The 115343-nt window shown below is 60.0% G+C and carries 99 protein-coding genes (1 of these 99 running past the window's edge); 48 read left to right on the plus strand and 51 right to left on the minus strand.

Translation table 11 applies throughout. From position 1 onward, the window contains the following. Nucleotides 1-342 precede the first annotated feature (342 nt). From WA928_RS10445 to dnaA, 8 genes are all read right to left on the minus strand, one after another. Nucleotides 343-960, minus strand: a complete 618-nt coding sequence (locus WA928_RS10445) for a hypothetical protein (RefSeq protein WP_424303105.1) — start codon at nucleotides 958-960, stop codon at nucleotides 343-345. 69 nt (nucleotides 961-1029) lie between these two features. After that, the gene (locus WA928_RS10450) at nucleotides 1030-2319 is read right to left on the minus strand and encodes a hypothetical protein (RefSeq protein WP_424303108.1); all 1290 of its coding nucleotides are present in this window, start codon (nucleotides 2317-2319) and stop codon (nucleotides 1030-1032) included. Nucleotides 2320-2811: 492 nt separating this feature from the next. Further along, nucleotides 2812-3726 carry a hypothetical protein gene (locus WA928_RS10455; RefSeq protein ID WP_424303111.1) on the minus strand — a complete coding sequence of 305 codons (915 nt, stop codon included), beginning with the start codon at nucleotides 3724-3726 and terminating at the stop codon, nucleotides 2812-2814. Nucleotides 3727-3748: 22 nt separating this feature from the next. Then, complete coding sequence (locus WA928_RS10460; RefSeq protein WP_424303114.1) at nucleotides 3749-4711, minus strand: hypothetical protein; 963 nt, start codon at nucleotides 4709-4711, stop codon at nucleotides 3749-3751. Nucleotides 4712-4959: 248 nt separating this feature from the next. Further along, on the minus strand, nucleotides 4960-6774 hold the full coding sequence (locus WA928_RS10465; protein ID WP_350381252.1) for an ATP-dependent nuclease: 1815 nt from the start codon (nucleotides 6772-6774) through the stop codon (nucleotides 4960-4962). A gap of 185 nt (nucleotides 6775-6959) precedes the next feature. Then, complete coding sequence (gyrB, locus tag WA928_RS10470; RefSeq protein WP_424303117.1) at nucleotides 6960-9413, minus strand: DNA topoisomerase (ATP-hydrolyzing) subunit B; 2454 nt, start codon at nucleotides 9411-9413, stop codon at nucleotides 6960-6962. 38 nt (nucleotides 9414-9451) lie between these two features. Then, complete coding sequence (gene dnaN, locus WA928_RS10475) at nucleotides 9452-10561, minus strand: DNA polymerase III subunit beta (protein ID WP_350381248.1); 1110 nt, start codon at nucleotides 10559-10561, stop codon at nucleotides 9452-9454. Between the two features lie 5 nt (nucleotides 10562-10566). Continuing rightward, a complete protein-coding gene (gene dnaA / locus WA928_RS10480) occupies nucleotides 10567-11985 on the minus strand; it encodes a chromosomal replication initiator protein DnaA (RefSeq protein ID WP_350381246.1) in 1419 nt (472 codons plus the stop codon). Nucleotides 11986-12165: 180 nt separating this feature from the next. Here dnaA and rpmH point away from each other — a divergent pair, with 180 nt between their 5' ends. The 5 genes from rpmH (at nucleotide 12166) to mnmE (ending at nucleotide 16239) form a co-directional block, all read left to right on the plus strand. Continuing rightward, entirely contained in the window at nucleotides 12166-12300 is a 135-nt protein-coding gene (gene rpmH / locus WA928_RS10485; protein WP_043679136.1) for a 50S ribosomal protein L34, read from the plus strand. A gap of 48 nt (nucleotides 12301-12348) precedes the next feature. Then, complete coding sequence (gene rnpA, locus WA928_RS10490) at nucleotides 12349-12708, plus strand: ribonuclease P protein component (RefSeq protein ID WP_424303122.1); 360 nt, start codon at nucleotides 12349-12351, stop codon at nucleotides 12706-12708. After that, the gene (yidD, locus tag WA928_RS10495; RefSeq protein WP_350381333.1) at nucleotides 12705-12923 is read left to right on the plus strand and encodes a membrane protein insertion efficiency factor YidD; all 219 of its coding nucleotides are present in this window, start codon (nucleotides 12705-12707) and stop codon (nucleotides 12921-12923) included. Before rnpA ends, yidD begins: the two co-directional genes overlap by 4 nt. Nucleotides 12924-13025: 102 nt before the next feature. Beyond that, entirely contained in the window at nucleotides 13026-14774 is a 1749-nt protein-coding gene (yidC, locus tag WA928_RS10500) for a membrane protein insertase YidC (protein WP_424303125.1), read from the plus strand. Nucleotides 14775-14778: 4 nt separating this feature from the next. After that, nucleotides 14779-16239, plus strand: a complete 1461-nt coding sequence (mnmE, locus tag WA928_RS10505; RefSeq protein ID WP_424303128.1) for a tRNA uridine-5-carboxymethylaminomethyl(34) synthesis GTPase MnmE — start codon at nucleotides 14779-14781, stop codon at nucleotides 16237-16239. 23 nt (nucleotides 16240-16262) lie between these two features. Here the strand turns inward: mnmE and WA928_RS10510 are convergent, their stop codons facing one another. Both WA928_RS10510 and WA928_RS10515 read right to left on the minus strand, forming a co-directional pair. Continuing rightward, on the minus strand, nucleotides 16263-16556 hold the full coding sequence (locus WA928_RS10510) for an antibiotic biosynthesis monooxygenase family protein (protein WP_417251297.1): 294 nt from the start codon (nucleotides 16554-16556) through the stop codon (nucleotides 16263-16265). A gap of 27 nt (nucleotides 16557-16583) precedes the next feature. Beyond that, the gene (locus WA928_RS10515) at nucleotides 16584-17699 is read right to left on the minus strand and encodes an NAD(P)/FAD-dependent oxidoreductase (protein ID WP_424303131.1); all 1116 of its coding nucleotides are present in this window, start codon (nucleotides 17697-17699) and stop codon (nucleotides 16584-16586) included. Nucleotides 17700-17789: 90 nt separating this feature from the next. On the opposite strand from WA928_RS10515, the gene WA928_RS10520 reads away from it, so the two are divergent. Both WA928_RS10520 and WA928_RS10525 read left to right on the plus strand, forming a co-directional pair. Further along, entirely contained in the window at nucleotides 17790-18275 is a 486-nt protein-coding gene (locus WA928_RS10520) for a MarR family winged helix-turn-helix transcriptional regulator (RefSeq protein ID WP_350381238.1), read from the plus strand. A 117-nt stretch (nucleotides 18276-18392) separates the two neighbouring features. Beyond that, nucleotides 18393-18818 (plus strand): organic hydroperoxide resistance protein, encoded by a 426-nt coding sequence (locus WA928_RS10525; RefSeq protein WP_424303136.1) that lies wholly within the window; start codon nucleotides 18393-18395, stop codon nucleotides 18816-18818. A 66-nt stretch (nucleotides 18819-18884) separates the two neighbouring features. Here WA928_RS10525 and WA928_RS10530 read toward each other — a convergent pair whose 3' ends face one another. From WA928_RS10530 to WA928_RS10570, 9 genes are all read right to left on the minus strand, one after another. Continuing rightward, nucleotides 18885-20054, minus strand: coding sequence for a thiolase family protein (locus WA928_RS10530; protein WP_424303139.1), 1170 nt, complete (start codon nucleotides 20052-20054; stop codon nucleotides 18885-18887). Between the two features lie 31 nt (nucleotides 20055-20085). Next, nucleotides 20086-20865: an enoyl-CoA hydratase-related protein gene (locus WA928_RS10535; RefSeq protein WP_424303142.1), complete on the minus strand. Its 780-nt coding sequence runs from the start codon at nucleotides 20863-20865 to the stop codon at nucleotides 20086-20088. A 12-nt stretch (nucleotides 20866-20877) separates the two neighbouring features. Further along, nucleotides 20878-21471: a TetR/AcrR family transcriptional regulator gene (locus tag WA928_RS10540; protein ID WP_424303145.1), complete on the minus strand. Its 594-nt coding sequence runs from the start codon at nucleotides 21469-21471 to the stop codon at nucleotides 20878-20880. Next, entirely contained in the window at nucleotides 21468-23285 is a 1818-nt protein-coding gene (locus WA928_RS10545) for an AMP-dependent synthetase/ligase (protein WP_424303148.1), read from the minus strand. Before WA928_RS10545 ends, WA928_RS10540 begins: the two co-directional genes overlap by 4 nt. Nucleotides 23286-23294: 9 nt before the next feature. Beyond that, the gene (locus WA928_RS10550) at nucleotides 23295-24128 is read right to left on the minus strand and encodes an ABC transporter ATP-binding protein (RefSeq protein WP_424303151.1); all 834 of its coding nucleotides are present in this window, start codon (nucleotides 24126-24128) and stop codon (nucleotides 23295-23297) included. A gap of 6 nt (nucleotides 24129-24134) precedes the next feature. Further along, nucleotides 24135-25289 carry an ABC transporter substrate-binding protein gene (locus WA928_RS10555; protein ID WP_424303470.1) on the minus strand — a complete coding sequence of 385 codons (1155 nt, stop codon included), beginning with the start codon at nucleotides 25287-25289 and terminating at the stop codon, nucleotides 24135-24137. Between the two features lie 73 nt (nucleotides 25290-25362). Next, the gene (locus tag WA928_RS10560) at nucleotides 25363-26400 is read right to left on the minus strand and encodes a branched-chain amino acid ABC transporter permease (RefSeq protein WP_424303154.1); all 1038 of its coding nucleotides are present in this window, start codon (nucleotides 26398-26400) and stop codon (nucleotides 25363-25365) included. Between the two features lie 3 nt (nucleotides 26401-26403). Continuing rightward, nucleotides 26404-27282: a branched-chain amino acid ABC transporter permease gene (locus WA928_RS10565; RefSeq protein WP_424303157.1), complete on the minus strand. Its 879-nt coding sequence runs from the start codon at nucleotides 27280-27282 to the stop codon at nucleotides 26404-26406. A 1-nt stretch (nucleotide 27283) separates the two neighbouring features. Beyond that, nucleotides 27284-28129 carry an ABC transporter ATP-binding protein gene (locus WA928_RS10570; protein WP_424303160.1) on the minus strand — a complete coding sequence of 282 codons (846 nt, stop codon included), beginning with the start codon at nucleotides 28127-28129 and terminating at the stop codon, nucleotides 27284-27286. A 277-nt stretch (nucleotides 28130-28406) separates the two neighbouring features. On the opposite strand from WA928_RS10570, the gene WA928_RS10575 reads away from it, so the two are divergent. Then, nucleotides 28407-29675: an MFS transporter gene (locus WA928_RS10575; RefSeq protein WP_424303163.1), complete on the plus strand. Its 1269-nt coding sequence runs from the start codon at nucleotides 28407-28409 to the stop codon at nucleotides 29673-29675. Nucleotides 29676-29803: 128 nt separating this feature from the next. On the opposite strand, the gene WA928_RS10580 is transcribed toward WA928_RS10575, so the two are convergent. Further along, nucleotides 29804-30088, minus strand: coding sequence for a heavy-metal-associated domain-containing protein (locus WA928_RS10580; RefSeq protein ID WP_350381233.1), 285 nt, complete (start codon nucleotides 30086-30088; stop codon nucleotides 29804-29806). Nucleotides 30089-30252: 164 nt separating this feature from the next. Between WA928_RS10580 and dinB the strand changes: the two genes are divergently transcribed. The 6 genes from dinB (at nucleotide 30253) to WA928_RS10610 (ending at nucleotide 37255) form a co-directional block, all read left to right on the plus strand. Next, nucleotides 30253-31386, plus strand: coding sequence for a DNA polymerase IV (gene dinB / locus WA928_RS10585; protein ID WP_424303167.1), 1134 nt, complete (start codon nucleotides 30253-30255; stop codon nucleotides 31384-31386). A 184-nt stretch (nucleotides 31387-31570) separates the two neighbouring features. Next, nucleotides 31571-32413, plus strand: coding sequence for a formate/nitrite transporter family protein (locus WA928_RS10590; RefSeq protein WP_424303170.1), 843 nt, complete (start codon nucleotides 31571-31573; stop codon nucleotides 32411-32413). A gap of 13 nt (nucleotides 32414-32426) precedes the next feature. After that, nucleotides 32427-34997 (plus strand): nitrite reductase large subunit NirB, encoded by a 2571-nt coding sequence (gene nirB, locus WA928_RS10595; protein WP_424303173.1) that lies wholly within the window; start codon nucleotides 32427-32429, stop codon nucleotides 34995-34997. An 11-nt stretch (nucleotides 34998-35008) separates the two neighbouring features. Next, nucleotides 35009-35416: a nitrite reductase small subunit NirD gene (gene nirD / locus WA928_RS10600; protein ID WP_424303176.1), complete on the plus strand. Its 408-nt coding sequence runs from the start codon at nucleotides 35009-35011 to the stop codon at nucleotides 35414-35416. Continuing rightward, nucleotides 35406-36233, plus strand: a complete 828-nt coding sequence (gene cobA / locus WA928_RS10605) for a uroporphyrinogen-III C-methyltransferase (RefSeq protein ID WP_424303179.1) — start codon at nucleotides 35406-35408, stop codon at nucleotides 36231-36233. Before nirD ends, cobA begins: the two co-directional genes overlap by 11 nt. Further along, a complete protein-coding gene (locus WA928_RS10610; RefSeq protein ID WP_424303182.1) occupies nucleotides 36230-37255 on the plus strand; it encodes an NAD(P)-dependent oxidoreductase in 1026 nt (341 codons plus the stop codon). The genes cobA and WA928_RS10610 overlap by 4 nt, the downstream gene beginning before the upstream one ends. On the opposite strand, the gene WA928_RS10615 is transcribed toward WA928_RS10610, so the two are convergent. Further along, nucleotides 37147-38022 carry an MOSC domain-containing protein gene (locus WA928_RS10615; protein WP_350381231.1) on the minus strand — a complete coding sequence of 292 codons (876 nt, stop codon included), beginning with the start codon at nucleotides 38020-38022 and terminating at the stop codon, nucleotides 37147-37149. The two genes, WA928_RS10610 and WA928_RS10615, sit on opposite strands and share 109 nt — an antisense overlap. Before the next feature lie 184 nt (nucleotides 38023-38206). Here WA928_RS10615 and WA928_RS10620 point away from each other — a divergent pair, with 184 nt between their 5' ends. After that, nucleotides 38207-39397 (plus strand): acetylornithine transaminase, encoded by a 1191-nt coding sequence (locus WA928_RS10620; RefSeq protein ID WP_350381229.1) that lies wholly within the window; start codon nucleotides 38207-38209, stop codon nucleotides 39395-39397. A gap of 152 nt (nucleotides 39398-39549) precedes the next feature. Here the strand turns inward: WA928_RS10620 and WA928_RS10625 are convergent, their stop codons facing one another. Together WA928_RS10625 and WA928_RS10630 are read right to left on the minus strand one after the other, a co-directional pair. Beyond that, nucleotides 39550-41724: a malate synthase G gene (locus WA928_RS10625; RefSeq protein ID WP_350381228.1), complete on the minus strand. Its 2175-nt coding sequence runs from the start codon at nucleotides 41722-41724 to the stop codon at nucleotides 39550-39552. 223 nt (nucleotides 41725-41947) lie between these two features. Then, nucleotides 41948-42784, minus strand: a complete 837-nt coding sequence (locus WA928_RS10630) for a fumarylacetoacetate hydrolase family protein (protein ID WP_424303187.1) — start codon at nucleotides 42782-42784, stop codon at nucleotides 41948-41950. A 454-nt stretch (nucleotides 42785-43238) separates the two neighbouring features. Between WA928_RS10630 and WA928_RS10635 the strand changes: the two genes are divergently transcribed. The 5 genes from WA928_RS10635 to WA928_RS10655 all read left to right on the plus strand — a co-directional run bounded on the left by WA928_RS10635 (nucleotide 43239) and on the right by WA928_RS10655 (nucleotide 47922). Then, nucleotides 43239-44312, plus strand: a complete 1074-nt coding sequence (locus WA928_RS10635; RefSeq protein ID WP_424303190.1) for a TRAP transporter substrate-binding protein — start codon at nucleotides 43239-43241, stop codon at nucleotides 44310-44312. A gap of 24 nt (nucleotides 44313-44336) precedes the next feature. Then, entirely contained in the window at nucleotides 44337-44969 is a 633-nt protein-coding gene (locus WA928_RS10640; protein ID WP_350381222.1) for a TRAP transporter small permease subunit, read from the plus strand. Beyond that, on the plus strand, nucleotides 44962-46260 hold the full coding sequence (locus WA928_RS10645) for a TRAP transporter large permease (RefSeq protein ID WP_350381220.1): 1299 nt from the start codon (nucleotides 44962-44964) through the stop codon (nucleotides 46258-46260). Before WA928_RS10640 ends, WA928_RS10645 begins: the two co-directional genes overlap by 8 nt. 44 nt (nucleotides 46261-46304) lie before the next feature. Further along, nucleotides 46305-47033, plus strand: a complete 729-nt coding sequence (locus tag WA928_RS10650) for a maleate cis-trans isomerase family protein (protein WP_350381219.1) — start codon at nucleotides 46305-46307, stop codon at nucleotides 47031-47033. 172 nt (nucleotides 47034-47205) lie between these two features. Then, nucleotides 47206-47922 (plus strand): GntR family transcriptional regulator, encoded by a 717-nt coding sequence (locus tag WA928_RS10655; RefSeq protein ID WP_350381218.1) that lies wholly within the window; start codon nucleotides 47206-47208, stop codon nucleotides 47920-47922. Between the two features lie 27 nt (nucleotides 47923-47949). Here the strand turns inward: WA928_RS10655 and WA928_RS10660 are convergent, their stop codons facing one another. Next, nucleotides 47950-48669 (minus strand): GntR family transcriptional regulator, encoded by a 720-nt coding sequence (locus WA928_RS10660; RefSeq protein ID WP_424303196.1) that lies wholly within the window; start codon nucleotides 48667-48669, stop codon nucleotides 47950-47952. 178 nt (nucleotides 48670-48847) lie between these two features. Between WA928_RS10660 and WA928_RS10665 the strand changes: the two genes are divergently transcribed. From WA928_RS10665 to WA928_RS10700, 8 genes are all read left to right on the plus strand, one after another. Beyond that, nucleotides 48848-51856, plus strand: a complete 3009-nt coding sequence (locus WA928_RS10665) for an FAD-binding and (Fe-S)-binding domain-containing protein (protein WP_424303199.1) — start codon at nucleotides 48848-48850, stop codon at nucleotides 51854-51856. A 23-nt stretch (nucleotides 51857-51879) separates the two neighbouring features. Beyond that, nucleotides 51880-52287 (plus strand): heme-binding protein, encoded by a 408-nt coding sequence (locus WA928_RS10670; protein ID WP_424303202.1) that lies wholly within the window; start codon nucleotides 51880-51882, stop codon nucleotides 52285-52287. Between the two features lie 142 nt (nucleotides 52288-52429). After that, complete coding sequence (locus WA928_RS10675; protein WP_424303205.1) at nucleotides 52430-53626, plus strand: pyridoxal-phosphate-dependent aminotransferase family protein; 1197 nt, start codon at nucleotides 52430-52432, stop codon at nucleotides 53624-53626. 200 nt (nucleotides 53627-53826) lie between these two features. Then, nucleotides 53827-54822, plus strand: a complete 996-nt coding sequence (locus tag WA928_RS10680; RefSeq protein WP_424303208.1) for a TRAP transporter substrate-binding protein — start codon at nucleotides 53827-53829, stop codon at nucleotides 54820-54822. A gap of 66 nt (nucleotides 54823-54888) precedes the next feature. Further along, entirely contained in the window at nucleotides 54889-55410 is a 522-nt protein-coding gene (locus tag WA928_RS10685; RefSeq protein WP_424303211.1) for a TRAP transporter small permease, read from the plus strand. A 55-nt stretch (nucleotides 55411-55465) separates the two neighbouring features. Continuing rightward, nucleotides 55466-56752 (plus strand): TRAP transporter large permease, encoded by a 1287-nt coding sequence (locus WA928_RS10690; RefSeq protein WP_424303214.1) that lies wholly within the window; start codon nucleotides 55466-55468, stop codon nucleotides 56750-56752. A gap of 18 nt (nucleotides 56753-56770) precedes the next feature. Beyond that, nucleotides 56771-57553 carry an enoyl-CoA hydratase/isomerase family protein gene (locus WA928_RS10695; RefSeq protein WP_424303217.1) on the plus strand — a complete coding sequence of 261 codons (783 nt, stop codon included), beginning with the start codon at nucleotides 56771-56773 and terminating at the stop codon, nucleotides 57551-57553. A 15-nt stretch (nucleotides 57554-57568) separates the two neighbouring features. Further along, entirely contained in the window at nucleotides 57569-58762 is a 1194-nt protein-coding gene (locus tag WA928_RS10700) for a CaiB/BaiF CoA transferase family protein (RefSeq protein ID WP_350381202.1), read from the plus strand. Nucleotides 58763-58785: 23 nt separating this feature from the next. Here the strand turns inward: WA928_RS10700 and pyk are convergent, their stop codons facing one another. The 6 genes from pyk to gcl all read right to left on the minus strand — a co-directional run bounded on the left by pyk (nucleotide 58786) and on the right by gcl (nucleotide 65641). Then, on the minus strand, nucleotides 58786-60222 hold the full coding sequence (gene pyk, locus WA928_RS10705) for a pyruvate kinase (RefSeq protein WP_424303220.1): 1437 nt from the start codon (nucleotides 60220-60222) through the stop codon (nucleotides 58786-58788). Nucleotides 60223-60255: 33 nt separating this feature from the next. After that, the gene (locus WA928_RS10710; RefSeq protein WP_424303223.1) at nucleotides 60256-60651 is read right to left on the minus strand and encodes a GlcG/HbpS family heme-binding protein; all 396 of its coding nucleotides are present in this window, start codon (nucleotides 60649-60651) and stop codon (nucleotides 60256-60258) included. A gap of 21 nt (nucleotides 60652-60672) precedes the next feature. Next, nucleotides 60673-61932, minus strand: a complete 1260-nt coding sequence (locus WA928_RS10715) for a glycerate kinase type-2 family protein (protein WP_424303226.1) — start codon at nucleotides 61930-61932, stop codon at nucleotides 60673-60675. 134 nt (nucleotides 61933-62066) lie between these two features. Further along, complete coding sequence (glxR, locus tag WA928_RS10720; RefSeq protein WP_424303229.1) at nucleotides 62067-62951, minus strand: 2-hydroxy-3-oxopropionate reductase; 885 nt, start codon at nucleotides 62949-62951, stop codon at nucleotides 62067-62069. A gap of 77 nt (nucleotides 62952-63028) precedes the next feature. Next, a complete protein-coding gene (hyi, locus tag WA928_RS10725; protein WP_424303232.1) occupies nucleotides 63029-63805 on the minus strand; it encodes a hydroxypyruvate isomerase in 777 nt (258 codons plus the stop codon). Between the two features lie 54 nt (nucleotides 63806-63859). Next, nucleotides 63860-65641, minus strand: coding sequence for a glyoxylate carboligase (gene gcl, locus WA928_RS10730; protein ID WP_424303235.1), 1782 nt, complete (start codon nucleotides 65639-65641; stop codon nucleotides 63860-63862). A gap of 219 nt (nucleotides 65642-65860) precedes the next feature. On the opposite strand from gcl, the gene WA928_RS10735 reads away from it, so the two are divergent. The 7 genes from WA928_RS10735 to WA928_RS10765 all read left to right on the plus strand — a co-directional run bounded on the left by WA928_RS10735 (nucleotide 65861) and on the right by WA928_RS10765 (nucleotide 72443). After that, complete coding sequence (locus WA928_RS10735; protein WP_424303238.1) at nucleotides 65861-66778, plus strand: LysR family transcriptional regulator; 918 nt, start codon at nucleotides 65861-65863, stop codon at nucleotides 66776-66778. Beyond that, on the plus strand, nucleotides 66775-67746 hold the full coding sequence (locus WA928_RS10740; RefSeq protein ID WP_424303241.1) for a DMT family transporter: 972 nt from the start codon (nucleotides 66775-66777) through the stop codon (nucleotides 67744-67746). Before WA928_RS10735 ends, WA928_RS10740 begins: the two co-directional genes overlap by 4 nt. Nucleotides 67747-67829: 83 nt before the next feature. After that, entirely contained in the window at nucleotides 67830-68999 is a 1170-nt protein-coding gene (locus WA928_RS10745; RefSeq protein ID WP_424303244.1) for an ABC transporter substrate-binding protein, read from the plus strand. A 58-nt stretch (nucleotides 69000-69057) separates the two neighbouring features. Further along, nucleotides 69058-69978 (plus strand): branched-chain amino acid ABC transporter permease, encoded by a 921-nt coding sequence (locus tag WA928_RS10750; RefSeq protein ID WP_424303247.1) that lies wholly within the window; start codon nucleotides 69058-69060, stop codon nucleotides 69976-69978. Further along, nucleotides 69975-70973 (plus strand): branched-chain amino acid ABC transporter permease, encoded by a 999-nt coding sequence (locus tag WA928_RS10755; protein WP_424303250.1) that lies wholly within the window; start codon nucleotides 69975-69977, stop codon nucleotides 70971-70973. The genes WA928_RS10750 and WA928_RS10755 overlap by 4 nt, the downstream gene beginning before the upstream one ends. Before the next feature lies 1 nt (nucleotide 70974). After that, nucleotides 70975-71736, plus strand: a complete 762-nt coding sequence (locus tag WA928_RS10760) for an ABC transporter ATP-binding protein (RefSeq protein WP_424303253.1) — start codon at nucleotides 70975-70977, stop codon at nucleotides 71734-71736. After that, a complete protein-coding gene (locus WA928_RS10765; RefSeq protein ID WP_424303256.1) occupies nucleotides 71733-72443 on the plus strand; it encodes an ABC transporter ATP-binding protein in 711 nt (236 codons plus the stop codon). Before WA928_RS10760 ends, WA928_RS10765 begins: the two co-directional genes overlap by 4 nt. A 77-nt stretch (nucleotides 72444-72520) precedes the next feature. Here WA928_RS10765 and WA928_RS10770 read toward each other — a convergent pair whose 3' ends face one another. Both WA928_RS10770 and uraD read right to left on the minus strand, forming a co-directional pair. Further along, nucleotides 72521-73027: an ureidoglycolate lyase gene (locus WA928_RS10770; protein WP_424303259.1), complete on the minus strand. Its 507-nt coding sequence runs from the start codon at nucleotides 73025-73027 to the stop codon at nucleotides 72521-72523. An 18-nt stretch (nucleotides 73028-73045) separates the two neighbouring features. Next, the gene (uraD, locus tag WA928_RS10775) at nucleotides 73046-73576 is read right to left on the minus strand and encodes a 2-oxo-4-hydroxy-4-carboxy-5-ureidoimidazoline decarboxylase (RefSeq protein WP_424303262.1); all 531 of its coding nucleotides are present in this window, start codon (nucleotides 73574-73576) and stop codon (nucleotides 73046-73048) included. A gap of 97 nt (nucleotides 73577-73673) precedes the next feature. Between uraD and WA928_RS10780 the strand changes: the two genes are divergently transcribed. Beyond that, nucleotides 73674-74609: a LysR family transcriptional regulator gene (locus WA928_RS10780; protein ID WP_424303265.1), complete on the plus strand. Its 936-nt coding sequence runs from the start codon at nucleotides 73674-73676 to the stop codon at nucleotides 74607-74609. 22 nt (nucleotides 74610-74631) lie between these two features. Here WA928_RS10780 and WA928_RS10785 read toward each other — a convergent pair whose 3' ends face one another. Both WA928_RS10785 and WA928_RS10790 read right to left on the minus strand, forming a co-directional pair. Then, nucleotides 74632-76020, minus strand: coding sequence for an NCS2 family permease (locus tag WA928_RS10785; RefSeq protein WP_424303267.1), 1389 nt, complete (start codon nucleotides 76018-76020; stop codon nucleotides 74632-74634). A gap of 221 nt (nucleotides 76021-76241) precedes the next feature. After that, a complete protein-coding gene (locus WA928_RS10790; protein WP_350381175.1) occupies nucleotides 76242-77192 on the minus strand; it encodes a LysR family transcriptional regulator in 951 nt (316 codons plus the stop codon). Nucleotides 77193-77343: 151 nt separating this feature from the next. Between WA928_RS10790 and xdhA the strand changes: the two genes are divergently transcribed. From xdhA to WA928_RS10820, 6 genes are all read left to right on the plus strand, one after another. Continuing rightward, nucleotides 77344-78828, plus strand: coding sequence for a xanthine dehydrogenase small subunit (xdhA, locus tag WA928_RS10795; RefSeq protein WP_424303271.1), 1485 nt, complete (start codon nucleotides 77344-77346; stop codon nucleotides 78826-78828). A gap of 10 nt (nucleotides 78829-78838) precedes the next feature. Continuing rightward, a complete protein-coding gene (gene xdhB, locus WA928_RS10800; protein WP_424303273.1) occupies nucleotides 78839-81220 on the plus strand; it encodes a xanthine dehydrogenase molybdopterin binding subunit in 2382 nt (793 codons plus the stop codon). 5 nt (nucleotides 81221-81225) lie between these two features. Beyond that, on the plus strand, nucleotides 81226-82263 hold the full coding sequence (gene xdhC, locus WA928_RS10805) for a xanthine dehydrogenase accessory protein XdhC (RefSeq protein WP_350381169.1): 1038 nt from the start codon (nucleotides 81226-81228) through the stop codon (nucleotides 82261-82263). A 56-nt stretch (nucleotides 82264-82319) separates the two neighbouring features. Beyond that, a complete protein-coding gene (gene guaD / locus WA928_RS10810) occupies nucleotides 82320-83648 on the plus strand; it encodes a guanine deaminase (RefSeq protein WP_424303277.1) in 1329 nt (442 codons plus the stop codon). 70 nt (nucleotides 83649-83718) lie between these two features. Then, nucleotides 83719-85215 (plus strand): AMP nucleosidase, encoded by a 1497-nt coding sequence (locus WA928_RS10815; protein ID WP_350381165.1) that lies wholly within the window; start codon nucleotides 83719-83721, stop codon nucleotides 85213-85215. An 87-nt stretch (nucleotides 85216-85302) separates the two neighbouring features. After that, nucleotides 85303-85851, plus strand: a complete 549-nt coding sequence (locus tag WA928_RS10820; RefSeq protein ID WP_350381163.1) for a YaeQ family protein — start codon at nucleotides 85303-85305, stop codon at nucleotides 85849-85851. Here the strand turns inward: WA928_RS10820 and WA928_RS10825 are convergent. The 4 genes from WA928_RS10825 to WA928_RS10840 all read right to left on the minus strand — a co-directional run bounded on the left by WA928_RS10825 (nucleotide 85848) and on the right by WA928_RS10840 (nucleotide 89843). Further along, the gene (locus tag WA928_RS10825) at nucleotides 85848-86600 is read right to left on the minus strand and encodes a TSUP family transporter (protein ID WP_424303282.1); all 753 of its coding nucleotides are present in this window, start codon (nucleotides 86598-86600) and stop codon (nucleotides 85848-85850) included. The two genes, WA928_RS10820 and WA928_RS10825, sit on opposite strands and share 4 nt — an antisense overlap. Before the next feature lie 87 nt (nucleotides 86601-86687). After that, on the minus strand, nucleotides 86688-87713 hold the full coding sequence (locus WA928_RS10830) for a DctP family TRAP transporter solute-binding subunit (RefSeq protein WP_424303285.1): 1026 nt from the start codon (nucleotides 87711-87713) through the stop codon (nucleotides 86688-86690). 310 nt (nucleotides 87714-88023) lie between these two features. Next, entirely contained in the window at nucleotides 88024-89322 is a 1299-nt protein-coding gene (locus tag WA928_RS10835; RefSeq protein ID WP_350381158.1) for a TRAP transporter large permease, read from the minus strand. Beyond that, nucleotides 89319-89843: a TRAP transporter small permease gene (locus tag WA928_RS10840; RefSeq protein WP_424303288.1), complete on the minus strand. Its 525-nt coding sequence runs from the start codon at nucleotides 89841-89843 to the stop codon at nucleotides 89319-89321. Before WA928_RS10840 ends, WA928_RS10835 begins: the two co-directional genes overlap by 4 nt. Before the next feature lie 184 nt (nucleotides 89844-90027). Between WA928_RS10840 and ilvB the strand changes: the two genes are divergently transcribed. From ilvB to WA928_RS10860, 4 genes are all read left to right on the plus strand, one after another. After that, complete coding sequence (ilvB, locus tag WA928_RS10845; RefSeq protein WP_424303291.1) at nucleotides 90028-91803, plus strand: biosynthetic-type acetolactate synthase large subunit; 1776 nt, start codon at nucleotides 90028-90030, stop codon at nucleotides 91801-91803. A gap of 168 nt (nucleotides 91804-91971) precedes the next feature. After that, a complete protein-coding gene (locus tag WA928_RS10850; protein ID WP_350381153.1) occupies nucleotides 91972-92952 on the plus strand; it encodes a TRAP transporter substrate-binding protein in 981 nt (326 codons plus the stop codon). A gap of 4 nt (nucleotides 92953-92956) precedes the next feature. Continuing rightward, entirely contained in the window at nucleotides 92957-93445 is a 489-nt protein-coding gene (locus tag WA928_RS10855) for a TRAP transporter small permease (RefSeq protein WP_424303294.1), read from the plus strand. Nucleotides 93446-93454: 9 nt separating this feature from the next. Then, nucleotides 93455-94732, plus strand: coding sequence for a TRAP transporter large permease (locus WA928_RS10860; RefSeq protein ID WP_424303297.1), 1278 nt, complete (start codon nucleotides 93455-93457; stop codon nucleotides 94730-94732). A gap of 147 nt (nucleotides 94733-94879) precedes the next feature. Here WA928_RS10860 and WA928_RS10865 read toward each other — a convergent pair whose 3' ends face one another. The 9 genes from WA928_RS10865 to WA928_RS10905 all read right to left on the minus strand — a co-directional run bounded on the left by WA928_RS10865 (nucleotide 94880) and on the right by WA928_RS10905 (nucleotide 107534). Beyond that, complete coding sequence (locus tag WA928_RS10865; RefSeq protein ID WP_424303300.1) at nucleotides 94880-97588, minus strand: DNA topoisomerase III; 2709 nt, start codon at nucleotides 97586-97588, stop codon at nucleotides 94880-94882. 183 nt (nucleotides 97589-97771) lie between these two features. Continuing rightward, the gene (gene gluQRS / locus WA928_RS10870) at nucleotides 97772-98665 is read right to left on the minus strand and encodes a tRNA glutamyl-Q(34) synthetase GluQRS (RefSeq protein WP_424303303.1); all 894 of its coding nucleotides are present in this window, start codon (nucleotides 98663-98665) and stop codon (nucleotides 97772-97774) included. 4 nt (nucleotides 98666-98669) lie between these two features. Next, nucleotides 98670-99137, minus strand: coding sequence for a DUF494 family protein (locus WA928_RS10875; RefSeq protein ID WP_424303306.1), 468 nt, complete (start codon nucleotides 99135-99137; stop codon nucleotides 98670-98672). Nucleotides 99138-99175: 38 nt separating this feature from the next. Then, nucleotides 99176-101200 carry an acetyl/propionyl/methylcrotonyl-CoA carboxylase subunit alpha gene (locus WA928_RS10880; protein WP_424303309.1) on the minus strand — a complete coding sequence of 675 codons (2025 nt, stop codon included), beginning with the start codon at nucleotides 101198-101200 and terminating at the stop codon, nucleotides 99176-99178. 9 nt (nucleotides 101201-101209) lie between these two features. After that, nucleotides 101210-102811: a carboxyl transferase domain-containing protein gene (locus tag WA928_RS10885; RefSeq protein WP_424303312.1), complete on the minus strand. Its 1602-nt coding sequence runs from the start codon at nucleotides 102809-102811 to the stop codon at nucleotides 101210-101212. 14 nt (nucleotides 102812-102825) lie between these two features. Next, nucleotides 102826-104007, minus strand: a complete 1182-nt coding sequence (locus WA928_RS10890) for an acetyl-CoA C-acyltransferase (protein WP_424303315.1) — start codon at nucleotides 104005-104007, stop codon at nucleotides 102826-102828. 16 nt (nucleotides 104008-104023) lie between these two features. Further along, on the minus strand, nucleotides 104024-105880 hold the full coding sequence (gene aceK, locus WA928_RS10895) for a bifunctional isocitrate dehydrogenase kinase/phosphatase (protein WP_424303318.1): 1857 nt from the start codon (nucleotides 105878-105880) through the stop codon (nucleotides 104024-104026). Nucleotides 105881-105884: 4 nt separating this feature from the next. Beyond that, nucleotides 105885-107063, minus strand: coding sequence for an isovaleryl-CoA dehydrogenase (locus WA928_RS10900; protein ID WP_424303321.1), 1179 nt, complete (start codon nucleotides 107061-107063; stop codon nucleotides 105885-105887). A gap of 24 nt (nucleotides 107064-107087) precedes the next feature. Beyond that, the gene (locus WA928_RS10905) at nucleotides 107088-107534 is read right to left on the minus strand and encodes a MerR family transcriptional regulator (protein ID WP_424303324.1); all 447 of its coding nucleotides are present in this window, start codon (nucleotides 107532-107534) and stop codon (nucleotides 107088-107090) included. 136 nt (nucleotides 107535-107670) lie between these two features. Between WA928_RS10905 and WA928_RS10910 the strand changes: the two genes are divergently transcribed. Next, entirely contained in the window at nucleotides 107671-108747 is a 1077-nt protein-coding gene (locus tag WA928_RS10910) for an MBL fold metallo-hydrolase (RefSeq protein WP_424303327.1), read from the plus strand. Between the two features lie 71 nt (nucleotides 108748-108818). Beyond that, nucleotides 108819-110048 carry a trans-sulfuration enzyme family protein gene (locus WA928_RS10915; protein WP_424303330.1) on the plus strand — a complete coding sequence of 410 codons (1230 nt, stop codon included), beginning with the start codon at nucleotides 108819-108821 and terminating at the stop codon, nucleotides 110046-110048. Nucleotides 110049-110546: 498 nt separating this feature from the next. On the opposite strand, the gene WA928_RS10920 is transcribed toward WA928_RS10915, so the two are convergent. The 4 genes from WA928_RS10920 to WA928_RS10935 all read right to left on the minus strand — a co-directional run. Further along, nucleotides 110547-111173 carry a thiol:disulfide interchange protein DsbA/DsbL gene (locus WA928_RS10920; protein ID WP_424303473.1) on the minus strand — a complete coding sequence of 209 codons (627 nt, stop codon included), beginning with the start codon at nucleotides 111171-111173 and terminating at the stop codon, nucleotides 110547-110549. Between the two features lie 68 nt (nucleotides 111174-111241). Then, nucleotides 111242-111955 carry an SPOR domain-containing protein gene (locus WA928_RS10925; RefSeq protein WP_424303333.1) on the minus strand — a complete coding sequence of 238 codons (714 nt, stop codon included), beginning with the start codon at nucleotides 111953-111955 and terminating at the stop codon, nucleotides 111242-111244. A 6-nt stretch (nucleotides 111956-111961) separates the two neighbouring features. Then, the gene (gene argS / locus WA928_RS10930) at nucleotides 111962-113644 is read right to left on the minus strand and encodes an arginine--tRNA ligase (protein ID WP_424303336.1); all 1683 of its coding nucleotides are present in this window, start codon (nucleotides 113642-113644) and stop codon (nucleotides 111962-111964) included. Between the two features lie 87 nt (nucleotides 113645-113731). After that, on the minus strand, nucleotides 113732-115343 hold the 3' end of the coding sequence (locus WA928_RS10935; RefSeq protein ID WP_424303339.1) for a phospholipase effector Tle1 domain-containing protein. The gene runs 2165 nt beyond the window's last position; 1612 of the gene's 3777 nt are visible here — the last part of the coding sequence; the start codon falls outside the window, past its right edge; the stop codon is at nucleotides 113732-113734.

Below are 115343 nucleotides of genomic sequence, written 5' to 3' on the forward strand. Positions count from 1 at the left end.
CACCACCAGACCGTGGATCCCTAGGATAGAATCGATTGGGGACATCGGCATTGACTCCATTAAACGTGTTTCGTCGCAAAAACAAGTCTAATGAATGCCGGTGTCCCCCGTTAATGATGTAGAGCCCTTCGCCGGCATTGATGGGCCGTAGTGTTCCTTGGGCAATGTGTTCAAAGATCTCATCGATGGCCATCCTGCTAGTCGCGACGCGCCGGTTCACACTGTGCCTTGCCCGGGAAATGCTACACGTAGTAGGTTTCCTGGGCCGTGGTTCGGCTATGGCTTTCGGCGTTGTGCAGCACGCGGTTCACAGGTTAGTCCCTGGGCGCTACTTGTTGGGTTTCAGACGCCGGAGCCTTGAAGAAGTCGCTTACCATCCTTAGGAGGCAATGATCTGGCTATATCCTCGACTCGCGCGCGGAAAAGCCTGCTGAACTCCCCCAACACCCATTGGTAAGCGATCATGTGGCAGTGCATGTCGTCGTCGGTGACTTGTATGTCGTAGTAGGTCCTAGGGTGCGTTAATCGATTACGCGCATCCTTTGAACGAAGGAAATCCACAAAGCCCTCCCCGCTAGTGGTGAGCTGGTAGCTGTCAAGGCCCCATATTTTGGCTGCTAGGCGAAACGTCCGTTTGATATTAGCGTCAAGTGGCAATTGCTTATCAGTCCTTCTATCACCGATGACATGGAGCGAACCAAGAGTTTCTTTCTCTTTGTCGGTCAGGTCCGGGGTGAAGAGCTCTGTCCTAATGTTTGAGCGAACCTCAAGTTTGATCGTTTCAATGCAGGCCTCAATGAAAGAGAAGGTCGCTCGGACTACGAATCGCCTCAAGTACTGCGATTCAGAGTCGTTCTCCAGTGTCTCGTACGCCCGGTGGATATCGGACTGGAGTTCCTCAAGTAGGTCGTGGGCTCGAATGAACCCCTCGCCTTTATCGATTCTCGGAGAGCTTGGCATAGCCCCTAACGCCGCACTCTACGGAAAAATTGAAGCGTAGCGTAAATTTTGTCCGACAGCATCGTCTTGTTATAAGCTGGGCGCATATATGATGTCAGTGAAAGAATTTTGAACTATCCTCCAGTGACCATCGGATATAGACCGAGCAGAAGGATTATTTTCTAAGTCTTGGTGTATTGCACGTACCGAAACTTCTTTAAATTTCGTTTGATCATCGACTTCAAAACGCAGCTCTGCTATTACATGAGTAACCGCAGCAGCTTGGTCCTCTATACTCAATACTTTGAACGAAACCGGTACATGTTTGCTGAAATCTTGCCGTGCCATACCAGCTTTTTTTCCCTTAGGGGTATCGGTAAAGTATAAAAGGGCATCAGCGATAGGGCCAAATCGCTTATTGCACCAATGATCTAAAAAGACAGCTACTGCATGTTCAGGCGTATTTTCAGGTAGATTAGAAATATCTCCTTCAAATGGAAGATATGGAATGTTCTCAGATACTCTTGGCTTCCATTCTTCAATGGATTTTTTCATAAGGTTTGTTGCAGAGATTTGCTTAAATAACTGTTTCAAGCTAACCTCTTCTTTTGGCTTTGGCTGCTTTTTCCCATCATCAAGTGCTCCAGCCCAGTCTCTCGCTGCAAAGAGAGCAGCCCAGCACTTTGCTGCCACTACCTTATTATCAAAGGCCAGCTCTCGACCATGAAGAATTCCGTTTCTGTATGGAATGGATATTGCATCTTCATTCGTCTTATTTCTGCCTTTAGTGAGAATAGAAGCTAGTGTCTGAAGGCCTGACTCATGAGCTGCAATGCAATCCCAAGCTGTCAGATCGACATTCTCAGCAAAAAATCCTACATGCTTCGACACATCATTTACGAGACCGTCAAGTATGCTCAGCAATAGCGGAATACACGCGTGATATCTGCTAGCTAAGTAATCCTCTCTGGCCAATTCCACGAGCCTTATTCTTTTTCTAAACTCACGATTTCCATTAAATCGGAATAATCCCCACTTTAATGTTTCTTCGTCATACGAATCGGCAAGGAGTTTTTCCGCCGCATCCTTCCCTTCAATGTCATGAAGATTTATTGCTTTCTGCATTACTTCCATGTTCATGGATTCATATGCGATCCAACCTAAATTGGAAAAACGTTCATTGAACTGATCAGGCACCTTCAATAATTCTGCTTGGCTTTTAATGTTCTTGAATTCATTGAAGGCTTCTTCCATTTTAGGGAAGAGTCTTCGAGCAAACGGAAAAGCGTTGTATAGAGCCTCCAAGCTTTCAAATGCCTCGAACTGCTTTAACAGTTCTTCACTTGTTGGATTGTCAATAATCTTCCTTGGCTTACTCACAATGTTTCCTTGTGCTTATAACTGCTTCATTTAACAGGCTTGAACGGTCCGTTATGCACGGCGAAATACTGACTGTAAAGCCGCCCTGAATTTAGGGTTTGGAACAACCGCCGAATTATTAGGCTAATAAAAACCGTGAAATACGGCAGCGAAGACGATGTTATAACCGGGCTACCCTGCCATGGAAAAGTTGTCAGAGCAATACCGAATACAGGGAAGGAGTAGACGTCCGGAAATGGCCGAAGTTTGACGTTGGTCACCGTCGCAGTTCGATCCAAAGCTTCCGGATGATTGTTCGAATGATGCGGCCAGAGCCTAACGTTCAACGTGTCGCTAGGATCCACTCTAAAAAGATCTCGTCCGATGAGCAAGGCCAGTCAGCTCACTTTTTCAAGACGTTATACAGCTCTGACGATTTGTTGACGTTTAATTGGGGTGGCACCAAGTTATAGGGTGATCTGATAGGGTTCGTAATTTTAGTAAATTTAGTAATTATTTTGATTGGATTAGTGCATCTGATGCCATATCTGTATATTTTTTCATAAAAACAAAGAAAGAAATTATAACTTGAGATATGGAGACATTATATTCAAGCCGTACTGTATCTTTAATTTTATTTAAAATAATTTGAATGTCATCTATAGATTCAGCATCCCAGTAAAAAAACATTTCACCTTTCTTGGGATTAAATTTTTTTGAAAACTCTTCTATACTGAGATTTTCGGTTGCAAAGAATCTGTCATAAGAGATTCCTAACATCGGATTGGTGTCCTCATTAAGAAGTGAATGCTTTAATGCATTAGTAATCAAATTTATGGTTTTAAATAGAAGTAACGTGGATCTATCTAAAACAAGTTTTCCAACGTTAGTGTCTTTATTTTCTTTGCTTTTTTTTAATACACATCCAATGGATAGGTTTTCGTTATTTGTATGAATTTGTAATATAAATTCAACGGTTCTGCGTATTGCATACAAAAGGGAACTGGTCTCATTAATAACTACGAATACGTTATGATCAATAAGCCCTCTAACTCCCTTTGTAGTTGATACCTGCAAATCACTATATTTCCATATGATGGCCTGAACGCTGCGCAATACTCTGAATACTCTTAAGCAATCTAAACTATAACGCATTTGTGACATTGCGTGAGACATAAGAGTTACTTCTAGAGCTCTATAGTCATGAATCAGTTGATTGGCATAACTATTTTTATATCTGGTTTGATATGTGATCTCAAAATCAGAAAAACCTATCCCATGACCCTCGCTTGGGGGGTGTATGATGAGAGATTCTAAAAATTCGCTTTCGTAATCAATCATATTTGTTGCCAATGCTGGTGTTTGGTCCGTGAATGCTGCTGCGACTTTACAGTCGATTCCTTCATCATAGCGAATGACGCCGTGCATGGTACAAGTGGATGTTTTGTGTTTATGCAGGGGTCGGCTCTTCGACTTGGTGCACGAGCGGTTCATCTGCCAGGAGACTCATCTGCGGCTGATACAGCCCGCGGACCAGGATTTGCCGCAGTTCAACCAAACCTCCTCGCGTGACACCGGGGGACACGGCCTGCGCACCGATGATCGGCACGCCCAGCTTGTGCAGTTTGTCGCTCAGCGCTTTGGGGGAAGTCTCCAGTTGGCGGGCGAGTTCACTGACCACCTTGTAGCGTCCCATGAAATCGTGGACGGCGCGCATGCCGACCCGGTAGACTACCCGGCCTCGCGACTCTGCAGGCTCTCCGGCCAGAAAGCCTGACTTTACCCAGTGGCGGATGCTCTCAGACTTCCAGCCCGTGATGCGCGCCAGGTGTTCTGCGGTCATGAGTGTCACGGCCTGAGAGTTGCCGATGATGTGGGTGAGAGCCTCCTTGTCGAACAGAAGCTGACCGAGGTGGGTCACTTCGCCGGCGTTGATGGGCCGCAGTGTCCCCTGAGCAATGTGTTCGAAGACCTCATCGATGGCCATCCTGTTTGTTCCAATGCGCCGGTTGATGTCGTTCAGCGCGATCGTCTGCGTGGCGCTCGTACTCGGCTCGATCAGACCACACAGGAAAGATTCGACCGCCTGTACGTCGGCTAGGTCGTATGGCTTGTGGACATTCAAATCCCAGTCCGGTCGCGTTCGCTTGGGCAGCAGACCTACGCGGGTGAATTGCTTTAGAACCGATTCGTTGAGCCCGGTGCGCTTGAGTACCTCCAACTGATTGAGCGCTGTCCCCAGGTATTGCCTGAATGAGGCACATTGCTCCAGTGTCACAGTGTTGAAGGTGTTGGCCTTCAGGCCGCTGGCACCAGGCATGTTTGAGAGCATGGCCCGCAGGCGCTCGGACTTCACGCCTAGAGTTTTTGCCGCCTCGGTGATGCTCAGGTGGTGCGCGGGTGGCCCGTCCATGTATGCTGGTAGCAGGTGGTCAATCTAGAGGAGCAGTGCTACGGGATTCCTAATTTTGAATGTTTTCCTTGCACTGCTGGCTGCCGCCGCCTGCTGGGTTGCGATGCGTCCCGCGGGTAGGCCAAGCGCGCCCACCACCAAGATGAGGGGTGGCCGGCTCCGTCGGTGTAGCGCCACCCCTACCTCACGGTGGATCAAGCGGCGGTGAGATTGGGGGCCACCCCTGTAGGTCAACACTGGAGATTAGGCTACGCGGCACCCGAAGTGGGGCTTCTACGCAGTCCATCAAGCCAATCAAAACAGCATCCGATTTCGGGCATATCAGCCTTGATGGCCCGTGCGTCCATAGAGCCGATGGCAAGCTCCTGAGCCAAGATCGCTTCTTCGCCTTTCTCTGGATGACCAGAAACGTTCTCGATACAGCCGACCTTCCAGAGCCACAGGCTGTGCGCGCGCAACGTATCGTGCAAGTTGGTTGCGATCTCAGCGCCTTCTGGGTCCGCAGCAAAAATTGCCCAAGTATCTGCTGCCTGCCATCCGGTTTTGTCTTTCGTTGGGAGACCATTGCCACCCAGCGGAAATCCATGCTGAGTTTGCAGGCGTTGCAGTGCGGCTTTGCTGCGCTCGAGAGTAGCATCGTCTTTTGGGAGCATAGGCGTCAAGCCTTTGCGTGCTTCTGTGAAGGCGAAATCGAGGTCCGCAATGCCGCAAGCCTGAATGCCCATGGCGGCTAGTACCCGTAATGCTTTGGGGATGCCTGAACACGCCCTCATGGCAACGAAGGCAATCTGGTCAAGTTCAGGTTGCCGGCCACGCAGCCGTTCGTAGAGCAGTGGGAGCAGACGTATCTCTGTCTTCCCTTCACACAGCACTACAAGATCCGAGAAGTAGATTTCGGCCAGGTTTCCCAATTCGAACAAGGTTCGTGAGGGGGCCTCTGCTTCCTTCAGCGCAGCAGCGACGGCGTGCCGCAGAGGGATACGAGCTAACGTCCCATTCGTCTTGTCTTTATTCACGATCACTGCATCAGCAGCATTCTCTCTGCTCAACATGAGCGGCGAGTGCGTTGCGTAGACGACTTGAAAGCCCCTCTGTGATAAAGCTGCAAGTGCTTGCCGAAGTCGCCTGACTCCCTGCGGATGAAGATATAGCTCAGGTTCGTCGATAAGTAGAAGGCGGCGGGCGGCACCGGACTTCTCCGCAGTGTGTCGGTCAGCGAGATGTCGTATCAATGCCATTTGAATTGCCCGTTGAGCACCGGTGCCCAGCTGGTCGAATGTCCTCCGGTCGCCCGTGCTCATGTCGGTGATGTTCAAGCTACCAGCTTTGAAAAACTCCTTGATCTCGACTGTTTGCAGGCCCAACTCAATCGTGAGCCCCGGAAAAAAACTTCCGAGAGCCTCTGTCGCGCCTTTATCGAAAGTCTTCAGAAGTTCAGATCGCGACTCACCTTCTACACTGAGGATGCTCCGAACAGTCTGCATGGCTGCTGTCAGCTCGGCGTGTGCCTCAACGATAGGGCCCATGATCAGGTCTAACAGCGATTTCATCGTGCTGCCCGCCTTCGCCTTACCGAGGTCTTCTCCGAGGTCCTCCATTGCATCAATGCATAGTGCGTCCGGTAGTAAAGCCGAAACCGCCTGCGGTAACCCCGTTGGATAGGGCCTCCATGCTAGGGGGAGATCGTTGCCATGATAGGTTTCAAAATCGAAGACTTCACATGCGACCTTTTTGGTTCCGGGCTCGTTGGCGACAACGCGAATCCATATGGAACCGGACGTGCAGTAGGGCGCGATAGCCGCCCGGTGCTTTGGCTCCGGAATTAGTTCCAGGATCTCGTTGGTAATGCCATCGATTCGTGCGGTGACAACCACCGGCTCGCCGATTTTTGAAAAGTCAGATTCCGCTAGAGCGCTTGGTTTCAGTACCCAGGCGAGAGCAAACAGAATCGTCGATTTTCCAGCATTGTTCTGCCCGACAAGTGGGGTGAAGGACTCTATTGGCAGGCTTACATGCTGGCACGCCCGGAGGCCTACGATGTCAATAAAGCCGATCTTGTGCATTTCACCCTCCTATTGTGAACTAATGTTACACGCCCGACTGAGGGTTGCAGGGACTCACCACGCAATGGATAAGGCCTTTCCAGGCAAAAAAATGACCGCCAAATTAGGCGGTCATTCTCTCTGCTCCTATGAATGGCCAACTTTTCCCACAAAACTTGGCCATCTTTTCCGAAAACCAACAAAGCTCACACGTCAATATTCCCCGCCTGCAAGGCATGAGCCTCGATAAACGCACGCCTGGGCTCTACGTTATCCCCCATCAGCGTCACAAAAATCTCATCGGCGGCAATTGCGTCTTCGATCTGCACGCGCAGCAAGCGGCGTACGGTGGGGTCCATGGTGGTTTCCCACAGCTGGCTGGGGTTCATTTCGCCCAGGCCCTTGTAGCGCTGTTTGCTGATGCCGCGTTCGGCCTCGCTGCGCAGCCAGCGCATCACTTCGCGGAAGTCGGAGACGGACTTTTCTTTGGCCTTGTCGCCAGTGCCGCGACGCACCACGGCGCCTTCGCTGAGCAAGCCCATAAAGGTTTTTGCCGTGCGCGACAGGACGGCGTAGTCGCCACTGCGCACGAAGTTGCGGTCGAAGGTGCTGACGCGCAGGTTGCCAAAGTGCGGGCGGATGACGGCCAGGCGCCAGGCTTCTTCGATGTCATCGTACTGTGCTTCCACGTGCACGGCAGCGGGGTCTTCGGGGTCTTTCAGGGCTTTTTCCAGGGCGGCGGCGCTGTTGCGTGCGGCGGTTTCGTCCATCAGGCTGATGGCAACACCCTCGGCCATGGCGGACAAGGCCCCGGTATCCAGGATGCGGGACAGCCGTGCAATCACGTTATCGGCCAGCACGTATTGGCGGGCCAAGTCCATCAGTGCGTCGCCCTGGATCGGCTGGGCGTTGGCGCCGGGCACAAGCTCGGTGTCTTTCAGCGCCAGCTGCAACATAAACTGGGCTTCTTCGGCGTCGTCCTTGAGATAACGCTCTTCGCGGCCAACCTTGACCTTGTACAGCGGTGGCTGCGCAATATACACGTAGCCGCGCTCGATCAGGGAGGGCATCTGGCGATAGAACAGGGTAAGCAGCAGGGTGCGGATGTGCGCGCCGTCGACGTCGGCGTCAGTCATGATGATGATGCGGTGATAGCGCAGCTTGTCGACGTTGAAATCGGGCCCGATGCTGGTGCCCAGGGCGGTGATCAGGGTGGTGATCTGTTCGCTGGACAGCAGGCGGTCGAAGCGTGCTTTTTCTACGTTAAGCACCTTGCCGCGCAAAGGCAAAATAGCCTGAAACTTGCGGTCGCGGCCCTGCTTGGCAGAGCCACCGGCAGAGTCACCCTCAACGATGTAGAGCTCGCACAGGGCGGGGTCTTTCTCTTGGCAGTCGGCCAGCTTGCCGGGCAGGCCTGCACCCTCCAACACGCTCTTGCGGCGGGTCATTTCGCGGGCCTTGCGGGCGGCCTCGCGGGCGCGGGCGGCTTCAACGATCTTGCTGCACAGGGCGCGGGCGTCGTTGGGGTTTTCAAGCAGCCAGGTTTCCAGGGTGCGGCTGACAGCGTCTTCGACGGCGGGGCGCACTTCGCTGGAGACCAGCTTGTCTTTGGTCTGACTGCTGAACTTGGGCTCGGGCACTTTAACTGACAGCACGCAGGCCAGGCCTTCGCGCATGTCGTCGCCGGTGGTGTCCACCTTGGCCTTTTTGGCCAGATCGTTGTCGGCGATGTACTTGTTAAGCACGCGCGTCATGGCGGCCCGCAGGCCGGTTAAATGGGTGCCGCCGTCGCGCTGCGGGATGTTGTTGGTAAAGCACAGCACGGTTTCGGCGTAGCTGTCGTTCCATTGCATGGCAACTTCTACGCCACAGCGCGTGCCCCCTGCGTCAGACTCGGTGGAGACGGCAAAGATGTTTTCGTGCAAGGGCGTTTTGGTGCGGTTGATGTATTGCACAAAGCCTTTGACGCCGCCCAGAAACGCCAGGTTTTCGTCCTGGCCGGTGCGTTCGTCCACCAGGCGGATTTTTACACCGTTGTTAAGAAAGGACAGCTCGCGCAGGCGGCGCGCCAGGATATCGTAGGTGTATTCGATGTTGTTGAAGATTTCGGAGTCGGCCAGATACTGCACACGGGTGCCGGTGCGCTCTGTGGGGCCGGTGATGGCCAGCGGGGCCACGCGGTCGCCGCGGCGGAACTCCATCTCGTGTTCCTGGCCGTTGCGCCAGATGGTCAGGCGCAGCCACTCGGACAGCGCGTTGACGCAAGATACCCCCACGCCGTGCAGGCCGCCAGACACCTTGTACGAGTTTTGGTCGAACTTGCCGCCGGCGTGCAGCTCGGTCATGACGATTTCTGCCGCGCTGCGGTGTTGTTCGTCGTGCTTGTGGATGGCGGTGGGGATGCCCCGGCCATTATCGGTAACCGAGATGCTGTTGTCGGCATGGATGCAGACAACGATGTCGTCGCAATACCCTGCCAGGGCTTCGTCAATGGCGTTATCCACAACCTCGAAGACCATATGGTGCAGGCCGGTGCCATCGGAGGTGTCGCCGATGTACATGCCGGGGCGCTTGCGCACGGCCTCGAGGCCCTTGAGCATCTTGATCGAATCGGCACTGTAACCAGTGGCCGGCGTGTTGGGGGTAGTGGCTTCTGACATGAAAATCCTGTGTAAGTATCGGGCGGGCGCGGCGGCGATCAGATGCGCATCGGCATGACGACGTACTTGAATTCTTCGTCGTCGGGCACGGTGATCAGGACGGACGCATTGACGTCGGGTTGCACCGACCAGCAGATATCACCGGTTTTGACGTTGGCCAGGACGTCAAGCAGATAGGTGACATTGAAGGCCACGTCCAGTGACTCTTGTGCGTAGTCCACCTCGAGTTCTTCGCGGGCTTCTTCTTGCTCGGCGTTGGATGAGGAGATGCGCAGCAGGTTGTCTCCCAGCTGGATCCTGACGCCCTTGAGCTTGTCGGTGGTAAGGATAGCGGCACGCTGGAGGCTGGCTTGCAAGGCGTCGCGGGGGATCTGGACGTGGCGGGTGTAGCCCGTGGGGATCACCCGTTTGTAGTCTGGGAACTTGCCCTCGACCAGTTTGGAGATGAGCTCGATCTGGCCAAAGGTGAAGCGGATCTGGCCGGTGGCGAGATCGACCTGCACCGGGGTGTCGTCATCGGCCAGCAGACGTTGCATCTCGTGCACGGTTTTACGCGGGATGATGGCGTCCATCTGCGCGGTCAGGCCGTCTACAGTGGCACCGCTATGGGCCAGGCGGTGGCCATCGGTGGAGACGGCGCGCACGTGGCCGGGCTCGAGCACCAGCAGCAGGCCATTGAGGTAATAGCGGATGTCTTGCTGCGCCATCGAGAAGTGCACCTGATTGAACAGTTGCTTGAGCGCTTTTTGCGGCATCGAGAACGATGCATCCCATTGCTGGACTTGCGATACCGTGGGGTAGTCGGTGGCGCTGAGCGTTTGCAAGGCAAAACGGCTGCGGCCTGCCTGCACGGTCAGTTTGTTTTCGTCCAGCGACAGGCGAACATCACCGGATTCGGGCAGGGCGCGAAGAATATCCAGAAACTTGCGTGCCGCGACAGTAGTGGACTGCGTTTCGTCGCCCACGCCGAAGTCGGCCTGGGTGGTGATCTGTACTTCGAGATCATTGGCCAGGAAAGACACTTGCGAGCCATTTTTGCGGATCAGCACGTTGGCCAAAATGGGCAAGGTGTTGCGGCGTTCGACGATGCCGACCACGGTTGTCAGGGGCTTGAGCACAGCATCGCGGGTGGCTTGGATCAGTAGCATGTGTCTTATCCTTTGAGCGTTTGTTCGAGTACGTGAAGTGCGTGATTAAGTTCAGTTTGCTTGGCGCGCAAATCGGTGATTTTGCGCACGGCGTGTAATACAGTGGTGTGGTCGCGCCCACCAAAAAGGTCGCCGATTTCGGGCAGGCTTTTTTGTGTGAGCTCTTTGGCCAGATACATGGCGATCTGGCGGGGCACTGCAATATTGGCCGGCCGCCGTTTCGAGTACATATCGGCGACCTTGATTTTATAGAAATCTGCCACGGTCTTCTGGATGTTCTCGACGGTGATCTGGCTATTGGAGACCGACAGCAAATCCTTGAGTGCTTCTTTGCAGACTTCGACGGTCAGTACCTCGCGGCCGTGAAAGCGGGCGTAGGCGGATACCTTGCGCAAGGCGCCTTCAAGCTCGCGCACGTTGCTGCGCAGGTGCTTGGCGATAAAGAACGCCACTTCTTCGGGCATGGTGATGCCCTCGGTTTGCGCTTTACGCAGCAAAATGGCTACCCGCATTTCGAGCTCGGGTGGCTCGATGGCCACTGTAAGACCGGAATCAAACCGGGAGATCAGCCGGCTGTCGATGTTGGCGAGCTCTTTGGGGTAGGTATCCGAGGTAATGATGATTTGCTTGCGCTGCGCCACCATGGCCTCAAACGCATAGAAGAACTCTTCTTGCGTGCGGTTTTTGCCGGCAAAAAACTGAATATCGTCGATCAGCAGAAGATCCAGCGAGTGGTAATAGCGCTTGAAATCATCAAACGCCCGGCGCTGATATGCCTTGACCACATCAGAGACGTATTGGTCGGCATGCACATAGCGGATGCGCGGGCTGGTGCCACTGGCCAACAGAGCATTGCCGATGGCGTGGATCAGGTGGGTTTTGCCCAGGCCCACGCCACCGTACAGAAACAGCGGGTTGTAGGACACGCCCGGGTTTTCTGCCACCTGCATGGCGGCAGCACGCGCCAGCTGGTTGGCTTTACCGATCACGAAGTTATCGAACGTGAGATCGAGATTAAGCCGCGAACGGTCTTGCATGGCTTCGTCAGTAGCGGCATGCACGACGGAAGGCGGCGCAGCCGGGGTGGCCGTGTGGGCGCTTTGGTTGCTGACGCCCACCGGAGGCGTGCCGCTGGATGGCGCCGGCGAGCGGGGATTGCTTGCTGTGGGCCGGGCAGGGGCAGCCCCCAGCTCGAACTGAACCTGCACCGATTGGGAGAACCAGTCGCTGGCCAGGGATTCGAGGCGGGTAGAAAAGTTTTTGCGCACCCAATCCAGCTTGAAGCGATTGGGCGCAGCGACTCTCAGGATCGCCAGCTCTTCGTCGTAGTCGAGAGGAACCAGGGGTTTGATCCAGGCGCTGATTTGCTGAGGGGGAAGTTCCTGCTCCAGTTGCTGGAGACAGGCCTGCCAGAATTCATTCATAGATATCATCGTGCGAAACCTCGATTCTACCCTTTCCCGAGGCAAGTTATCCACAGGACGGGTGCCTGCGTTTGGATACAGCAGGGGATAACTACGCATGTGATTGACGAAGTGCTCAAAATTTGTTGAAATAGTGGGCTTTTCTGTATCTTTTACCACCCAAGCTCTTTTGGATTCGCCATGAAACGCACTTTTCAGCCTTCTGTAACCCGCCGCAAGCGCACTCACGGGTTTCGTGTCCGCATGAAGACGCGTGCGGGCCGTGCCGTCCTTAGCGCCCGCCGCGCCAAGGGCCGCAAGCGCCTGGCCGTCTAATTGCCTGTCGCGCACAGCCCTTTGCCGGGCATGTGCGACAGCGTTGCCATGCCTTCCGACTTTCCCTCGGCGGCCCGGCTGCATCGCCCCTCGGAATACACCGCAGCCTTAAAGGGCAGGCGTGTCGCTCGAGGGGCTTTGTTCGTTGTTTCCAGTTCGCGTAATACAGCGGCATCGCCGGCCCGGTTGGGCTTGGTGGTGCCCAAGCGATACGCGCCACTGGCGGTAACCCGAAACGCCATCAAGCGGGTCATCCGCGAGGCCTTCCGCATGCGGCGGGCCACGCTTCCCGAAGGTGATCTGGTGTTTCGTCTGGTTAATCGGCCACAGCTGGCCAGCCTGACACAGCTCAAGCGCCAGGTGCGTGCCGAAGCCGACCAGCTCCTCGACCGGATCGTCCGATGCTGATACGGTCTTTGTTTATTGCACCGATCCGCTTCTATCGGTATTTTTTAAGCCCGTGGGTGGGGCAGCAGTGCCGTTTTACGCCCACGTGCTCGGCCTACACCATCGAGGCCATCGAAACACATGGCGTGCTGCGCGGCATCTGGCTGGGCATGCGCCGCATCGCACGGTGTCATCCGGGTTGCCCCGGGGGACACGACCCCGTACCGCCAGCCTGACGGCTGATTGTGGGCCTTGTCGGCCCAAGATCAAGTTCTTGTCAGCCACCCTGCGTTAAACTGGTGGGCTTTTGCTCCGACCTCACTCGAATACAGGCGCCAATGGACATTCGACGCACCATCCTCTGGATGATTTTCTCTTTTTCGCTTCTGCTGTTGTGGAACAACTGGCAGATGTATCAGGGCCAGCCATCGCTGTTTTCTGTGGCGCCTCCGGCAACCGAGGCCAGCAAGACGGCGTCTGGCGCAGATGCACCCGCAGGCACGCCTGCCGGGCAAACAGGTGTGCCCACCGCTGCGGCGGGCAGCACCAGCGCGCCGGCCAACGTTCCGTCAGCCGATACCATTCCCCAGGGTCAGCCTGTGCACGTCAAAACCGATGTGTACGACCTCACCTTTGATACGCATGGGGCCCAGCTGGTACGCGCCGAGTTGCTGAAATACAAAAATCAGGACACCACCACCGGCATCCTGCCGTGGTTCAAGGGCTTGATGGGTAAAAAGCCTGGGCAAGATCCTGCGGAGTCCATGTTCCTGCTAAATAATCAGCCAGGCGACACCTATGTGGCGCAAACCGGCCTGGTGGGGGCTCCGCAAGGAGACAGCTATCCCACGCATCTCACCCCGTTTACGGTGGTGGGCGCGGGCCCGGTGGTCAAGGACAGCAAGACGCAGATCTCGTTTGAGGCGACATCCGGGCAAGTACGGGTGGTCAAAACCTTCACGTTGTCGCCGGATAGCTACGATATCCACGTGCGCAACGACGTCTACAACCTGGGCGATCAGCCGATCAACCCGTCTTTGTATTTGCAGCTGACGCGCGACGGCCACGAGCCGGCCAACACCACTGGGTTCTACAGCACCTTTACCGGCCCGGCCGTGTATTCGTCCGAGGATAAATTCCAGAAGATCTCCTTCGAGGACATCACCAAGCAAAAGGCCAGCTATACCCAAAAAGCCGATAACGGTTGGATCGGGATGGTGCAGCATTACTTTGCAACGGCCTGGGTGCCTCAGCAAGGTACCGTGCGCACCAACCAGGCGCTGGCACTGCCCGATGGCCTGTTTGCAATCCGCACCATCGAGTCCGTCGGCACGATTGCTCCGGGCCAGCACACCTCCGTCGATGCGCAGTTGTGGGTGGGTCCGCAAGACCAGCACGCAATGAGCACTGTGGCGCCGGGCCTGGATCTGGTTGTGGATTATGGCTGGGTCACCATCATCGCCAAGCCGATGTTCAAGTTCATGATCTGGCTGCATGGTCTGGTGGGCAACTGGGGCTGGACCATCGTTCTGCTGACGCTGCTCATCAAGCTGGTGTTCTACCCGCTGTCGGCGGCCAGCTATCGGTCGATGGCCAAGATGAAGCTGGTTGCGCCGCGCATGAAGCACCTGAAAGAAAAATTCGGTGACGACAAGGCCAAGATGAACGCGGCCATGATGGAGATGTACCGCACCGAGAAGATCAATCCGCTGGGCGGTTGTCTGCCCATGGTGGTGCAGATCCCGGTGTTCATCGCGCTGTACTGGGTGCTGCTGGGCAGCGTCGAGATGCGCGGTGCGCCGTGGATCCTCTGGATCCACGATCTCTCCATCAGCGATCCCTGGTTCATTCTGCCGGCATTCATGATGCTGACGATGTTCCTGCAGATCAAGCTCAACCCCACGCCGCCCGATCCCACCCAGGCCAGGATCATGATGATCATGCCCCTGGTGTTTGGCGGGATGATGTTCCTGTTTCCTGCGGGTCTGGTGCTGTACTGGTGCGTCAACAACACGGTGTCCATCATCCAGCAACGCGTCATCATGAGCCGCCTGGATAAAGAAAAGGCAGCGCTGGCGTCCAGCTGATGCCATGAGCGCATCATCCACCGACCCCATCATTGCCATCGCCACCGCCCCTGGGCGCGGGGGCATTGGCGTGATCCGGGTGTCGGGCCCCAGCCTGCAGGCCTGGGCCGGTGTTTTATGTGGGCAGGCACTCAAGCCCCGGCATGCGCACTATTTACCGTTTCGCACGCAAGACGGCGAGACCCTCGATGAAGGCCTTGCGCTGTTTTTTCCGGGTCCGCATTCGTACACCGGCGAAGACGTACTCGAACTTCAGGGCCATGGCGGCCCTGCGGTGCTGCGCCGGGTGCTTGAAGACTGCCTGGCACGAGGCACGGACATCGGGCTGCGTCTGGCCCAGCCGGGCGAATTTACCCAAAGAGCTTTTCTAAACGACCGCCTGGACCTTGCTCAGGCCGAAGCCGTGGCCGATCTGATCGAAGCCAGCTCGACGGCGGCTGCCCGCAGTGCCATGGCCTCGCTCTCGGGGGTGTTCTCTGCCGAAATCCAGGCCCTGAGCGAGCGCATTGTGCAGCTGCGCATGCTGGTTGAGGCCACACTGGATTTTCCTGAAGAAGAAATCGACTTTCTTGAAACCTATCAGGCGGCCGCCCGCCTGGATGGGATCCGCACGGCGCTGGACGAGGTGCTGAACACGGCGCGCCAGGGCCTGGTGCTGCGCGAAGGCCTGCACGTGGTGCTGGCCGGCCAGCCCAATGTGGGTAAATCCAGTTTGCTCAATGCCCTGGCGGGCGAAGACGTGGCCATCGTGACACCCATTGCGGGCACCACGCGGGACCGCGTGATCCAGCAGGTTCATATCGATGGCATCCCGCTGCACATCGTGGATACGGCGGGTTTGCGTGAAACCGAAGACACCGTCGAGCGCATCGGCATCGAGCGCAGCTGGGCCGAAATTGGCCGCGCACAAGTGATTGTGCACCTGCAGGATGCACGCCATCCCGACGACCCCCTGGATGTGGAAATCGTCAAACGGTTGCCGGCCGGCACGCCTGTGCTGCGGGTGCTGAACAAGGCTGATCTGCTGGCTGCCGGGGCAAAGGGGCTGGGCGCGCAAGGTCTTGGTGTGCATGGTGCGCCAGAAGATCAGCCTGGCGCATACCTGCCTGAACCGCCTGCACCCGCAGGGGCCACGTCTGCGGCCCCTGCGGTGCAGCTGCTGCAGGTCTCGGCCAAAACCGGCCTGGGGCTGGATGCCCTGCGTGCCCGCCTGCTGGAGATTGCCGGCTGGACACCCGGGGCAGAGTCGCCCTGGCTGGCCCGCGAGCGCCATGTTCGGGCACTGGAGCAGGCCCGCGAACACCTGCAACTGGCCAATGAACACGCATCGCACAGCGACCAAGTACTGGATCTGTTTGCCGAAGAACTGCGCCTGGCCCACGAAAGCCTGTGCGAGATCACGGGCCAATTTACCAGCGATGATCTTCTGGGCGAGATCTTCTCGCGGTTTTGCATCGGGAAGTAAACCGATGCCCGGGGTGTGCAGGTTTACTCGCCCACCACCTGGGTGTGCACAACTTCGGGGGGCTTGGCAAAAAAGCCACCCACAATGCCGCGCCAGGCTTGGAAATCTTCGGATTCGCGGAAATGCGTCATGTGGTCTTCCAGTGTTTGCCAGTGGATTTGCAGCACGTATTGATCGGGGTTCTCGATGACGTGGTGCAGCTCGAGGCGATGAAAGCCGCGTGCGCGCTGAAACAAGGGCAGGGCCTTTTGTACGCCGGCTTCAAAATCAGCCTGTGCGCCGGGTTTGACGGTGATGTGCGCCATTTCGCGGATCATATCGGTTTCCTGTGTTTAAGAAGTAAATCAAGCCTTGATTATGCGCTGTACCACGTGATCTGCAATGGCCAGGCAAGAAGTTAGTCCAGGGGACTCAATCCCGTAAAGATTGACCAGGCCGTTTATCCCATGGGTGTCTGGGCTCTGGATTACAAAATCGGGCTCTTCACCATCTGCCGGTATCAGTTTGGGCCGGATGCCCGAGTAGCTGGGGTGCAGGGCATTGTCGGGCAGGGCTGGCCAGTAGCGCCGGATTGCTGCGTAGAAGTTCTCGGCACGTCTGGGGTCGACGGTGTAATCCAGTGTGTCCACCCACTCCACGTCCGGGCCAAAGCGTGCCTGGCCGGCCAAGTCGATTGTCAGGTGCACGCCCAGGCCGCCGGGCTCGGGGATGGGGTAGATCAGATGTGTAAAGGGTGAGCGCCCTGACAAGGCATAGTAGTTGCCCTTGGCATACCGGCCTGTGGGAATGCTGCCGGATGGCACCCCCTCGATGGCGGTGGCCACGGCTTGTGCCTGCAGGCCCGCGCAATTGATCACATGGCGCGCAGCAATATCCATGGGCTCCGCCCCGCCGATGTGCAGCACGATGGGGGCCTTGCCTGTCGTGATGCGGCCGCCCAGCACGGGGGATTGCAGTGCCAGCAAACCGCCAGCGGTTTCAAGGTCGCCCAGCAAGGCAAGCATCAGGCCGTGGCTGTCGATAATGCCGGTTGAGGGTGACTCCAGGGCCGCCACACAGCGCAATGCTGGTTCTCTGGACTGTGCCTCGTCTTGCCCAAGCCAACGCAAATTGTGCACCCCGTTGGCCTGAGCCGCCTGCTGCAGTGTCCGTAGACGATCAGTTTGTGCTGGTTGGGTGGCCACAATCAGCTTGCCGCATCGCTGGTGATCCACCCTGTGCTGCGTGCAGTAGTCGTACAGCATTTCGCGGCCTCGCACGCACAGCTGTGCTTTTAGCGACCCCTTTGGGTAGTAGATCCCGGCGTGGATGACTTCGCTGTTGCGCGAGCTGGTGATGCTGCCGATGGCGGATTCGGCTTCAAGCACGAGGGTTTCAAGCCCGGCCTGAGCGCAGGCCCGCGCGGTGGCCAGGCCAACCACGCCGGCGCCAATGACGACGCAATCCAGGGTTTCAGTCATGGGGTGGTTCGAGCAGTGCGGAAATCGCCATTCTAAGGCACCTGAAATTAATCGTTTGCTATTAAATAGTGCGCGATGTAATATTGAGACATGGATAAACAGCTTACCGCGGCATCATCTGCCGTTTCCCGCCCTCTCAGCCTGGATGCCCAGCTGTGCTTTGCCCTGTATTCGGCGCAGCTGGCCATGGGCAAAATCTACCGGCAACAACTGGCAGTGCTGGGCCTCACATATCCCCAGTATCTGGTGATGCTGGTGCTCTGGGAAACCGATGGCCTGACGGTGTCTGCGCTTGGTGATCGCCTGTATCTGGATTCGGCCACGCTCACCCCGCTGCTCAAGCGCTTGCAAAGTCTCGGCCTGCTGGGCCGCAACCGAAGCCGGGCAGATCAACGCCAGGTGCTGGTGTCGCTTACGCCGGCGGGCCGGGCGCTGCAAAGGCAGGCTCAGGCCATCCCGCACGGGGTGTTGTGTGCCACCGGATGCAGCCCGGATCAAGCTCATATGCTGAAGTCCACCCTCGAAAACCTGCGTGCGCATCTGTTGCACGCTGCCGAAAACCCGGCCGTGCAATAACGCGCGCTTCGGCCGGCCCCGGGGCCGGCCGGATGTGCCGGATGCAAGGTCATCAGAAAAGTAGTCGCTTGTGGTGCCGGCGCTTTTCTTTAGAACCGCACCACCAGGAGTTCAACCATGACAGTCGAAAACGTTCTCTATACCGCACATGCAACTGCCACGGGCGGCCGCGATGGCTCCGCCAAGTCTTCAGATGGCCGCCTGGATGTCAAACTGTCTGTACCTAAAGAGATTGGCGGTGATTCTGGCCCCGGCACTAATCCAGAGCAACTGTTTGCTGCCGGGTATTCAGCCTGCTTCCTGGGCGCTCTTAAATTGGTGGCCGGCAAAGAAAACGTCAAGCTGCCCGCTGACACGCAAATTGCTGGTTCGGTGGGTATTGGCCCCATCCCCACGGGGTTTGGCCTGGCGGTCGAGCTCAAGATCTCGGCACCAGGCGTTGACCACGCCAAGCTGGAGGATCTGGTGCAAAAAGCTCACATCGTGTGCCCGTACTCCAACGCCACGCGCAATAACATCAATGTCAAACTGACAGTGGCGTAAGGCTTTGGCTGGGGTGCGCCGCCTTGCTGCAGGCGATGCACCCCCGAAGGTTCTTGCAGGCGCGCCTTATAACCGCTCGATGATTGTGGCCGTGGCCATGCCATGGCCTATGCACATCAGTTGCAGGCCGAGCGTGCCGTCGGTGGCCTCCAGGCCGCACAGCATCTTACCCATCAGCCCGGCACCCGTGGCGCCCAGGGGATGACCATGGGCGATAGCACCGCCCCAGGGGTTGGCCTTCTCCAGGCCTTCAGGAAATGCCTGACCCCAGGCCAGCACCACGCTGGCGAATGCTTCGTTGATTTCGATCCAGTCCAGATCGCGGACGGTCAACCCGCTGCGCCGCAGCGCTTCGTGCGTGGCTGGGATGACGCCGTCGAGTTGCATGATGGGGTCTGAGCCGATGGCAATCCGGGCACGGAAGCGAGCCCGAGGGCGCAGGCCGTCGCGCCGGGCTTGATCGCGGTCACCGACCAGAACCAGCGCGGCTCCGTCGGCAATTTGGCTGGCATTGGCGGCAGTAATCCGGCCTTTGCCGACTGGCCGAAACACCGGTTTCATGGTCGCCATGCGGGCTTGGTCGGTGGTGGAGCGAATGCCTTCGTCGCGATCCAGCACAAGTGGCTGGCCATCCGCGCTTATGCCGGGCCAGGAAATTAGTTCGGCGTGATGCCCCGCCTGGGCCGCCGCCCAGGCGCGCGCATGGCTGGCTCGGGCATAGTCGTCCAGCGCCTGGCGATCGAGGCGCCAGTGTTCGGCGATCCGCTCGGCGCTTTCAACCTGGTGGATCAGCGGATAGCGGGCCAGCAAATCGGGGTTCAGGCCATCGAAACCGGCAAAATCGTCGCGGCCCAGGGTCAGGTCGGTGAACATGGGCACGCGCGACATGCTTTCGACGCCGCCGGCCAGGATGTAATGGGCATCGCCGGCTGCCACGGCTTGAGCGGCGAAGTGCACGGCCTGCTGGCTGGAACCGCACATGCGATTGAGGGTAACGCCGGGCACCTGTTCGCCCAGGCTGGAAAGCAGGGCGGCCTGCCGGGCGATGTTGGCGCCTTGTTCGCCGGCCTGGCTGACGCAGCCGGCGATCAGGTCATCGATGTGTGCAGCGGGCTGGCGCTGATGCATTTGGTTGATCAGTGCCGCCAACAGGGCGTCGGGACGCGTGTTGCGCAGGGCACCCAGGCGGCGCCCGAACGGGCTGCGGATGGCATCGATGAGGACGGCTTCTGACATGAGGTTTCCTGGTTGTGAGTTGGCGCCGGCGCTAGTGGCCGTTGAAGACCGGCGATCGCTTTTCGAGAAAAGCATCAAGGCCTTCATGTAAATCATGCGTTTTGACGCCGGCCAGAAAAGCAGCGCGCTCGGCGTCGAGCTGGCCCTCGAGGCTGCGCGACAAGGAAGCGCGCAACAAGGCCTTGGTGCGGCCCAGGGCATCGGTGGGGCCGTCGGCCAGCTGTTGCAGCAAGGCGTCGGCCTGGGTTTGCAGCTCGGCGGCTGGGACGATGCGATTGACGAGGGAAAGCTGCAGGGCTTGCCGGGCATCCAGTGGCTCGCACAGCAGGGCCAGTTCCATCGCCTTGCGCAAGCCGACGATGCGCGGCAGGTGCCAGGTGGCCGAGGCGTCCGGGCTGGCGCCGATGCGTGCATAGGCCAGATCGAAGCGGGCGTCGTCGGCGGCAATGGCCAGATCAGCCGCCAGCAGGATGCTTAGGCCCGCGCCGGCGACGGCGCCGTGGGCGCAGGCCAGCACGGGAACGGGCAGGCGGGCCAGGGCCGATAGAGCGGCGTGCAAGGGATCGATGAGGTCAGGGCCGATGGCATCCGGCGCCGCACGGATGGCGCTGACGTCGCCGCCCGCCATGAAGGCGCGCCCCGCCCCGCGCAGCATCACTGCGCGGACCTGCGGGGTATTGGCGATGCGGGTGATGGCGTCGTGGAATGCATGGGCGCCAGCGCCGTCGATGGCATTCAAGGCTTTGGGGCGGTCGAAAGTAATGCGGGCGCATGCCCCCTGGATGTCGAGCCGGATGGAAGAAGCGGGCATAGTCGTCGGGCCTCAGTGATGGGGTTGTAGATCCGGCAGCGCAGCCTGCAGAAGCTGCTGGATGAAGGCTTCGGGCGACAGACGGCCATCGGGCCGATACCAGCGTACGGTCGAGTTGATGCCGGCCAGCAGGTATTTGCGCAGGATGACTGGGTCGCCCCGGGCCAGGCCGTGGGCCACCGCTTCGTCGATGACTTGATGCCAGAGCTGTTCGTAGGCCTCGCTGAGTGCGCGGATTGGTTCGCGCGCCTCGGGTGACAGGCTGCGCCATTCGTAGATCATGGCGTGCATGGCGTCGCCGCCCACGCCGCTGATGATGCTGTGCATGTGCAGGTGCAACATGCCTTCCAGCCGCTGGGCGGGGTCGTGGTTGTGGGCCAGCAAGGCGCGGGCCTCGTCGATGACGGACTGGATGCCGTTGGCCATGACGGCTACAAGGATTTCTTCCTTGCTGCGGAAGTGATGAAACAGACTGCCCGATTTCAGGCCAACCGCGTCGGCCAATTCGCGTACGGTGGTGCGTTCGTAACCATGCTGATGGAATAGGCGGCCGGCCTTCAGGATGATCCGGGTGCGTGTATCGGTTTCGATCGGGGCGGATTTCATGCGTACAAGGCCTCGATCTGCTCGGTGTACAGGTGATAGATGCTGGCGCGGCGGACCTTCATGGTGGCCGTGACCTCGCCGTCGTCATGGTCGAGCTCTTTGGTCAGGAGATGAAAACGCTTGATCTGGGCGACAGACGCGAGGTTGGCGTTGGAACGGTCGATTTCGGCCTGGATCAGTCCCAGGACGGCGGGGTGTTCGGCCAGGGAACGGAAGTGCGTAAAGGCCAGGCCCTGGGTTTCCGCCCATTTGGCCACTGTGTCGAATTCGATCTGGATCAGGGCGGTGACGTATTTGCGGCCGTCGGCGATGACGATGCATTCCTTGACATAGGGGCTGGACTTGGCCGCGTTCTCGATTTCCGTGGGCGTCAGGTTTTTTCCACCCGAAGTGATCATGATGTCTTTGAGGCGATCCAGGATGCGCAGCATGCCGGCTTCTTCGGCGGCCACGTCGCCGGTGCGCAGCCAGCCGTCCTGCAGCGCGACGCGCGATTGTTCGGGGTCTTTGTAGTAGCCCTCGAAGACCATGTCGCCGCGGATCAATAGCTCGCCGGCCTCACCCAAGCGGTGCTCCACCCCCAGGATTGGTTCGCCGGCGGTGCCGGGCACGATGCGGTCGGGGTGCTGGCCCAGGATCATGCCGGTGCTTTCGGTCAGGCCGTAGACCTCGACCAGCGGGACGCCCAGCGTGCGGAAATACTGCAGGACACTTTGCGGAATGGGTGCGGCACCGGTTAGGGCGATACGTGTCTGGCGCAGGCCAATGAAGTTGCGCAGCGCGCGCAGGATCAGTAGATACCAGAAAGCGTAGATGCAGCGTTGCCTTAGGGTGCGCTGGCGCGCCGACTGCCAGGCAAAGGGCGTGCAGGCCCGCAGGGCGCGCTGGTAAAGGGCACGCGACCAGGGCCGGGCCTCGAGCATTTTGATGGTGATGGCGGCGTGCAGTTTTTCCCAGATACGCGGCACGCCCAGGAACAGGGTGGGCGCGACTTCGCGCAAGTCTTCCTGGATGGTGCGCAGGGATTCGCCAAAATTGATCTGGGCTCCAGTGTAGATGGGCACGAAGGTGGTGAGCATCTGCTCGGCCACATGGCACAGCGGCAGGTATGACAGGTGCCGCTCGCCGGCGCCCAGGCCCAGCCTGTCGATGATGCCGGGGGCCACGGCACGCATATTGCGATATGAAATCATGGCACCCTTGGGTTTGCCGGTGGAGCCCGAGGTATAGATCATCAGGCCGATGTCTTCCAGCCGCTGGCGGGCCAGCGCCGCCTCGATGCGGCCCGGATCGGCGGCGAAGCGGCGTGCACCCTCGGATTCGAGTTCGGTGTAAGGCGTGATCAGTGCGCGGTCTTCGGGTGCGAAATTGCGCAGCCCTTTGGTTTCGATGACCACGATGCGTTTCAGGTCGGGCAGCTGCGCCCGGCATTCCAGGACCTTGTCGACCTGTTCCTGGTCTTCGCAGATGACGATGGACACGTCCGCATGCCGCAGCACATAGCCGATTTCGGCGGCGGGGCTGGTGGAGTACAGGCCCACGGCCACGGCGCCGATGGCGCCGGCGCCCATCTGGCTCAGCACCCATTCGATGCGGTTTTCCGACAGGATGCCCACATGGCCGCCGGCGGGCAGGCCGAGTGCCTCCAGGCCCAGGCCGAGGTGACAGGATCGCGTCCAGTATTGGCGCCAGGAGCATGGCTGCCAGATGCCGAAATCTTTTTGCCGGATGGCGACGCGGTTCGGGATGCGGGCCGCCTGCTCGCGCAGCATCTGCGGCAGGGTGAGAGCAGGAAGTTCCAGGGGCATAGTCATGAGCGTTTGTCAGGAAAGCCAGCGCTTTCTGCGCTTGTAGTGCTTGAGGTCACGGAAGCTGCGGGCCTCGCCGGCGCCGCCCACCCCCAGGTAGAATTCCTGCACGTCCGGGTTGCCGGCCAGCTGCTCGGCCGGACCATCGATGACGACCTTGCCGGATTCCATGATGTAGCCGTAGTCGGAGATCGCCAGCGCGACAGAGGCGTTCTGTTCGACCAGCAGCATAGCCGTGCCCTGTTCGGCGTTGATGCGCGCGATGATGGTGAAAATGTCCTCGACCAGCATGGGCGATAGCCCCAGCGAGGGTTCATCGAGCAGCATCAGTGCGGGGCGGGCCAGCAGCGCCCGGCCGATGGCCAGCATCTGTTGCTCGCCACCGGACAGATAGCCCGCCAGGCTGCGGCGGCGTTCGTGCAGGCGGGGGAAATATTCGTAGACCAGGCTAAATGCCTGGTGCGCCCCGCGCCGTCCAGGCAGGGCGTAAGTGGCGGCGATGAGGTTTTCCTCGACACTTAGATCCTCAAAGACGCGGCGGCCCTCCATGACGTGGCTGATGCCGGCATGCACCAGCGCCTGGGGCTGCAGAGCTGCCGTATCCTGTTGCGCGAAGGTGATCCGCCCTTTGACGAGCGCGCCGTCTTCCAGTTCGAGCAGGCGCGAGATTGCCTTGAGGGTTGTGGTCTTGCCGGCGCCGTTACTGCCCAGCAGGGCGACCACCTGCCCGGGCGGCACGGCCAGCGACAGGCCCCGCAGCACCTGGACCGCCTTGTTGTAGACCACCTCGATATTCTGGATATCGAGGAGGGGTGCGGTGTTGGCGGGAGGTGTAGTGAGCGGGGCCATGGCGGTTCAGTCCAGGACGATCCAGTCTGAGGCCGGTACCATTTTTTTCTGACTGACATCGGCGCGATAGATGCGGCCATAGGGCAGGGAGTTACCCTTCACGCTGATGGGCACTCCGATGATGCCGCCGGTGTCGAAGTTCTGGATGGATTCCAGACTGGCCTTGAGATTGGGTGTCGTCAGCGGCTTGTCGGCGGCCAGGGTGCGTTTGGCCGCTTCGGTCAGCAGCATGGCGGACAGGAAACCTTGCATGTAGGCGGTGCTTTGGTATTCCGGACGCAGTTCACGGATTTTTTTCAGCATCGGTGCGTCGGGCGCGTCATCGTAGTAGTAGCGAAACGGCATGACCCCCATGAAGCCGTCGGCGTTCTCGCCCATTTTCATGACGGTGGAATTGTCCATGGTCCAGAAGGTGCCCATGTACTTGGTCTTCAGGCCCATTTGACGGCCTTGCGAAATGAATTCGGGGATGGGCGCCAGGACGTAGCCGTGAAAGATGGTGTAGTCGGGGTTGGCTCGGCGCAGTTTGAGTGCTTCGGTCGAGACGTCCACGCTGCCCGGCGGTGTCATGATGGTGGCAGCCACTTTTAACCCCAGCGCTTCGGCGGCAGCGGTGGATTTTTCGATTGGGTCGCGGCCGAATTCAGTGTCCGAATAGACGAAGGCGACCTTGGCACCGGGCTTTTCCTGGGCGATGTAGCGCAGCAGGATGCCGAACATTTCGGTGTAGTCCGGGCCAACCAGGAACTGCGCCGGAAAGGTTTCGGGATTGTTGATTTCCGAAGCAAAGGACGCGCCGGTCATCAGGATGTTGCCCAAACGGTTGAGCTCGGGATTGATGGTCTTGGAAAACCCGGTCGAGTCACCGTAGTAAAGGTGGACTTCGTTTTGGCTCGTGATTTTTTTGAAGGCGGCTACGGACACATCCACCTTGTAGGCCGTGTCCTCGGGGACGTAACGGACTTGGCGGCCTTCGATGCCGCCGGCTTCGTTGAGTATTTTGATGTAGTCGCCCATGCCTGCGTGGATGCCCACGCCGGCGAAAGCGAAGACTCCGCTCATGGGGATGGAGCCGCCGATGACGATGTCGGACTTGTCCTGGGCGTGGGCGGCCGTGCCCAGGGCAAGCCCGGCGGCCAAGGAAAGTGGCAGGGCCCACATGCGGGCCAGCCGTGCGAGAGGGGAACCGTGTTTCATGCTGCCTCCTGGTGTCATAAAGAAGGGACCGGTACGGCTAGGTCCGAAAGGGCCATAGGTGAAAGAAACGGCGCACGCGCCGCCAGATCTCGGCCAGGCCCTGCGGCTCGAAAATCAGGAAAAAGATGATTAGTCCACCGAACACGATAATGCGCACGGGCGACACATAGCGCAGGGTATCGCCCTCGATCGGCAGCCAGGTGACGGCAATGCGCAGGATTTCCGGCACCATCGTCATGAACAAGGCCCCCAGGATGGCGCCTAGGATCGATCCCATGCCGCCGACAATGATGGTGGCGAGAAAGAAGATGGACAGAATCAGGGGGAAGCTTTCGGGGGTGATGACGCGAAAGAAATAGGCCCACAGACCGCCGGCCACACCGGCGTAAAACGAGGACAGGCCAAAAGACATGAGTTTGTAGCGCAGCAGCGGGATGCCCAGCACCTCGGCGGAGATGTCGCGGTCGCGGATGGCGATGAAGGCCCGGCCGGTGCGCGTGCGAAACAGGTTGGCCGCACCCAGCACCATCAGGCAGGTTAGCGGCACGATGAGCCAGTAAATCCGGAACGAGGTGTCCAGGGGTAGGCCGGCCAGCGTGGGAGGGGGGATGGTCAGGCCGCCGGGGCCGCCGGTGTAGTCAAAATTGGAGAACAGGAATTGCGCGATGAAGGTGGCGGCAATGGTAACGATGGCCAGGTACAGGCCTTTGACCCGCAGCGAAGGGATACCGACGACCACGCCACCTGCCATGGCCACAGTGCCAGCCAGGACAAGATTTAGCAGCACGGGGGTGCCGAGGTCGCGTTCGAGGATAGCGACCGTGTAGGCGCCCAGCCCCATGAATGCCGCCTGCCCCAGGCTGACCAGACCGGTGTAGCCGGTGAGGATGTTCAGGCCGGTGGCGCTGGCCGTATGGATGGCGACCAGGCAGGCCAGATACAGCCAGTAGTCGTTGGCCAAAAATGGAAAGACAGCCAGGGTGGCCAGCAGGATGGCCAGCCAGACGTGCTGCGTGTTCGTGTCGAACAGGGCTTCGTCTGCACGGTAGCTTTCGCGGGCGGTGCCGATGCGCATGGGTCAGAGCCTCTCGATGTCGCGGGTGCCGTATAAACCGTAAGGGCGCAACATCAGTACGATAGTCAGGATCAGGAAAGTAACCAGCAGCTTATATTCGCCACCAAGGAAGGCGCCGGTCCAGGCTTCTAATACGCCAATCAGCAGGCCTGCCAGCAAGGCGCCAAGGATGCTGTCCAGGCCGCCGACGATGACGGCAACCAGCACGCCCAAGCCAAAGATACCCATGGACGAGGACAGGCCGCCGATGGCGCCCACCATGATGCCTGCGATGGCGGCCAAGGCGGCGCCGGCTATCCAGGCCCAGGAAAACACGCGTGGCACGTTGATGCCCATGGCATAGGCGGCGCCCTGGTCTGATGCCGTGGCCCGCAGGGCAATACCGCCGCGCCAGCGGTGGAAAACAGGCACGCTGGCGGCCACCAATGCCAGCGCTGCAAGAAAGCTGTAGAACACCTTGGATGAAACAAAGGCCTCGCCGATGAAGATTGGGTCTTGCGGCAGGAACTCAGGCAAACGGCGTTGGTCGGCCGTCCAGATGAGCTCGACGAGCCCCACTAGCACCGAACCCAGGCCGATCGTGATCATGAAGGCCGAAATGGGGGACTCACCAAGCATGGGGCGGATGGCGACGCGTTCGATGAGCCCGCCAATCAGGCCGCTGGCCACGATGGCCGAGAGGGCCGCCAGCCAGATTGGCCATTGCAACTGGGCAGAAAAAGTGAAGAACAGGTAGGCCCCTATCATCAGCATCTCGCCGATGGCCAGGTTGACCACGCGCGTGGCCTTGTAGATGATGACGAAGGCCAGCCCCGCCAAGGCGTATAGGGCGCCAGCGCCCAGGCCGGCCAACGTGACTTCGAGCAGAAACAGGGCATCCATTTCAGGCCTCTTCGATGGCCGCGGGAGCGGGCGTTGCCTGCCCCCGCAGACGGCGGCGCAGGTCGGAGACATTGCCCGCCCCCAAGTAAGCCTGGATAACTTGGGGATCTGCCTGGACATGTGAAGGATCGCCGCTGGCAATGACATGGCCAAAATTGAGTACGACGACGTGGTCGGATAAATCCATGACCAGTCCCATGTCGTGTTCGACCATAAGGACCGTGACACCCCATTCTGCCCGCACATCGAGGATGAAGCGGGCCATGTCCTCGGTTTCTTCGCGGTTCATCCCGGCGACTGGTTCGTCGAGCAGCAGCAGTTTTGGCTGCATGGCCAGGGCGCGTGCCATTTCGACCCGTTTTTGTAGTCCGTAGGGCAGTGCGGCAACGGAGGCGTGGCGGATATGGTCGATTTCCAGGAAATCGATGATGCGGGTTTCGATATCGGCGCGTAGCGCCATTTCTTCACGGCGGGCAGCCCCCAGATACCACATGTCCTGGAGAAGGTTGGTGCGCAGGTGGCAGTGGCGTCCCAGTTTGATGTTGTCTAGCACCGACATGCCGCGAAACAGGGCAATGTTCTGGAAGCTGCGCGCCAAGCCTAACTTGGCCCGATTTGGGGCTGGCACGGAGGTGATGTCCTGGCCCTGAAAGTGGATGCGGCCTTGCTGTGGATGGTAAAAGCCTGAGATCGTGTTGAATAGCGAGGTTTTTCCTGCGCCATTGGGGCCAATGAGGGTGGTGATGGAATCCGACGGAACAGTGAAGCTGACGTCATTTAGCGCCGTGATACCGCCGAATGACAGGGTGAGGTGCTCGACCTGCAGGATTGGACCGTCTTGTGCCACTGTGTGTCTCCCTGTGATAGGGGTGGAAACGTCAGCTGCTAAAAACCGAGCAAGCGCTTGGTAGAATAGTGATTGAACCGATACATCCAGGCAAGCCGGGGCTTACCCTGATATGCGTTTCAATTTCCAGAAACGCTCCACCTGCGCTGGCTTTGCATTGATTTACTGGTTGCCGTAGCCGGTTTCCACGCATCAACTGACCTAGGTCATAGGATCGTGGGCGGCATGTCGGTATGATTTCCTGCTGGAGCATTCGCCTTTGCAATGGGAGATCGCCATGTCATCGCATACCCCGCCGTCGGTACCCGCATCGCACCAGGCCTTATCGGTGCTGTTTGCCAGTACCTTTGCCTTCACCGTGTGTTTTGCCATCTGGACAATGTTCTCTGTCCTGGGCGTCCCGCTCAGAACCCAGCTGGCCCTCAATGAAACCCAGTTTGGCCTGTTGATTTCCACGCCTGTGCTCACAGGGTCTTTGGTGCGGGTACCGTTGGGGATGTTCACCGACCGCTTCGGCGGGCGGATCGTGTTTTTCCTGGTGCTGCTGGCATGTGTGCCACCGCTGTACCTCATGGCTTACGCCACAACATATAGACAGTTTCTGGTGCTGGCCCTGTTTGTCGGCTTGGCCGGCGGTACGTTCTCGGTGGGTACTCCCTACGTGGCCCGCTGGTTTGCGCCGCAACGTCGCGGCTTTGCGATGGGCGTCTTTGGTGCCGGCAATTCGGGTTCGGCGCTGAACATGTTTGTGGCCCCCCTGATTATCGGAGCCTTTGGCTGGACGATGTTGCCCAAGGCCTACGCGGCATTGTTGCTGGGCACGGCGCTGCTGTTCTGGCTGTTCAGCCATACAAACCCCGCCCATCAGCTGTCGGCAGCCGTTCCGCTTCGCCAGCAACTGCAGGTACTAAAAGACCCTCGTGTCTGGCGCTACTGCCAATATTATTCGGTGGTGTTTGGCGGCTATGTGGCACTGGCCCTGTGGATCACTCAATACTATGTGGCCGAGTACGGCTTTGATCTCACCCTGGCTGCTTTCCTGGCAATGGTGTTCTCGCTGCCAGGGGGCGTTTTGCGTGCGCTGGGTGGCTGGTTCTCGGATCGCTTTGGTGCATATACAGTTACATGGTGGGTCATGTGGGTGTGCTGGGTGTGCTTCTTTATTCTGTCGTATCCGCAAACTCAAATGACTATCCAGACGCTGGGTGGCCCGGTGTCTGTGCATATCGGCCTGAACGCCACGCTGTTTACCATCCTGCTGTTTGTGGTGGGTGTGGCCATGGCTATCGGCAAGGCTTCAGTGTTCAAGTTCATCAGCGACGACTACGCCGAGAATATTGGTGCGGTGTCTGGCGTGGTGGGCCTGGCGGGGGGGCTGGGCGGCTTTATCCTGCCCATTTTGTTTGGCGTGCTGCTGGATATCACCGGGGTGTATTCCAGTGCGTTCATGTTGCTGTACGGGGCCGTGTGCGTATCGCTGGTGTTCATGCATTACTCGTACCGGGCAGCCCCTCGGGCAGGCACCGAGCTGATGGACGGCTCGTGATATTGCCGGTGACGTCGTGCCGGCTGTGTGGCGCTGGCGGCGACAGTGTGGCTGTTGTGCGGCACTGTTTAAAACAGTGGTTGTGGGGCGGCCGCCGGCGCCCAACCGCGCGTCAGCGGCCGGCGGTCTTAGCCGCCGCAGCCGCCGCAACAGTTGCCGTCCTGGCCGTGCACAGGTTTCATGGCTTCGTAGCCGGCATCTGCCACAGCTACCTGAAGGCGCTGCACCGACACCTGGGCCGTATCGTAGGTAATCGTCATTTTTTCGTCAGCCAGTGACACACTAACCTGCGCGACACCCGGAAGGGCAGATAAAACGTGGTCCAGCTTATCGGCACACTCGGGGCCACGAAGCCCGATCAGGCGCATAGTGTCGGTTTTTTGGGCAGAGCGTTTCAGAGTTTCAGCTTGCATAAGTCCTCGCGAACGGGGAAAGCCCTGGTGAGGGCGGGGTTATAGATACATTAAAAATATATCTTAAAGGTGGGCTAGTATAGCAGTGCCGCAACCGCTTGGCGGGATACGGTTTTCTCCAAGCTAAATCTGCGCCCGATGCCGCCTGAAAGCCGGGATGCCTCATGTCTGAAACCCCTGTTCGCCGAATCGCCCATCTGGATATGGATGCGTTCTTTGCATCTGTTGAGCTGCTGCGCTATCCGGAATTGCGCGGGCAGCCCGTGGTGATTGGTGGCCGTGGCGAGCCGCCCCAAGATGGCCGTTACGCGCGATTGCGGGATTATGTGGGGCGCGGAGTCATCACCACCGCTACTTATGAGGCGCGGGCGCTTGGCGTACATTCGGCCATGGGTATGATGAAAGCCGCCCGGTTGGCTCCGGATGCCGTGATGTTGCCGGTAACCTTCGCCGCCTATCGCCATTATTCGCGTCTGTTCAAGGCGGCGGTGGCTGCGATTGCGCCCCGGATTGAGGATCGCGGCATCGATGAAATCTACGTTGATCTGACGGGCATGCCGGAGGACTCAGAGACGCTGGCACGGCGGATGAAGCAGGCGGTTCGTGATGCCACCGGCCTGGTCTGCTCCATTGGCATTTCGCCCAACAAACTGCTCTCAAAGATCGCCTCTGATCTGGACAAGCCTGACGGCATGACATTGATTGGCCCCGGTGATTTGCAGCGGCGTATCTGGCCATTGCCGGTTTCCAAGGTCAATGGGATTGGCCCCAAGGCTACCCGTCGCCTGCGGGACATGGGTATCGAGACCATTGCACAACTGGCAGCGGCCGCACCGGATCAGTTGCAGGAGGCTTTTGGTCTGGGTACGGCGCGGTGGCTGATGGACGTGGCTCGCGGGATTGATGACCGGCCTGTGGTGGTGGAGTCAGAGCCCCGCTCAATCAGCCGGGAGACAACCTTTGAGCGTGATTTGCATGTGCAGCGGGACAAGGCCCTGTTATCTACGATCTTCCGGGATTTATGCGAGCACCTGGCCCAGGATCTGGCTCGCAAGCGGGTACGCGGGGCCACGATTGGTATCAAGTTGCGCTTTGACGACTTCCGCATTGTGACCCGGGATCTGACCCTGGATGAGGCCATTGGCGATGCCGACGCCATCCATCGGGCCGCCGGGCGGTGCCTCAAGCGGGTAACCCTCGATCGGCGCCTGCGCCTGCTGGGAGTGCGGGCCAGTAAGCTCGAGCCCGTCGATGATGGGGGCGCTGTGCGCCACCCGGTGCAGTTGTCGCTGTACTGACCTGCATCAATGCGGTGCAGCATCGCACTGTATTGATGCAGCCCCACGCGTAAAACTGTCGCCGGGTTCTCGGGCAGCGCTGCACCATACGCTATGAAATCGCCTGTGCCCTCCACGGTGCTCGCTAGTTGGCATGCTATTTGCTTCACCTCCTATGTCGATGGACACATACTGGGAGGGTCTCATGTACGACGACACGATTGATGGCTTTGTCCGCACCGCCAATGCCAAGCTTCGCCTGCTGCGCAGTGCGCCCCACGGATTCTTTGTCGGCAGCATGCTGGCGGGGGCCTACATCGGGCTGGGTATCATCCTGATCTTCACGCTGGGCAGCGTCGTGCCGCCCGCTTATCGGTCTCTGGTCATGGGGGCAACCTTCGGGATTGCGCTGATTCTGGTGGTGATTGCCGGGGCGGAGCTGTTTACAGGGCACACCATGGTAATGGCGCTGCGCCGCTATTGCGGGCATGGCACCTGGGCCGATGTTGCAGCCGTCCTGTGTGCCAGTTGGGTGGGCAATCTGTGTGGTGCCCTGGTGCTGGTGGCCCTGTTTGTGATGGGGGGTGGCGGCGGCTTGCTGAATGACCCCGGTGGCCTGGTAATGGCGGCGGCCGCTCACAAAATGACGGCCAGTGGCGCCAGCCTGTTTGCCCGTGCCGTGCTGTGCAATTGGCTGGTCTGCCTGGCGGTCTGGATGTCTGCCCGGGTGGCTTCGGACAGTGCGCGCTGCATTGTGATTTTCTGGTGTTTGCTGGCGTTTGTGGCAAGCGGCTATGAGCATAGCGTGGCCAATATGACGCTGCTGCTGATGGCTTTGGCGGGCAACCATCCCGAGACCGTCAGCCTGGGCGGCATGGTTTGGAACCTAGGCTGGGTGACGTTGGGCAATATCGTCGGCGGAGGCGTGTTTGTCGCAGGCGCCTACCGCGTGGCATCACGGCCTTTGGCAGATCATGATGCTGTAAATGGCGCGGTCACCGAGACCAAGCCCCGGCCATCGCTGGGTGCATCATCTTCGCGATCCTGAAGTGGGAACCAGCATGAAATCCATCCACTTGAGCGCTGCTCACAGCCCTTGCTCTGACACGCAACGCCTGCTGGTGATCGGCAATGGCATGGTCGGCCACCGTCTGCTGGAAGAATTGGTTCAGCGGGAGCATGGTTACGATATCACCGTGTTTTGTGGCGAGATCCGCCTGGCATACGATCGCGTGCAGCTGAGCCAATGCTTTACCGGTGCCCAGGCTGAAGACTTGGCACTGGCCGATGATGCCTTTTTTGTGCAGCACGGTATTACCGTGCTGCGTAATCACCCCGCAGCCTGGATCGACCGCAAGCGGCGCCGTGTCCATGTCTCGGATGATGTGTTCTACCCCTACGACAAGCTGGTGCTGGCAACGGGCTCGAACCCCTTTATCCCGCCGATCGAGGGCGCCGAGCAACCCGGGTGTTTGCCGTATCGCACGCTGGATGATGTTGACGCAATCAAGGAACGGGCGGCCGGTGGCCGGTGCGGGGTGGTCATCGGGGGCGGCCTGCTGGGCCTGGAGGCTGCGCGCGCCTTGCATGGGCTGGGGCTGGAAACCCATGTGATCGAGTTCTCTCCATGGCTCATGTCCACTCAGCTGGATGAGTCGGGAGGGCGGTTGTTGCGCACCAAGATCGAGGCTCTGGGCATCCACGTGCACACGGCAAAGACAACCTCGTCCATCGGGACAGGCCTGAGATCTCCCCTGCGCTTGAAGTTCTCCGATGGCGGTTTGCTAGAAACCGATATGGTGGTTTTTTCAGCAGGCATCCGGCCGTGCGACCGGCTGGCACACAACTGCGGTCTGGTGATCGGGCCACGGGGCGGGGTTGTCATTGATGAGCATTGCCGCAGTTCTGATCCAGCGGTGTACGCGATAGGGGAGCTTGCCAGCTGGCAGGGCGGCACCTACGGGCTGGTGGCGCCTGGGTACGAAATGGCCCGGGTCTGCGCCGCCCATCTGGCGGGAGACGGGAAACCGGTTTTTCGGGGGGCGCAGCCCAGCACCAAGTTGAAGCTTCTGGGGGTGGATGTTGCCTCCATCGGTGATGCGCAGGGCCGGACGCGAGACAGCGTCAGTTGCGTGTTTGAGGACACCCTGGCAGGCGTCTACAAGAAGCTGGTGATGGATGCGCAGGGCAAGCGCCTGCTGGGCGCCGTGCTGGTGGGCGATACCACCTCGTTTGGCATGCTGGATCAGTATTTCGCCAATGGCCTGGCCTTGCCGGCGCAACCCGCCAGTCTGATTGCGCCGGCGGCGAGTGAAACCCCTGCGCTGGGTGTGGATGCCTTGCCGGACAGTGCCCAGATCTGTTCCTGTAATCAGGTCAGCAAGGGGGCCTTGTGCAGTGCTGTTGTAGACGGCTGCACGAGTCTGGGTGAACTGAAGGCCAGAACCCGGGCGGGGACGACGTGTGGAGGGTGTTTGCCGCTGGTCAAACAGATCCTGGACCGGGAGCTGGAGCGTCAGGGCATCGTGGTGGATCATGGCCTGTGTGAGCATTTCCACCATAGCCGTCAGGAGCTCTACCATCTGGTTTGCGTCAATGGGATTCGGGATTTCAAGACGCTGATCTCCCGGCATGGACAAGGGCGCGGATGCGATATTTGCAAGCCGGTAGCTGCGTCGATTTTCGCCTCGTGCTGGAACGATTACGTGCTGACGCCCGAGTATGCGCCGCTGCAGGACAGCAATGATGCGTATCTGGGAAATCTGCAAAAGGACGGTACCTATTCGGTGGTGCCGCGTATCCCGGGAGGTGAGATCACGCCGGAGAAGCTGATCTTCATTGGCGAGGTGGCGCGTCGCTACAAGCTGTACACCAAGATTACCGGTGGCCAGCGCATCGACCTGTTCGGTGCGCGGCTGGAACAGCTGCCCCTGATCTGGAAGGAACTGGTGGATGCCGGATTTGAGTCGGGGCATGCCTACGGCAAGGCCTTGCGCACGGCCAAATCCTGCGTGGGCAGCACGTGGTGCCGTTTTGGTGTGCGGGATTCCGTGGGCCTGGCGATCCGGCTTGAACAGCGGTACCGGGGTGTACGTGCGCCGCATAAATTCAAGCTGGCGGCATCGGGGTGTACCCGGGAATGCGCAGAAGCCCAAAGCAAGGATGTGGGCGTCATCGCCACGGACAAGGGCTGGAACCTGTATGTCTGCGGCAATGGTGGCATGCGCCCTCGCCATGCAGAACTCTTGGCCTCGGATCTGGATGACGAGACGCTGATCCGCATGATCGACCGGTTTCTCATGTTCTACATCCGCACTGCCGACAAGCTGCAGCGGACGGCCGCCTGGCGAGAAGGCCTGGATGGCGGCCTGGACTATCTGAAGGATGTGATCGTGAAAGACAGCCTGGGCCTGGCGAACGAACTGGAGGCGCAGATGCAGGCACTGGTGGGTCGGTACGAGTGCGAGTGGGCCGCAACCCTGAAGGATGAACGGGCATTACGGCGTTTTCGGCCCTTGATCAACGACCCGACACCTGATGAGCAGATTGTCCATGTGCTGGAGCGTGGCCAGATCCGCCCACCCACCGTGCGCCCGCGTGGGGCAAGGGTACTTGAAGCTGAAACGGAATGAGGAGGGACGCCATGGAAAAGAGTGCTTCTGGTCAGTGTAAAGAGAGGCCTGCCAAGCTGCCGGTCTGGCAGCCGGTCTGCCATCTTGATGATCTGGTACCGGATGCGGGGGTGGCGGTTCGGGCGCATGGTGCACAGGTGGCCGTGTTCCTGATCGACGACAGGCTGTATGCCATCGATCATGTCGATCCCTTTTGTGGCGCGGCCGTGCTGGGGCGGGGTATTGTCGGTGAACTGCAGGGACGCCCGGTGGTGGCCTCGCCCATGTACAAGCAGCATTTCTTTCTGGACACGGGTGAGTGCATGGAAGATGCTGATGTGCGGGTGTGCTGCTGGCCCGCGCGGCTGGCGCCGGGGGGTGTCCTGCAGATTGCCTGCCCGGGTGCGGACATCTCGATGGAGCATTCCCATGCTGCCTGATTCGGTCGTCGATATTACCCGGCGGACATCGGGGGATGTGCCCGGCCATGTCTGGCTGGTAGGGGCGGGTCCGGGTGACCCAGAACTGATTACGCTGAAAGGCATGCGGGCATTGCAGCAGGCGGATGTTGTGATCTACGACCGTCTGGCGCCCCTGGCGCTGCTGGATCACTGCAGGCCAGATGCCATTCGAGTCTCCGTCGGCAAGCAGGCCGGTTGGCATAGCGTCCCGCAGGAGGGCATTCATGGCCTGCTGGTGCGTTATGCCTGGGAAGGCCGCAATGTGGTTCGGCTGAAGGGTGGGGATCCCTTTGTTTTCGGGCGTGGCGGCGAAGAAATGATTGCCCTGCGTCGGCGGGGGATTCCGGTCTCGGTTATTCCGGGGGTGACAGCAGCCTCCGGTTGCGCGGCGGCAACCGGCATTCCCCTGACGCATCGCGGCGTGGCGGCAGGGGTCTGTCTGTCGACGGCGCATCGGCAAGAGGGCGCAGCCGATCTGGACTGGACTGCGTTGGCGGCGGATCGGCATCGCACCCTAGTGTTTTATATGGGCCTGTCTCAGGCGGGTCGTGTTGCTGACGAGCTGGTGCGCCGTGGCTTGCCCGCCGGGACACCCGTAGCACTTATTGCCTGTGGAACCATGGCGCGACAGCGGGCCGTCCGGTGCCGGCTGGACAACCTGATGGCAGCCGCGCACAGCGATGGCCTGGTGTCGCCCTGCCTGATTGTGGTGGGCCAGGTAGTGATGCTGGCCGACCCGGCCAGTGTTCCCTGGATGGAGAGCCGGCAGGATATCGCTGCGGCCTGTCCGGCATGAAGCCCCTTTATCCGCTGTTTGCCCAACTGGAGGGGCGGCGGGTGCTGGTGGTGGGGGGCGGTGCTGTGGCCGAGCGCAAGGTGCGTGCCCTGTTGGCTTGCGGGGCGGATGTCCATGTGGGGGCACCCCGCTTGACGACGATGCTGCAGAGCTGGGTAAGCAGTGGCCAACTGACGCATCTGCCAGGGGTGTTCGAGCCCGGCTGGCTGGATGGGGTTTGGCTGGTGATCGCTGCTACCGCAAATCGGGCGGTCAATGCCCGGGTCAGGCAGACGGCGGATGCGCGGCGGATGCTGGCCAATGTGGTGGATGATCCGATTCTGTCTTCGTTTCAGGTGCCGGCGGTGGTGAATCGATCCCCCTTGATGATCGCGGTGTCATCGTCCGGGACGGCGCCGGTTCTGGCACGGCGATTGCGGGAGCGCATGGAGGCCCTGTTGGATCCGCCGCTGGGAGAGCTGGCGGCGCTGGCTGGAGAGCATCGCCGGGCCATCCGGCAGGCCTTTCCAGACCCGGGTGCGCGCCGCGGTTTTTATGATTGGCTGCATGATGGCCCCGTGCTGACTCGGTTGCGGCAGGGGGATTCTGCTGGGGCACAGCGTTTGTTGCTTGGCCGGCTGTCAGTCCCTGCGCCCGATGAGATTCCGGCATGCTGCGTGACCTGGATCAGGGTGAGTCTGGAAGATCCCGGTCGGCTGACGCTCAATGAACTCAGGGCCATGAACGAGGCAGACGTGTTGGTGTATCCAGCCAACCTGCCTGCCTCGTTTCTGGACATGGCCCGCAAGGATGCGGATCGGCGGTCTCTGGGCGAGGATGCTGCGGCAGCGATTGATGGCGCTGCCCACGCACTAGCCTTGTGTGCCGGGTATGCTCGAGCGGTCATCCTGCAGGCACGGGTGCCGCCGCAGGATCAGAAATCGAATTCGGCTTCAACCGCCATGCCCGTTTGTAACTGGCGCACGTCCTCGGGCAAGGCCACTACGGCATTGACGCCAAATAACACGCCTTGTTCAAATTGACGATGGCGTGCCAGCGTCTGGCCTGGCTGGGCAGCAGTTTGGCCAGTGTGCGGATCTACATTGGGAATGGGACAACGCGCGCAGGCCTTGACGAAGGCGAACTGGATATCACCCACGCGCAAGCTTGCCAGGTGGTCTTCGTCGTAGGGCTCCAGCCCCTGCAGCACGATATTGGGCCGAAAGCGGATCATCTCTGCAGGTAGATGGCCGTCTGCCTGCAGCTGCTGGTTGAGTTCTTCCAGCGAGGCCTGGTTGCACACTAAAAACGGAAAGCCGTCGGCAAAGCCAAATTGGTGGTGTGTCAGGGGTAAAAACGCGGCAGCGTCTTCGGGGTGTTTGTCAGCCCAGCTTTGGACGTGCGCCGGGCTGGCCAGGCGGTGTGCTTGCGGGTGCACCTGCAGCAGGCGGCAAGAGACGTCCAAAAACGTGCTCAGCCAATGGGCAACGTCGTCGCCCTGATCCGTCCCTTGGGTTGTGGTGCCCCAGACGGTTACTGGCACGGGCGGGGCGTCGCCGGCTGTGCCGGCAGCCACAAAGCAGTCGGGCATATCGGGCGCCTTGAGCCACAAGCCGTCCGCCTGTGGCAGGGGTTGAATCAGCACCATGCGGGGATGCTGGCGCTGTGTCATGAAGGTGCCGGTGCTATCCACCAACATCCATTGGCGGTCTCCCGCCAGCCCGGCATGGGTGACAGTGATGCGGTCGTGGCGCACCCCGGCGCAGGATTTGACGGGGTAGGTGTACAGGCTGTGGATGCTGGCGGACATGGTGTTTTTGTGTGGCGGACGGGCTCGAGTGCTTATTCTAAGCGCTGCAAGGCAGCCGGCGTGTGGTGTTGATGAGACTGGTGCCTGCTTGTTTGCTTGTGTGGCGCCCATGCCGCCCCGCCCGGGCGGTGTTCCGACCTAAAATACTGGTTTTGATGTCGCTGTCTTACTGGAAATCATACCCATGACCATTGATCGTGCAGGGGTTAACGCCCTGATGGAAATCACATCCCGTCCTGATCTCGTGTTTGTTGGCGGCCAGGGATCCTGGTTGCAGGATAGCGCGGGCAAGCGATATCTCGATTTCATCCAGGGATGGGCCGTTAATTGTCTGGGGCACAACCCTGCACCCATGGTGGACGCGCTGGCCAGGCAGTCGCATGCGCTGATCAACCCCTCGCCGGCCTTCTACAACCAGCCTTCCATTGATCTGGCAAAGCGGATTGTCGAGGCCTCCTGCTTTGATCGCGTGTTTTTTGCCAATAGCGGTGCCGAAGCCAACGAAGGCGCCATCAAGCTGGCGCGCAAGTGGGGCCAGTTGCACCGCAAGGGTGCCTACAAGATCATCACCTTTGATCACAGCTTCCATGGCCGTACGTTGGCAACCATGTCGGCCTCTGGCAAGGCTGGCTGGGACACCAAGTTTGCGCCGCAGGTGGACGGTTTTCCCAAGGCCGATCTCAACGATCTGGATTCAGTGCGCGCCCTGATTGATGATCAAACTGTCGCCGTAATGCTCGAGCCTGTGCAGGGCGAAGCCGGTGTGATCCCGGCTACCCCAGCGTTCCTCCAGGCGCTGCGCGCACTCACGCGTGAGCACGGCCTGCTGCTGATTGTCGACGAAGTACAAACCGGGATGGGCCGTACGGGCCGTATGTTTGCCTATCAGCATGCCGGCATCGAGCCCGATATCATGACGCTGGGCAAAGGCATTGGCGGCGGGGTGCCGCTGGCCGCCCTGTGTGCCCGCGAGGCCGTCAGCTGCTTTGAGCACGGTGACCAAGGGGGTACCTACAACGGCAACCCCCTGATGACGGCGGTGGGTGTGGCGGTGTTCGATACGTTGGCTGCTCCCGGCTTTATGGACGCCGTCAACCAGCGGGCCAATCAGCTTTCGGCCGGCCTGATGGCGCTGTCCGACAAATGGGGGATGAAGGGCGAGCGTGGCCTGGGCCTGTTGCGCGCCCTCATCATGGATCGCGACGATGGCCCGGCGCTGGTGGCCGCTGCCCGCGAGCGTACGCCCGAGGGCCTGCTGCTGAATGCGCCGCGTGGCAATTTGCTGCGCTTTATGCCGGCGCTTAATGTGTCGGCCCAGGACGTCGACACCATGTTGCAGTGGCTGGACGATCTGGTGGCGCAAGTACGCCGCTGATCGATCTTCAAGCCACTGCGGCGCTCGTCAGCGGGTGCTGTATGCGCGGTGGTGGCCGGCCATAAGGTGTGTCTCGCCTGATGCCAGCAATAAAAAAGCCAGGGCCTGGTGCGTAACCGGGCCCTGGCTTTCTAGACGATTCGCGGTGGCAATCAGGCCTTGACGGCTTGCTCAGCCTTTTTTACCTGGCGCCAGTGGTGCAGCAAGGGCTCGGTGTAGCCATTGGGTTGCTCCAGCCCCTTGAAGATCAGGTCGCTGGCGGCCTTGAAGGCGCACGAAGTATCAAAGTGGCCGTCCATGGGCTCGTAGGCGGCATCTCCTGCGTTTTGCTTGTCGACCACGGCGGCCATGCGGCGCAGGGTGGCTTCAACCTGGCTGCGGTCAGTGATCTTGTGCAGCATCCAGTTGGCGATGTACTGGCTGGAAATGCGCAGGGTGGCACGGTCTTCCATCAGGCCGATATCGTGGATGTCGGGGACTTTGGAGCAGCCTACGCCTTGATCCACCCAGCGCACCACATACCCCAGAATGCCCTGGCAGTTGTTGTCGAGCTCTTCCTGGATCTGTTCGGGCGTCCAGCCCGTATCCTTGGCCACCGGCACCGTGAGGATGCGGTCGGTGTAGTCTTCGTGGTGGCCTTCCAGCCCCTTTTGTACCTCGACCACATCCACTTGGTGGTAGTGCAGGGCATGCAGGGTGGCTGCCGTGGGAGACGGAACCCAGGCCGTGTTGCCGCCTGCTTTGACGTGGTTGATTTTTTGCTCGAGCATGGCTGCCATCAGGTCGGGCATGGCCCACATGCCCTTGCCAATCTGGGCATGGCCGCGCAAGCCGCACTCAAGCCCGGTCTGGACGTTGTTGAGCTCGTAAGCCTGGATCCAGGCCTGGGTTTTCATGTCACCCTTGCGCACCATTGCGCCGGCGCGCATCGAGGTGTGCAGTTCGTCACCCGTACGATCGAGGAAGCCGGTATTGATGAAGGCGACGCGTTCTGCGGCTGCGGCGATGCAGGATTTCAGGTTGACGCTGGTGCGCCGCTCTTCGTCCATGATCCCCATCTTGATGGTGTTGGGTGCCAGGCCCAGCAGCTGCTCGACGCGGGCAAAGATTTCGCTGGCAAAGGCGACTTCATCCGGGCCGTGCATTTTGGGTTTGACGATGTAGATGGAGCCTGTGCGGGTGTTTTTACGTGCGGTGAGGTCGTGCATGGCGGCCAGCGACGTGCACACGGCATCCAGGATTCCTTCGGGGATTTCCTGGCCTTGGGCATCCAGGATGGCCGGGTTGGTCATCAGGTGGCCCACGTTACGGACAAACATCAGGGAACGGCCGTGCAGGCTGGCGGTGCTGCCGTCGCGTGCGATGTACTGGCGATCGGGATTAAGGCGGCGGGTAATGGTTTTGCCACCCTTGACCAGATCTTCGGTAAGGTCGGCTTTCATCAGGCCCAACCAGTTGCGATAGGCCAGCACCTTGTCTTCGGCGTCTACCGCGGCCACGGAGTCTTCGCAATCCATGATGGTGGTGAGGGCTGCCTCGAGCACCACGTCCTTGATGTGGGCGGTGTCGGTCTTGCCGATGGGAGACTGAGCGTCAAACTGGATCTCGAAGTGCAGGCCGTTTTGGCAGAACACCAGCGCCTCGGGTGAGGCGGCGTCGCCCCGATGCCCCAGGAAGCAATCATCCTGGGCAAGTGTGGTGACGGTGCCGTCTTTCAGTGTGATTTTCAGATTGCCGGATGCGACCGCATACGCGGTGGCATCACGGTGAGAGCCCTGCTTCAGGGCAATGGTGTCGTCCAGAAACTGGCGGGCAAAGGCGATGACGCGTGCGCCACGTACGGGGTTGTAGCCGCCGGCGCGGGTGGCGCCGTCGGTTTCAGGGATGGCATCCGTGCCGTACAGGGCGTCGTAGAGGCTGCCCCAGCGCGCATTGGCTGCGTTAAGGGCGTAGCGGGCATTCATGACGGGCACCACCAACTGCGGCCCGGCTTGCCGGGTGATTTCGGTATCGACGTGGGCGGTGGTGACTTTTACGTCGGCCGGGACATCCTTCAGGTAGCCGATTTCGTGCAGAAACGCGCGATAGGCGGCAGGGTCGGCCACAGCACCCGGATGCTTGCCATACCAGTCGTCCAGCGCGGCTTGCAGGCGGTCGCGCTCGGCCAGCAAGGCCTTGTTCTTGGGGGCGAGGTCTTGAACCATAGCCGCCAGACCTTTCCAGAAGGCATCAGCCTGTACCCCTGTGCCGGGCAGCGCTTCTTGTTCGATAAATTGGTGCAGTACCCCTGCGACCTGGAGGCCATGGCTGGAGATGCGATCGGTCATGATGGTCCTTGGATAGTCTGAATACAAACCTAAATTATAGGCAGTCTTCTATAAGAGTTAAAGCGGCAAAATTGAGTAGCGTCAATCTTGGTTGTAAGCCAAGTGTTTGTCAGGCAATGAAAAATTTTTGTACGAGCCCCTGGCTGCGGCCTATATGCCGAAGCGGATACTGCTTATTTGTACGCCTTTTTCTAAAGTACGGCAGGCGGCTTTTGGTGTGGCCTTACCCGGGAAGAATCTGGATGTGTTGTTCGCCCAGAATGCCTCCGGAGGCCGTGATTTTGTCGCCTGGCTTCAGATAGCTGTCGGTGGCAAGACCCACCCCCGCCGGTGTGCCCAGCGTGATGACGTCTCCGCAAGACAAGCGAAAAAAGCGGGAGACGTAGGAAATCACCTGCGCCACATTGAAAATCATCCCCGAGGTGTTGGCGTATTGCTTGCGCTGCTGATTGACGGAGAGCGCCAGTTGGATGTCGCCAGGGCTGGGGATGTCGTCGGCGGTAACCAGCCAGGGCCCCAGCGGGCCAAAACCGGGGGCACTTTTGCCGATAGTCCATTGGCCTGCGTAATGGTTTTGCCAGTACCTGTCGGTGAAATCATTGCTTAAGCAGTAGCCGCCCACGTAATCCAGTGCGTGGGCTTCGCTGACTTGCCAGGCATCCTGGCACAGCACCACGGCCATTTCTACTTCGTAGTCAAGCTCACGGCTGCCGGGAGGGATGATAAGGGGGTCGTGGGGCCCGGCGATACACGTAGGGGCCTTGTTGAACACCAAAGGGTGCTGGGGTATGGGCAACTTGGCTTCGGCTGCGTGGTCTGCAAAGTTAAGCCCCAGACCAATGAAGTTGTGAACCTTGGCGATGCAAGGCCCCAGGCGGATGGCCGCAGGCAGCGCAGGCAAGCGGGACGTATCCAGCGTACGCAATCGCTGCTGCACCTGTTTTGTGAGGGTGGCGCCGGTGATGTCATCCACGACGTCAGACAGATCGCGGTAGATGCCTTGGGCATCGATGAGGCCGGGGCGTTCTTGGCCGGTGGCGCCGTGTCGAAAGAGTTTCATTGCAGTGCCCTCAAAGCATGAAATTTGCGCAAGGTAAAAACCTGCCCTTGCCGGCCGAGCCCAGGAAGCTTGCTTGCTGAGTAGTTTGGCCGGCTGCCACGCGGGTGGTTTGAGGGCCTAAAGCATGTATAAAGCCTAATATTAAGCGCTTATTGTCAACATTAGTGTTTTCACTTATATAGTGAATTTACCAAGATTTAATAAACAGTGTTTTCTACTGAAATTTCTATTTATATTCATATAGTTATATAAAATATAAAAGAATTTCTGTTCTATTAAAAAAATGTTTTTGAAGGCTTTTTCAAAGTAAATCACAGCACTTTGTATGCAGTTTGTTTTGACATATTGTACACATCATGTTTATGCTTGGATCGCCAATCCGTCCGTCAGGCGTCAGCCGGGGTTTTGCAGGCGGTTATTCACCACACATACGATTAGATATGGCAAGGAGACAATGATGACTTTCAAAATGAAGAGCCTTTTTTTGGCCTCTGCACTGGCTTTCACGTGCGTGGCCTCCACCACCGCTTGGGCAGAGCCTGAAACACTCAGGGTGCTGGGCAATTTTTCGGGTAATAAAAAGCAGGTGGATCTGGTCGAACGGCCGTTTTTCACCAATCTCGCCAAAGACACGGGCATTTCTTCAAAGATCAGCTACAGCCCCATGGATCTGGTCAACGTCAAGGCGGCGGATGCCATGCGCCTTCTGAAATCGGGCGCCTTTGATATCGCTTCGGTGCAGATCGGCATGGCCGCACGTGACGACCCCTTCCTCGAAGGTATCGATCTGGCAGGGGTTGCCACCAATGTGGCAGATCAGCGCAAGGTCATGGAAGCCATCCGCGACGAGTTTGATAAGGAAGTCCAACAGCGCTTCAATGTCAAAACGCTGGCCTTGTGGCCCTTTGGCCCGCAAATCCTGTTTTGCAAAGACCCCATCGAAAAACTCGAGGATTTCAAAGGCAAGAAAATCCGCACCTTTACAACCTCCATGGCCACCTTGGTACAAGGCCTGGGGGGCTCACCTGTTACCTTGCAGTACGCCGAAGTTTATCTGGCACTGCAGCGCGGTGTAGCCGATTGCGGCGTGACCGCATCGTCTGCCGGCAATGGCGGCAAATGGCCTGAAGTCACCAAGTATCTGGTGCCGCTGGCTGTGTCCAACTCGATGCAAGGGCACTTCATCAATCTGGATACCTGGAAGCAGTTTTCTGCCGAGCAGCAGCAGGCGCTGACCAAGGCATTCAAGAAGATGGAAAGCGATATGTGGGATCTGGCCATCGACGTCGATAAAGATGCCACCAATTGCAATACCGGCAGCGCCGATTGCAAAGAGCACACCAAGTACAACATGACACTCAATCCGGTCACCCCGGCCGAGCTCGCACAGCTCAAGGGCGTGGTTAATCGCCAGGTGTTGCCCCAGTGGGCCGAGAACTGCAATTCGGTGATTCCAGGCTGCTCGGATCGTTGGTTGTCCACCGTCGGCAAGGCGATGGGTTACGGACGGATCTCCGGGGTTAAGTAATACGATTGGATCGGAGACTCTCTCATGGCCAGACCAAATTTGATCGCCAATGCGTGCTTGCCGGTTGCAAAAGCCGCGGCGTATGTGGCTGGGTATGCGTTGATCGTGTTGTCGCTGTTGATTACCTATGACGTCATTGTTCGCAAGGTGTTCAATGCATCCTCTCTGGGAACAGACGAAATCGGTGGTTATATCGTGGCAATCATGGCGGCTTTCGGCTTTACCTATGCCTTGTTGAAAGACGCCCATACGCGCATAGACATCTTCTACCAGTGGCTGCCCAGGCGTTTGCGGCTGCTGGCAAATTTTCTGGCCATGGCAGGCATGGCGGCATACGCCTGCTTCATGGCGTGGCGGGCGTGGGGCACCCTGGCCGAAAGCATCGAATACGGCAGTACGGCCAATACGCCCCTGCACACCCCGCAGTGGATTCCGCAATCTATCTGGTTATTGGGCCTGATTCTGTTTGCCGTGGTTGCGGTACTGCTCTTGTTGCATGCCGTGTGGTTGATGGTGCGGGGGCATTCGCACCAGGCATTACAGTTTTATGGGCCCAAAACCCTCGAAGAAGAAATCCAGGAAGAGCGCCTGAGCGTGGACGATCTGGATGGTCGGCCATCCAGCACCGCCGTCGCCAAAGGAGCTTCTCATGATTGATTTTGGCACGGCGTTTATCGGTTTCCTCATCATGCTGTCACTGATGCTGGTGGGCATCAGCATCGCGGCATCCCTTTTTCTCACGGCCGCGCTGGGGGCCCTGGTTTATCTGGGGCTGCCCACCCTCATGTCTTTTGGCAACACCATGTGGGGGGCGCTCAACGACTTCATCCTCACGTGTATTCCCCTGTTCATTCTCCTCGGAGAAATCCTGGTGCGTGCAGGCGTGACAGACCGCATGTATCGCTCTTTGGCGGGATGGTTGTCGCGCCTGCCCGGGGGCCTGCTGCACACCAATATCGTGTCGTGCTCCATTTTTGCGGCAATTTCCGGTTCTTCGGTGGCAACCGCCGCCACAATTGGTACGGTGGCCTTGCCGGCACTCGAAGAACGCAAGTACGACGAGAAACTGGTGCTGGGAACGATTGCTGCAGGGGGCACCCTGGGGATCTTGATTCCACCCAGCATCAATATGATCGTCTATGGCGCCATCACCAATACGTCCATTGGCAAGCTTTTCATTGCCGGTATTGTGCCCGGCTTGCTGCTGGCCGCCATGTTCATGCTGGCTATTGTCTTGCTCTGCGTCATGCGCCCTTCTTTGGCTGGGGTCAAAGAAGCGGTTCCGCCTTTGTCGCAACGCCTTAGGGCCCTGTGTGATCTGATTCCGCCCGGCCTGGTTTTCTTTGTTGTGATGGGTGGCATCTACATGGGCTGGGCGACACCCACCGAGGCCGCGGCCATCGGTGTGGTGATGTCGTTGCTGGTGGCGGCGTGGTATCGCAAGCTTAGCTTTGCCATGCTGCACGAGTCGTTTCTCGCGGCGACACGCACCACCGCCATGGTGCTGCTGATCATCCTTGGAGCGTTCTTTCTAAATTACGTCGTCGGTATCCTGGGGGTGCCGCAGGCCGTCTCCAGCTACGTGGCTGCGCTGGGTACGACGCCCATCGAAACCATGTGGATTCTGGTCATCCTCTACATCATTCTGGGATGTTTCCTCGAGACCCTGTCAATGATGATCGCCACAGTACCCGTCATCGTGCCGCTGGTGGTGTCGCTGGGTTTTGACCCCGTCTGGTTCGGGATTTTCCTGGTACTGATGATGGAGCTGTCGCTGATCACTCCTCCGGTGGGCATGAACCTCTATGTGGTGCAGGGGATTCGCGGCAAGGGTTCCATCATGGATGTCATCCGCGGCTCACTGCCCTTCGTGGTGATCATGCTGATATTGGTGGCATTGATCATTTATTTTCCCGGTATTGCGCTTTGGCTGCCTTCGCATCTGTAGCGCCGGGGCCGTCCACTTTGTTTATTCAGATCAAGAGGTAAAAAATGGCCAAACGTGTGTTGCTCGGAATCCTGACGCCCTCCTCAAATACGGCGCTGGAGCCACTGACCAGCGCCATTGTCAGCGAGGTGCCGGGGGTCTCGGCACACTTCGCGCGGTTTACCGTCACCGACATTTCGCTGGATAAGAACTCCTTGCGGCAGTTTGATACCCAAAAGATTCTGGATGCGGCCAGGCAACTGGCGGATGCGCGTGTGGATGTCATCGGCTGGAGCGGCACAGCCGCCAGCTGGATGGGTTTTGATTCGGATGAGGCCTTGTGCCGCGAAATCACCGGGGCCACAGGCATACCAACCACAACCTCTGTGCTTGCGCTTAACGAAATCCTGGCGCTTACCGGGGTCAGGAAATTGGGCCTGATTTCGCCCTACATCGAGTCTGTGCAGCAAAAGATCATCGCCAACTATCACTCGGCTGGTATCGAGATCCCTGCCGAGCGGCACGCCGATTTGCACGTCAACTTCGAGTTCTCCGAAGTATCCGAGGCCCAGATCATGCAGATGGCCCGAGAAGTGACCACTGCCGGGGTGGATGCGCTGACCGTGATGTGCACCAACGTCAAGGCGGCACAGCTGGCTGGTCGAATCGAAACCGAGTTGGGCGTGCCTTTGTACGACTCCGTCTCTACGGTAGTCTGGAAAGCACTGAAGCTGGCTGGGACAGACCCGAAACAGATCAAAAACTGGGGGCGCCTGTTTCGGGAAGTGGGCTGAGCCAGGCTGTCCGATATCTTGTGGCAGTTTAAACGCGACAATATCGACAAAAAATTGTTACTGTGTTGTGTACAATAAACTGCAACAAAACGAATTTCTGATGTTGGCCGGCCTTCCATTTGCTCCAGCCCTCGGGCCGTGCAGTGGGCAACTACTCTGAAGCCTCAATACTATGCTCACCCCAGTCAAGAAAACCGCCCCCCGCCGCAAGCAGACGCGAGCCGTCATGAGTGTCGAGGACATCTACCAGCGTATCCAGCTGGGTATCCTCGAGCGCCGCTTGCTGCCGGGAGCCAAATTGGCTGAAGAGCGCCTGGCCGAAGTGACCGGCGTCAGCCGCACCAAGATCCGCCAGGTGTTGGCGCGTCTTGCGCACGAGCAGATCATTACCCTGATCCCAAACCGTGGTGCCTACGTGGCGCAGCCCACTGTAGAAGAAGCCTGCGAGATGTTCGAAGCCCGGCGCCTGCTCGAGCCCCCCCTGGTGGCCAAGCTGTGCAGCCAGGCCACACCAGAAGACGTGGCGGTGCTGCGTCAACACCTGACCGAAGAAAAAGAGGCCCGCGATCAGGATGACCTGCGCAGGATCATCCGCCTGTCGGGCGTCTTTCACATCCATTTGGTGGATATGGTGGCCGGTGGCTTTCTGGCCCGCGCGATTCGCGAGCTGACGTCCCTGACGTGCCTCATCATCACCTTGTATGACAGCCCCACGGCCGCTGCATGTCCGCAAAACGAACACGCCGACCTCGTTGATCTGATCGAGGCGGGCGATGCGGCAGGCGCCGAGCGCCTGATGCGCGAGCACCTGATCCACATCGAGCGCAGCCTCAATCTGAACGGCGGCCAGGCACTTGAGCCGGATTTCGAGGAAATCTTTAAGGTTTAAGGATTTGGGCTTGGCTGCTGTGGCGGTTTAGCTGACTGCTGCACTACTGTTTTCTGCAGCCAGCATACGCAGCACGGTTTCGCGCTTGGTTAGCAGGTGCTGGCGCAGCAATGCCGCTAGCCGCGGGCCATCTCGAGCCTCAAGAATCTGGATCATCTCGGCGTGCTCTTGCACGGCTTTGTCCCATTTGGCGTGTTCCAGGTTCGAGCGAAAGCGCAGCGCCTGCAGCCTTTGGTTGGTGGTGAGATAAATATGGCGTAGTGACGCATTGCGGGCTACTTGATTGATCTTGTCGTGAATCTCGTGGTTTTTTGCATAGTAGCCAGGAAGGTCTCCCTGGGCGTGGCACGCCAGCATCGTGTAGTGCAGTGCCTTGATCTCGGCCAGCTCGGCCGGGGTGATGCGCTCGCAGGCCAATAAACCGGAAAACGCTTCCAGCCCGCTCATGAGCTCAAAGAGCTCGCAGACCTCGTCTTCGGAAATCTGGAAAACAGAGGCACCCCGATTGGGGGTAATAACAACCAGACCCTCGGCTGCCAGCACTTTCAGGGCTTCTCGTAATGGCGTGCGAGAGATACCCAGGCGCTCGCAGAGCTCGCGCTCGTTGAGTTTGCTGCCGGGCGGCAAAACGCCTTCGACAATAAAATTGCGCAGATGCCCCACCACGGTATCGTGCAACTGCGTGCGTGTCAGGCGGGAGATTTGTGCCGGCGGGTACTCTTGGTGAGTATTTTTAGCGTTTTGCATGCAAAAGACAAATATATTCAAACGACGTCATGTTACTCGATTGTATGTTTTCCGGGAAGAACTAGGGAAAATACCCATACAAAACAGGGAGTTTATGCACCTTTGATACTTTCTTTTCGGAATAAGTGTTGTTAACCTAAATTGAATTCAAAATTCAATATTCACGGTACTGCACTCCATGGATACTCTGGCACCTCGCATAATTGTTCATGCCGGCCAACAGCGCAATGCGCTGTCGCAACGTCTGGCTCGCGAAGTCCAGGGTGAAATCCTGTTCAGCAGCGGTGATCGCGGACGTTATGCCACAGATGCCTCTATCTACCAGGTAGACCCCATCGGGGTCTTGGTGCCAAAAACCTTCGACGACATCCGTATTGCAGTAGATATCTGCCGCGAGCTCAAGGCGCCCATTATTGCTCGTGGGGCCGGTACCTCGCAGTGCGGGCAAACCGTGGGTCATGCCCTGATCCTCGACAACAGCAAATATCTTAACCAGATTGTTGATCTGAACCTCGATGCCATGACGGTCACTGTCGAGCCAGGCATCGTGCTGGATCAACTGAATGCCGCCTTGCGCCCACATGGCGTGTGGTTTCCGGTGGATGTCAGCACGGCAGCCCAATGCACGCTGGGGGGTATGGCGGGCAATAACTCCTGCGGCTCACGGTCAATCGCCTACGGCAATATGGTGCACAACGTGCAGGCTATCGATGCCTTGTTGTCGGATGGCACCGAAGGCTGTTTTCAAGCAATGGCCCAGATGCTGGATGACACGTCTCGCCTGGGTGCACTGGTGCAGTCGCTGCGCGATATCGCCACTCGCGAGCACGAAGAAATCGCGCGTCAGGTGCCCAATGTGCTGCGTCGGGTTGGGGGCTACAACCTGGATATATTTAATCCGCAGAGTGTTCGTCCGTATACGCCGGATAACAGTGTCAATCTGGCGCATTTGCTGGTGGGCAGCGAGGGCACGTTGGGGATCACCCGGCAAATCACCCTGAAACTCTCGCCGTTGCCGGCCAACAAGGTGCTGGGGGTGGTTAATTTTCCGTCGTTGCGTGCCGCGATGGAGTCTGCCAAACATATTGTCACCCTCGAGCCCACCGCCGTCGAGCTCGTCGACCACACGATGATCACGTTGGGTCTGGGCAATCCCGCCTTTGCGCCGGTTATCCGTCAGGCCCTGATTGGCGAGCCCAGTGCCCTGCTGCTGGTCGAGTTTGCTGGCCCGTCGCGTGATGCTCAGTTGCATAAACTTGATCAATTGGCGGATCTGATGGGCGATCTTGGTCATCCGGGCTGTGTGGTACGCCTGCCCGAGGCCCATCAGCAGCAGGCCTTGTGGGGTGTGCGCAAAGCGGGCCTGAACATCATGATGAGCATGCGGGGTGATGGCAAGCCGGTATCCTTCATCGAAGACTGCGCTGTACCACTAGAGCACCTGGCCGATTACACCAGTCGCCTCACCGAGATTTTTCACAAGCATGGCACCAGCGGTACTTGGTATGCCCATGCCTCAGTGGGTACGCTGCATGTACGGCCGATTCTCGATATGCGGGTGGATGGCGCCGAAAAAATGCGGGCTATTGCAGAAGAGGCCAGCGCCATCGTGCGCGAATACAAAGGGGCCTACTCCGGCGAGCACGGCGACGGTCTGGTTCGCAGCGAGTGGATCTCCTGGCAGTTTGGTCCGCGCCTTGCTCGTGCTTTCGAAGACATCAAGGCGCTGTTCGACCCTGCCGGCCTGATGAATCCGGGCAAGATCGTTCATCCACCCAAAATGGATGACGTCTCCCTGTTTCGCTTCAAGCCGTCATACCAGGTGCTGCCATTTCAGCCTGGTCTTGATTGGGGGGCCTGGAATGTCACTCAAAACCCCCGCGAGCAAACCTCTGGGCCCGCCGGCTCGGGCAACGATCCAGCCAAGGGTTTTGGCAAAGCCATCGAGATGTGCAACAACAATGGCCACTGCCGCAAGTTTGATGCGGGGGCCATGTGCCCCAGCTACCGTGTCACCCGCGACGAGCAGCACCTTACCCGTGGCCGTGCCAATACCTTGCGTCTGGCCTTATCGGGCCAAATGGGCCCCAATGCGTTTGTTTCCGAAGAGGTCCGTCGCAGTCTGGACCTTTGCGTTGGCTGCAAGGCTTGTAAACGTGAGTGCCCCACCGGCGTCGATATGGCGCGGATGAAAACAGAATTTCTCTATCAGTGGCAAAAGCAACACGGCACGACACTCAAAGATCGCCTGATCGCCACGATGCCCAAGTGGGCGGGCTGGGCTGCGCGCATGCCGTGGCTGTTTAATGCACGAGATACCGTGCCGGGTGCCGCGTGGCTGTCCGAAAAACTCCTTGGGTTTTCGGCGCGGCGCACACTGCCCAGGTGGCGGCGCGATACCTTTCTATCTTCAGCGCCTGCCGATCATCACGACGACGCAGATGTGGTGCTGTTTGCCGACACCTTTAACAACTACCTCGAATCCGAGAACGCACACGCAGCGCTGACGGTGCTGTCTGCAGCAGGCTACAAGGTGCATGTGGCACGACCGGCCAGCCATGACGCCGAGCGTAATCGGCCCTTGTGTTGCGGGCGCACCTACCTGTCGGCTGGCTTGCTCGACGAGGCCAAAAAAGAAGCCAGCCGTGTGGTGTCTGCCTTGCAGCCTTTTGTGGCGCGCGGTGTGCCGGTGGTGGGGCTCGAGCCCTCGTGTCTGCTGTCGCTGCGTGACGAATTTTTGGTGATGGGGCTCGGAGAAGACGCGCAGGCGCTGGCCAAACAATCGTTCCTTTTCGAAGAGTTTCTTGCCAAAGAGCACCAGGCTGGGCGCCTGAATCTGCCACTGAAGGCGCTGCCGCAAACGCGCGCATTGCTGCATGGACACTGTCATCAAAAGGCCTTTGACGCCGTCAGGCCAGTGCAGCAGGTGCTGGGCCTGGTGCCCGGGCTTCAGGTGCAGCTGATTGAATCCAGCTGTTGCGGGATGGCGGGCGCTTTTGGTTACGAAGCCAGCCACTTTGATATTTCCATGAAGATGGCCGAGCTTTCTTTGTTACCCGCTGTGCGCAGTGCCGGGCCCGACGATCTGATTGTTGCTGATGGCACTAGCTGCCGCCACCAGATTGTTGATGGTGCACAGCGCCAGGCAGAACACGTTGCCCGGGTGCTGGAACGCGCCCTGGCGTAAGCCTTGTTTTTTGGAGCCTCACCATGAACACCAAGCCTGTCCTCACGGACGTAGACGTCCAAACGATTTTGCAGGGTGCTGCCAGATACGCCCGCGAACACCAATGGGCGGTCACCATTTCGGTGGTGGACGACGGTGGCCATCTTCTGGGCTTGCTGCGCCTGGATGGTGCGGCCCCCATCACGGCCACCATTTCACCGGGCAAGGCCCGTGCATCGGCCATGGGGCGCCGCGAATCCTCTGCCTACGAAACGTCCATCAACGAAGGCCGAACCGCCTATCTGTCTGTCCCCATGGATGCCATGCTGGAGGGTGGGGTGCCTGTTCTTGTAGATGGGCAAGTCGTTGGTGCAGTGGGGGTCTCGGGCGTCAAGTCGGTGCAAGACGTTGAAATCGGCAAGGCGGGCATTGCCGCACTGTTGAGCCCATAAGCATTTGTATGGATCCCGCCTGGCGAGATCCGCAACCGTGGGGCACGGCATATCCTGCCAAGCCTGGTTTTAAGGCCGCCAAAGAGGTGCTTCATTTCTTCGGCATACGAAACGTTGATCTTACCTAGAGGGCAATCCCGATATGTTACGGCTCAGTGCACATCCTTCTGGTCGTCATTTTCTGCAGATTCCCGGGCCTACCAATGTGCCCGATCGGGTTCTGCGCGCCATCGACCATGGCACCATCGATCACCGGGGGCCCGAGTTCGGCGAACTCGGAAAATCTGTGCTGTCCGGCTTGAAAAAGCTCTTCAGGACAGAAAGCCCCGTCATCATTTATCCCGCTTCGGGCACTGGGGCTTGGGAGGCCGCACTGGTCAATGCCTTGTCGGCCAATAATTTAGTGTTGATGGCAGAAACCGGACACTTTGCCACGCTCTGGAAAAAAATGGCGGTCAGCCTGGGCTTGCGGGTTGAGTTTCTACCTGGAGACTGGCGGCGCGCGGCAGACCCAGATGTCATCGAAGCGCGCTTGCGCGCCGACACCGCCCACGAGATCAAGGCCGTGTGCATTGTGCACAATGAAACCGCTACGGGGGTTACCAGCGATATCCCCGCTGTTCGCGAGGCCATCAACCGCGCCAGTCATCCCGCCTTGCTGATGGTCGATACCATTTCGTCACTGGGCTCGATCGATTATCGGCATGATGAGTGGGGGGTGGATGTTACGGTCGCCGGTTCTCAAAAAGGCATGATGTTGCCTCCGGGGCTGTCATTCAATGCCGTCAGCGAAAAAGCACTGGCCGCCAGCCAAAAAAATGATCTGCGCCGCTCTTACTGGGATTGGCATGCCATGATCGCCATCAACCCCACCGGCTATTTTCCGTACACGCCGGCCACCAATTTGCTGTATGGCCTGCACGAGGCCCTGGAGATGCTCTTTGACGAAGGGCTCGATACCGTATTCCAGCGCCATAAGCGCCACGCCGAGGCTACGCGCCGTGCTGTTCGGGCCTGGGGCCTGGAAATCCTCTGTGCCGACCCCGATCGTTACAGCCCCTCGCTTACCGCCGTGATGATGCCCGAGGGGCACAGCGCCGATGCGTTTCGCAAGATTGTGCTTGATCACTTCAATATGTCACTTGGCCAGGGGCTTAGCAAAGTAAAAGACAAAGTATTCCGGATCGGTCATCTGGGCGATCTAAACGATCTCACGGTCTGCGGGACGCTCGCAGGCGTCGAGATGGGGCTGGCTTTGGCAGGGGTGCCGCATCAACCGGGTGGCACTCGGGCAGCCATGAGCTATCTCACCGAAAAGGCCGAGGTGCGGTCGCGCTAGCGCGCGACTGACCAAGGATATGAGCAAACAGTCGTCGCAGCCCTGTGATCGGGTTGCGGCTTGTCCTACAGGAGGAACCGTACACTCAATGAGCAGCACAGGAGGCTTTATGGAGACAACCCAACAGCCGATACGGTGGCCATTTACGGGTGCATTGCATGCCGGACACCGCCAGCGGCTTACAAATTCAGGGTGAAACAATGATTAGACAGACCAAAAAATTAGTTCGTTTGATGGCCGCTGCCGGCGTATTTGCGTTTGCTGCGATATCCACCGCACAGGCGGCCACCACCACTATCCGTCTGGGCCACGTAGGCGAGCCAGGCTCGTTGATGGAAGCCACTGCCAACGAGTTTGCCAAGCGGGTAAATGCCAAGTTGGGCGACAAGGCCAAGGTAGAAACCTATGGCTCTAGCCAGTTGGGCAACGACACCGAGATGTTGCGCAAATTGAAGCTGGGCACCATCGACATGGCGTTGCCGTCTACCGTCATGAGCTCCGTCGATCCCGTATTTGCCTTGTTCGAGATGCCATTTCTGATCAAGGATCATGCGCATATGGCCAAGGTGCAGCACAACGAATACATCGTGGGCAAGATGACCGAAGCCGCCAAGAAAAACGGCTATGTGTTGCTGGCCTTGTGGGAAAACGGCTTTCGCAACATCACCAACAACGTTCGTCCCATCCGCACCCCCGAAGACCTCAAGGGGATCAAGTTGCGTACCCCCAGCGGCGAGTGGCGCGTGAAGATGTTCAAGTCTTATGGTGCCAGCCCCACGCCGCTGCCGTATTCGGAAACCTTTGTGGCGTTGCAAACTGGTGCTGTAGACGGCCAGGAGAACCCCTTGGCACAAATCTATCCGGCGCACTTCTACGAGGTGCAAAAGTATCTTACCCTCTCGCACCACGTATACACCCCGGTGTCTTTGCTCTCGGGTGCCAGCTGGAAACGTCTGCCCGAAGATGTCCGCAAGACCATCCGGGAAGTCGGGCTTGAGATGCAGCCGGTGGCGCTTGAGTACGGTGCCAAGATGGATGAAGACTTGCTCGTCAAGCTCAAAGAGAAAGGCATGGAAGTCAACACCATCGACCAGGCCGCTTTCGAGAAGGCTTCCAAGCCCATCTACGACGAGTTTGAGAAAACAGTCCCTGATGGCAAGAAGATGATTGAAGTCATCGAGTCGCTGAAACAATAAACCGTGGCACGGGCCCAGCCGCCTGGTGGCCGGGCCCGCCAACTGCTGCTTCCAAATGAGACTCTTATGAATACAGTTGATTCTCTGCGGTATGCCCTGGATCGTATCCTGGCGGCGATCGTGATGATTCTGGTGCTGGCATTGTCGTTTATTGTCATTTTGGGGTTTACCACGCGTTTGATGGGTATGCCTTTGTCCTGGACGGACGAGCTTGCGGGTATTGGATTGGCCTGGCTGACGTTTTATGGCAGTGCATTGGCCGCCGGACGGGGTGCGCACATTGCCAGCCCCAGCGTCCTGGCAATTATCCCGCTTAAGTGGCGCCTGGTTGTCACCGTGCTCTCCGAAATCTGCACCATTGCGTTTTTTGTCTTGCTGGGTTGGATGGGTATGTATGTGGTCGAGATCCTGGCGGGCAGCAATCTGGTCAGCTTGCCGGCGATTTCTCAACAGCTCACGCAATCTGCGGTGCCGGTGGGTGCAGCCCTGTTTATTCTGGCCGAAATCCTGCGTTTGCCCGAGCTTCTGAAAACAACGGCTGCTGGTGATTCCTCGGCCGAAAGCGATGCCGAAGATGACATTTTCTGATCTTTCCCCGTACTGATCTCCAGCTACCCGTCTCTCCTATCCGCCGAGGTTATCCATGGCTATTACCCTCATGTTGTTGGGTCTGTTGGCCCTGATTGTCATCAATATCCCGATTGCAGTGGCACTGGCAATTGTGGGCGCCGCGGGCACGTATCTCAGTTACGGTGCCAATGCGCTGCCAGAGGTGCCGCTGGTGCTTTTTGATGGTTCCACCAATTTTTCGTTGCTGGCCATCCCGCTGTTTATCTTTGCCGGCGCCATCATGAACAGCTCCAGCCTGGCGCGTCGCCTGATCGACCTGACCACGGCATTGCTCGGTTTCATCCGCGGCGGTCTGGCGTTGGTCACTATTGGCGCTTCGGCATTTTTTGCCGAGATCTCGGGCTCAGCCGTGGCTGGTGTGGCGGCACTGGGCAGTGTCCTCATCCCGGCGATGGAAAAAAAAGGCTACTCCAAAGAATTCGCCGCAGCGATTTCGTCCTCTGCGGCCAGTCTGGCCATTATTTTGCCACCGTCGATTCCGATGATTTTGTATGCGGTGATGGCTCAAGAATCCATCGTCAAGATGTTCATTGCCGGGGTGTTGCCAGGTCTCCTGGGGGCATTGGGCCTGGCTGCTATGTCGTACTACCTGGCACGCAAAAACAATTTTCCTGTTGAGGCGCGATTCAAGGCGTCGGTGCTGCGCAAGGCTTTTAAAGAAGCCTTTTGGGCGCTTACCATCCCGGTGATTATCCTGGGAGGGATCTTTGGCGGGTTTGTGACGGCAACCGAGGGTGCCGGGTTGGCCGTGCTGGTGGCACTGATCATCGCCGGCATTATTTATCGCGAGCTTAGCTTTAAAAAGCTCTACGACGCCTGCGTGCAAAGCGGAATCCAGACTGCCGTTGTGATGTTGCTGGTGGCCGCCTCGGCACTGGTGGGCTCGTACCTTACCCAGGCGCGCCTGCCCCAGGAGCTTGCCGCCAGCATCGAAAGCTTCAGCTCCAACAAATACGTCATTTTGATGATCATGAACGTGTTCTTCCTGGTGCTGGGAATGTTCCTGCATTCGGCTGCAGCCATCATTCTGGTAATTCCAATCGTGATGCCGCTGGTGCACTCGGTGGGGATCGATCCGGTGCACTTTGGCCTGATCGTCACCATCAACCTGGCGATTGGTCAGCAAACCCCGCCGGTTGCCAGTGTGCTGATCACTGCGTGCTCAATTGCAAAATCCGATATCTGGCGCACCACCCGTGCCAATCTGGGCTTCATCGGTGTGCTGCTGGCCGTGTTGATGATCAACACCTATTTGCCGGATATTTCGCTGTCGCTGGTGCGGTTCGTGTATGGCGGCTAATGGCCCACAGGTGCTCAGATGACTGACGATCTTGTTTTCAAAAAATCCGGTACACGGGCAGATATTTGCTTCAACCGTCCGCATCACCACAATGCCATGACGTTTGCTATGTACGAGGGGCTGGAAGCTATCTGTGATGAGCTTGATGCTGATCCCGGCGTACGGGTCGTTGTGTTGCGTGGGGCTGGTGACAAAGCTTTCGTGGCGGGTACCGATATTGCACAGTTTCAGCATTTCAAAAGTGGCGACGACGCCATTGCCTACGAAACGCGAATTGACCGGGTGGTGGGGCGCCTGGAGCGCCTTAAGTGCACCACCATCGCCGTGTTGCACGGGGTATGTGCCGGCGGTGGTGTGCCTATTGCCTTGGCGTGCGACTTTCGCTATGCAGATCCTGCGCTGCGTCTGGGTGTGCCTATCGCCCGCACATTGGGCAATTGTCTTTCGATGGCCAATGTGGCGCTTTTGCTGGATTTTGTGGGGGTTGCCCGTGCCAAAGAGCTTCTGATGCTGGGACGCATGATCACAGCTCAGGAGGCGCTGGCTGCCGGTGTGGTTAATGCCATATATGAGACATCCGAGATGGTGCAAAAAATAGAGGATGTCATCACTGAGATTCAGGGCCTGGCGCCACTCACGCTAACGGCCATGAAAACCGCCATCAGACGTACCCAGATGGTGCGTCGGGCCAGCCCAGAGGCCGCCGAGGACCTGATCCGTTTGTGCTATGGCAGCGAGGATTTTCACGATGCCGTCGAGGCATTTTTACAGAAACGCCGGCCGGTATGGCATGGCCGATAAAGAAAGGAAACCGCGATGTCTTTGCCGCTAGAAGGTGTCCAGGTACTGGATATGTCACAGATTATGGCGGGGCCCTATTGCACCATGGTGCTGGCCGATATGGGCGCCGATGTCATCAAGATCGAGAAAATCAAAGGGGGGGATGACTCCCGCCAGATGGGGCCGTTTGTCGAGGGCGAATCCACTTGCTTCATGCAGATCAATCGCAATAAGCGCAGCGTGGCACTCAACCTCAAGGACGAAGCCGTGCGCGAGGTTTTCTACGACATGGCACGCCAAAGCGATATCGTGGTCGAGAACTACCGGCCCGGGGTTACACAATCCTTGGCGGTGGATTACGAGACACTACGCAAAATTAATCCCGGCCTTATTTATTGCTCTATTTCAGGCTATGGCCAAAGCGGCCCCTATCGCAACAAGGGCGGGTTTGATTTGGTCGCCCAAGGTGCCACGGGCCTGATGTCGATGACAGGCGAGCCAGGAGGCAGGCCCCTGAAAACCGGCGTGGCTGTCTATGACATCGGTGCGGGCATTACCGCCCTGTATTCCATTCTGGCTGCGTATATTCATCGGCAAAAAACCGGTGAAGGCCAGCATGTGGATGTCGCGATCAGCGAGTGTGGCATCCCCTGGTTTACCTGGGAGGCAGCCGCCTATTTTGCCGAGGGGCGAGAGCCCCACGCCGATGGCTGGCGTCATCGGGTGTCTGCGCCGTATCAGTCACTGGCCACGCGCAACGGCTATCTGGTGCTGGGGTGTGCCAACCAGCGCACCTGGGAGCGCTTTTGCGAGGATGTCGTTACCAGGCCTGAGTGGATTCAGGATCCACGATTCCTCACCAACTCAGATCGCAAGGCGCACATTGAGGTGCTTGAGCCGCTTATTGAAGCCGAGCTGGCCAAAGAGGACACTGCCTTCTGGATTCAGCGCTGTGATGCGGCTGGTGTGCCGGCCGGGCCCATCAACCGCTTTTCAGAGATGCTGGCCGATCCGCACTATGTCGCTCGTGGGATGGTCCAGCAGTTTGATCATCCTACGGTGGGGCTGGTTAAAACGCTGGGCTTTGCCAGCAAATTTTCAGCCACACCGCAGCAAATCCGGCGTCCCAGCCCCTTGTTAGGCCAGCACACCGACGAAGTGCTGCACGCGTTTGGCATGGATGACGAGCGGATCGCCACGCTACGTGACCGTGGGGTTGTTGGCCCCTGATGCTATTGGGCTTTAGTTTGTAATCAGCAGGCCTTTTGCGTTTCAGGCACCTGCGAAATATGCAGCAAGTTGGTGCTGCCGCTGCGGCCAAACGGCAAACCGGCAATCACAATCAGGGTATCGCCAGGTTGTGCCAGGCCGGCGGTGCAGGCTGCCTGGGTGGCGCAGGCAATCATCTCGCTGGATTCTTGCAGTTGTTCGGGAAAATGCACCGGCCGCACGCCCCAGACGAGGGCCAGACGCCGGGCGGTGCGCTGCTCGGGGGTCAGGGCCAGGATGGGAGTGGTGGGGCGCTCGCGGCTGGCCCGCAAGGCGCTAAACCCCGACGCCGTGTAGGCCACGGTGGCCGCCGGCTGCAGCAGGCCGGCCACCCGGCGCAGGGCACAGCAGATGGCGTCGGGTATATTGGATTCGGCCTGGCTGTGGGTGGCATCCAGGTTGTCGCGCCACGATGGGTCGGACTCTACCTCGCGGATGATGTTGTTCATGATGGTGACGGCCTCAAGCGGGTACTGGCCCGAGGCAGATTCTGCCGACAACATCACGGCATCGGCGCCGCTGTATACGGCCGTAGCCACATCCGAGGCCTCGGCCCGCGTGGGTACGGGCGAGGTGATCATGGACTCGAGCATCTGGGTGGCCACCACCACCGGCTTGCCGGCGGCGCGGGCATGACGCACGATACGCTGTTGCAGCACCGGCACGCGTTGGGGGGGAAGCTCGACCCCCAGATCGCCGCGGGCCACCATGATGCCGTCGGCCTGTTCGATGATGCCATCCAGGTGTTCGATAGCGGCGGGCTTCTCCAGCTTGGCCATGATCCAGGCCTGATCGCCAATCAACTGGCGTGCCTCGGTGATGTCTTCGGGGCGTTGCACAAAGGACAGTGCCACCCAATCCACCCCCAGCGATAGCCCAAACGCGAGGTCATCGCGGTCTTTGGCGGTAAGGGGTGAAATCGGCAGGATTACCCCGGGGACATTGACCCCCTTGCGATCGGACAACGGCCCGCCCACCATCACGGTGGTTTCGGCAAAGTCGGGGCCGTGCTGGTCTACCCGCAGGCGCAGCTTGCCGTCGTCCAGCAGCAGGTCGGTGCCGTCTTCCAGTGCGGCAAAGATTTCGGGGTGGGGCAGATGGGCGCGCCGGTCATCGCCTTCGGCTGCGTCCAGATCCAGCCGAAACGGCTGGCCCGCCTGCAGGATAACCATGCCGTTTGCCATTTTGCCCACGCGCAGCTTGGGGCCTTGCAGATCCATCAGGATGCCGATGGGCCGGCCGATGTCCTGTTCGATCTGGCGGATGATGCGGTAGCGTTCAGCGTGGTCTTCGTGGGTGCCGTGGCTGAAATTAAGCCGAAACACATTGGCACCGGCGTCCACCAGGGCGCGGATCTCGTCGGGGGTAGAGCTGGCCGGGCCCAGGGTGGCCAGAATGCGGGCGCGTCGTTCGCGGGTCATGCAAAATATCCTTGTTGACGAATCGTCAAAACGTTACAGGGCGCCGATGCCGGCGCGAGCCACTTGCGCGTCCTGGGCGGCTTGTACGCCCGAGACGCCGACTGCGCCGATCAGCTGACCCTGATCCATGATGGGTTCGCCCCCTTCGAGGGGCATTACCGGCATCGACAGTGCCGAATACCGGCCTTTGTTGACCATTTCTTCGTACACCTTGCTGGGCTTGCCGCTGAGCACGCAGGTGCGGGCTTTTTCAGGGGCAATCATGGCGCTCATCAGGGGCGCCCCATCCATTCGTTGCAGCCACAGCGCGTGCCCTCCTGCATCGCAGATGGCGATGGTGACGTTCCAGCCTTGTGTGCGTGCCTCGGCTTCTGCCGCAGATGCCATCTTGCGGGCGTCTTCGAGGGTCAGGATGCGGATCGTTTTCATGGGGAGTCTCCTGTGGCGGGGTTAAAGAATCAGTAGTGCACGGAAATCATTGACGTTGGTGAGTGTAGGGCCGGTAACCAGGGAGTTGCCCAGCGCTTCGAAAAAGCCATGGCCGTCGTTGTTGTCCAGAAACTGGCGCGGTGGCATGCCGGCCTGCCAGGCGCGTGCCAGCGTATCCGGGGTGATGAGTGCTCCGGCGATTTCTTCCTGGCCGTCAACGCCGTCGGTGTCGCCTGCCAGGCCGTACACATCTTTGGCACCATCCAGTGCAATGGCACTGGACAGCAGGCACTCGACATTACGCCCGCCACGGCCCTGGCCACGCACGGTGACCGTGGTTTCACCCCCCGAGAGCAACACGCAGGGGGCGGCAGCCGGTTGGTTGTGGGCACGCACCTGCAGGGCGATGCCTGCCAGCACTTTACCCACATCCCGGGCCTCGCCTTCGATGCGATCGCCCAGCAATACCGGGGTGATGCCGGCCTCGCGCGCCACCTCGGCGGCGGCTTCCAGCGCCATCTGAGGGGTGGCGATCAGGTGTGTTTCAACGCGGGACAAGGCTTTGTCGCCTGGTTTCAGGGTTTCGCCCTGGCCGGATTCGAGCAGCGCCCGGGCACCCGCCGGCAGGGTGATGCCGTAGCGCTGCACGATCTCCAGTGCGTCGCTGCAGTGGGTGGGGTCGGCTACGGTGGGGCCGGAGGCAATATCGCTGGGCGCATCTCCGGGGACGTCGGAAATCAGCAGGTTGACCACGCGGGCAGGCGCACAGGCAGCGGCCAGGCGCCCGCCTTTGATGCCCGACAGGTGGCGGCGCACGCAGTTCATCTCGGAGATGGTGGCGCCGGACTTGAGCAAGGCGCGATTGATGGCCTGTTTGTCGGCCAGCGTGACGCCGGGCCCCGGCATGGGCAGCAGGGATGAGCCGCCACCGGAAATCAGGCAGATGACGAGATCGTCTGCGCCAAGCCCGCGGACGGCTTCAAAGAGTCGTTTGGCCGCACGTTCGCCGGCTTCGTCGGGCACCGGATGTGCGGCCTCGATGATTTCGATGTGTCGGCAGGGTACGGCATAGCCGTAACGCGTCACCACCACACCCGAGAGGGGGCCGGCCCAATGTTTTTCCAGCGCCTGAGCCATGGCGGCCGATGCTTTGCCGGCGCCAATGACGAGGGTACGCCCCTTGGGCGGTTTAGGCAGGAATGCCGGAATACAGTGCTCGGGCTGGGCTGCGCGAACGGCAGCGTGAAACATGCGGGTCAGGAGATCGCGAGGCTCGATCATGTAGGCATTCCTGTCAGGGGCATCGTGTGGGCAGGCACCCGCCTGGATACCTGCCCACGTAAAGGGGGGTGCTTCGCCCGGGGGGCTGAGATGCTGCGGTTAAGGCAGCATCCCGGGCGGGCACCCTGACCAGTTTATTGGCCGATTTCGTGATTGGCCATGATTTCCAGTGCACGCACCATGCCGGAGTGATCCCAGCCTGCCCCGCCGTGTGCCACGCAGGCGTTGAAAAGCTCTTGCGCCACTGCGGTGCTGGGCAGGGAGAGCCCCAGCTGGCGTGCGGTGGAGAGTGCCAGGTTGAGGTCTTTCTGGTGCAGGTTGATACGGAAACCCGGGTCGAAGGTACGCTTCACCATGCGCTCGCCGTGCACTTCCAGGATCCGCGAGCTGGCAAAGCCGCCCATCAGCGCCTGCCGCACCTTGGCCGGGTCGGCGCCTGCCTTGGAGGCCAGCACCAGGGCTTCGCCTACCGCTTCGATGGTGAGGGCCACGATGATCTGGTTGGCCACTTTGGTGGTCTGGCCGTCGCCGTTGCCGCCCACCAGTGTGATGTTCTTGCCCATCAGCTCAAAAATCGGCTTGCATTGGTCAAACGCCGCCTGACTGCCGCCAATCATGATAGTGAGGCTGGCAGCTTTTGCGCCTACCTCGCCACCCGAGACTGGTGCGTCCAGGTATTCGCAGCCCAGCGCATTGATCTTTTTGGCGAATTCTTTGGTGGCCACCGGCGAGATCGAGCTCATGTCGATAACCGTCTTGCCTTTGGACAGGCCCGCAGCCACACCGTTTTCGCCAAACAGCACGGCTTCGACGTCAGGTGTATCAGGCACCATGATGATGATGATGTCGGAACCCTTGGCTACTTCGGTGTTGTTGCCGGCCGCTTTGGCACCGGCGTCCAACAGGCTTTGTGGCACTTTGCCGTGGGTGTGGACAAGCAGCGTATGGCCGCCCTGGATGAGGTTGGCTGCCATGGGGGCACCCATGATGCCCAGACCGATAAAACCAATATTTGCCATGAGAATTCTCCTTGTTGGATAAGGGGTGAGCCGCTGCGGCGTATGAAAGGCCGCAGCGAGTCAGATAACTGTGGGCTTTAAGCCAGGGCTTTGATCCAGCCCAGGCCGTCTTCTGTTTTGCCTGCCGGTTTGTATTCGCAACCAATCCAGCCCTGGTAACCGGTCTGGTCGATGTGGCGCAGCAACCAGGCATAGTTGATTTCGCCGGTGCCCGGCTCGTGGCGCCCGGGGTTGTCGGCCAGTTGGATATGGCCGATCGATGCCAGTTGCCGGCTGATGGTGTTGCCCAGCTCGCCTTCCATGCGCTGTGCGTGGTAGATGTCGTATTGCACCTGAAGATTGTCTGATCCGACTTCAGCCACGATGGCCAGTGCCTGATCGGTGCGGCTGAGGAAAAAACCGGGGATGTCAAAGGTGTTGATGGGCTCGATCACCAGGCGGATCCCGGCCTTTTTGAGTTCGGCCGCGGCATGACGCAGGTTCTCGACAAACGTTTTGTGTGCAGTGGCCTGGTTGACGCCTGCAGGAACGATGCCGGCCAGGCAGTTCACCTTGGGGCATCTCAGAGCCGTGGCGTATTCCACCGCTTGGGTGACGCCCGCCTTGAATTCCTCGATACGGTCCGGGTGACAGGCAATTCCGCGTTCGCCGGCTTCCCACTTGCCTGCGGGCAGGTTGTGCAACACCTGCTCCAGGCCGTTGTCTTTAAGACACTGGGCCAGGGTTTCTTTGGGATAGGCGTAGGGGAACAGATATTCGACGCCTTTGAATCCAGCCTTGGCCGCGGCTTCGAAGCGGTCAAGAAAGTCGATTTCGGTAAACAGCATCGACAGGTTGGCAGCAAATTTCGGCATATGGGCTCCTTGTTGGTGTGGGACAGCCCGTTGGGCGGGCTGCCGCGGCCTGCTTTAATCCAGCAGGGTAATGGCGGTGGGGGCGTCTTCGCCGCGCTCGGCCAGTTCTTCGAACTCGTTGATCGCGTTGATGTCGTTGCCCATCGAAATATTGGTGACGCGCTCGAGGATGAACTCGATCACCACCGGCACCTTGAACTCCTGGATCCAGGCACGTGCCTGGGCAATTGCCGGCTGGATGTCCTCGACCTTCTTGACGCGGATGGCCTTGCAGCCCAGGCCCTCGGCAACCCTGACGTGATCCACTCCATAGCCCTCGGTTTCGGGGGCATTGATGTTGTCAAAGGACAGCTGCACGCAGTAGTCCATGTCAAAGCCGCGTTGGGATTGGCGAATCAAGCCCAAGTAGGCATTATTGACCACGATGTGGATGTACGGCAGATTGAATTGCGCACCCACGGCCAGCTCTTCGATCATGAACTGGAAGTCATAGTCGCCCGACAGGGCCACCACTTCGTCGCCCGTGTTGGCGGCCACCACACCCAATGTGGCTGGTACTGTCCAGCCCAGGGGGCCTGCCTGGCCTGCGTTGATCCAATGGCGTGGGCCATACACATGCAGCAGTTGTGCAGCCGCAATCTGTGACAGGCCAATGGTGGTGACGTAGCGGGTGTTGCGCCCAAAGGCCTTGTTCAATTCTTCGTATACGCGCTGCGGCTTTAACGGCGCCTGCTCGAAGTGCGTCTTGCGCTGCATGGATTTCTCGCTGCGGCGGTTGTGGCAGGCTTGTGCCCAGTCGCTGCGGTCGCGCAGCTGGCCGGCCGATTTCAGGCGCCGGGCTTCTTCGATCATCAGACGCAGGGCCACGCCGGCGTCGGAGGCGATCCCGTAATCCGGGCCAAAGACTTTGCCGATCTGGGTGGGATCAACGTCGATGTGCACAAAGGTGCGCCCTTCGGTGTAAACCTGGGTGGAGCCCGTGTGCCGGTTGGCCCAGCGGTTGCCGATCCCCATGACAAAATCAGAGGCCAGCAGGTTGGCGTTGCCGTAGCGGTGGGCGGTTTGCAGTCCGGCCATCCCGGCCATCAGCGGGTGATCATCAGGGATGACGCCCCAGCCCATCAAGGTGGGGATCACCGGCACACCGGTTAGCTCGGCAAACTCTTGCAGCAGATCAGCGGCATCTGCACTGAAAACGCCGCCGCCGGCCACCAGCACGGGGCGCTCGGCAGCATTCAGCATGGCCACGGCCTTGGCAGCCTGAGCAACACTGGCGGCTGGCCTGTACACCGGCAGAGGCTCGTAGGTGTCGATATCAAATTCAATCTCGGCCATCTGCACGTCAAACGGCAAATCCACCAGCACGGGGCCCGGCCGGCCGGAGCGCATGACGTGAAAGGCCTGTTGCAGGATGCGCGGCACCAGCTCGGGCTCGCGGGCCATCACGGCCCACTTGGTGACCGGCTTGGCAATGGTTTCGATGTCTACCGCCTGAAAACTTTCTTTGTGCAGCTGGGCGCGGGGCGCCTGGCCGGTGATGCACAAAATGGGGATCGAATCGCCCAAAGCGGAGTACAGCCCGGTAATCATGTCGGTGCCGGCAGGCCCTGAGGTGCCCAGACACACACCGATATTGCCTGGATGGGCGCGGGTGTAGCCTTCGGCCATATGCGAGGCGCCTTCGACATGGCGCGCCAGCACATGCTTGAACTGGCCGTTTTTGCGCAGGGCGGAATACAGTGGGTTGATGGCGGCACCAGGCACGCCAAACAATGTGGTGATGCCTTCTTTCTGCAAGACTGCTGCGGCGGCATCGACGGCTCTCATTCGGGCCATGGTCACTCCTTGTCTGGTTCAATGGATCTCTACGGATTGAAATCAGAATAAAGAAAGCCATGCGGATGAGGAATCCCAGTGAACCTCGGTTCTATCGATACTTTAAGTATCGGATAAGCAAAACATGGGATAGAATCTGAGCAAACAGGCCATTGATGTTTTGGATGGAAGTCTTTTAAACATCGAGGTTTAGGCCGATTTATCATTCAGGAGCCTGTCTTGGGGCGTTACACTGACATCAGCAGTTTTGTATTGATTGCCGAGAAAGGCAGCTTCGCTGCTGCTGCTTTGGTCGAGGGGGTCACCCCCGTGGTGATGGGGCGGCGCCTGACGGCCATGGAGAAACGCCTGGGGGTGCAGTTGATGCACCGCTCCACGCGAGGCCTGGTGCTGACCGACCTGGGTGAGCGCTACCTGGAACAATGCCAGCAACTGATCCAGGATTTTGATGCGGCAGAAGCCGGTATCATGTCCCGGCGCCGCTCGCTGACCGGGCATCTGGTGGTGTCTGCACCGGCCTCTTTCGGGCGTTTGCATGTCGCTCCTCATGCGCTGGCCTTCAGGCAGCGCTACCCCGATCTGGCGCTGTCCTTCAACTTTACCGACAGCGTGGTCGACCTGGTGCGCGAGGGCTATGACATGGCCATCCGGATTGGCGAGGTGCGCGACCCCAATTACGTGGCGGTGCGCCTGTTTCCCAATCGGCGGGTGGTGTGCGGCACGCCTGCCTACTTTGAGGCCAACGGCGTGCCGCGTGTGCCCGAAGATCTGGTGCGCCACAATTGCCTGGCCTTCAACCTGCAGGGGGGCCAGCACCGTGGCTGGACATTCGTGCGTGATGGCAAGCCTTTTGCGGTGCGTGTGCACGGAGACCTTGCCTGTAATGATGGCGAGCTGCTGTATCGCTGGGTGCGCCAGGGCCTGGGGATCGGCTGGCGGTCTACCTGGGAGATCCAGCGGGAACTCAAGCGTGGAGAGCTGGTGACCGTACTGGATGATTTTGCCTTGCCCGCCTATGACATTCAGGCGGTGTATCCGCAACAACGCTACCTACCCGCCAAGGTACGATACTTCATTGATGATTTAAAACAGCGTTATCAGCAGCCCGGTTATTGGGAAGGCCAGGAGTTATCTTGAGTTCCAGTCAGCACGTGTCGTCTTCTGCTTCAAAGAACCTTCTTAAAGGGGCTGAGCCCTCGCCCACACTCCGCGCGGGCCCCCCGGCCACCACCGAGCGCCAGCGGCGTCTCGCCTTGCTGGCGCTGGCTGGCATGGCGGTGGGCTGGGGCTATAACTGGGTGGTCATGAAATCAGTGCTGGCCTATGTGGGGCCGTTTGATTTCTCTGCCCTGAGAACACTGTTTGGTGCCTTGCTGTTGCTGGCTGTGCTGCTGGTGTTGCGCCGGCCACTCAAAATCCGCGCCTGGCCGCGTGTGGTGCTGCTGGGTATCCTGCAAACTGGGGCATTTTCCGCCCTGATCCAGCTGGCCCTGCTGCAGGGCGGGGCGGGCAAAACATCCATATTGGTCTATACCATGCCCTTTTGGGTGGTGCCCATGGCCTGGCTGGCCTTTGGCGAGCGCGTCCGCGGCTTGCAGTGGGTGGCATTGGCACTGGCCGGGGCAGGTCTGATGCTGATTCTCGAGCCATGGTCTTTGAAACAAAGCAATCTGCTCAGTGAGTTCCTGGCGATTTCGGCCGGCCTTTGCTGGGCCCTGGCCACCATCGTGGCCAAGTGGATCCGGCGGGACGCCCCGATGGATGCCTTGCCACTGACGGCGTGGCAGATGCTGTTTGGCGCCCTGGCGCTGTGCCTGGCCGCCTGGTTGGTGCCCGAGCGCCCCATTGATCCTGCCCCGTATTTTATTGGTGCGCTGGCCTACAACGCCCTGATTGCCACCGCGATTGCATGGTTCCTCTGGCTGTTTGCGCTGCAGCATCTGTCGGCCGGGTTGGCCAGCATGTCATCCCTGGGGGTGCCCGTGGTGGGCGTCCTGGCTGGCTGGCTGCAGCTGGGTGAACAGCCCGGAATGCTTGAGCTGGGCGGCATGGTACTGATTGCGGTCGCTTTGCTGATCATCACTCGGCGCCCGAACCCCGGTTAAGGGGGGCGCTTGCACGCTGCTGAGTTTCGTGTAATGTCTGCAATACTTTAAAACTAAATCATAAACACCTTGGGGAGACAATCATGGCCTTTTGCAAAACGGCGCTTGCCGCTGCACTCACTTTATCTCTGGGCCTCACCGCAGGCTCGGCGCTGGCCGAAGTCAAAATTGGCTTTCTGGCTACGCTATCGGGCGCCGGTGCGGCACTGGGCCAGGATATGGTCGACGGCTTCAATCTGGCGCTGGATCAAAACGGCGGCAAGCTGGGTGGGCAGGAAATCGTCTTTTTGAAAGAAGACGACCAACTCAAGCCCGATGTCGGCGTGCAGGCTGTGCAAAAGTTTCTCGAGAAAGACAAGGTGGATATCGTGGCGGGGGTGACGTTCTCCAATGTCATGATGGCCATTGCCAAACCGCTGGCCGATGCTGGCGTGACGTTTGTGGGCTCCAACGCAGGGCCTGCACCGCTGGCGGGCAAGCAGTGCAACCCGGGCTTTTTCTTTGCCTCCTGGCAAAACGACGGGCAGGCAGAGGTCATGGGCCAGTACGCCACCGATCAGCAGTACAAGGATGTTTACCTGATCACACCCAACTATCAGTCGGGCCGTGACCAAGTGCTGGGTTTCAAACGGTTTTACAAGGGCAAGATTTCGGGCGAGGTCTATACCCAGCTGGGCCAACAGGATTACTCGGCCGAATTGCTGGCCTTGCAGGCAGCCAACCCCTCGGCGGTGTGGGTCTTTTTGCCCGGCGGCATGGGGGTTAATTTCGTCAAGCAATACAAGCAGTTTGGCCTGATGGGCAAGATCCCGCTGCTCTCGGCGTCTACCGTGGATGGCAGCACCTTGCCGGCCCTGGGCAACACGGCGCTGGGTGTAAAGGCCGGCACTTTCTGGGGGCCTGATTTCACCAATGCCACCAGTCAGCAGTTTGTTGCAGCTTTCGAGAAAAAATACAATCGCATCCCCTCGCAGTATGCTGCGCAGGCGTACGACTCCGCCTTGCTGATTGACAGCGCACTGAAAAAGACCAAGGGTGATGTCAGCGATAAAAAGGCCTTTCGCGATGCCTTGCGGGCGGCAGACTATCAGTCGCTGCGTGGCGATTACGCCTTTAACGTCAACGGCTTTCCCATCGAAGACTTCTACGTCTTTGAGGTGGCCAAAAATGACAAGGGCCAGGTCTCGCTCAAGACCTTGGGCAAACCTCTGTCCAAGCACTCCGATGCCTACTTTGGCCAGTGCAAATATTGATTCCGCCCGTCTGGCTTAATTGGCAGGCGGCCCAGGCTGCCTGCCTCGGAGATCGGGCATGAGTCCGCAGCTGTTGTTCATGCAGGCGCTCAATGGCCTGCAATATGGCATTTTGCTGTTTTTGCTGGCGGCAGGCCTCACCCTGGTGTTTGGCATCATGAGCTTCATCAACCTGGCTCATGGTGCGCTCTACATGATGGGGGCCTATTTTGCGGCCGCCACGTTTCACCAGACCAACTCCTTTACCCTGGCTATTTTTGCGGGCCTGGCCGGTGCCATGGCGCTGGGCGTGGTGCTGGATCGCTGCGGCTTTGCGCGCCTTTACCCGCGTGCGCACCTGGATCAGGTGCTGGCCACCTTTGGGCTGATGCTCTTTTGCAATGAGGCGGTGCGCATGATCTGGGGTGCCGCGCCCGTATTCATGAGTTTGCCGGACGCCCTGAGCAACGTCGTCATGATCTTTGGTACGCCCTATCCCCTGTACCGCCTGCTGATCATCCTGGCCGGTTTGCTGGTGGCGCTGGGCCTGTATTGGCTGATCGAGCGCACCCGGGTGGGGATGCTGATTCGTGCAGGTGCCAGCAATCGCACCATGGTGGCGGCGCTGGGCGTCAATATAGGCTGGCTGAACACCTTTGTTTTTGCGTTGGGCGCAGGTTTGGCCGGCCTGGCGGGTGCCCTGGTGGGCCCGATTCTGTCCGTGCAGCCCGGCATGGGGGATTCCATCCTCATCATGACTCTTGTCGTCATTGTGATTGGCGGCATCGGCTCCATTCGCGGGGCGTTTTTGGGTGCCCTGGTGGTTGGGCTGGTGGATACGCTGGGCCGTACCGTTGTGCCGGCCTTGCTGGCCAAATCCCTGGCGCAAGGGCTGGCCAGCACCCTGGGTGCAGCCATTTCTTCGCTGGCGGTATATGTGCTGATGGTGGTTGTGCTGGCGCTTAAGCCAGAGGGCTTGTTTCCGGTAAGAAAACGATGAATCCTGTTGTCAGCACAGAGTCTTCTGATGCGGGCCTGCGTCTTGCGCGCCCTGCGGGGCTGCGCCGCTTGCCGATGGTGCTCACAGTCCTGATTTTTGCCTTGTTGCTGATAGTGCCAGTGCTTGCCCAGGTTGCAGACAAGCCCTATCTTTTGCTGCAATTCAGCCGCATTTTGGTGTTTTCCCTGGCCGCCATCGGCCTGAATCTGGCGCTGGGCTATGGCGGCCTGATCAGCTTTGGCCACGCCATGTACGTGGGCTTGGGCGCTTATTGTGTGGCGGTGGCCTCGCATTATGGGGCTGATAGCGGCGTGTTGCATTTGCTGCTGGTGCTGGGCGTTACGGCCGTAGTGGCGGTGCCGGTGGGTCTGATTGCGCTGCGCACCACGGGCATTGCCTTCATCATGATCACGCTGGCCCTGGCGCAAATGTTTTATTTTCTGGCGGTGGGGCTTAAACAATATGGTGGAGACGAGGGTCTGCCTATCCACCAGCTAAGCCGGTTTGGCAGCCTCACGGGCAGCCATCTGGCCTTGTATCTGTCTTTGCTGGCCTGCGTGGCGGGTAGCGTGTGGCTGATGCGCCGGCTGGTGGCCTCGCGCTTTGGGCTGATCCTGCGCGCCTGCAGCCTGGATGTGCGACGGGTGCGGGCCTCGGGTACGACACCCTTGCCCTATTTGTTGCTGGCGTATGTGCTGTCGGCTCAGTTGTGTGCGCTGGCAGGGTTTTTTCTGGCCAATCTCACGGCCTTTGCATCGCCCGCCTATATGGCCTGGACGGCCTCGGGCGAGCTCATCATCATGGTGTTGCTGGGTGGCGCCGGGACGCTGATGGGGCCTGTGGTGGGTGCTGCCGGTTTTCTGCTGCTCGAAGAAGGGCTTAAAGCCTTCACTGACCATTGGCTGATCGTCATGGGGCCGGTGATTGTGTTGATCGTGTTGTTTCTGCGCAATGGGCTTTGGGGCATTCTCAGTCCTGCACCGGAGGATCATTGATATGGCACCCCTGCTTTCGGTGCGAGGCCTGGTCAAGCGCTATGGCGGCCTGTTGGTTACCGATCATGTGGATCTGGATGTTTTTCCCGGTGAGATCCATGCGGTAATCGGGCCTAACGGGGCAGGCAAAACCACGCTGATCTCCCAGATCATGGGCGAAGTTCCCAGCGATACGGGCCATATTCAGTTGGCCGGAAATTCCCTAAACGGCTTATCCATGCCACAACGCGTGCGCGCGGGTATTGGGCGCTCGTATCAGATCACCTCGGTCATACAGCAGTTTACGGTGCTGGAGAACATCCTTTTGGCAGTGCAGGGGTGTCAGGGCCATGGGTTTCATTTCTGGACGCCTGCTGTCCAAACCCGTGCCCTGCTTGAGCAGGCCGAACAACTGATCGCCTTGATGGGCTTGGGTGCCCATCGTGATGTTCATGCGGCATCGCTGTCTTATGGACAGCAGCGGCAGCTTGAAATCGCTATGGCGCTGGCGGCAAAGCCCAAGGTCTTGTTGCTGGATGAACCCATGGCGGGGATGGGCCACGGAGACACTGGATCGGATCGCATGGTAGCGCTGTTGCAGGGCCTGCGATCCCGTTGCGGCATTTTGCTGGTAGAGCACGATATGGACGCTGTGTTCTCATTGGCCGATCGCATCAGTGTGCTGTGCTACGGCAAGGTGATTTGCTGCGGAGACGTGGACACGATTCGCAACAGCGCCGAGGTTCGCGAAGCTTATCTGGGCGACGAAGAGGTTGCGGCATGAGCCCATTGCTGCAGCTCAGCGACGTGGTGTCCGGCTATGGCCGCAGCCAGGTGTTGTACGGTATGCAGCTCAGCGTGCAGGCCGGGCAGTGCGTGACTTTGCTGGGCCGCAACGGCATGGGCAAGACCACCACTGTCAAAAGCATCATGGGGCTGCATCCCGTCTGGCGGGGCGAAATCTGTTTTGCGGGCACGGCTATCCACACGCTGCCCAGTTACCGTATTGCCCAGCGAGGCATTGGCCTTGTACCAGAAGGGCGGCAGATTTTTCCCAATTTGTCGGTAGAAGAAAACCTGGTGGCCACCGCCGCCAACCGCAAGCGCGTAACGGCTCCGTGGGATCTTGCCCGTGTGTATGCGCTGTTTCCACGGCTGCACGAAAGATCCGGCAACTTTGGCAATCAACTCTCGGGTGGCGAGCAGCAAATGCTGGCCATCGGCCGGGCACTGATGACCAATCCCGAGTTGCTGATTCTGGATGAAGCCACCGAGGGCTTGTCGCCCCTGGTGCGCCAGGAAATCTGGACGGCACTGGCTGTGCTGCGCCGTGAGGGCATGGCCATTTTATTGATCGACAAGAACCTGGCACCCTTGCTGAAGCTGGCAGATCGCCACTACATCATCGAGAAGGGCCGGGTGGTGTGGGATGGGTCATCAGAGGCCTTGCGTGCGGCGCCCCAGGTGCAGCAGGCCTATCTGGGTGCATAACCCCGACACTACTGCAAGATAAGCTGCCCGGCGCGTGCCTAGCTGGCGTTGGGTTTTGCTGCGCCGGGGTGCTGCGTTTAAGCCAGTGCGGGAATCAGCCCGTGAACAGGCAGCTGCACGACATCACAGTTATCTCCCGGGCCTGCGCGGTCGATGATCAGAAAATCGGATACGGTATCAAGCGCCAGCAGCGGGTGATGCCACACCCCTTTGGCGTAATTGACGCCTTGCTGCCCGGTGCATACAAACACCCGAAGCCGATCGGCGGTGGGCGTGGCGTGCGGATCGGACACCACCACCAGATAGGGCCGCCCGGATAGCGGGATGAAGGCCTGGCTGGCTTTTGGGTGGCGCTCCATCATGCTGACAATAAACGGCAGGGTGCGTGGCTGGCCACGGAATATCGAGACAATGGCGTAGCCGTCCTCACCGGTATCGATTTTTGCAAGGTCGTGGTAGCGCTCTGTGTTGCCTTCGTTGATGGTGAAGTGTTTGGCGGCATCATCGGCCTGGATGACATCACCGAAGGGCGCGAAGGCCTCGTGGGTCAGGGGTTCGATGTGAAGCTGCACGGGAGTGGTCATGGCGTATACAGGAAAAAGTTACTGGGCAAACAGGGCGTCGAGCCGGAACCGGGCAATCTGGGCGATCTGATCCAGGCAGGTGGCAAGCTCGGTATCTTGGTCGTTGTGCAGGCGCGCCTCGATGGCGTCCATGATCTGATAGCGGCTGCGTCCCTTGACGGCGATCACAAAGGGAAATCCAAAACGTTGGCGGTAAGCCGCGTTTAAGCCACGCAGGCGCTTAAGCTCTTGCGCGCTGCATTGATCCAGGCCTGCGCCGCGCTGCTCTTGGGTAGAGGCGTCGGTCAGCGTGCCCTCGGCGGCTTCTTTGCCGGCAAGCTCGGGGTGGGCCGTGATCAGGGCCAGTTGTTCTGCCAGGCTTGCTTGCTGCACCACTTGCACCATGGCGTGGTGCAGATCGTCAACCGTTGCAAACGGACGGGCTGCCCAGGCGCGTTGCGGAATCCAGGGGGAGTGCTCGAAAATGCCGCTGAGCTCGTGGGAGAATTCGGCTTGTGGTAATGCGCACAGGTCTGTCAGGGTCATGGTGGGTATTGTCAATAGCGTCATGATAGAAAGTCTACGGGGTATCCTGCTTTAACAGAAGGGTGTTCCAACGTATAAGTGGTATAAGCTCAACCGCATTCTCCATCCAGGGACAATAAAGATGGCCATACGACGCAGCAGCGCAACGCTGGATACTTATTTGCTTAAGGTGTTTTGCATTCTGATGGCAGAACGCAGTGTTTCGCGCACGGCACTGAAGCTGAACCAATCGCAACCTGCCATCAGCGTAGCGCTTAAAAACCTGCGGCTGATTTTCGGTGATCCCTTGCTGGTGCGAGAAAAAGGCGGCATGGTGCCCACAGACCGGGCCCTGGCCATCCTGAATCACGCCAAAACCGCGTTGCAGTCGATTGACACCATGCTTGATTCGGGTGAGTCCTTCGAGCCCGACAGCAGCCGCCAGGTGTTTCGGATCGGGTCGCCCGATTACCTGGCACCCGCCTTTGCGGCGTCGGTCGTGGCCCGGTTTCGGCAAGAGGCTCCGCATGCCCATCTGGTGTTGCATGCGCTGGGCCCTGCGTTTGATTTCGAGCGCTCGCTGGCCGAAGGCGAGCTGGATGTGGTGATTGGCAACTGGCCCGAGCCTCCGGATCGCATGCATTTGTCGGTGTTGCTGGAAGACCCGATTGTGTGCCTGATGTCGGCGGATAATCCCCTGGCTTCGCGCACCCTTACCGTGGATGATTTTCGACGTATGCAACATGTGGTGCCCACGCCATACTCGATGACGCAGCGTGGCATGATTGACACCGTGCTCACATCCTTGCGCATCCAGCGCGAAGAATGTGTCGAGGTGCAGTCGTTCATGCTGGCACCCTATCTGCTGCCGGGCTCTGATCTGGTCTTTACCACCACCCGGCACTTTGCCCGCTACTATGCCGGCTTGTTGCCGCTGGCGATTGTAGAGTCGCCCATCGAGTTTCCGGCCATGCGGTTTTACCAGTTGTGGCACGCACGTAATCACCATGCTCCGTCCCATCAGTGGCTGCGTCACCTGTTGGGCGACTGCGGCCGGGGTTTACTGGGCCAGGCGTAAAGCGCCCGGCCCGGGTAACAGCTTAAATGGCCCAGCCGCCCAGGTAAAACACCGCCAGAGCAATGGCGATGGCCAGGGTGCCAACGTTAAGCTTGCGCCATTCGCCGGCAAAGATGCGGCCAATCACCAGGGTGCTGAAACCCAGCATGATGCCGGTCACGATGTTGCAGGTGAGCACAATAAAAACCGCACAGACCATGCCGGCCATGGTGTCTACCGTGTCGTCCAGATGCAGCTTGCGCACGCCGCCCAGCATCAGCAGACCTACGTACATCAGGGCGGGTGCCGTGGCGTAGGCAGGTACAAGCGCCGCCAGGGGCGACAAAAAGATCAGCGCCAGGAAACCCAGACCCACAATGGTTGCCGTCAGGCCGGTTTTGCCGCCAGCAGCGGTGCCCGCTGCCGATTCGATATAAGCCGCTGCCGGAGCGCCGCCCAGGCCGGCCGATACGATCGAGCTGACCGAGTCTGCCGTCAGGGCACGGCCGCCGTTGATGATCTGGCCGTTTTCGTCCAGTTGGCCGGCCTGCCCGGCCACGGCGCGGATGGTGCCGGTGGCGTCGAACACGGCGGTCATCACCAAAGCCAGCACACTGGGGATCACCAGCCCGCTCAGCGCGCCGCCGATATCCATGGTGCCAATGAGAGAGTGCTCGCCGCCAAACGAAGGCAGCGCAAACAGACCATTGAACTTCACCGCCGGATCCCAGATCAGGCCGACGCCAGACAGCGCCAGAATCACCAGCAGGATGCCGCCCGGCACACGGCGACGCTCGAGCCCGAAAATGGCGGCCAGACCCAGCACAGACATCAGTGCGGGCAGAGCGTTCAGGTTGCCCAGCGACACCGGCAGACCCGGGCCCGGGTTCTTGACCACCAGGCCGACTTCGTTGGCGGCAATCAGCAGCAGGAACAGGCCAATCCCGATCCCTGTGCCGTGGGCAATGCCCGCAGGCAGGTTGCGCAAAATCCAGGTGCGCACGCCGGTCACCGAGATGGCGGTGAAGATCAAGCCCATCAGAAAAATGGCACCGAGCGCCACAGCGGGCGACAAGCCCTGGCCCAGCACCAGGTCAAATGCCGTAAAGGCGGTAAGCGAGATCGCACAGCCCACGGCGATGGGCAGGTTGGCCCACAGCCCCATCAGCAAAGAGCCAAAGGCGCTGGTGAGGCACACGGCGATGAAGACCGATGAGGTGTCAAAACCGGCCTTGCCCAGCATCGCGGGCACCACAAACACGGAGTACACCATCGCCAGAAAAGTGGTGAGGCCGGCCAGAGTCTCCTGGCGGGCATTGGTGCCGCGGGCGCTAAGTTGAAAGTGCTTTTCCAGCCAGTTACCTGTATGCGCTGGATGGGAAGCCGGGGCGGCGGGAAAACCTGCCGGCATGACTGATTCTTGCTCGCTCATGAGCCTTGTCTCCTGATGATCTGCCGGATCTGTGGCCGGTTTTTTTAAAAGGGCGCGCCACTTTTTTACAATGGGCCCGAATTATTCTAGGGACAAGGTTTTGCGCTGTGCGTGGCCGTCGATGATGACGGTTATCAATTCTGGCTGATAGTTGTCGCCGCGCCCGCAACGCATTGACGGTGCGAAATAGGGCGCGGCAAACCCGTGGCCGGGTGCGATTTTTAGAGGGTTTCGGGGGGTGCTTGCAGGCTGGCCTGCAGCATGGAGGCGACCCGCACAATGCACTGGCGCAGCCAGATGACTTCGGCTGCGCCGTGGCAGCGATGGTGCCACAAAAGATAAAACCGCATGCGTGGAAACGGAAACGGCGAGGGTAAAACAGTGATGGGCAGGTAGCGGGCGTAATGCTGGGCAAACTGGCGCCCCGTGGTAAAGATAAGGTCAGTGCGCAGCAGCATCCCGGCCACCTGACCGAAATACGGGATGGTCATCTGGATATTGCGTCGCAGCCCTTCGGAGGCCAGATAGCCGTCGATAAAGCTTTGCCGCTCGGAGACGTACGGAAACGGCGCCAGGTGCGGCATCTCGAGGTATTGCGCCAGGCTGAGCTCGCGGTGAGCCACGGGGTTCTGGCTGCCCACCATGCACACCACTTCGTCGTCGAACAGCCGGGCCATGTGCATCTGCGGGGGCGGCTGCAGCCAGTTGCCAATCACCACGTCCAGGCCGCCGTCTTCGAGGCCCTCCGCGTAGTCGTAATCGGCGTTGATCGGGTGTACGATGAACTTGGCATGCGGCGCTTCGCGGCGCAGGGTTTCGGCAATATTGGGCAGAAACATCGCATCCAGATAATCCGGCGCGCCCAGATGAAACTCTCTTTCTGTTGTGGTGGGGTCAAATGCGCCAGGCGGCTGGGTAATACGCCCAATGGCCGATAAAGCCTCGTTGGCATAGGCCAACAGCTCCAGGCCGCGCGCAGTGGCTACCATCCCCGTTTTGCTGCGTACCAGGATGGCATCGCCAGTGATGTCACGCAGGCGCCGCAACGAATTGCTGATCGCGGGCTGTGACAATCCCAGTTTGATGGCCGCGCGCGACACGCTTTGCTCGGTCAGCAAAATCTGCAGGGTGCGCAGCAGGTGGGTATCCATAGAATCGCGGGGTTTGCTCATGGGCTTCATTATTCACGGCATCGGCAGCGGCGTCCATGGTGGGGGCTGTTCATCCCCCCTGATACTGGCCATCATCACCAGTGAATACTGCAGCCATAACCTTGGTGCTATCTTGGCTGATAACACAAGGCTAGACTAAAAAGGTATCACGATGGAGACAACAGCCATTCGTTTTCAGTATCGGGGCCAGATCCACGAGGTCACCGATCAACCCACCACCCGTACGGTGCTGCAGTATCTACGAGAAGACCTCGGCTGTACAGGCACCAAAGAGGGCTGTGCCGAAGGTGATTGCGGTGCCTGCACCGTGATGGTGGCCGAGCCCGACGGCAAGGGCGGTGTGGCGATGCGTGCGGTCAATTCCTGCATTCAGTTTCTACCTACGCTGGATGGCAAGGCCTTGTATACGGTCGAAGACCTTCGTCAGCCTGATGGTGCGCTGCATCCTGCGCAACAGGCCATGGTGGATTGCCATGGTTCGCAATGCGGGTTCTGCACCCCGGGGTTTGTGATGTCGTTGTGGGGCATGTATCTGGCCCATGGCCCGCAAGATCCCGCCCCCACCCGCACCCAGATCGACGATGCATTGTCCGGCAATTTGTGCCGCTGCACGGGCTACCAGCCTATTGTGCGGGCGGCCACCGAAATGTATCAGTACCCCGAAGTCGCCTTTGATCGCGCCGGCCTCGCCAAGGCACTGGCTGCCTTGCAACGCGATGATGTCTTTACCTATACGCATGGCGATCACACGTTTCATGCCCCGCGCACGCTGGCCCAGCTGGCCCAGTTGCGCCTGGATTACCCCGATGCACGTATCCTGGCCGGCAGCACCGATGTTGGCCTGTGGGTCACCAAGCAGCAACGTGATTTGCCGCACCTTATTTATATCGGCCAGGTGGCCGAGCTGCGCGACATCCACACCGAAGGCGACGATCTCCTGATTGGCGCCGGCGCCTTGCTGAACGACGCCTACGATGCACTGGTCGAGCGTATTCCCGAGCTGGCCGAGCTGCGTCAACGCTTTGCTTCTTTTCCGATTCGCAATGCCGGCACCCTGGGTGGCAATGTGGCCAACGGTTCTCCCATTGGCGACTCCATGCCGGCCCTGATTGCGCTGGGCGGCTCCATTATCTTGCGCCGTGGCGATGCCGTGCGCGAGATGCCGCTTGAGAGCTTTTACCTGGCCTACCAAAAGAATGCAGCTCAGCCAGGCGAGTTCGTGCAGGGGCTGCGAGTGCCGGTCAATGTGGCCGGCCGCCAGTTCCGTGCCTACAAGTTGTCCAAGCGCTTCGACCAGGACATCTCGGCGGTGTGTGCCGCATTTGCGGTGGTGCTGGATGATGCCGGCCGGGTGCAGCAGCTGCGCACCGGTTTTGGTGGCGTGGCAGCAACGCCGTGCCGAGCGCAGGCTGTCGAGGCGGCCGTGCAAGGCCAGGCCTGGAGCGAGACCACGGTGCAAACCGCCATGCAGGCTGTTGGCCAGGATTTCAAGCCACTGACCGACATGCGTGCCAGCAGCGAGTACCGTTTGCTGGCCTCACAGAATTTGCTGTATCGCTTTTATCTTGAAACCGCCCCTGGCGCGCCCTTGGCGACGCATCAGGTGAATACGGCCAATCTGGCCGAACTTGCTTGAGGAGGCCATCATGAACATGCGTGTCAATATTCCGCTTGAACTCGACCGTCTGGCTGTTGCCAACGACAGCATCCCCCACCCGGTGGTGGGCGAGCCCGCTGCCGGTGCAGCCAGCCCCCACGAATCCGCAGTCCTGCATGTCAGCGGCGAAGCTACTTACACCGACGATATCCCTGAACTGCGCGGTACGGTCTATGCTGCGCTGGGCCTGTCCGACAAGCCGCATGCCCGCATTACCGGGATGGACCTGGATGCCGTGCGCCAGGCCCCGGGCGTGCTGGCCGTACTTACCGCCAAGGACATCCCTGGCAAGAACGATTGCGGCCCGGTCATCGAAGATGATCCCATCCTGGCCGATGGCATCGTGCAATACGTGGGTCAGCCCATGTTTGCCGTGGTGGCCCGTAGTGTCGACCAGGCCCGCCGCGCTGCGCGCCTGGGCAAGATCACCTACGAGGATCTGCCCTTTTTGCTGACCCCCAAGCAGGCCAAGGATGCCGGCGTGGGCACCACCGACGAGCTCCGCCTGCTTAAAGGTGATGTGCAAGCGGCGCTGGACAGCGCCCCGGTGCGCCTGACAGGCACGTTTTCTTGCGGTGGACAAGAACAGTTCTACCTCGAAGGCCAGATTGCCTACGCCATCCCGCGCGAGAAAGACGGCATGCTGGTGTTGTGCTCTACCCAGCACCCCACCGAGATGCAACATGCTGTCTCTCATGCCCTGAACTGGCAGCGCCATCAGGTCGAAATCGAGTGCCGTCGCCTGGGCGGTGGCTTTGGCGGTAAAGAGTCCCAGTCGGCCCTATTTGCCTGCGTGGCGTCTGTGTGCGCGGCCAAGCTGCAGCGCCCCGTCAAGCTGCGGGCGGATCGCGACGATGACATGATGATCACCGGCAAGCGTCACGGCTTTTATTTTGAGTACGACGTGGGCTTCGATACCGAGGGCCTCATCCAGGGCGTGCGTCTGGATATGACCTTGCATTCCGGGTTCTCGGCCGATTTGTCTGAAGCCGTGGCCAGCCGTGCGTTGGCGCACTTTGATAATGCCTACTACATCCCGGCTGCCGACATCCACACCATGTGCGGCAAGGTCAACACCCAATCAGCCACGGCATTTCGCGGCTTTGGGGCGCCCCAGGGGGCACTGGTCACCGAGGTCCTGATTGATCGCGTGGCCCGACAGCTGGGCAAGGATCCGCTGGATATCCGCTACCTTAATTTGTACGGCACCGATACGCGCAACACCACGCCGTATGGTGAAGTCGTCGAAGGCAATTTGCTGTACCCCATCATCAGCGAGCTCGAAGCCAGCTCGGATTACCGGGCGCGCCGCCAGGCCGTGCAGGCGTTCAATGCCAGCAGCCCGGTGCTTAAAAAAGGCCTGGCGCTTACGCCCGTGAAGTTTGGCATCTCGTTTAATGTGCCGGCCTTCAACCAGGCTGGTGCCTTGGTGCATATTTATCGCGACGGCTCGGTGCTGCTGAACCATGGCGGCATCGAAATGGGCCAGGGCCTGAACACCAAGGTGGCACAGATTGTGGCCAATACCCTGGGGCTGGATCTCGAATGCGTGCGGGTCACCGCCACGGACACCTACAAGGTGATCAACACCTCGGCCACCGCAGCCTCCACGGGCTCGGATCTCAATGGCAAGGCGGCCGAAGACGCCGCACTGACCCTGCGTACCCGCCTGGCTGATTTTGCAGCCCGCAAGTATGGCGGCAAGGCTGATGATGTTACCTTCGCCTGGCGCCAGGTGAGCGTCAATGGCAAGACCTTGCCCTTTGCGCAGCTGGTTGAAGAAGCCTACTGGGATCGTGTGCAGCTTTGGTCTGACGGCTTTTACAAGACCCCGGACATCAGTTGGGACAAGGCCACCAGTCGCGGCAATCCGTTTTACTACTACGCCTTTGGTGCCGCGGTGTCCGAGGTAGTCGTGGATACGCTGACTGGCGAGTGGAAATTGTTGCGGGCCGATATCCTTCATGATGTGGGTGCTTCCATCAATCCGGCCATCGATATTGGCCAGATCGAAGGCGGCTACATCCAGGGGATGGGCTGGCTGACCACCGAAGAGCTGGTGTGGCGCGAGGATGGCCGCCTGACCACCCATGCGCCGTCCACCTACAAGATCCCGGCCATCAGCGACTGCCCGCGTGATTTCCGCGTGCGGTTGTTCAAGGCGCGCAACCACAAGGATTCCGTGCACCACTCCAAGGCGGTGGGCGAGCCCCCGCTGGTGCATGGCGTCAGCGTGTTCAATGCCATCTGCGAGGCGCTGGCTTCCCTGGGCGACGGCCATGTCTCGCCGGAACTCAGCGCACCCGCCACACCTGAAGCCATTCTCAAGGCGGCCCAGGGACTGCGGCAACGCAAGGCCGTGGCGGCCTGACGCATATGTCGACGACGGCCTGGATCGATCAGGCGCTTTGGTGCCTGAACCGGCAACAGGCGGTGGTGCTGATCACCGTCGCGGCAGTGCGTGGTTCCGCGCCTCGCGAGGCCGGTGCCAAGATGCTGGTGTCAGCAGGCCATCAGTGGCTGACGATTGGCGGTGGCCAGCTTGAGTGGCAGGCCACGCATCTGGCCCGGCAACATCTTCAGCACCCCGGCCAGCCGGATCGCTGGGTGCAGGAGATGCCGTTGGCGGCCTCGGCAGGCCAGTGCTGTGGCGGGCTGGTTACCCTGCTTTTTGAGCAGCTGCAGCCTGGCGACCAGAGCTGGCTGCAGGATTGCCACGATCGTCTGCATCGGCAGGAAGCGTTTGAACGCGAGGTGGGGGTAGGTGCGCCAGGGGTAGCCGCCTGGGTGCGCCTGCAGGCGCCGGGGGCAGCCTCCAGGCCGGCCAACAGGTTTCAGGCAGCCCGCCTGTTAAATCCGCAAGATGCCCGCGGCTGTGCGGTGCTTGCAGAGCCGCTTATGCCGGATCCTCTGCAGGTGATGGTGTTTGGCGCCGGACACGTGGGCCAGGCCCTGGTCAGCATTTTGGGCACTTTGCCGTGCCAGGTTACCTGGGTGGATACGCGCGACGGGATGTTTCCCGACGCCGTGGCGCCCAATGTCACCATCGAAGCCACCGATACGCCCGAGGCCCTCATCGAATATGCTCCGCCCGGCAGCTGCTTTCTGGTGATGACTCACGATCACGCACTGGATCAGCACCTTTGTGAAGAGCTGCTCAAACGTGACGACACAGCTTACATTGGCCTTATTGGCTCGGCCACCAAGTGGCATAAGTTTCAACAACGTTTTCGGCTGCGCGGGATTTCGCCCGACCGCTATGCCCGCATCACCTGTCCCATCGGCGAACCCGGCATCGAAGGCAAGCAGCCGGCTATCATCGCCGTTTCGGTTGCCGCCCAGTTGATGCGTCTGCGCACGCGCCTCACACAGGCTCCCAGCCTGTCTGGCGTGGATGCTGCCATGGCGCATTGACACCCCTTTGCACAGGCTTTGCCGCAGGGCAGCCAATACAAAAACCAGGAGACTCCATGACCTCATCGTCAACCATCCCCGCTGTGTCCGAGATTCAGGCCTATCGCGCGCAACTGCTGTATTTTCGCGATACGCCCAAGGCAGAGGACGAGGCTTGTGAATGGATCCGCGATGGCCTGTTGGTGGTGTGTGATGGCCAGATCCAGCATTGTGGCGAATATGATCAACTGATCAAGGATCTGCCACCGGGCATCGCAGTGCACGATTGGCGCGGGCGCCTGATTACTGCCGGTTTCATTGATACACACATCCACTATCCGCAGACCGACATGATTGCCTCGCCGGCACCCGGCCTGCTGCCTTGGCTGGAAACCTATACGTTTCCTACCGAGCGCCGCTTTGAAAATCCCGAGTATGCGCAGGAGGTGGCGCGGTTTTTTCTGGATGAGCTGCTGCGCTGTGGCACCACGACGGCACTGGTGTATTGCACGGTTCATCCGGGCTCGGCCCAGGCCTTTTTTGAGGAAAGCCACAGCCGCAATTTGCGTATGGTGGCCGGTAAGGTGATGATGGACCGCAACTGCCCCGAGTACCTGCGCGACACGGCTGAAACCGGAGCCCGCGACAGCGAAATGCTGCTGCAACGCTGGCACGGCACCGGGCGCCAGATGTATGCCCTGACGCCGCGCTTTGCCCCTACCTCCAGCCCCGAGCAATTGGGGCGCTGCCGCGAGCTGGCCCAGCAATACGACGATGTCTTCATCCAGTCGCATGTGTCTGAAAACAAGGATGAAGTGAAATGGGTGATGAGCCTGTTTCCCGGCCATCGCAGCTATCTGGATATTTACGACCACTTTGGTCTGCTGCGTCCGCGTGCGGTGTACGGCCATTGTGTCTGGCTGGATGACGATGACCGCCGCCGCATGCGTGATGCCGGCGCGGTGGCGGCACATTGCCCCACTTCCAATCAGTTTCTGGGCAGCGGCCTGTTTGATTTTGCCGCTGCGCGGAATTTCTCCATGCCTGTCACGCTGGCAACCGACGTGGGTGGCGGCTCGTCGTTTTCGATGCTGCAAACCATGAACGAAGCCCACAAGGTGGCCCGCCTGTCAGGCCATCACCTGACCGCCCGGCGCATGTTCTGGCAGGCCACGCAAGGCGCTGCCAAGCACCTGGGCCTGACGGGCCAGGTGGGCACACTGGAACCCGGTGCTGAAGCCGATTTCATTGTGCTCGACCCCCAGGCCACGCCATTGCTGGCACGCCGCACTGCACGCGTGGAATCGCTTGAAGAGCTGCTCTTTGCCCTGGCCATGCTGGGCGATGACCGTGCAATTGCCGCCACTTATGCAGCCGGACGGGAAGTGCACCGCCGGGCGAGCTGATCGCGTCACAAGATCAGGTCGATGGGGTGCTCTGTCATCCCCTCGTCACCCGAACCTGCCATAATCAGGCATGGACAAATACGCTGATGCACTCCGCCCGACCCGGCTGCCGCCACTGGTGCCGTTTTCCAGCTATACCGATGCCGATGCAGCGGTTGAGCAGCTGATCAAGCTGTACCAACGCAACACCGCGTTTATTCGGGATGCGTTTCGCGAGTACGGTGCCGGCACGCTTGAGCTTGGTCAACGGGTGCGGGCCTGCTATCCGGCTATCCGGATCCGGATCAATACCTATCCCGAAGTCGACAGCCGCCTGTCGTACGGGCATCTGGTCGAGCCCGGTGTCTATATGACTACCGTCACCCGGCCCACGCTGTTTCGCGATTATCTGCGTGAGCAAGTGCGCCTGCTGCTGCGCAACCACAATGTGCCCGTCGAGATCGGTGAGTCCGATCTGCCGATCCCGCTGCACTTTGCGTTCCCCGAGGGCGAGTATGCACAGGGTGAGTACTCTGAAGTGCCAGGGCATACGCTGCGCGACCACTTCGATGTGCCCGACCTTGCAGTCACCGATGATGCCATTGTCAATGGCACCTGGCGCGGGCGGCCCAATCAGCCGCGGCCACTGGCGCCGTTTACCGGACCGCGGGTAGATTACTCACTGCAGCGCCTGCAGCATTACACAGGCACGTCGCCCACACATTTTCAGGACTTCGTGCTGTTTACCAACTACCAGTTTTACGTGGATGAGTTTGTAAAATGGGCACGGGCCACCCTGGCCAGCGGCACGGGCGGTTACCAGGCGCTGGTGCAGCCAGGTAACCATATCGTCACCCGCGAAACCGCTACCCAGGAGGCACCGGCACTGGCGTTTACGCCCCAGATGCCTACCTACCACATCACCCGCGAGGGACACACCGGCATCACCTTGATCAATATCGGTGTGGGGCCGTCCAACGCCAAAACCATTACCGATCACGTGGCAGTGCTGCGCCCATCGGCCTGGCTGATGCTGGGCCATTGCGCCGGCCTGCGCACCACACAGCGCCTGGGCGATTACGTGCTGGCCCATGGCTACGTCCGTGAAGACCACGTACTGGATGACGACCTCCCTTTGTGGGTGCCTGTGCCGCCGTTGGCAGAGGTGCAGGTGGCACTAGAGCAAGCGGTGGCCGAAGTGGCCGGCCTGTCGGGCTGGGAGCTTAAGAAAATCATGCGTACCGGTACGGTGGCCACTATCGACAACCGCAACTGGGAGCTTCGCGACCAACAAGAACCTGTGCAGCGCCTCTCGCAGTCGCGGGCTATTGCACTGGATATGGAGTCTGCCACCGTCGCGGCCAATGGGTTTCGTTTTCGGGTGCCGTACGGCACCCTGCTGTGCGTGTCCGACAAGCCTTTGCATGGTGAGCTTAAACTGCCGGGCATGGCCAGTGCGTTTTACCGCACACAGGTCAATCAACACCTGCATATTGGCATCCGGGCGCTGGAGCACCTGCGGGAGATGCCGGGTGAGCGCCTGCACTCACGCAAATTGCGCAGCTTCATCGAGACTGCATTTAAATAGACCTGGGTTTGGCAAGGGGGTGTCCGGGCAGCCACCTTGTCCTGTCTCGCTTTCAGGCCTGAGCCTTCATTTTTCAGAGATTGTTCAATGGCATTGCGCGCCACTGTTTTCAAAGCCGATCTTCACGTTGCCGACAACGACCGTGGCTATTACGCCAGCCACGCGCTTACCGTGGCCAGACATCCCTCGGAAACCGACGAACGCCTGATGGTGCGTTTGCTGGCGTATGCGCTGTGGGTTCAGGCAGATGAGCGCCTGGTGTTTACGCGGGGATTAAGCGACACGGATGAGCCGGCGCTCTGGCAGCTGGATCTCACGGGTGCCGTCGAGCAGTGGATCGAAGTGGGCCTGCCAGATGAACGCCGTCTGCTAAAAGCCTGTGGACGCGCCGGGCAGGTGATGGTGCTGGCCTATGGGCGCGGGGTAGACCTTTGGTGGGCGGGTGTGCGCAACAAGGTGGCCCGGGCTGCCAATTTGCAGGTGTACTGCCTGGATGCTGACGCCAGCAGGGCTTTGGGCGAGCTGGCTCAGCGCAATATGAGTCTGAGCATCAATGTGACGGATCGCAATGCCTGGGTGTCTTGTGATCGGGGCGATGTGAGCCTGGATGTGCGCCGCCTGCATCCTGCAGATTAATCAAAAAAAATCATTTTCAGCGATACGGCAACCGCCATCAGCACCATCAAGACACGGATGAGCTGATGGCCTCGTGTCACCACCAGCCGCGCACCGATCGTGCCACCGATCCATTGGCCCACCAGCAAGGGCAGGCCATAGGCCCACCAGATATTGCCGTGCAAGGCATAAAAGATGACCGCCGACAGATTACTGCACAGATTGAGCAGCTTGGCATGAGCCGTGGCTTTGACCAGGTTCATGCCAAGCAGCGTCACCAGTGAAATGGCAAGAAAGGTGCCCGACCCGGGGCCAAAAAAACCGTCGTAAAAGCCGATCAGCGGTGCGATGCAAAGCGCGTACATACCCGTGGTGATGCGTTGGGTGCGATCTTGTGCCCCTACCTTGGGCGACAGCAAGAAATAGACGGCAAAGCCGATCAGCAGCACAGGGATGACTTGCTTGAGCACATTGCTGTCGATGCGGGTAAGCGCAATGCCCCCCACCAGCGATCCGAGAAGCGTACCCAGCATCATCCAGCGGCTGCGCTTGAGATCGAGCTGACGGATGCGTAAAAAATGAATAGTGGCTGCGGCCGAACAGGCAAACCCGCCAATCTTGTTGGTGGCGATGGCCGCCCCTGGAGGCATCCCCACGGCCAGCAGGGCGGGAATGGTGATCAGGCCGCCGCCCCCGGCAATGGCATCAATGGTGCCGGCCATCATGGCAACAAAAAACAGCAGTACGACAATGTCGAAAGAGATTTCCATGGTGGCCGGGGAGGCTGAATAAAATGCAGACAGCCAGTCGGGAGACTGGCTGTTCAGAGACGCAAACGTCTGGTGGACGTTGCTATCTTAACGCTTGGCGATATCTTCCTGGGCTTGCTTCACCAGATCGGCGCCAATCTCCTTGGACCATTTGTCGAACACGGGTTTGGTGACTTTTGCAAATGCATCGATTTGCTCTGGCGACAGGACGGTAACCGTGACGTTATGGCTTTCGATCTCCTTGAGCAGCGAGTTATCGGTGTTGGTGACACCCTTGCGTGCGATCACGATCTCTTTTTTGCCGGCTTCGATGGCCGCCTCACGCACGATCTTTTGATCGGCAGGAGACCAGGTGTTCCAGACGTCTTTGTTGACCACAAAGATCAGCGGATCGGCGACGTAGTTCCAGAGGCTGAGGTATTTTTGGCCGACATCGTACAGCTTGGCGCCGGCGTAGATGGACAGCGGGTTTTCCTGGCCGTCTACAGCGCCACTGGCTAGCGCGGGTTGTGCGTCTGCCCAGCTCATTTGGGTGGGGTTGGCGCCCAGCGCGGTGAATGTATCGATGTACAGCGGCGAACCGACAACGCGCAGTTTCATGCCCTTGATGTCTTCGGGTGCCTTGACTTCACGAACCGAGTTGGACAACTGCCGGTAACCGTTTTCGCCCCAGGCCAGGGGTACCACGCCCTTTTTGCTAAGGGTGTCGAAAATCTGCTCACCCACCTTGCCCTGGGTGAGAGCGTCGATGGCTGGGTAATCGGGCATCAGGAAAGGCAGCGAAAAAAGATTGAGTTCTTTGACCTGCGGTGACCAGTTGATGGTGGAACCAATGGCCATGTCGATCACGCCCTGGCGGATGGCGGTGAACTCGCGGGTTTGGTCGCCCTGCACCAGGGAGGTGCCCGGGTAGACTTTGATGTTGATGCGCCCGTTGGTGCGCTCGCGCACCAGATCAGACCAGATCACCGCCCCCTGACCCCAGGGGAAATTGGTGCCCACCACGATGGACAGCTTGTATTCTGATTTGTAGTCGGCCGCCTGGGCCGGCAGCGTCGTGGCCAGGGCCGTGACGGCCAGGGCTGCGGCGCCGATGAGTCGTGTGAAATGCATGGTGTAGTCTCCTCTCCTGAAAAATCCGCAGTCCTCCCGGACCACGTGTGAAATTTGTATCCCTGATTGATGCTCTCGTCAGCGCGAAGCGGCTCCCGCCCCTCTTTTCGTCCGCCACAACTTGGGTCCACGCCGCCCCTCTTTTCGTCAGCCTGGACATGTGGGGTGTTGCAAGCACTGTTGGAGCACACTCGTCCATCCGCGGCGCAGCCGCAAAATTGCGACCTGTGCTTGCAACCCCCCACATGTCCGGGCGAGGTCTGTGAAAATGACCCTCACAACAGCCTTCCCCGCGAGATCCAGCAAATAATCAGTATCCCAGATAATGCGGCAACCATAACGCAATCTGCGGAAAAACCACCACCAGAATCAGTGCGCACAACATGCCGCCCACCAGCCACAGCACCCAGGGCACCGTGGTTTCCATGGGGATACGGGCAATTTTGCTGGAAACCATCAGGTTAACCGCCACAGGCGGCGTAAATTGCCCCACTGCCACCATCAGTGTCAGCACCACGCCCAGCCACACCAGATCCCACTGAAAAGCCATGGCCACAGGCTGGATCAGCGGCACGAAAATCAAGAAGATGGAAATCCCGTCGAGGAACATCCCCGCCACGATAAGCAGCAACACCAGCAGCGTCATCACGCCGTAAGAGCCCAGGCCCGAGTGCACGATGGCCTTGGTGATGGGATCGATGATTGACAGGGTAGAGAGTGACCAGGCAAAAATGCCCGCCAGTGTCACGATCATCATGATCACGGCGGAGAGCTCGCCGGCTTCGCGCAAAATGGGGAATAAATCCCGCCAGCGCATGGTGCGATGCACAAAAAACCCGATGAACAGGCCGTAGAACACCGCCACCACGGCGGCTTCGGTGGGAGTGAAATACCCCATGCGCATGCCGCCCAGGATGATCACCGGGGCGGCCAGCCCCGGGATGGCCTCGAACAGGCTGCGCCAGAATGCCGGGCGTGGCTCTTTGCGGGATTCGGCGCCCATATTGTGGCGCCGAGCCAGCCACACGGCCGGGATGATCAGGCCAATACCGGCCAAGATGCCCGGCAGCATGCCTGCGGCGAACAGGGCGGGCACCGAGGCCTGAGGTACCAGGATCGAGTACACAATCATGGCAATGGAGGGCGGGATCAGGATGTCGGTGGCAGCACCTGCCGCCACCACGCTGGCCGAGTAGGCACGCGGATAACCGGCGCGGTTCATGGCGCCAATCATGATGGCGCCCACAGCGGCGGCACAGGCCGGGCCCGAGCCTGAAATGCCCCCCAGGAACATCGCCACCGTGATGGTGACCACGGCCAGCATGCCCGGCCCGTTGCCGGTGATGGACTGTGCCAGGCGCACCAGCTTTGCGGCCACGCCCGAGCGATCAAAAATGGAACCCACCAGCACAAACATCGGGATGGCCAGCAGCGGGTACTTGGCCAGGCCAGCATAAAAGCTTTGCGATACCGCCATCAGCCCAAACCAGTGGGTATCGGGGTTGGCCAGGGCGATGGCCAGTGTGCCAGCGCCACCCAGGGCCACGCCCACGGGCACGCCGATGACCATCAGGATGACAAACAGGCCAAATAACAGGGAGGCAATCATCGTGGCAGCCTCCAGGTGCGCAGCAGCATCCCGGCTAGCCGCAACGTGATGATGCCCGCCAAAACGGGCAGCCATATCGAATACCACCAGGTGGGTACTCCGATGGCGGGCGAGGTGTCGCCCCAGTTGAGTTCATCCAGTGCCATGCGGCCCAGCAAAACCGTGAGCACCGCGAAAAACAGCAGGCAAATACCATCCGAGAGCAGCGCCAGCCGCCGCTGGCGGCGGGTAGTGCCGCCAGCGGCGATGAGTTCGATGCGGATGTGCAGGCGGCGCACAAATGCCGACGAGCCCGCGCTCATGGTAAGCACCACCAGCAGAAAAATGGAGATCTCTTCTGTCCAGGCAAAGGACTGGTCGGTGAGGTAGCGCACGATGACATTGGCCAGCGTGATACACGCCAGGGTAGCCAGGCTAAGCACGGTAAGCCAGTCTTCGAAGCGTAGCGAGACGCGGACGGCTGGGTCGGGGCTGGGGATGTCGAGAGGCAGTGCAGGGTTTGGTGCGGGCTGATCGGACATGAATACGCAGGAGAGAAGACAAATGGCGGGTGCCCAAAAGGCACTGAACTACAGCATGCTACTGCGGATTGAGCGGTTTGCCAGCCCGGGAGATCCCGTGGAAACCACCTGCCTGGTAGGGTTGGTGGCGGGGGAAACGAGATACACTGGGTCTTGTCCTTTCTCCACCCTCAGGTTCTGTCCCGTGAATGCCCCCGCCCCTGCGCCGCTGCGCGATTCCTCCGATCAAATATCCGCTGGCCGCAATGGCGCCGAGGTCTTGCTGGATACCCTGATTGCCCTGGGTGTGGACACCGTTTTTGGTTATCCAGGTGGGGCGGTGTTGCCCCTGTACGATGCCCTGTATGCCCAGCCAGGTATCCATCACGTGCTGGTGCGCCACGAGCAGGCCGCCATGCATGCCGCCGAGGGGTACGCGCGGTCTACGGGGCGCCCGGGGGTGGTGTTTGTCACCTCCGGCCCGGGGATGTCCAACACTACAACCGGCTTGCTGGATGCCTTGTGTGATTCCATCCCGGTGCTGTGCATCAGTGGCCAGGTGGCGTCCAGCGCCATCGGCACAGACGCCTTCCAGGAGTGCGACGCTGTGGGCATCTCGCGGCCGGTCACCAAATGGAATGCCCAGGTGCGGCGCATCGAAGACGTGGCCGACCTCGTGGCCAAGGCCCTGCGTCTCACACGCGCCGGGCGTCCGGGCCCTGTGTTACTGGATTTCCCCAAAGATTTACAGATGGCGCTGGTGCCGCCCGAGCATCAATCGCCGGTGGCCGAGCCCGAGCCTGCCGTTGAAACCATGCAACCGGCCGCCGAAGCCGCTATCAAACGGGCGGCGGCGCTGATTGCCAAGGCGCGCCGGCCTGTGTTTTACGGTGGTGGCGGGTTGATCAACTCGGGCGTGGATGCCTGCCACGCATTTGGATCGCTGGTGCAGGCCACTGGCGCGCCATGCACCCTCACGCTGATGGGCCTGGGGGCTTTTCCGGCGGCCGAGCCCCAGTTTCTTGGAATGCTGGGCATGCATGGCACCCTGCAGGCCAATCTGGCCATGCACCATGCCGATCTCATCATTTGTGTGGGCGCCCGGTTTGACGACCGCATCACGGGGCGTTTGTCCGATTTTTGCCCGCATGCCGACAAAATCCATCTGGATATCGACCCCGCTTCCATCAATAAAGTGGTGCGGGCCGATGTGGCGCTGGTGGGAGATTGTTATCCGCTGCTGCGCGCCCTGCACAAAGAGCTGGGCCAATATGCGCTGGATGCTGGCCGGCTGGCCGACTGGTGGCAGCGCATTGGCGTGTGGCAGGCCCGCGATTGCCTGAAGGTAACGCCCTCGGCCGATGTCATCCTGCCGCAAGATCTCATGCAGCGGGTCGACCGCCTGATCGCCGGGCGCGATGCGATTGTGTCCACCGATGTGGGCCAGCACCAGATGTGGGCCGCCCAGTATATTCACCTGGATCGCCCCAATCGCTGGTTAACCTCGGGCGGGGCGGGCACCATGGGTTATGGCTTGCCGGCGGCCATCGGCGCGCAGGTGGCACACCCCGACAAACCCGTGGTGTGCATCAGTGGCGATGCCTCGGTGCTGATGAACATCCAGGAGCTTGCCACGGCGATGCAGCATCATGCCCCGGTCAAGGTGATCCTGTGCAATAACGGCCATATGGGCATGGTGCGCCAGTGGCAAGAGCTGATTCACGAAGGCCGTTACAGCCACAGCTACAACGCGTCGATCCCCGATTTTGTGGCGCTGGCCGGTGCCTTTGGCTGGGGGGCTGCCCGGGTGGATCACCCGCGCGATCTCGACGCCGCGCTGGCCGCCTGCATGGCACACGATGGCCCGTATTTTCTGGATGTGGCTGTGGTGCCCCTGCAAAATTGTTTCCCGATGATGCCGGCTGGCTACGGCCATCAGCAGGTGATGTTGTCCGAAGACACCTGGTACGTCGAAGAATAATCCGCCTGCCTGTTGCGGTGATCTGAGTCTCTCGCAGGCGCATGGATTGTGGATATCCCCAGGTTTGCCCGCGTTGCGGGTAAGGAGCGCTTCGTGTTAGAACTTTACCGGTTCAACAACCTGCCATTACCTGTTTGGCCAGGGCTGTCCGCACTCACAGGAGACATCATGCATCACGCTAAGAAATTTGCCGGCTGGCTGGCCGCCGTGGCCCTTGTGGGCCTTACTGCAAGCGGGCCGGTACTGGCCCAAACCACGCTCAAGATGGCCTATGCGCTATCCGAAAGCTCGCACTATGGGGCAGGTGCTGCCGCCTTTGCCAAAACACTAGAGGCCAGCACACCCGATTTCAAAGTCCAGCAGTTTCCCAACAGCCAGCTGGGTGGCGAGCGCGAAGTCATCGAAGGCCTGCAACTGGGCACCATCGATCTGGCGATTGTGTCTACGGGGGCCACGCTTAATTTTGTGCCGCAAACCGGTGTCTTCGACATCCCGTTTTTGTTCCGTGATCTTGCTCATGCCCGCAAGGTATTGGACGGCAAGATTGGTCAGGACATGCTGGCCGAGTTTCCCAAGCGCGGCCTGATTGCACTGGCCTGGGGTGAACAAGGGTTCCGTCACCTCACCAATAATGTGCGGCCGGTCAAAGAGCCCGCCGACATCAAGGGTTTGAAGATCCGCACCACCGAAAACCCCATCCATATTGCCGCGTTCCGCGAACTGGGTGTGCTGGCAACGCCCATGGCCTGGCCTGAAGTGGCCACCGCCTTGCAGCAAGGCACCATCGATGGCCAGGAAAACCCCCTGTCCGTGATTGTTTCCGTCAAGATGTGGCAGCTGCAAAAATACCTGTCGCTTACCGCCCACGTGTACGGCCCGGCATTGGTGTTGATGTCGCCCGCTGTCTACAACGGTCTGTCGGACGCTGACAAGGCCAAATTCAAGGCCGCGGGTGTGGCCAGTGCCCAGGCTATGCGCCAGTTTGTGGACAAGGTTGAGAAAGACGGTCTTGAAACCCTCAAGGCCAATGGCATGCAGATCAATACGGTAGATCATGCCGCCTTTGTAAAGGCTGTTCAGCCCGTCTATCCGCAGTACTACAAGCAGTTCGGCAAAGAACTCGTCGAAGCCATTCGCGATACGCAGTAAGCCGATGCGCGCACTAGGAGTACTCGACCGTTTTCTCTCCCGCTGGGTGTCCCGGCTTGCACAGGCTCTGCTGTGGTCGTCTGTGGCCGCCGGCTTTTATCAGGTGATGGCGCGTTTTGTGCTTCAGTCGCCATCGGCCTGGTCCGAGGCCTGGACACGGGCGTCCATCATTTGGGCGGTGATGCTGGGCATCTCCCTGGCGTTTCGCCAGGGCGCCATGCTGGGGGTCGATCTCCTTCACAATCTGCTGGCGCCGCGCAAGGCGCGTCTGCTCGAGCACCTGGTGTTGGCGATTGTGGTGTGTTTTTTAGGTTTTCTGGTCTGGATTGGCGCAGACATGACATGGCGGGTGCGCTTTCAAACCACGCCCAGTCTGGGTTGGTCCATTTCCTGGATCTATCTTTCCATTCCTGTGGGGGCTTTTCTGTCGCTGCTGGGGGCACTGGCCTATTGGGCCGAAGACTCCCGTGTTCCCTATGTTGAAACCGTCTAGGAGCTGATCATGTCGCAACTCATGGTCGTCTCCATGTTGCTGTTTTTTGGGCTTACCGTGCCCGTGGCCGTGTCCATCGGGCTGGCCACCATGGCTGGGGTCGGTTTCGACGGCCACATGACCTGGCTGGTGATTGCCCAGCAACTGTACGCTGCGCTGGATAAATACCCTCTGGTGGCGGTGCCGTTTTTTATCCTGGCCGGCAACCTCATGGAGCAAGGGGGCATCTCCGAGCGCATGGTCGAGTTTGCCAAGAGTGTGGTGGGTGGTGTGCAGGGCGGCCTAGCTTGCAGCTGCGTGCTTACCTGCATGATCTTTGCCGCAGTGGCGGGCTCCAGTGTGGCCACCACCTTTGCTGTGGGCGCGATCCTGATTCCGGCCATGGTCAAGCATGGCTATCCTGCGCCCTTTGCCGCGTCTTTGCAGGCTTCAGCGGCCGAGCTTGGCGTCATTATTCCGCCCTCTATTCCCATGATTCTTTACGCCGTGTCCACTGACACATCCGTGGGCGAGGTGTTTATTTCCGGCATCGGCCCGGGCCTGCTGATTGTTGTGGCCATGATGCTTTACGTGTGGTTGTATGCGCGGCGCAATGGCTTGGGTAAACGTGACGGTGAAAACCGCCTGCCTGTCTGGACGGCTTTTGTAAAAGCGTGGTGGGCACTGCTGATGCCGGTGATCATCCTGGGCGGCATCTACGGGGGCGTATTTACGCCCACCGAGGCCTCCGCGGTGGCCGTGGTATATGCCCTGTTTGTCGGTACATTTATTTATCGCCGTCTCACCTTTGCTTCGTTGGGCCGCACGTTTCACCGCTCGGTGGTGTCCACCGCCATCATCATGTTCATCATCGCCAATGCCGGGGTGTTTGGCTTTCTGCTCAACCGGGCCGGGGTACCCATGGCGCTGGGTCACTGGCTGGGCCAACTGTTTGGTAGCGAAATCAGTTTTTTGCTGGGGATAAATTTTGCGCTGTTCTTTATCGGCATGTTTATCGAAACCTCGGCATCCATCGTGGTGCTGGCCCCCTTGCTGCTGCCGGTGGCCATGCAGTTTGGGGTCGACCCCGCCCACTTTGGCGTCATCATGGTGGTCAACCTCGCGCTGGGTATGGTCACGCCCCCCTTCGGTGTCAATCTCTTTGCTGCCTGCACGGTGGCCAAGGTGCCCATCGAGCGTCTGATTCGTCCGCTGCTGCCGTTTGTGGGCGTGGTGCTGGTCTGTCTGATGATCATCACCTACTGGCCCGATCTTTCGTTGTATTTCCGCGATCTGGTTTACCGCTAACGGTATGGGCTGCATCGGCTGGCGCCGGTGTGGCTGTGTCTGGCGGCAGACGCAGTAGATACCGCCTTCCCTGACGCTGAAAACCGCATACCCGGCTGCTCTGCATGGAGCAGGCCGGGTATGCGGCTTGTTGGCTCTGCTTGCGTCTCAGAAGGCGGGTGTATCGTCTTCGGTCTGGGTGGCCTTGGCAGCTGGCTTACGGCGTGTGGTGGCTTTGCTGGCCGCTTTAGTGGTGGTCTTGCCGGCAGGGGCTGTTTTGCCGGCGCTTGCCTTGGTGGCCGTCTTGCTGGGGGCTTTCTTGGCCGCCGTGGTGGTTTTTGCCGCTGTTTTGCTGGCAGTTGTCTTGCTTGCAGCCTTGCTGGTGGTTGCCTTTTTGCCTGCCGCAGCCTTGGTGCCCGCCTTGGGTGTGCGCGCCTCGAACTCGAAGCCGATCTTGCCATCGGCCTGGCGCACCAGGTAGGCCTTGAACTTGCGGTTGGTGCGGCTGGAGACAAAGCCGTCAAACAGATCGGTTTTTCCTGTGGCCAGCAGTTGCGTCATTTGGCTGGCAGGGATCTCTTGCTGCAAGATCACTTTGCCGCTGCGGAAACTGCAGGTTTTATTGGGCCCGGTGGCATGTTCGCAGATGTAGTTCATGCCGTGTTCGTACACCTGGCCGCCACACTTGGGGCAGGGGCCCAGGGCCGTCTGGCCGGAGAAATCAACCGGCTCGGTGTCCTCGTCTTCTTTCTGGCCAAAATCAAACTCAAGCTTGAATTCATCGGTGATGCGCAGCACCGCAGCAAAGGGCCGTCCCATCTTGCTGATAAAGCCAGTCAGGGGTCCCAGCGTGCGTGTTTTCAGCAGCTCTTCAACCTCGGTGACCTCGAAGGTGCGCCCGCCCGGGTGCTTGCCGATCGAGAAGTCGCAGGCGGTGCAGGCATAACGACGGTAGTTTTCCTTGACCACTGCGCCACATTTTGGGCAGGGTGTTTGCAGGGTCGCGTAGTCGCCCGGCACGGTATCGCGTTCGTACTCTTTGGCACGCTTCACAATCACCTGCGTCATCTGGGCGATTTCGCGCATGAAGGATTCGCGATCCAGCTGTCGCTGTTCGATCAGCTTCAGCTGGTGCTCCCAGCCGCCGGTAAGCTCTGGAGAGGTCAGTTCGTTGACCCCCAGGCCCGATAGCAGTGTCATCAGCTGGCGTGCCTTGGCGCTGGGCACTAGATCACGGCCTTCACGGCGCAGATAGGTTTCGTTGATCAGCCCTTCGATGATGGCTGCACGTGTGGCTGGCGTGCCCAGGCCTCGCTCGGACATGGCTTCGCGCAGGGCTTCGTCATCCACCAGCTTGCCGGCGCCTTCCATGGCAGACAGCAGGGTGGCTTCGTTAAAGCGTGCCGGTGGCTTGGTGGCCAGGCCGCGTGCCTCGATGTCTTCTGTGCGTACGCGTTCGCCATCGGCTACGGCCACCAGAGAGCTCTCGTCGCCTTGTGATTCGCGGCCATAAATGGCCAGCCAGCCCGGTGACACCAGGATCTTGCCCTCGGTCTTGAAATGATGGCCCGAGACCTGGGTGATGCGGGTGGTGACGCGAAACTCGGCTGCCGGGAAAAACACAGCCAGAAAACGCCGGGCGATCAGTTCGTAAATCTTGAATTCGGCATCGCTGAGCTCGCGCGGTACCTGCAGCGTGGGGATAATGGCAAAGTGATCCGAGACCTTTTTGTCATCGAAGATGCGCCGGTTGGGCTTGACCCATTGCTGCTCGACCACTTGCTGCGCAAAGGGCTGCACCGAGCGCGCCACGCTGGAGTCGGCTGCAGACAATACCTGCATGGTTTGCTGCACGGTGCTGACGTAATCCTGGGGCAGGTAACGTGAATCGGTACGTGGATAGGTCAGGGCCTTGTGGCGCTCGTACAGCGTCTGGGCCAATGACAGCGTGGTTTTGGCCGAGAAGCCAAACCGCGAGTTGGCTTCGCGCTGCAAGGTGGTGAGATCAAACAACGCCGGAGACATCTGCGTGCTGGGCTTGGATTCTTCTGTTACCACGCCTGCTTGCTCGCGGCAGGCACTGACCACGCTTTGTGCTGCGCTGGCCGCCCACAGGCGCGAGTCACGCGCATCGGGGTCTTGCTCGTTTTTCTTGAAGTCTGGATCGAACCAGCGGCCTTCGTACAGGCCTGCTGCCGCCACGAAGGTGGCATGGACTTCCCAGTAATCACGGCTGACAAAGCTGCGGATGCGGTCTTCGCGCTCCATCACGATGGCCAGGGTCGGTGTTTGCACTCGACCCACCGGCGTTTTAAAAAAGCCGCCATCCTTGCTGTTAAAGGCAGTCATGGCGCGCGTGCCATTGATGCCCACCAGCCAGTCGGCCTCGGCACGCGAGCGGGCCGCTGCTTCGAGCGGCTTCATGGTGTCATCGTCGCGCAGGTTGGCAAAGGCCTCGCGGATGGCTGCCTGCGTCATGGACCGGAGCCACAGCCGCTGGATGGGCTTTTTGATACCGGCGTATTGCACGATGTAGCGGAAAATCAGCTCGCCTTCACGGCCCGCGTCACAGGCATTGATCACGGCGCCGACATCCTTGCGCTTGAGCAATTTGACCAGCAGCTTCAGGCGCTCGGAGGAGCGCTTGTCGGTGGGGCTGAGTTCAAATTGTGGCGGGATGACGGGCAGATGCGCAAAACTCCATTTGCCGCGGACGGGGTCGTTGGGCGCCACCAGGCTGAGCAGGTGGCCGACGCTGGACGACAGCACGTACTGCTCGCTTTCGAAGTAATCGCCTTCGCGGGTGAAACCACCCAAGGCACGGGAGATATCCAGGGCAACCGAGGGTTTTTCAGCAATAATCAGAGTTTTGGTCATGGGGTTCCATTGGTGGCCGTTTTGCAACCACAATAGCGCGGATCATACGAGGGGCTACCGCAGCATGCAAGTTTCCGTCTCGTCCCCGGTACCGGGCCTGTGTGCCGGAAAGCGCGGCAAAATGGCTTGGGGCCAGGGTGTGCCTGCCACCGGCGGGGTGCTCGTGCGGGTGGATCAAATATATCAAACTGCGGCAAAGCGTCGCGCCCAGTGCTCGGTTGCCAGGGGCCAGAAGCCTGTCGGTGTGTGGCAATCCACCGGCGCAAACCCGAGGGCAACCCAGGCCTGTTGCAGGGTGTCCAGCGGGGTATCCAGGTTTAATGCCGGTGCGTGATTTTGTTTGGATAACTTGCGGCCCTGGGCATCCAGCACTAGCGGAACGTGCAGCCACTGAAGGCAGGGTAGCCCCAAGGTCCGTGCCAGTTGGGCCTGACAGCCGCTTGAGCCCAGCAGATCGGCGCCGCGCACGACATGGGTAACCCCCTGCTCGGCGTCGTCCACCACAACCGCCAGTTGGTATGCCCATAAGCCGTCGGCCCGCCGCACAATGAAGTCTCCCACCTCGCGGCTGACATTCTGGGATTTCGGGCCTGCCCAGCGATCAGTAAATGTTTCTACTTGAGGATCAAGCAGAAAACGCCAGGCGGGCGCGTGCTTGCCGGGCTGCTGGGTAGGGGGGGCTGCCATGCCGGCTGCCTGCGGATGCTGCCCTGAGGCCTTCTGTGGCCGGCAGGTGCCCGGATAGGGGCCGGGCGGGCGTTGCCGCCGGGTGCAGTAGCAGGGGTACACCCGCGCGTTTTCTTGCAAGACCTGAAATGCGCGGGCGTACAGGGCCTTGCGATGGGTTTGCCACACCACAGGCGCGTCTGGCTGCATGCCCAGTGCCTGCAACTGGTGCAGGATGAAGTGGTCTGCGCCCGGCTCGGTGCGCGGCTCGTCGATGTCTTCGATGCGCACCAGCCAGCGGCCATGGTGTGCGCGGGCATCCAGGTAGCTGGCCAGGGCGCTTACCAAAGATCCTGCGTGCAGCGGACCACTGGGGCTGGGTGCAAAACGCCCCACGTAGGTGGGCGTCATGGGCTTAGTGCGAGAGCCGGTTGTCGTCGTCGGCCAGGAGCTCTTCGAACACCAGGTGGTCGACCTCGGCTTCCTGGCTCCAGAGCACCATCAGGGCCAGTACCTTGATCTCGGAGAGCGATAGCGGGAAGCTGTCGGCTTCTTGGGCGGTTTCGATGAGGATTTCGCGCAACGCGGGCGGCAGGCTGCCCGAGATCTCGAGGAAGGTGATGAAACCGATGGCTTCGGAGCCCAGGGCTGCGTATTCGTTGGAGGTATAGATACGCGTGGCCGCCGGGTGCGGGCCCTCAGGCAGTGCCAGCGGCAGGCAGCGCTCGGTGGAGCTGGCAAGGCTGCGCAGCCAGTTGAGGGCGTCATTAATGTCGTCGTGTTCGAATCCTACAGCCGCAAGCTTGCTGGCCAGAATCTCTGCCCGGGGGCAAGATTGAGGCGTGTAGTAGTTTTCGAACAAATAAACCAAAATATCGTACATGGCGCGGGAGAGAACAAGTTGCCTCTAGTGTACTTGGCTTATTGGTCTGCCTCCAGTGCAATCAGGGTAACACCATCGCTCACCTGATCACCCACCGCATAGAACACCTCTTGCACCACGCCATCATGGGGGGCTTCGATGGTGTGCTCCATCTTCATGGCTTCCATCACCACCAATGCCTGGCCGTGTTTGACGTGATCGCCCGGAACCACGGAAACCGACAGGATTTTGCCGGGCATGGGAGCCGTCAGGCCGCCAGCGTGCCCCTCGTCGGCCTGGCCGGCGGCCAGTGCGATGGGATCTTGCCAGGTAAGCGTATGGCGCTGTCCGTTGGCAAAAATATCCAGGCGTGCGCCCAATGCATGTGTGTCGGCCCGACACGCTTGCGTGCCCAGGCGGATTTGCAGCTGCCCGCGGGCATCACCGGCTTGCCAGACCAGTGCCTCTGGCTGCTGCCCGTCTAGCGCCAGTGTCCATTGAAGCCCTTGGCGTTGCAATTGTACGGTGCGCTCACCCAGCGGGGTCTGAAACACCAGGGTGCGTTGATACACATCCCCCACCCGCCAGCCATCTGCCTGTTGCCAGGGGCTGCCGGTGTTGCCCTGAGGCAGGCAGGCCTTGGGTTGCGTCAGCCCGCTGGCTTGCAGCACCATGGCGGCGGCCAGCGCCAGGATGGTGTCCGGGGTGACCTGTGCCGTGGGGAAAAGATGATCGTGTTCGCGCGGGATCAAACCGGTGTCGAGATCGGCCGAGACAAAGGCTGGGTTGTCCATCAGGCGCCCCAAAAACGCAATGTTGGTGTGCAGTCCTGTGGCGCGTACCTGTGCCAGCGCCTTGATCATGCTTCGCCGGGCTTCTTCACGGTCTTGGCCGTGCACAATGAGCTTGGCGATCATGGGGTCGTAATAGGGCGAGATGGTGTCTCCCTCACGCACACCGCCATCCACCCGCACCGGCGCAACCTTGAACGCGGCGTGGTCTGGCCAGCGCAGTACGTCCAGGTGGCCGATGCTGGGCAGGAAGTCCTTGTCCGGGTTTTCGGCATAGATGCGGGCTTCGATGGCGTGGCCGTGGATGGCCAGTTGATCCTGAGTGCGCGGCAGTGGCTGGCCGGCGGCCACCCGCAGTTGCCACTCCACCAGGTCTTCGCCGGTGATGGCTTCGGTGACGGGATGCTCAACCTGCAAGCGGGTGTTCATTTCCATGAAATAAAACTGCCCGTCGGGCTCGGCGATGAACTCGACCGTGCCCGCCCCCACGTAGCCCACCGCCTGGGCAGCGGCCACCGCTGCCTGGCCCATGGCCGCGCGACGTTCGGGCGTCATCCCGGGTGCCGGAGCTTCTTCGATCACTTTCTGAAAGCGCCGCTGCACCGAGCAGTCGCGCTCAAAGAGGTAGACACACTGCCCGTGCTGGTCGGCAAAGACCTGGATTTCGATGTGGCGCGGTTTTTGCAAGTAGCGCTCGACCAGCACCTGGGGGTTGCCAAAACTGCTGGCGGCCTCGCGTTGGCAGGAGGCCAGGGCGGCGGCAAAGACGTCGTCGCTTTCGACGATGCGCATGCCTTTTCCGCCTCCGCCCGCACTGGCCTTGATGAGCACAGGATAGCCGATCTTGCGTGCTTGTTCTTGTAAGAAGCCAGATTCTTGTCGATCGCCATAATAGCCGGGCACCAGGGGCACATGGGCCTTGTCCATCAGGGCCTTGGCGGCCGATTTGCTGCCCATGGCCGCAATGGACTGCGCCGGCGGGCCGATAAACACCAGCCCTGCATCGCCGCATGCCTGGGCAAAGGGGGCGTTTTCAGACAAAAATCCGTAGCCTGGGTGGATGGCCTGTGCACCTGAGCGGCGGGCCGCCTCGAGGATGACGTCGGCGCGCAGGTAACTGTCTTTGGGCTCGGGGCCGCCGATCAGGATGGCTGCGTCACAGGCCTGGACGTGGCGCGCCTGGGCATCGGCCTCTGAATACACGGCAATGGTGCGGATCCCCATTTTGCGTGCAGTGGCGGCAATACGGCAGGCGATTTCGCCACGGTTGGCGATCAAAAGAGTATCGAACATGGGGCTTCCTTACATTCTGAACACGCCAAAGCGGGTGGCTTCGACAGGGGCGTGGCGTGCAGCCGCCAGGCCAAGGCCCAGGACGCGGCGGGTGTCCGATGGCGCAATGATCCCGTCATCCCACAGACGGGCGGTGGAATAGTAGGGATGGCCTTCGTGCTCGTACTGCGCCCGAATGGGTGCCTTGAAAGCGTCTTCTTCTTGTGCCGACCATTGGCCGCCCTTGCGCTCGATGTTGTCGCGCTTGACCGTGGCCAGCACGCTGGCGGCCTGCTCGCCACCCATAACGGAAATGCGGGCGTTGGGCCACAAAAACAGCAATCGTGGGCCAAAGGCGCGGCCGCACATGCCGTAGTTGCCTGCGCCAAAAGAACCCCCGATGAGGATGGTGAATTTGGGTACGGAGGCGGTGGAGACCGCGGTTACCATCTTGGCGCCGTGGCGTGCAATGCCTTCGTTTTCGTATTTGCGGCCCACCATGAAGCCGCTGATGTTTTGCAGAAAAACCAGCGGGATGTTGCGCTGGCAGCAAAGCTCGATAAAGTGCGTGCCTTTTTGTGCGGCCTCTGAAAAAAGGATGCCGTTATTGGCGATGATGCCCACGGGCATGCCGTAGATTTTGGCAAAGCCGGTAACCAATGTGGTGCCAAAGCGCGCCTTGAATTCTTCAAACTCGGAGCCATCCACGATGCGCGCAATCACTTCGCGCACGTCGTAAGGCTTGCGGGTGTCTTGCGGGATGATGCCATCGAGTTCGGCCGCATCGTACAGCGGCTCGGACCAGGCCTCTGGCTGTGCCGTGGCGGGCAGGTTGAGGCGTGCCACCGCGTCGCGGGCCAGACGCAGCGCGTGGGTGTCGTTTTCGGCCAAGTGGTCGGCCACCCCCGACAATCGCGTGTGCACATCGCCGCCGCCGAGGTCTTCGGCCGAGACTTCTTCTCCGGTGGCGGCTTTGACCAGCGGTGGGCCACCCAGAAAGATCGTGCCCTGATTGCGCACGATGATGGATTCGTCGCTCATGGCGGGCACGTAGGCGCCACCCGCCGTGCACGAGCCCATCACCACCGCCAGCTGGGCAATGCCCATCGAGGACATCACAGCCTGGTTATAAAAAATGCGCCCAAAGTGGTCACGATCAGGAAAGACTTCATCCTGATTGGGCAGGTTGGCTCCGCCCGAATCCACCAGGTACACGCAGGGCAGGTGGTTTTGTTGCGCAATCTCTTGCGCGCGCAAATGCTTTTTGACGGTCAACGGGTAGTAGGTACCCCCCTTTACCGTGGCGTCATTGCACACAATGACGCATTCAGTGCCACTGATACGGCCGATGCCGGTGATCAGGCCGGCGCCGGGTGAAGCATTGTCGTAAACGTCATGCGCCGCCATCGGCGAGAGCTCGAGAAAGGGGGTGCCGGGGTCGAGCAGCCTTTCGACGCGATCTCTGGGCAGCAGTTTGCCGCGGCTCAGGTGCCGCTCACGGGCGGATTCGCTGCCCCCCTGGGCCGTGTGAGCAATCTGCGCTTGCAGATCCTGGGTTTGCGCCCGCATGGCACGGGCGTTGTCCTGGAAATCCTGTGAGCGCGGGTTGATGCGGGATTCGATGACGGGCATAACGGTTTCCTGTGTTACAGCATTTCGATGGCGAGCGCGACGGCCTCGCCACCGCCGATGCACAGAGAGGCAATCCCACGCTTGCCACCGGTTTTGCGCAGCGCACCGATCAGGGTGGTGAGCAGACGTGCGCCCGACGCCCCGATGGGGTGACCCAGTGCCGTGGCGCCGCCGTGGATATTGACGCGATCATGCGGCAGATTGAGCTCTTTCATGGCAGCCATGGTGACCACGGCAAAGGCTTCGTTGATCTCGTAGAGATCGACGTCGTCGGCTTTCCAGCCGGTTTTGGCCAACAGCTTCTGGATGGCGCCCACCGGTGCGGTGGTAAACCACTGCGGTTCTTGGGCGTGCTGGGTGTGCGCCACGATGCGGGCCAAGGGCTTGGAGCCCAGTGCCTGCGCGGTGGAAGCACGCATCACCACCAGAGCCGATGCGCCGTCCGAGATGGACGAAGAGTTGGCTGCGGTGACTGTGCCGTCTTTTTTGAAGGCCGGTTTGAGGGTGGGGATTTTTTCCGGGATGGCCTTGAAAGGGCCCTCGTCTTTGTCGATAACGGTATCGCCCTTGCGCCCTTTGATGGTGACGGGGGTGATCTCCCAGCCGAAGGTGCCGTCTTCATTGGCCTTGCGTGCGCGTTTCAGGGATTCAAGCGAGAAGGCGTCCTGCTCTTCGCGGGTAAAGTGATATTTGGAGACGCAGTCTTCGGCAAACACGCCCATGGCGGTGCCGCGCTGGTAGGCGTCTTCCAGGCCGTCCAGGGCCATGTGGTCGTACACCGTGGAGTGCCCGTAGCGATAGCCCTGGCGCCCGCGCAGCAGCAGGTACGGCGCGTTGCTCATGCTCTCCTGGCCACCGGCCACCACGACGTCGGCGGATTCTGCCTTGATGATGTCGTGCGCCAGCATCACGGCCTTGAGGCCCGAGCCGCACACCTTGTGCAGCGTGCTGCACGGCACGCTTTTGGGCAGGCCTGCCTCGATGGCGGCCTGGCGTGCTGGCGCCTGGCCTTGGCCGGCTTGCAGCACGTTACCCATGATGACTTCCTGGATGGCGTCTCCGGCAATTCCGGCACGTTCGACGGCGGCACGGATGGCGATGGCGCCGAGCTCGTGGGCCGACAGGCTGGACAGACTGCCCATCATGCCCCCCATAGGGGTACGGGCGGCAGACACGATGACGATGGAATCGGACATGTTGATCTCCTTGTCTTTATGACAGCGGTGGGGCGTCAGGGCTAGACGTCCCTAATGATTGAGATTGCAGACGCCGGGCGGGGTCGTAGGGGAAAATATCTTCGATGCGGCCCTGGGCTGCACGTGCACGGCATTCTTGCCACCATTGTGCATCCAGAAGCTCGGCGTGGTGTTTCATGAAGGCGGCGCGCACGCGGGGGTCGCCCAGCAGAAAGTGCTCGAATTCCTCGGGAAACACATCGTTGGCGCCCACGGGGTACCAGGGTTCGCCGGAGAGTTCGGCTTCTTCGTTGGGGGCTGGCGGGATGCGACGAAACTGCATTTCGGTCATGCGCTGGATCTCGTCGTAGTCGTAAAACACCACCCGTCCCAGGCGCGTGACGCCAAAGTTTTTGTATAGCATGTCGCCCGGGAAAATATTGGCCGCCGCCAGCTCGCGGATGGCCTGGCCGTATTGGCGCACCGCGGCTTCCAGGGCAGTGTCCGAGGCACTGGCAAGAAAGATATTGAGCGGGGTCATGCGCCGCTCGATGTAGACGTGCTTGAGCACCACCAGGTCGTCGGTTTCTTCGATGAGATTGGGCACTTCGGTGCGCAGGCCTTCCAGCAGGCGTGCCGAGAACCGGTGCCGGGGCAGGGCCACCAGTGAGTACTCCCAGGTGTCGGCCATGCGGCCAACGCGGTCGTGTTTTTTGACCATCTGGTATTTGCGCCGCACTGTGGGCTCGTCCATCCCCTCTTTGGCGATGCGGTCCCGGATCAGCTTGAATACGTAGGGATAGGACGGCTGGTTGAACACCGTCATCACCATCCCCTGGATGCCGGGCGCGTAATCGAAGTTGTCGGTGGAGTGCGCCAGATGGTGCAGGAAATCCCGATAAAACAGCGTTTTGCCCTGCTTTTGCAGGCCGATGGTGGTGTAGATCTCGGCCTTTGGCTTACGTGGAAACAAGGAAGACAGAAAATCCACGTACGCGGCGGGTGCTTCCATGTCCACCAGAAAATAGGCCCGCGTAAAGCTGAACAAGGTGCTCAGATCATCGCTGCTGTGCAGCAGGGCGTCCAGCTGCAGATGGCCCGACGGCGTGTGCAGCAGTGCAATGGCAAATGGGTGGATGGCGGTTTGGTTCAGCACCCGCCCCACGATGTAGGCGCCCTTGTTGCGGAAGAACAGCGTGTTCAGTACCTGGATCTGGCAGTCGGGAGCCAGGCGCTTGCCCAGGCCGCGCGGCAGGGTCTGGCGCAGGTGACGCAGGCCTTTGTGCGCCAGTTTTCGGGTGTCGGCTGGCAGGTCGTGATACGGCGCAGCCAGGCCAAAATCGGCCACCATGCGCACAAGGGCAGGCAGCAGGCCCTCGGTAAGTGGATAGTATGAGCGATAGGTGGAAAGGTGACCATCGATGTATTCGGTGGAGATGGCCGGGCGCACAAACAGAAAATCGTTATTGAAATAGCTGCGGTGCAGGATGCGGCAGGAGACTGAGTTGAAAAACGTTTCGGCGCATTCGGGCTGCAGGTGGCTGGCCAGCAAGCCGATATAGCAGGCCTTGGCGGCCTGCCAGAAGATGAGTTGGTCCGCGGTGAGGGCAGTATCTGGTGCGGTTTGGGCCGGTGTCGTGCCGCGCAGCGCCTGTCCCAGCGTACTGGCGCATTCGCGTACCCGCGTGTCGTAGTACTCGATGCGCTCGCGCGAGAGTTGCTGGATGCCGTGCCAGTCGCCGGATTCGAAGAGCGACTTGGCGCGCTGGGCGCTGTAGCGAAACAGCGAGTAGTGGCGGTCAAAGCCCGCCAGAATCATGCGCGCGACGGCCTCCGGGGTTTGTCCCCGGGGTGGCGCCGGCTCGATGTGACGATGATCGCCCTCGTTGCGCATGGCGTCAGGCCGTCTCGCCAAAGAGTTCGCGGCCAATCAGCATGCGTCGGATTTCGCTGGTGCCGGCACCGATTTCATACAGCTTGGCATCGCGCCACAGGCGTCCGGTGGGGTTGTCGTTGATATAACCGTTGCCGCCCAGAATCTGGATGCCTTCGCCGGCCATCCAGGTGGCCTTTTCGGCGCAGTACAGGATGACGCCGGCACAATCCTTGCGCACCTGACGGGCATGCTGTGAGCCCAGGCGATCCAGGTTTTTTCCCACCGTATAGCAATAGGCGCGGCAGGCCTGCAAAGTGGTGTACAGGTCGGCCAGCTTGCCCTGGATCAGCTGAAACTCGCCAATTGCCTGCCCAAACTGGTGGCGCTCGTGCACATAGGGCACCACGGTATCCATCACTGCCTGCATAATGCCCAGCGGCCCCGCGGCCAGAACGGCTCGCTCGTAGTCCAGGCCGCTCATCAGTACCCGTACCCCGCCATTGATTTCGCCCAGCACGTTGTCGGCCGGCACGGCGCAATCCTGAAACACCAGCTCGCCCGTGTGCGAGCCGCGCATCCCCAGCTTGTCCAGCTTCTGTGCCACCGAGAAACCCGCAAAGGATTTTTCGACGATAAAGGCGGTAATCCCGCGCTGGCGGGCATCTGGGTCGGTTTTGGCGTACACCACCAGCGTATCGGCATCGGGGCCGTTGGTGATCCACATTTTGGTGCCGTTCAAAATGTAGTGATCCCCGCGTTTCTCGGCCTTCAGCCGCATGCTGACCACGTCCGAGCCGGCACCGGCCTCGCTCATGGCCAGTGCGCCGATGTGCTCGCCGGAGATGAGACCAGGTAAATACTTGCGCTTTTGTGCCTCGGTGCCGTTGCGATGGATCTGGTTGACGCACAGATTGGAGTGCGCCCCATAGGACAGCGCAATCGAGGCGCTGGCGCGGGAGATTTCTTCCATGGCGATCATGTGAGCCAGATAGCCCAAATTGGCGCCGCCGTAGGTGTCGGACACCGTTACGCCCAGCAGGCCGAGGTCGCCAAACTTGCGCCAGAGGTCCATCGGGAACTGATCATTGCGGTCGGCAGCAGCCGCCCGGGGGGCGATTTCTGCCTGTGCAAAATCACGTACGGCGTCGCGCAGCATGTCGAGATCAGAGCCAAGTTCGAAGTTCAGGCCGGGCAAATCCATGGGGAGTCTCCTGGGAGTGGGGTGTTATTTGGCCAGTGCGGGAAGAACGGCAGACTGGGTAGCCGCTACCGACTGCTTGTGCGCTGCGGCCTGCCGGGTGCGCAGCAGAGCCGCGCAATCTGCTTGCTGCTGGTGCAGTTCTTTAAGAGTTTCGTCGAGATCCCGGCGTTGCTGCTCGAGCTTTTGACGATGGCTTTCGAGCACGTCGGCGTAGTGCTGCAGCTGTGCCAGTGTGCTGGCATGGCTGCGATCATAGAGATTGATAAGCGTGACGATTTCGGCCAGCTGCAGCCCCAGGCGTCGGCCCCGTAGCGCCAGTTTGAGGCGCGTGCGGTCGCGGGTGGCATAAACCCGGTTGCGCCCATTGCGGGTGGGGCTGACGATGCCTTGGTCTTCGTAGAAACGGAGGGTGCGGGGTGTGATGCCAAACTCTTGGGAGAGTTCGGAGATCGTCCAGGTGGCTTGACTCATGGCACAGCCCGTCGTGAAATTGAAGTCTCTTTATTATGCGCGCAGTTTACGTTAACGTAAAGACAAGACTCTGCCATAATGGCTCTTTGCCTATTCTCTTATCGGCCCGGTTTCTACCCTATACAAGGAGGCCTGCATGAATCCGCAGGAAAACGCACTGCAATATCCCTGGAACCAAACGCTGCCTGAACCCGGGCAGGCGCTGGCCGTTGCCGATGGCGTACGCTGGATTCGCATGCCCCTGCCGTTTGCGCTTGATCATATCAACCTCTGGCTGCTGCGCGACCGCATCGACGGCCGGGACGGCTGGACTGTCATCGACTGCGGCATCGACCGCAGCGAAGTGCGCGACTGCTGGGAGACCGTGTTCTCGCAATCCCTGGAAGGCCTGCCCGTCTTGCGTGTTCTTGTCACCCACATGCACCCTGATCACGTCGGCCTGGCGCACTGGCTGTGCAAACGCTGGGACGCCCCTTTGTGGATGTCCATGACCGACTACGCACTGGCCCGCCTGTGGGCTGGCAGCGCGGTGGCTGATACCGCCACCGAAGGCAGCGGCCCGGCTGGCGAAACCGCCGCCCGCCACTTTGCCCGCCATGGCCTCGTCAACCCTGAGGCCCAGGCGCTCATCCGCAAGCGCCACGACTACTACGCCCGCCTGGTGCCGGATGTCCCCGCGCGATTTCATCGCCTGCTGCACGGCCACCCCATCCAGATCGGTGGCCGCCCCTGGCACATCATTGTGGGCTACGGCCATGCGCCCGAACACGTCTCGCTCTGGTGCCCCACTCTGGACGTCCTGATCTCCGGCGACATGGTGCTGCCGCGTATCTCCACCAACATCAGCGTCTTCGACCTCGAGCCAGAAGCCAATCCCTTGCCGCTGTACCTGGAATCGCTAAACGCCTACGACCCCTTGCCCGAGCAAACCCTGGTGTTGCCCTCGCACGGCCGCCCCTTCAGGGGCCTGCATGCCCGCATTGCCCAGCAGCAATCCCACCACGCCGACCGCCTGGCCGATGTGCTGGCGGCCTGTGCCCAACCCAAAAGCGCGCACGATCTCCTGCCCGTCCTGTTTCACCGCCAGCTTGATCTTCACCAGCTCAGCTTTGCCATGGGCGAATCCATTGCCCACCTGCACGCCCTATACTTTCAGGGTGCCCTGAAACGCACCCTGGGCGCCGATGACGTCTATCGTTTTCAGCAGGCCTAACATATCGCACGCCCAGACACCGGCAGCCGCCCTGCAGGCCAGCCCGCACCGTATCCAATACAGGAAAACTCATGCCCCGCGAATCAACCGGTGACGCTCCCGACCGCATCGACACCCAATTGCAACACATCGGCCAGGCACCCCTGGATCCCGTCACTGGAGCGGGCCCGGTTGCCTTGCCCTCCATGCGCACCAGCACCGTGCGTTTCGCCTCCATGGACATGCTCGACCGCGCCCAGGCTGCCAAACAGCGTGGAGAACGCGTGCCCACCTACGGCCGTGTCGGCCTGCAAACCCACGAAGCCCTTGAAACCCTGCTGTGTCGCCTCGAAGGCGGCCAACGCGCCTTTCTTGCCCCGTCCGGCATGGCGGCCATCAGCATGGCCCTCATGGCCTGCCTCAGCCAGGGAGAGCACGCCCTGGTTGTCGACTGCGTCTATGGTCCGGTGCGCTACCTGCACAAAACCATCCTCTCGCGCATGGGCATCGCCGCCGATTTCGTCGCTCCCAGCCTCGACCAACTGCAAGCCGCCCTACGCCCCGAAACCCGTATTCTGTATCTCGAATCCCCGGGCTCGCTGCTGCTCGAAATGCTCGACCTTCCCGCATTGGCCCGCTGGGCCCATCAGCACAAACTCACCGTCATCGCCGACAACACCTGGGGCTCCGGCTACATCTACCAGCCTCTCACCCTAGGCGCCGATATCTCCGTCATCGCGGCCACCAAATACATCGGCGGTCACTCCGATCTCATGCTGGGCGCCGCCGTTGCCACCGACCCCGCCCTCATCGCCCGCCTGCACGAAACCCACTACGCCCTGGGCAGCACCGTCAGTGCCGATGACGCCTGGCTTGCCCTGCGTGGTGCCCGCACCCTGGGCCTGCGCATGCGCGGCTGCGCCGAAAATGCTCAAACCGTCTGTCAATGGCTGGCTCAGCAACCCCAGGTCTCCCGCATCTTCTTTCCCGCCTGGCCAGAAGACCCCGGCCACGCCCTCTGGCAACGAGACGCCAAGGGCTCCAATGGCCTCCTGGCCGTCGCCGTCGATTTCACTACCCCCCAAACCCGACGCCTCATCGACCACCTGCGCCTCTTTGGCATCGGCTATTCCTGGGGCGGCTACGAAAGCCTCGTCACCCAGGTCGAACCCTCCGCTCTGGCCTCGCACCACTACTGGGGTGCCAACGCCACCCCCCGCATGCAAGCCGGCACCGTCCTGCGCCTGCACATCGGCCTGGAAGACCCCGTCGACCTGATCGCCGATCTGGACGAAGCCTTCAAGGCCGCTGCCCAGCCGTAGTTGCTTCCCGAACCACCAGGCACTGCCGTTGCCTGGGAAGCCCGCGGTAGAAACACAGGTGATGGAGCATCTGCCCGCATCCAGGGCGCGGGCAGATTAAAAGACAAAGCGGATATAAAAAGAAAAAGGTCAGGGTTCCGATCAACCCTGGCCTTAATCATTTACTGTGAAGCACCGCCGAAACAGCAGCCCAAAAAAAGCGGCCCAAAAAACGTAATCGCCAGCTGGGGGAGGCGGGGCCTCTGGCAAAGGCTTCGCGCCCGCCGCTTAAAAGCAGGGCGGCGGGGAGGCAAGTGAGCCGCCGTTCAAGGGGGCGCTTGTGATTCGTCCGGGGGACGAATCACCCCGCGCGTTTGGCGAACGCCCCGCCACCCTGCTTTTAAGCGGGCAGTTTCGGCGCAGCCGAAACCGGGCAAGGCCTGCGGCCAGAGGCTCCGCCTCCCCCGGCGCTTAAGAACTTACTTCTGCGTTTAAGAACTTACTTCTGCGTTTAAGAACTTACTTCTGCGCCGCAAGTACCTTTTTCACCAGTGTGTCGGTTTCGTCAATCGCCCCCTGATAGCTACCCGTGTGCGAAGGCGAGGTCACATACTGTCCGCCAATCGCAAACGAAGGCGTCCCATCAATGTGATAGGCCTTGGCCAGCTCTGTGGCACGCTTGATCTTTGTCTCGACCCCAAACGAATTGAACACATCCGTAAACGCCTGACGATCTACCCCCTGTGTCACGATCCAATCCGTAATCTCATCGGCGGTAAACAGCTTTTCGCCGTTTTCGTGAATCGCCTTGAATACAGTCGCGTGCAGATCCAGACGACCCAAGGCTTCGAGTGCGTAATACAGCTTTTGAAGATCTTTCATGCTGGCATTGAACGCAACCGGCACTCCCTTGAACACCACCGTATCCGGCAGGGTCTTGCGCCACTTCTCCACCAAGGGCTCGATCTTGGCACAATGAGGGCACGTATAGGCAAAAAACTCCAGGACTTCAACCTTGCCCGGACTATCCGTAGGTTGCACAGGATCCAGCGTATCAAACGGAGCAGCCTGTGCCGCCGGCATGACCAGTGCTGCAACACCCAGCACCACAAGCGACAAAGCGCGAGAGAATAAACCTGACATTATCGAAACTCCAAAACGCAGTGATAGCCCCATCATAGGGGATACAAAGAATAAGTTGCCAACCAGCTATCTTAGGGCCGCACCACCGAAGATTCCAGCTTCGCATCGCCCAGCTTCGTGCGCGCCTGGTTCATCTCGTCGATGCCCTTGAACGGCCCCACTCGTACCCGATTGATCGTCGCCCCATTGGATTCGGCGGTCTCGATGTGTACCGGCAAGCCCAGCAAAATGATCTGTGCCAGCATCGCCTGAGCGTCCGGTTTCGAGCGAAACGCCCCCGTTTGCAGGAAATACGTGGTTTGCGTATTGGCTGCGGGCTGATTGTTGGGTGGTGGAGGAGCCGGCGTGCTGACGGTTGCATCCGTCGCCTTTGTGGCCGGTTTGCTTACCACCGGTGCAGCCTTTTGGGCTGTGGCAAGGGCGGGGGCTTTGCTGGATGGTGTATCCAGCCCTGCAATAATCTGGCCGATGGCGTCTGTCAACGGGGTTTCACCCTGGCTGGGCTCGGGTGCCGCGCCTGGCGGGTTGATCGAACTACCCCCTTGCGCCGGCGTGCGTGTGCCCGCCGGGCCATCCTTGCCATACAGCGCAATATTGGGATCCGGCGCATTGGCCACATCCGGCAGCAAGGTGGCCGGTGTGCTGCGGCTGGCCTTGTCCTTGAATGGCATCGGTGCCTGGGTGACAAACAAGGCCACCGCCACGGCGGCGGCAACCCCAAGTACCATCCCCAGGATCAGTCCGAACCAGGCGCTGGAAGACTTTTTTTTCTTGCGTGTTGCCATAATCAACTACATCCGTTCGGGGGCGCTGACCCCCAGTAACCCCAGGCCATTGGCAATCACCTGGGCAGTGGCGCGCGCCAGGCGCAGGCGCGCCGTGCGTAGCGCGGCATCCTCAACCAGGATGCGCTCTGCGTTGTACCACGCGTGGAAATCAGCGGCGCAATCGCGCAGCCAGAATGCCAATTGGTGGGGGGCGAGTTCTTGGGCTGCCTGGGTAAGCACCGACGGGTACTCGGCCAAACGCTGCAGCAGGCTGATTTCGGTGGGTGCTGTCAGCAAGGAGGCGTCGGCGCCAGCTGCCTGCTGTGCGGCATCATGTTGGCGCAGCAAGGAGTGAATCCGTGCATGTGCGTACTGAATGTAATACACCGGGTTTTCTTCGCTGTGTGATAGCGCAAGATCGATATCAAATACGAATTCGGAGTCTGCCCGCCGTTGCGCCAGGAAAAACCGCACGGCGTCCCGGCCCACCCAATCGATGAGATCGCGCAGCGTGACATAGCTGCCCGCACGTTTGGAAATCTTGACCTCGGCGCCGTCACGCATCACCCGCACCATCTTGTGCAGTACGTATGTCGGGTAGTCTGGGGGGATCCCCAGCGACAGGCCCTGCAGCCCCGCCCGCACACGAGCAATAGTGCCATGGTGGTCGGTGCCCTGGATATTGATGGCGTGGTGAAAGCCGCGATCCCATTTGGCCACGTGGTAGGCCACATCCGGCACAAAATAGGTATACCCGCCTTCGGACTTGCGCATGACGCGGTCTTTGTCGTCACCCGTGCCGAGCTCGGTGGTGCGCAACCACAGTGCGCCGTCCTGCTCGTAGGTATGACCCGCATCGATCAGGGCCTGTACCGTGCGCTCCACCCGCCCGCTGGTGTAGAGTGAGCTCTCGAGGTAGTAAGTGTCAAAGTGCAGGTCAAAGGCCTGAAGATCCAGATCTTGTTCGCGGCGCAGGTACGCCACCGCAAAGCGGCGGATCGCGTCGAGATCATCGAGATCGCCGCTGGCTTGGATGGGCTCGACGTCGTTGGCGTGAACCGTGGCTTTTGCCAGGTAGTCGCGGGCAATATCCAGAATGTATTCGCCCTTGTAGCCGTCCTCGGGAAAATCCGGGTGATCGGGCTCGATGCCGCGGGCGCGCGCCTGCACGCTGATGGCCAGGTTGTGGATCTGGTTACCCGCGTCGTTGTAGTAGAACTCGCGACTAACCTGCGCGCCCTGTGTGGCAAACAGCCGGCAGATGGAGTCGCCCAGGGCGGCCTGGCGGGCGTGGCCCACATGCAGCGGGCCCGTGGGATTGGCCGAGACGAACTCGACTAGAATCTTTTGGCTGTTGGCAGCGCGGTGGCCGTATTCGCTGCCTTCGGTGTTGATCACCGCCAGCACGGCTTGGTGTGCCGCGGAGGACAGACGAAAATTGATAAAGCCCGGGCCGGCGACTTCGGCGTGTGCAATCAGGTCGGCGGCCTGCGGCTGGGCCAGCACGGCGTCGACAATCGCCTGGGCCAGCTCGCGCGGGTTGCGTCGGGCGCTGCGGGCGGCCTGCATGGCAATATTGCAGGCTACGTCGCCATGCGCGGCCACCTTTGGGCGCTCGAGGGTAATATCCAGCGTGTGTCCTGGGATCAGGGTGTCCAGGGCGGTGTGCAGGAGGGAAACAATCTGTGTAGTGTGCTGTGGCAGCATGAAATTGGAATGATGAGCGGTGACAACGACATCGGACAGGCCAAAAGGCTAATGTCGCCGAAGATACCCCGGAATGATAGCCCGATTTCAGGGCGGTCGTGGAATAGTGCCCATCCCTGCCAGGCCCAGTGCGGATTCCAGCCAGGCACCATAGCCAGCCATATCCACCACCCCCACGCGGTCACCGGCATTGATCTGCCAGCTGCCCGTGCGCTGGATGAAGGATTCAAACAGCGCCCGTTGTGACGTGCCCAGCCGTGCATCGTCACCCTGCGGGCCCAGTGTCTGGCCGTGCGTATCCTGCAAGGCGCGGTCGCCGCCCAGTACGCGGGCGCCCGGTATGCGCTCGTCGTGCAACCAGGGGCGTGTCACGTGCTGATCATCTGCAGATAGATCGTCCAGCGGTACCATCGCTGCCAGGGCCTGCCAGCGCATCCAGTTCAAGGCAACATCCGGCAGGTCGCCGTCTGCCATGGCCTGGCCCTGGTCATCCAGGATCATGCCGCCGCCAATATCGGCGTGTGCGCCAATGAATGGAGCCTCCACCGTATTGCTGCTGCCACTGGCGCCGGCCGATACCAGGGGGAAAAGGCTGCGCAGTTCGTGCAGCGCCACAGCATGCGCCACCCAGGACCAGGCGTTGTTGATACTCAGGTCGTAGCCTGCATTGGCCGCCCCCAGCAGGCCAAATTGGGCCACGGTGTCAAACAGGCCCAGAAACCGCAGGTCCACGCACAGGCCGATGGTGCCGCGCAGTGGGTCGTCGTAAGAGAACCAGCCATTGCGGGTCTGGTGTGCAATCCGGTTGGCCATGTCGCGGGCAAGCGCTGCCCCACGCGAATACCCCAGGATGTCGATGGGTACAGGCTCGGAAGACCCTTGTGCCCGTTGCAGCGCATTCATCAGGGATTGCCACTGATTGCGCAGGATCTGCCCGCTGCTGGCTGCCGTGATGGCGTCCCAATCCAGGTAGGCGTTGTTGCCCGGCCCGGCATGATAGTACCGGGGGCCGTCCTGGTAGCTTTGCGCAAGTTTCCAGACATTGCTCTGATTGGCCTGGCCATAGCGGGTGCCGTCAAAGGCCAGCAGGATCAGGCCCAGGGGATCCCGAAAGCGCATGGCTTGCTGGGCGGCATAGCCCAGTGCCTGCTGGCCGGGTACCGGCCCCAGCGGATCTGGTTCCAGATACTGGCCGCGCTGGGGGAGATACGTGCGAAACCCATTGTCATGCCAGTGGGTAAAGGGGTCTTCGTCTTGCCCGGGCAGGCGCAAGGGCAGGTTCAGATCGCCGGCAATGCGTTCTGCCCGTCCCAGCACATCGTAGCGAGCCGCCCAGCGCACGGAGGCGGTTTGATCCGTCATCAGAACAGGAGCGCCCAGTAGGTTGGCGTGCACATAAAAAAGCCTGGTGTGGCCGTCCTCGTCTGTTTGCAGCATGCCCACTGGAGCCTCTTGTGCATACAGGTAGCGCTCGTGCCGGATGCGCGCAGGACGGCCTGCCTCACCGGGTATCTGGATGCGCCGGGCCACCAGGCGGTTCTCCAGAAACTGGCGGTCGATGGTGTGCATGCCGCTTTGTTGGCGGATTTGCTGGCCGCGCGCATTATAGGTGTAGCGAATCATCGGGTCATTGGGCAGCAGCACCTGAGACAGGCGCTGCTGGGCCTGATAGCGCAACACAGTGGTCTCCAGCTGCATG

Origin of the sequence: Castellaniella sp. (assembly GCF_049651205.1) — a bacterium.
Taxonomy (GTDB): domain Bacteria; phylum Pseudomonadota; class Gammaproteobacteria; order Burkholderiales; family Burkholderiaceae_B; genus Castellaniella.

Coding starts and splice junctions, on each gene's coding strand:
- WA928_RS10790 (WP_350381175.1), bottom strand. CDS start 77,192: ATGAGCAAACCCCGCGATTCTATGGATACCCACCTGCTGCGCACCCTG.
- WA928_RS10625 (WP_350381228.1), bottom strand. CDS start 41,724: ATGACCGATCGCATCTCCAGCCATGGCCTCCAGGTCGCAGGGGTACTG.
- WA928_RS10590 (WP_424303170.1), top strand. CDS start 31,571: ATGTACGACGACACGATTGATGGCTTTGTCCGCACCGCCAATGCCAAG.
- dnaA (WP_350381246.1), bottom strand. CDS start 11,985: ATGAATGAATTCTGGCAGGCCTGTCTCCAGCAACTGGAGCAGGAACTT.
- WA928_RS10765 (WP_424303256.1), top strand. CDS start 71,733: ATGAGCCCATTGCTGCAGCTCAGCGACGTGGTGTCCGGCTATGGCCGC.
- WA928_RS10690 (WP_424303214.1), top strand. CDS start 55,466: ATGGCTATTACCCTCATGTTGTTGGGTCTGTTGGCCCTGATTGTCATC.
- WA928_RS10630 (WP_424303187.1), bottom strand. CDS start 42,784: ATGAAACTCTTTCGACACGGCGCCACCGGCCAAGAACGCCCCGGCCTC.
- WA928_RS10885 (WP_424303312.1), bottom strand. CDS start 102,811: ATGCCCGTCATCGAATCCCGCATCAACCCGCGCTCACAGGATTTCCAG.
- WA928_RS10815 (WP_350381165.1), top strand. CDS start 83,719: ATGGACAAATACGCTGATGCACTCCGCCCGACCCGGCTGCCGCCACTG.
- WA928_RS10465 (WP_350381252.1), bottom strand. CDS start 6,774: ATGCACAAGATCGGCTTTATTGACATCGTAGGCCTCCGGGCGTGCCAG.
- WA928_RS10745 (WP_424303244.1), top strand. CDS start 67,830: ATGGCCTTTTGCAAAACGGCGCTTGCCGCTGCACTCACTTTATCTCTG.
- uraD (WP_424303262.1), bottom strand. CDS start 73,576: ATGACGCTATTGACAATACCCACCATGACCCTGACAGACCTGTGCGCA.
- guaD (WP_424303277.1), top strand. CDS start 82,320: ATGACCTCATCGTCAACCATCCCCGCTGTGTCCGAGATTCAGGCCTAT.
- gyrB (WP_424303117.1), bottom strand. CDS start 9,413: ATGTCAGAAGCCACTACCCCCAACACGCCGGCCACTGGTTACAGTGCC.
- WA928_RS10520 (WP_350381238.1), top strand. CDS start 17,790: ATGGATAAACAGCTTACCGCGGCATCATCTGCCGTTTCCCGCCCTCTC.
- WA928_RS10515 (WP_424303131.1), bottom strand. CDS start 17,699: ATGACTGAAACCCTGGATTGCGTCGTCATTGGCGCCGGCGTGGTTGGC.
- aceK (WP_424303318.1), bottom strand. CDS start 105,880: ATGCGCAACGAGGGCGATCATCGTCACATCGAGCCGGCGCCACCCCGG.
- WA928_RS10875 (WP_424303306.1), bottom strand. CDS start 99,137: ATGTACGATATTTTGGTTTATTTGTTCGAAAACTACTACACGCCTCAA.
- WA928_RS10445 (WP_424303105.1), bottom strand. CDS start 960: ATGCCAAGCTCTCCGAGAATCGATAAAGGCGAGGGGTTCATTCGAGCC.
- yidC (WP_424303125.1), top strand. CDS start 13,026: ATGGACATTCGACGCACCATCCTCTGGATGATTTTCTCTTTTTCGCTT.
- gluQRS (WP_424303303.1), bottom strand. CDS start 98,665: ATGACGCCCACCTACGTGGGGCGTTTTGCACCCAGCCCCAGTGGTCCG.
- mnmE (WP_424303128.1), top strand. CDS start 14,779: ATGAGCGCATCATCCACCGACCCCATCATTGCCATCGCCACCGCCCCT.
- glxR (WP_424303229.1), bottom strand. CDS start 62,951: ATGGCAAATATTGGTTTTATCGGTCTGGGCATCATGGGTGCCCCCATG.
- WA928_RS10700 (WP_350381202.1), top strand. CDS start 57,569: ATGTCTTTGCCGCTAGAAGGTGTCCAGGTACTGGATATGTCACAGATT.
- WA928_RS10715 (WP_424303226.1), bottom strand. CDS start 61,932: ATGATCGAGCCTCGCGATCTCCTGACCCGCATGTTTCACGCTGCCGTT.
- WA928_RS10825 (WP_424303282.1), bottom strand. CDS start 86,600: ATGGAAATCTCTTTCGACATTGTCGTACTGCTGTTTTTTGTTGCCATG.
- WA928_RS10695 (WP_424303217.1), top strand. CDS start 56,771: ATGACTGACGATCTTGTTTTCAAAAAATCCGGTACACGGGCAGATATT.
- WA928_RS10915 (WP_424303330.1), top strand. CDS start 108,819: ATGCCCCGCGAATCAACCGGTGACGCTCCCGACCGCATCGACACCCAA.
- WA928_RS10615 (WP_350381231.1), bottom strand. CDS start 38,022: ATGTCCGCCAGCATCCACAGCCTGTACACCTACCCCGTCAAATCCTGC.
- WA928_RS10665 (WP_424303199.1), top strand. CDS start 48,848: ATGGATACTCTGGCACCTCGCATAATTGTTCATGCCGGCCAACAGCGC.
- WA928_RS10670 (WP_424303202.1), top strand. CDS start 51,880: ATGAACACCAAGCCTGTCCTCACGGACGTAGACGTCCAAACGATTTTG.
- WA928_RS10685 (WP_424303211.1), top strand. CDS start 54,889: ATGAATACAGTTGATTCTCTGCGGTATGCCCTGGATCGTATCCTGGCG.
- WA928_RS10610 (WP_424303182.1), top strand. CDS start 36,230: ATGAAGCCCCTTTATCCGCTGTTTGCCCAACTGGAGGGGCGGCGGGTG.
- WA928_RS10820 (WP_350381163.1), top strand. CDS start 85,303: ATGGCATTGCGCGCCACTGTTTTCAAAGCCGATCTTCACGTTGCCGAC.
- cobA (WP_424303179.1), top strand. CDS start 35,406: ATGCTGCCTGATTCGGTCGTCGATATTACCCGGCGGACATCGGGGGAT.
- nirD (WP_424303176.1), top strand. CDS start 35,009: ATGGAAAAGAGTGCTTCTGGTCAGTGTAAAGAGAGGCCTGCCAAGCTG.
- WA928_RS10925 (WP_424303333.1), bottom strand. CDS start 111,955: ATGGCAACACGCAAGAAAAAAAAGTCTTCCAGCGCCTGGTTCGGACTG.
- WA928_RS10770 (WP_424303259.1), bottom strand. CDS start 73,027: ATGACCACTCCCGTGCAGCTTCACATCGAACCCCTGACCCACGAGGCC.
- WA928_RS10560 (WP_424303154.1), bottom strand. CDS start 26,400: ATGCGCATCGGCACCGCCCGCGAAAGCTACCGTGCAGACGAAGCCCTG.
- gcl (WP_424303235.1), bottom strand. CDS start 65,641: ATGGCCCGAATGAGAGCCGTCGATGCCGCCGCAGCAGTCTTGCAGAAA.
- WA928_RS10660 (WP_424303196.1), bottom strand. CDS start 48,669: ATGCAAAACGCTAAAAATACTCACCAAGAGTACCCGCCGGCACAAATC.
- WA928_RS10645 (WP_350381220.1), top strand. CDS start 44,962: ATGATTGATTTTGGCACGGCGTTTATCGGTTTCCTCATCATGCTGTCA.
- WA928_RS10855 (WP_424303294.1), top strand. CDS start 92,957: ATGCGCGCACTAGGAGTACTCGACCGTTTTCTCTCCCGCTGGGTGTCC.
- WA928_RS10555 (WP_424303470.1), bottom strand. CDS start 25,289: ATGTGGGCCCTGCCACTTTCCTTGGCCGCCGGGCTTGCCCTGGGCACG.
- WA928_RS10455 (WP_424303111.1), bottom strand. CDS start 3,726: ATGCACGGCGTCATTCGCTATGATGAAGGAATCGACTGTAAAGTCGCA.
- WA928_RS10635 (WP_424303190.1), top strand. CDS start 43,239: ATGATGACTTTCAAAATGAAGAGCCTTTTTTTGGCCTCTGCACTGGCT.
- WA928_RS10910 (WP_424303327.1), top strand. CDS start 107,671: ATGAATCCGCAGGAAAACGCACTGCAATATCCCTGGAACCAAACGCTG.
- WA928_RS10900 (WP_424303321.1), bottom strand. CDS start 107,063: ATGGATTTGCCCGGCCTGAACTTCGAACTTGGCTCTGATCTCGACATG.
- WA928_RS10545 (WP_424303148.1), bottom strand. CDS start 23,285: ATGACTATGCCCCTGGAACTTCCTGCTCTCACCCTGCCGCAGATGCTG.
- WA928_RS10860 (WP_424303297.1), top strand. CDS start 93,455: ATGTCGCAACTCATGGTCGTCTCCATGTTGCTGTTTTTTGGGCTTACC.
- WA928_RS10530 (WP_424303139.1), bottom strand. CDS start 20,054: ATGTCAGAAGCCGTCCTCATCGATGCCATCCGCAGCCCGTTCGGGCGC.
- WA928_RS10840 (WP_424303288.1), bottom strand. CDS start 89,843: ATGTCCGATCAGCCCGCACCAAACCCTGCACTGCCTCTCGACATCCCC.
- WA928_RS10565 (WP_424303157.1), bottom strand. CDS start 27,282: ATGGATGCCCTGTTTCTGCTCGAAGTCACGTTGGCCGGCCTGGGCGCT.
- WA928_RS10460 (WP_424303114.1), bottom strand. CDS start 4,711: ATGGACGGGCCACCCGCGCACCACCTGAGCATCACCGAGGCGGCAAAA.
- rpmH (WP_043679136.1), top strand. CDS start 12,166: ATGAAACGCACTTTTCAGCCTTCTGTAACCCGCCGCAAGCGCACTCAC.
- dnaN (WP_350381248.1), bottom strand. CDS start 10,561: ATGCTACTGATCCAAGCCACCCGCGATGCTGTGCTCAAGCCCCTGACA.
- WA928_RS10750 (WP_424303247.1), top strand. CDS start 69,058: ATGAGTCCGCAGCTGTTGTTCATGCAGGCGCTCAATGGCCTGCAATAT.
- WA928_RS10680 (WP_424303208.1), top strand. CDS start 53,827: ATGATTAGACAGACCAAAAAATTAGTTCGTTTGATGGCCGCTGCCGGC.
- WA928_RS10620 (WP_350381229.1), top strand. CDS start 38,207: ATGACCATTGATCGTGCAGGGGTTAACGCCCTGATGGAAATCACATCC.
- WA928_RS10830 (WP_424303285.1), bottom strand. CDS start 87,713: ATGCATTTCACACGACTCATCGGCGCCGCAGCCCTGGCCGTCACGGCC.
- pyk (WP_424303220.1), bottom strand. CDS start 60,222: ATGACCCGCGAACGACGCGCCCGCATTCTGGCCACCCTGGGCCCGGCC.
- WA928_RS10850 (WP_350381153.1), top strand. CDS start 91,972: ATGCATCACGCTAAGAAATTTGCCGGCTGGCTGGCCGCCGTGGCCCTT.
- WA928_RS10550 (WP_424303151.1), bottom strand. CDS start 24,128: ATGGCCCCGCTCACTACACCTCCCGCCAACACCGCACCCCTCCTCGAT.
- WA928_RS10540 (WP_424303145.1), bottom strand. CDS start 21,471: ATGAAATCCGCCCCGATCGAAACCGATACACGCACCCGGATCATCCTG.
- xdhA (WP_424303271.1), top strand. CDS start 77,344: ATGGAGACAACAGCCATTCGTTTTCAGTATCGGGGCCAGATCCACGAG.
- WA928_RS10755 (WP_424303250.1), top strand. CDS start 69,975: ATGAATCCTGTTGTCAGCACAGAGTCTTCTGATGCGGGCCTGCGTCTT.
- WA928_RS10880 (WP_424303309.1), bottom strand. CDS start 101,200: ATGTTCGATACTCTTTTGATCGCCAACCGTGGCGAAATCGCCTGCCGT.
- WA928_RS10650 (WP_350381219.1), top strand. CDS start 46,305: ATGGCCAAACGTGTGTTGCTCGGAATCCTGACGCCCTCCTCAAATACG.
- WA928_RS10785 (WP_424303267.1), bottom strand. CDS start 76,020: ATGAGCGAGCAAGAATCAGTCATGCCGGCAGGTTTTCCCGCCGCCCCG.
- WA928_RS10780 (WP_424303265.1), top strand. CDS start 73,674: ATGGCCATACGACGCAGCAGCGCAACGCTGGATACTTATTTGCTTAAG.
- xdhB (WP_424303273.1), top strand. CDS start 78,839: ATGAACATGCGTGTCAATATTCCGCTTGAACTCGACCGTCTGGCTGTT.
- WA928_RS10525 (WP_424303136.1), top strand. CDS start 18,393: ATGACAGTCGAAAACGTTCTCTATACCGCACATGCAACTGCCACGGGC.
- WA928_RS10655 (WP_350381218.1), top strand. CDS start 47,206: ATGCTCACCCCAGTCAAGAAAACCGCCCCCCGCCGCAAGCAGACGCGA.
- WA928_RS10640 (WP_350381222.1), top strand. CDS start 44,337: ATGGCCAGACCAAATTTGATCGCCAATGCGTGCTTGCCGGTTGCAAAA.
- rnpA (WP_424303122.1), top strand. CDS start 12,349: ATGCCTTCCGACTTTCCCTCGGCGGCCCGGCTGCATCGCCCCTCGGAA.
- WA928_RS10510 (WP_417251297.1), bottom strand. CDS start 16,556: ATGATCCGCGAAATGGCGCACATCACCGTCAAACCCGGCGCACAGGCT.
- hyi (WP_424303232.1), bottom strand. CDS start 63,805: ATGCCGAAATTTGCTGCCAACCTGTCGATGCTGTTTACCGAAATCGAC.
- nirB (WP_424303173.1), top strand. CDS start 32,427: ATGAAATCCATCCACTTGAGCGCTGCTCACAGCCCTTGCTCTGACACG.
- WA928_RS10575 (WP_424303163.1), top strand. CDS start 28,407: ATGTCATCGCATACCCCGCCGTCGGTACCCGCATCGCACCAGGCCTTA.
- WA928_RS10835 (WP_350381158.1), bottom strand. CDS start 89,322: ATGATTGCCTCCCTGTTATTTGGCCTGTTTGTCATCCTGATGGTCATC.
- argS (WP_424303336.1), bottom strand. CDS start 113,644: ATGCTGCCACAGCACACTACACAGATTGTTTCCCTCCTGCACACCGCC.
- WA928_RS10905 (WP_424303324.1), bottom strand. CDS start 107,534: ATGAGTCAAGCCACCTGGACGATCTCCGAACTCTCCCAAGAGTTTGGC.
- WA928_RS10890 (WP_424303315.1), bottom strand. CDS start 104,007: ATGTCCGATTCCATCGTCATCGTGTCTGCCGCCCGTACCCCTATGGGG.
- WA928_RS10535 (WP_424303142.1), bottom strand. CDS start 20,865: ATGCCCGCTTCTTCCATCCGGCTCGACATCCAGGGGGCATGCGCCCGC.
- WA928_RS10710 (WP_424303223.1), bottom strand. CDS start 60,651: ATGAAAACGATCCGCATCCTGACCCTCGAAGACGCCCGCAAGATGGCA.
- WA928_RS10675 (WP_424303205.1), top strand. CDS start 52,430: ATGTTACGGCTCAGTGCACATCCTTCTGGTCGTCATTTTCTGCAGATT.
- WA928_RS10580 (WP_350381233.1), bottom strand. CDS start 30,088: ATGCAAGCTGAAACTCTGAAACGCTCTGCCCAAAAAACCGACACTATG.
- WA928_RS10760 (WP_424303253.1), top strand. CDS start 70,975: ATGGCACCCCTGCTTTCGGTGCGAGGCCTGGTCAAGCGCTATGGCGGC.
- dinB (WP_424303167.1), top strand. CDS start 30,253: ATGTCTGAAACCCCTGTTCGCCGAATCGCCCATCTGGATATGGATGCG.
- WA928_RS10865 (WP_424303300.1), bottom strand. CDS start 97,588: ATGACCAAAACTCTGATTATTGCTGAAAAACCCTCGGTTGCCCTGGAT.
- xdhC (WP_350381169.1), top strand. CDS start 81,226: ATGTCGACGACGGCCTGGATCGATCAGGCGCTTTGGTGCCTGAACCGG.